Annotated in this window: 105 protein-coding genes and 1 pseudogene (2 of these 106 only partly in view); 40 read left to right on the top strand and 66 right to left on the bottom strand. The window is 75.8% G+C overall.

Annotated features, from left to right (window positions below):
- Together FJQ57_RS10785 and FJQ57_RS10780 are read right to left on the bottom strand one after the other, a co-directional pair.
- A protein-coding gene (locus tag FJQ57_RS10785; RefSeq protein WP_139980033.1) for a 3-hydroxyacyl-CoA dehydrogenase NAD-binding domain-containing protein crosses the window boundary here: on the bottom strand, window positions 1–708 show its 5' portion. 1,497 nt of this gene lie to the left of the window's left edge; 708 of the gene's 2,205 nt are visible here — the first part of the coding sequence; the start codon lies at window positions 706–708; its stop codon lies off the left edge, out of view.
- 113 nt (window positions 709–821) lie between these two features.
- Window positions 822–2,033 (bottom strand): acetyl-CoA C-acetyltransferase, encoded by a 1,212-nt coding sequence (locus FJQ57_RS10780; protein WP_139980031.1) that lies wholly within the window; start codon window positions 2,031–2,033, stop codon window positions 822–824.
- 139 nt (window positions 2,034–2,172) lie between these two features.
- Between FJQ57_RS10780 and FJQ57_RS10775 the strand changes: the two genes are divergently transcribed.
- The gene (locus FJQ57_RS10775; RefSeq protein WP_139980030.1) at window positions 2,173–2,880 is read left to right on the top strand and encodes a MerR family transcriptional regulator; all 708 of its coding nucleotides are present in this window, start codon (window positions 2,173–2,175) and stop codon (window positions 2,878–2,880) included.
- Between the two features lie 70 nt (window positions 2,881–2,950).
- Here FJQ57_RS10775 and FJQ57_RS10770 read toward each other — a convergent pair whose 3' ends face one another.
- On the bottom strand, window positions 2,951–4,432 hold the full coding sequence (locus FJQ57_RS10770; protein WP_139980028.1) for a DEAD/DEAH box helicase: 1,482 nt from the start codon (window positions 4,430–4,432) through the stop codon (window positions 2,951–2,953).
- Window positions 4,433–4,702: 270 nt separating this feature from the next.
- On the opposite strand from FJQ57_RS10770, the gene FJQ57_RS10765 reads away from it, so the two are divergent.
- Entirely contained in the window at window positions 4,703–5,599 is an 897-nt protein-coding gene (locus FJQ57_RS10765) for an NAD(P)H-binding protein (protein WP_139980026.1), read from the top strand.
- Window positions 5,600–5,667: 68 nt separating this feature from the next.
- Here FJQ57_RS10765 and FJQ57_RS10760 read toward each other — a convergent pair whose 3' ends face one another.
- From FJQ57_RS10760 to FJQ57_RS10745, 4 genes are all read right to left on the bottom strand, one after another.
- On the bottom strand, window positions 5,668–6,357 hold the full coding sequence (locus FJQ57_RS10760) for a type II CAAX endopeptidase family protein (RefSeq protein WP_170219380.1): 690 nt from the start codon (window positions 6,355–6,357) through the stop codon (window positions 5,668–5,670).
- 90 nt (window positions 6,358–6,447) lie between these two features.
- Window positions 6,448–6,642, bottom strand: a complete 195-nt coding sequence (locus tag FJQ57_RS10755; RefSeq protein WP_139980024.1) for a CsbD family protein — start codon at window positions 6,640–6,642, stop codon at window positions 6,448–6,450.
- A 107-nt stretch (window positions 6,643–6,749) separates the two neighbouring features.
- Complete coding sequence (locus tag FJQ57_RS10750) at window positions 6,750–8,210, bottom strand: flavin-containing monooxygenase (RefSeq protein WP_139980022.1); 1,461 nt, start codon at window positions 8,208–8,210, stop codon at window positions 6,750–6,752.
- Window positions 8,211–8,356: 146 nt separating this feature from the next.
- Window positions 8,357–9,544, bottom strand: a complete 1,188-nt coding sequence (locus FJQ57_RS10745; RefSeq protein ID WP_139980020.1) for a CaiB/BaiF CoA transferase family protein — start codon at window positions 9,542–9,544, stop codon at window positions 8,357–8,359.
- 191 nt (window positions 9,545–9,735) lie between these two features.
- On the opposite strand from FJQ57_RS10745, the gene FJQ57_RS10740 reads away from it, so the two are divergent.
- The 4 genes from FJQ57_RS10740 (at window position 9,736) to FJQ57_RS10725 (ending at window position 14,048) form a co-directional block, all read left to right on the top strand.
- Window positions 9,736–10,266, top strand: a complete 531-nt coding sequence (locus FJQ57_RS10740) for a PadR family transcriptional regulator (protein WP_139980019.1) — start codon at window positions 9,736–9,738, stop codon at window positions 10,264–10,266.
- Window positions 10,263–12,263, top strand: coding sequence for an FAD-dependent oxidoreductase (locus FJQ57_RS10735; protein WP_139980017.1), 2,001 nt, complete (start codon window positions 10,263–10,265; stop codon window positions 12,261–12,263). The genes FJQ57_RS10740 and FJQ57_RS10735 overlap by 4 nt, the downstream gene beginning before the upstream one ends.
- A 205-nt stretch (window positions 12,264–12,468) precedes the next feature.
- Window positions 12,469–12,906 (top strand): HIT family protein, encoded by a 438-nt coding sequence (locus tag FJQ57_RS10730; RefSeq protein WP_139980014.1) that lies wholly within the window; start codon window positions 12,469–12,471, stop codon window positions 12,904–12,906.
- Complete coding sequence (locus tag FJQ57_RS10725; RefSeq protein ID WP_139980012.1) at window positions 12,903–14,048, top strand: MalY/PatB family protein; 1,146 nt, start codon at window positions 12,903–12,905, stop codon at window positions 14,046–14,048. The genes FJQ57_RS10730 and FJQ57_RS10725 overlap by 4 nt, the downstream gene beginning before the upstream one ends.
- Here FJQ57_RS10725 and FJQ57_RS10720 read toward each other — a convergent pair.
- The 5 genes from FJQ57_RS10720 to FJQ57_RS22940 are packed head-to-tail and all read right to left on the bottom strand — an operon-like array spanning window position 14,035 to window position 20,780.
- Window positions 14,035–15,510 (bottom strand): glycosyltransferase, encoded by a 1,476-nt coding sequence (locus tag FJQ57_RS10720; RefSeq protein ID WP_139980011.1) that lies wholly within the window; start codon window positions 15,508–15,510, stop codon window positions 14,035–14,037. The two genes, FJQ57_RS10725 and FJQ57_RS10720, sit on opposite strands and share 14 nt — an antisense overlap.
- A complete protein-coding gene (locus FJQ57_RS10715; RefSeq protein WP_139980009.1) occupies window positions 15,503–16,429 on the bottom strand; it encodes a glycosyltransferase family protein in 927 nt (308 codons plus the stop codon). Before FJQ57_RS10715 ends, FJQ57_RS10720 begins: the two co-directional genes overlap by 8 nt.
- On the bottom strand, window positions 16,429–17,502 hold the full coding sequence (locus FJQ57_RS10710; protein ID WP_139980007.1) for a sulfotransferase family protein: 1,074 nt from the start codon (window positions 17,500–17,502) through the stop codon (window positions 16,429–16,431). Before FJQ57_RS10710 ends, FJQ57_RS10715 begins: the two co-directional genes overlap by 1 nt.
- A 27-nt stretch (window positions 17,503–17,529) precedes the next feature.
- Window positions 17,530–19,065, bottom strand: coding sequence for a glycosyltransferase family 2 protein (locus FJQ57_RS22945; RefSeq protein ID WP_211348849.1), 1,536 nt, complete (start codon window positions 19,063–19,065; stop codon window positions 17,530–17,532).
- Window positions 19,062–20,780 (bottom strand): hypothetical protein, encoded by a 1,719-nt coding sequence (locus FJQ57_RS22940; RefSeq protein ID WP_211348848.1) that lies wholly within the window; start codon window positions 20,778–20,780, stop codon window positions 19,062–19,064. Before FJQ57_RS22940 ends, FJQ57_RS22945 begins: the two co-directional genes overlap by 4 nt.
- 18 nt (window positions 20,781–20,798) lie before the next feature.
- On the opposite strand from FJQ57_RS22940, the gene FJQ57_RS22470 reads away from it, so the two are divergent.
- Together FJQ57_RS22470 and FJQ57_RS10695 are read left to right on the top strand one after the other, a co-directional pair.
- Window positions 20,799–22,589: a glycosyltransferase gene (locus FJQ57_RS22470; protein ID WP_170219379.1), complete on the top strand. Its 1,791-nt coding sequence runs from the start codon at window positions 20,799–20,801 to the stop codon at window positions 22,587–22,589.
- Window positions 22,590–22,599: 10 nt separating this feature from the next.
- Entirely contained in the window at window positions 22,600–23,319 is a 720-nt protein-coding gene (locus FJQ57_RS10695; protein WP_139980003.1) for a class I SAM-dependent methyltransferase, read from the top strand.
- A gap of 12 nt (window positions 23,320–23,331) precedes the next feature.
- On the opposite strand, the gene FJQ57_RS10690 is transcribed toward FJQ57_RS10695, so the two are convergent.
- A complete protein-coding gene (locus tag FJQ57_RS10690) occupies window positions 23,332–24,702 on the bottom strand; it encodes a GH1 family beta-glucosidase (protein ID WP_246081740.1) in 1,371 nt (456 codons plus the stop codon).
- Between the two features lie 16 nt (window positions 24,703–24,718).
- Between FJQ57_RS10690 and FJQ57_RS10685 the strand changes: the two genes are divergently transcribed.
- Complete coding sequence (locus FJQ57_RS10685; protein WP_170219378.1) at window positions 24,719–25,399, top strand: pirin family protein; 681 nt, start codon at window positions 24,719–24,721, stop codon at window positions 25,397–25,399.
- A 28-nt stretch (window positions 25,400–25,427) separates the two neighbouring features.
- On the opposite strand, the gene FJQ57_RS10680 is transcribed toward FJQ57_RS10685, so the two are convergent.
- Both FJQ57_RS10680 and FJQ57_RS10675 read right to left on the bottom strand, forming a co-directional pair.
- On the bottom strand, window positions 25,428–26,363 hold the full coding sequence (locus FJQ57_RS10680; protein WP_139979997.1) for a diacylglycerol/lipid kinase family protein: 936 nt from the start codon (window positions 26,361–26,363) through the stop codon (window positions 25,428–25,430).
- On the bottom strand, window positions 26,360–27,946 hold the full coding sequence (locus tag FJQ57_RS10675) for an FAD-binding oxidoreductase (protein ID WP_246081739.1): 1,587 nt from the start codon (window positions 27,944–27,946) through the stop codon (window positions 26,360–26,362). Before FJQ57_RS10675 ends, FJQ57_RS10680 begins: the two co-directional genes overlap by 4 nt.
- 17 nt (window positions 27,947–27,963) lie before the next feature.
- On the opposite strand from FJQ57_RS10675, the gene FJQ57_RS10670 reads away from it, so the two are divergent.
- The 5 genes from FJQ57_RS10670 to FJQ57_RS10650 all read left to right on the top strand — a co-directional run bounded on the left by FJQ57_RS10670 (window position 27,964) and on the right by FJQ57_RS10650 (window position 32,785).
- Window positions 27,964–28,548, top strand: coding sequence for a TetR/AcrR family transcriptional regulator (locus FJQ57_RS10670; RefSeq protein ID WP_139979995.1), 585 nt, complete (start codon window positions 27,964–27,966; stop codon window positions 28,546–28,548).
- Window positions 28,545–30,074 carry a glycerol-3-phosphate dehydrogenase/oxidase gene (locus FJQ57_RS10665; RefSeq protein ID WP_139979993.1) on the top strand — a complete coding sequence of 510 codons (1,530 nt, stop codon included), beginning with the start codon at window positions 28,545–28,547 and terminating at the stop codon, window positions 30,072–30,074. Before FJQ57_RS10670 ends, FJQ57_RS10665 begins: the two co-directional genes overlap by 4 nt.
- A gap of 65 nt (window positions 30,075–30,139) precedes the next feature.
- Entirely contained in the window at window positions 30,140–31,180 is a 1,041-nt protein-coding gene (locus FJQ57_RS10660; RefSeq protein WP_139979991.1) for a sigma-70 family RNA polymerase sigma factor, read from the top strand.
- 8 nt (window positions 31,181–31,188) lie between these two features.
- Window positions 31,189–31,773, top strand: a complete 585-nt coding sequence (locus tag FJQ57_RS10655; protein WP_139979989.1) for a TIGR03086 family metal-binding protein — start codon at window positions 31,189–31,191, stop codon at window positions 31,771–31,773.
- Between the two features lie 67 nt (window positions 31,774–31,840).
- Window positions 31,841–32,785 (top strand): helix-turn-helix transcriptional regulator, encoded by a 945-nt coding sequence (locus FJQ57_RS10650; RefSeq protein WP_139979987.1) that lies wholly within the window; start codon window positions 31,841–31,843, stop codon window positions 32,783–32,785.
- On the opposite strand, the gene FJQ57_RS10645 is transcribed toward FJQ57_RS10650, so the two are convergent.
- The 8 genes from FJQ57_RS10645 to FJQ57_RS10610 form a co-directional block, all read right to left on the bottom strand.
- Window positions 32,772–33,107: a YkvA family protein gene (locus tag FJQ57_RS10645; RefSeq protein WP_139979985.1), complete on the bottom strand. Its 336-nt coding sequence runs from the start codon at window positions 33,105–33,107 to the stop codon at window positions 32,772–32,774. The two genes, FJQ57_RS10650 and FJQ57_RS10645, sit on opposite strands and share 14 nt — an antisense overlap.
- A gap of 100 nt (window positions 33,108–33,207) precedes the next feature.
- Window positions 33,208–34,128 (bottom strand): glycoside hydrolase family 25 domain-containing protein, encoded by a 921-nt coding sequence (locus FJQ57_RS10640; protein ID WP_139979983.1) that lies wholly within the window; start codon window positions 34,126–34,128, stop codon window positions 33,208–33,210.
- Between the two features lie 54 nt (window positions 34,129–34,182).
- The gene (locus FJQ57_RS10635; RefSeq protein ID WP_139979981.1) at window positions 34,183–35,658 is read right to left on the bottom strand and encodes an NAD-dependent succinate-semialdehyde dehydrogenase; all 1,476 of its coding nucleotides are present in this window, start codon (window positions 35,656–35,658) and stop codon (window positions 34,183–34,185) included.
- Between the two features lie 506 nt (window positions 35,659–36,164).
- The gene (locus FJQ57_RS10630; protein WP_139979980.1) at window positions 36,165–36,641 is read right to left on the bottom strand and encodes a DUF3995 domain-containing protein; all 477 of its coding nucleotides are present in this window, start codon (window positions 36,639–36,641) and stop codon (window positions 36,165–36,167) included.
- A 76-nt stretch (window positions 36,642–36,717) separates the two neighbouring features.
- Window positions 36,718–39,480: an ATP-binding protein gene (locus FJQ57_RS10625; protein ID WP_139979978.1), complete on the bottom strand. Its 2,763-nt coding sequence runs from the start codon at window positions 39,478–39,480 to the stop codon at window positions 36,718–36,720.
- Between the two features lie 84 nt (window positions 39,481–39,564).
- Window positions 39,565–41,526: a penicillin-binding transpeptidase domain-containing protein gene (locus tag FJQ57_RS10620; RefSeq protein ID WP_139979976.1), complete on the bottom strand. Its 1,962-nt coding sequence runs from the start codon at window positions 41,524–41,526 to the stop codon at window positions 39,565–39,567.
- Between the two features lie 77 nt (window positions 41,527–41,603).
- The gene (locus FJQ57_RS10615) at window positions 41,604–42,410 is read right to left on the bottom strand and encodes an SGNH/GDSL hydrolase family protein (protein WP_246081738.1); all 807 of its coding nucleotides are present in this window, start codon (window positions 42,408–42,410) and stop codon (window positions 41,604–41,606) included.
- 116 nt (window positions 42,411–42,526) lie between these two features.
- Window positions 42,527–42,994, bottom strand: a complete 468-nt coding sequence (locus FJQ57_RS10610) for a MerR family transcriptional regulator (RefSeq protein WP_139979972.1) — start codon at window positions 42,992–42,994, stop codon at window positions 42,527–42,529.
- Window positions 42,995–43,051: 57 nt separating this feature from the next.
- On the opposite strand from FJQ57_RS10610, the gene FJQ57_RS10605 reads away from it, so the two are divergent.
- Window positions 43,052–43,993, top strand: coding sequence for an NAD(P)/FAD-dependent oxidoreductase (locus FJQ57_RS10605; RefSeq protein WP_139979970.1), 942 nt, complete (start codon window positions 43,052–43,054; stop codon window positions 43,991–43,993).
- Between the two features lie 6 nt (window positions 43,994–43,999).
- Here FJQ57_RS10605 and FJQ57_RS10600 read toward each other — a convergent pair whose 3' ends face one another.
- The 18 genes from FJQ57_RS10600 to FJQ57_RS22450 form a co-directional block, all read right to left on the bottom strand.
- Window positions 44,000–45,781, bottom strand: a complete 1,782-nt coding sequence (locus FJQ57_RS10600) for an ABC transporter ATP-binding protein (RefSeq protein WP_139979968.1) — start codon at window positions 45,779–45,781, stop codon at window positions 44,000–44,002.
- Window positions 45,778–47,526: an ABC transporter ATP-binding protein gene (locus FJQ57_RS10595; RefSeq protein ID WP_246081737.1), complete on the bottom strand. Its 1,749-nt coding sequence runs from the start codon at window positions 47,524–47,526 to the stop codon at window positions 45,778–45,780. The genes FJQ57_RS10600 and FJQ57_RS10595 overlap by 4 nt, the downstream gene beginning before the upstream one ends.
- Before the next feature lie 29 nt (window positions 47,527–47,555).
- Window positions 47,556–48,431, bottom strand: coding sequence for an ABC transporter permease (locus FJQ57_RS10590; protein ID WP_139979966.1), 876 nt, complete (start codon window positions 48,429–48,431; stop codon window positions 47,556–47,558).
- Window positions 48,428–49,450, bottom strand: a complete 1,023-nt coding sequence (locus FJQ57_RS10585) for an ABC transporter ATP-binding protein (RefSeq protein ID WP_139979964.1) — start codon at window positions 49,448–49,450, stop codon at window positions 48,428–48,430. Before FJQ57_RS10585 ends, FJQ57_RS10590 begins: the two co-directional genes overlap by 4 nt.
- A 67-nt stretch (window positions 49,451–49,517) precedes the next feature.
- Complete coding sequence (locus tag FJQ57_RS10580; protein ID WP_170219377.1) at window positions 49,518–51,764, bottom strand: M16 family metallopeptidase; 2,247 nt, start codon at window positions 51,762–51,764, stop codon at window positions 49,518–49,520.
- Window positions 51,761–52,603, bottom strand: a complete 843-nt coding sequence (locus FJQ57_RS22465; RefSeq protein ID WP_170219376.1) for a hypothetical protein — start codon at window positions 52,601–52,603, stop codon at window positions 51,761–51,763. The genes FJQ57_RS10580 and FJQ57_RS22465 overlap by 4 nt, the downstream gene beginning before the upstream one ends.
- On the bottom strand, window positions 52,600–53,223 hold the full coding sequence (locus FJQ57_RS10575; protein ID WP_170219375.1) for a flavoprotein: 624 nt from the start codon (window positions 53,221–53,223) through the stop codon (window positions 52,600–52,602). The genes FJQ57_RS22465 and FJQ57_RS10575 overlap by 4 nt, the downstream gene beginning before the upstream one ends.
- On the bottom strand, window positions 53,220–54,248 hold the full coding sequence (locus FJQ57_RS10570; protein ID WP_139979958.1) for an LLM class flavin-dependent oxidoreductase: 1,029 nt from the start codon (window positions 54,246–54,248) through the stop codon (window positions 53,220–53,222). Before FJQ57_RS10570 ends, FJQ57_RS10575 begins: the two co-directional genes overlap by 4 nt.
- A gap of 145 nt (window positions 54,249–54,393) precedes the next feature.
- Entirely contained in the window at window positions 54,394–54,546 is a 153-nt protein-coding gene (locus FJQ57_RS22460) for an LxmA leader domain family RiPP (protein ID WP_170219374.1), read from the bottom strand.
- Window positions 54,547–54,574: 28 nt separating this feature from the next.
- Window positions 54,575–55,579 carry a T3SS effector HopA1 family protein gene (locus FJQ57_RS10565; RefSeq protein WP_139979956.1) on the bottom strand — a complete coding sequence of 335 codons (1,005 nt, stop codon included), beginning with the start codon at window positions 55,577–55,579 and terminating at the stop codon, window positions 54,575–54,577.
- Complete coding sequence (lxmK, locus tag FJQ57_RS10560; RefSeq protein ID WP_170219373.1) at window positions 55,576–56,748, bottom strand: class V lanthionine synthetase subunit LxmK; 1,173 nt, start codon at window positions 56,746–56,748, stop codon at window positions 55,576–55,578. The genes FJQ57_RS10565 and lxmK overlap by 4 nt, the downstream gene beginning before the upstream one ends.
- A gap of 151 nt (window positions 56,749–56,899) precedes the next feature.
- Window positions 56,900–57,127, bottom strand: a complete 228-nt coding sequence (locus tag FJQ57_RS10555) for a hypothetical protein (RefSeq protein ID WP_139979952.1) — start codon at window positions 57,125–57,127, stop codon at window positions 56,900–56,902.
- 183 nt (window positions 57,128–57,310) lie between these two features.
- Window positions 57,311–57,925: a response regulator transcription factor gene (locus FJQ57_RS10550; protein ID WP_139979950.1), complete on the bottom strand. Its 615-nt coding sequence runs from the start codon at window positions 57,923–57,925 to the stop codon at window positions 57,311–57,313.
- Complete coding sequence (locus tag FJQ57_RS10545) at window positions 57,918–59,165, bottom strand: sensor histidine kinase (RefSeq protein ID WP_139979948.1); 1,248 nt, start codon at window positions 59,163–59,165, stop codon at window positions 57,918–57,920. The genes FJQ57_RS10550 and FJQ57_RS10545 overlap by 8 nt, the downstream gene beginning before the upstream one ends.
- Window positions 59,162–60,328 carry a sensor histidine kinase gene (locus FJQ57_RS22455; RefSeq protein WP_170219372.1) on the bottom strand — a complete coding sequence of 389 codons (1,167 nt, stop codon included), beginning with the start codon at window positions 60,326–60,328 and terminating at the stop codon, window positions 59,162–59,164. The genes FJQ57_RS10545 and FJQ57_RS22455 overlap by 4 nt, the downstream gene beginning before the upstream one ends.
- A 278-nt stretch (window positions 60,329–60,606) precedes the next feature.
- Window positions 60,607–63,015 carry a class III lanthionine synthetase LanKC N-terminal domain-containing protein gene (locus FJQ57_RS10530; RefSeq protein WP_139979944.1) on the bottom strand — a complete coding sequence of 803 codons (2,409 nt, stop codon included), beginning with the start codon at window positions 63,013–63,015 and terminating at the stop codon, window positions 60,607–60,609.
- 242 nt (window positions 63,016–63,257) lie between these two features.
- On the bottom strand, window positions 63,258–65,108 hold the full coding sequence (locus FJQ57_RS10525) for a DEAD/DEAH box helicase (protein WP_139979942.1): 1,851 nt from the start codon (window positions 65,106–65,108) through the stop codon (window positions 63,258–63,260).
- Window positions 65,109–65,203: 95 nt separating this feature from the next.
- Window positions 65,204–65,707: a hypothetical protein gene (locus FJQ57_RS22450; protein ID WP_170219371.1), complete on the bottom strand. Its 504-nt coding sequence runs from the start codon at window positions 65,705–65,707 to the stop codon at window positions 65,204–65,206.
- 86 nt (window positions 65,708–65,793) lie between these two features.
- Between FJQ57_RS22450 and FJQ57_RS10515 the strand changes: the two genes are divergently transcribed.
- Window positions 65,794–66,168, top strand: a complete 375-nt coding sequence (locus tag FJQ57_RS10515) for a YccF domain-containing protein (protein WP_139979938.1) — start codon at window positions 65,794–65,796, stop codon at window positions 66,166–66,168.
- Between the two features lie 17 nt (window positions 66,169–66,185).
- On the opposite strand, the gene glmS is transcribed toward FJQ57_RS10515, so the two are convergent.
- Together glmS and FJQ57_RS10505 are read right to left on the bottom strand one after the other, a co-directional pair.
- Entirely contained in the window at window positions 66,186–68,015 is a 1,830-nt protein-coding gene (gene glmS / locus FJQ57_RS10510; protein ID WP_139979936.1) for a glutamine--fructose-6-phosphate transaminase (isomerizing), read from the bottom strand.
- Between the two features lie 82 nt (window positions 68,016–68,097).
- On the bottom strand, window positions 68,098–68,361 hold the full coding sequence (locus FJQ57_RS10505; RefSeq protein ID WP_139979934.1) for a hypothetical protein: 264 nt from the start codon (window positions 68,359–68,361) through the stop codon (window positions 68,098–68,100).
- A gap of 267 nt (window positions 68,362–68,628) precedes the next feature.
- Between FJQ57_RS10505 and FJQ57_RS23590 the strand changes: the two genes are divergently transcribed.
- The 4 genes from FJQ57_RS23590 to FJQ57_RS10490 all read left to right on the top strand — a co-directional run bounded on the left by FJQ57_RS23590 (window position 68,629) and on the right by FJQ57_RS10490 (window position 71,605).
- Window positions 68,629–68,757: a hypothetical protein gene (locus FJQ57_RS23590; RefSeq protein WP_281284255.1), complete on the top strand. Its 129-nt coding sequence runs from the start codon at window positions 68,629–68,631 to the stop codon at window positions 68,755–68,757.
- A gap of 173 nt (window positions 68,758–68,930) precedes the next feature.
- Entirely contained in the window at window positions 68,931–69,494 is a 564-nt protein-coding gene (locus FJQ57_RS10500; protein WP_139979932.1) for a YceI family protein, read from the top strand.
- A 64-nt stretch (window positions 69,495–69,558) separates the two neighbouring features.
- Window positions 69,559–70,488 carry a GNAT family N-acetyltransferase gene (locus FJQ57_RS10495; protein ID WP_246081736.1) on the top strand — a complete coding sequence of 310 codons (930 nt, stop codon included), beginning with the start codon at window positions 69,559–69,561 and terminating at the stop codon, window positions 70,486–70,488.
- Between the two features lie 64 nt (window positions 70,489–70,552).
- Window positions 70,553–71,605 carry a serine/threonine-protein kinase gene (locus tag FJQ57_RS10490; RefSeq protein ID WP_139979929.1) on the top strand — a complete coding sequence of 351 codons (1,053 nt, stop codon included), beginning with the start codon at window positions 70,553–70,555 and terminating at the stop codon, window positions 71,603–71,605.
- On the opposite strand, the gene FJQ57_RS10485 is transcribed toward FJQ57_RS10490, so the two are convergent.
- Window positions 71,583–72,929 carry a hypothetical protein gene (locus FJQ57_RS10485; protein WP_139979927.1) on the bottom strand — a complete coding sequence of 449 codons (1,347 nt, stop codon included), beginning with the start codon at window positions 72,927–72,929 and terminating at the stop codon, window positions 71,583–71,585. The genes FJQ57_RS10490 and FJQ57_RS10485 overlap by 23 nt on opposite strands.
- A gap of 64 nt (window positions 72,930–72,993) precedes the next feature.
- Between FJQ57_RS10485 and FJQ57_RS10480 the strand changes: the two genes are divergently transcribed.
- Complete coding sequence (locus FJQ57_RS10480; protein WP_139979925.1) at window positions 72,994–73,194, top strand: hypothetical protein; 201 nt, start codon at window positions 72,994–72,996, stop codon at window positions 73,192–73,194.
- A 16-nt stretch (window positions 73,195–73,210) separates the two neighbouring features.
- On the opposite strand, the gene FJQ57_RS10475 is transcribed toward FJQ57_RS10480, so the two are convergent.
- Window positions 73,211–73,579 carry a MerR family transcriptional regulator gene (locus tag FJQ57_RS10475; protein WP_139979923.1) on the bottom strand — a complete coding sequence of 123 codons (369 nt, stop codon included), beginning with the start codon at window positions 73,577–73,579 and terminating at the stop codon, window positions 73,211–73,213.
- 69 nt (window positions 73,580–73,648) lie between these two features.
- Between FJQ57_RS10475 and FJQ57_RS10470 the strand changes: the two genes are divergently transcribed.
- Window positions 73,649–74,785, top strand: a complete 1,137-nt coding sequence (locus FJQ57_RS10470; protein WP_139979921.1) for an alkene reductase — start codon at window positions 73,649–73,651, stop codon at window positions 74,783–74,785.
- A gap of 4 nt (window positions 74,786–74,789) precedes the next feature.
- On the opposite strand, the gene FJQ57_RS10465 is transcribed toward FJQ57_RS10470, so the two are convergent.
- From FJQ57_RS10465 to FJQ57_RS10445, 5 genes are read right to left on the bottom strand one after another with little or no spacing between them, the layout of a single operon-like run.
- Window positions 74,790–75,431, bottom strand: a complete 642-nt coding sequence (locus tag FJQ57_RS10465; RefSeq protein ID WP_139979919.1) for a hypothetical protein — start codon at window positions 75,429–75,431, stop codon at window positions 74,790–74,792.
- 8 nt (window positions 75,432–75,439) lie between these two features.
- Entirely contained in the window at window positions 75,440–76,147 is a 708-nt protein-coding gene (locus FJQ57_RS10460; protein WP_170219370.1) for a nitroreductase family protein, read from the bottom strand.
- Window positions 76,144–76,932 carry an ABC transporter ATP-binding protein gene (locus tag FJQ57_RS10455; protein WP_139979915.1) on the bottom strand — a complete coding sequence of 263 codons (789 nt, stop codon included), beginning with the start codon at window positions 76,930–76,932 and terminating at the stop codon, window positions 76,144–76,146. Before FJQ57_RS10455 ends, FJQ57_RS10460 begins: the two co-directional genes overlap by 4 nt.
- Complete coding sequence (locus tag FJQ57_RS10450) at window positions 76,929–77,936, bottom strand: FecCD family ABC transporter permease (RefSeq protein ID WP_139979913.1); 1,008 nt, start codon at window positions 77,934–77,936, stop codon at window positions 76,929–76,931. The genes FJQ57_RS10455 and FJQ57_RS10450 overlap by 4 nt, the downstream gene beginning before the upstream one ends.
- A complete protein-coding gene (locus FJQ57_RS10445) occupies window positions 77,933–78,901 on the bottom strand; it encodes a FecCD family ABC transporter permease (RefSeq protein WP_139979911.1) in 969 nt (322 codons plus the stop codon). The genes FJQ57_RS10450 and FJQ57_RS10445 overlap by 4 nt, the downstream gene beginning before the upstream one ends.
- Before the next feature lie 32 nt (window positions 78,902–78,933).
- Here FJQ57_RS10445 and FJQ57_RS10440 point away from each other — a divergent pair, with 32 nt between their 5' ends.
- From FJQ57_RS10440 to FJQ57_RS10410, 8 genes are all read left to right on the top strand, one after another.
- Window positions 78,934–79,875: an ABC transporter substrate-binding protein gene (locus FJQ57_RS10440; RefSeq protein WP_139979909.1), complete on the top strand. Its 942-nt coding sequence runs from the start codon at window positions 78,934–78,936 to the stop codon at window positions 79,873–79,875.
- Window positions 79,876–79,956: 81 nt separating this feature from the next.
- Complete coding sequence (gene amiA / locus FJQ57_RS23310; protein ID WP_246081735.1) at window positions 79,957–80,076, top strand: streptamidine family RiPP; 120 nt, start codon at window positions 79,957–79,959, stop codon at window positions 80,074–80,076.
- 91 nt (window positions 80,077–80,167) lie between these two features.
- Window positions 80,168–80,872, top strand: a complete 705-nt coding sequence (locus FJQ57_RS10435) for a hypothetical protein (protein ID WP_139979907.1) — start codon at window positions 80,168–80,170, stop codon at window positions 80,870–80,872.
- A complete protein-coding gene (locus FJQ57_RS10430) occupies window positions 80,869–81,852 on the top strand; it encodes a CocE/NonD family hydrolase (protein ID WP_139979905.1) in 984 nt (327 codons plus the stop codon). The genes FJQ57_RS10435 and FJQ57_RS10430 overlap by 4 nt, the downstream gene beginning before the upstream one ends.
- A complete protein-coding gene (locus FJQ57_RS10425; RefSeq protein ID WP_139979903.1) occupies window positions 81,849–83,204 on the top strand; it encodes a YcaO-like family protein in 1,356 nt (451 codons plus the stop codon). The genes FJQ57_RS10430 and FJQ57_RS10425 overlap by 4 nt, the downstream gene beginning before the upstream one ends.
- Window positions 83,201–84,520 carry an MFS transporter gene (locus tag FJQ57_RS10420; RefSeq protein ID WP_170219369.1) on the top strand — a complete coding sequence of 440 codons (1,320 nt, stop codon included), beginning with the start codon at window positions 83,201–83,203 and terminating at the stop codon, window positions 84,518–84,520. Before FJQ57_RS10425 ends, FJQ57_RS10420 begins: the two co-directional genes overlap by 4 nt.
- Complete coding sequence (locus FJQ57_RS10415; protein WP_139979899.1) at window positions 84,496–85,521, top strand: hypothetical protein; 1,026 nt, start codon at window positions 84,496–84,498, stop codon at window positions 85,519–85,521. The genes FJQ57_RS10420 and FJQ57_RS10415 overlap by 25 nt, the downstream gene beginning before the upstream one ends.
- Window positions 85,518–86,204, top strand: coding sequence for a hypothetical protein (locus tag FJQ57_RS10410; RefSeq protein ID WP_139979897.1), 687 nt, complete (start codon window positions 85,518–85,520; stop codon window positions 86,202–86,204). The genes FJQ57_RS10415 and FJQ57_RS10410 overlap by 4 nt, the downstream gene beginning before the upstream one ends.
- Here FJQ57_RS10410 and FJQ57_RS10405 read toward each other — a convergent pair.
- Window positions 86,195–86,788 (bottom strand): GNAT family N-acetyltransferase, encoded by a 594-nt coding sequence (locus FJQ57_RS10405; protein WP_139979895.1) that lies wholly within the window; start codon window positions 86,786–86,788, stop codon window positions 86,195–86,197. The two genes, FJQ57_RS10410 and FJQ57_RS10405, sit on opposite strands and share 10 nt — an antisense overlap.
- A 159-nt stretch (window positions 86,789–86,947) precedes the next feature.
- On the opposite strand from FJQ57_RS10405, the gene FJQ57_RS10400 reads away from it, so the two are divergent.
- Window positions 86,948–90,277 (top strand): M14 family metallopeptidase, encoded by a 3,330-nt coding sequence (locus FJQ57_RS10400; RefSeq protein ID WP_139979894.1) that lies wholly within the window; start codon window positions 86,948–86,950, stop codon window positions 90,275–90,277.
- A gap of 81 nt (window positions 90,278–90,358) precedes the next feature.
- Here FJQ57_RS10400 and FJQ57_RS10395 read toward each other — a convergent pair whose 3' ends face one another.
- The 6 genes and pseudogenes from FJQ57_RS10395 to FJQ57_RS10370 all read right to left on the bottom strand — a co-directional run bounded on the left by FJQ57_RS10395 (window position 90,359) and on the right by FJQ57_RS10370 (window position 94,224).
- Window positions 90,359–90,976, bottom strand: coding sequence for an alpha-ketoglutarate-dependent dioxygenase AlkB (locus FJQ57_RS10395; protein WP_139979892.1), 618 nt, complete (start codon window positions 90,974–90,976; stop codon window positions 90,359–90,361).
- A gap of 182 nt (window positions 90,977–91,158) precedes the next feature.
- Entirely contained in the window at window positions 91,159–91,905 is a 747-nt protein-coding gene (locus FJQ57_RS10390) for a DinB family protein (protein WP_246081734.1), read from the bottom strand.
- 16 nt (window positions 91,906–91,921) lie between these two features.
- Window positions 91,922–92,350, bottom strand: a complete 429-nt coding sequence (locus FJQ57_RS23305; protein WP_139979890.1) for a DUF6892 domain-containing protein — start codon at window positions 92,348–92,350, stop codon at window positions 91,922–91,924.
- A gap of 154 nt (window positions 92,351–92,504) precedes the next feature.
- Window positions 92,505–92,591: pseudogene (locus tag FJQ57_RS23775) on the bottom strand (sigma factor); the annotation flags it as partial.
- Window positions 92,592–92,636: 45 nt separating this feature from the next.
- A complete protein-coding gene (locus tag FJQ57_RS10375) occupies window positions 92,637–93,290 on the bottom strand; it encodes a hypothetical protein (RefSeq protein WP_139979888.1) in 654 nt (217 codons plus the stop codon).
- A gap of 67 nt (window positions 93,291–93,357) precedes the next feature.
- Window positions 93,358–94,224: an EamA family transporter gene (locus tag FJQ57_RS10370; protein WP_246081733.1), complete on the bottom strand. Its 867-nt coding sequence runs from the start codon at window positions 94,222–94,224 to the stop codon at window positions 93,358–93,360.
- 83 nt (window positions 94,225–94,307) lie between these two features.
- Between FJQ57_RS10370 and FJQ57_RS10365 the strand changes: the two genes are divergently transcribed.
- A complete protein-coding gene (locus FJQ57_RS10365; protein ID WP_139979887.1) occupies window positions 94,308–95,162 on the top strand; it encodes a LysR family transcriptional regulator in 855 nt (284 codons plus the stop codon).
- A 4-nt stretch (window positions 95,163–95,166) separates the two neighbouring features.
- Here the strand turns inward: FJQ57_RS10365 and FJQ57_RS10360 are convergent, their stop codons facing one another.
- Window positions 95,167–96,390, bottom strand: a complete 1,224-nt coding sequence (locus FJQ57_RS10360) for an acyl-CoA dehydrogenase family protein (RefSeq protein WP_139979885.1) — start codon at window positions 96,388–96,390, stop codon at window positions 95,167–95,169.
- A 48-nt stretch (window positions 96,391–96,438) separates the two neighbouring features.
- The gene (locus tag FJQ57_RS10355; RefSeq protein ID WP_139979883.1) at window positions 96,439–98,013 is read right to left on the bottom strand and encodes a GMC oxidoreductase; all 1,575 of its coding nucleotides are present in this window, start codon (window positions 98,011–98,013) and stop codon (window positions 96,439–96,441) included.
- Window positions 98,014–98,095: 82 nt separating this feature from the next.
- On the opposite strand from FJQ57_RS10355, the gene FJQ57_RS10350 reads away from it, so the two are divergent.
- The gene (locus tag FJQ57_RS10350; protein ID WP_170219368.1) at window positions 98,096–98,641 is read left to right on the top strand and encodes a TetR/AcrR family transcriptional regulator; all 546 of its coding nucleotides are present in this window, start codon (window positions 98,096–98,098) and stop codon (window positions 98,639–98,641) included.
- 33 nt (window positions 98,642–98,674) lie between these two features.
- Window positions 98,675–99,658: an SMP-30/gluconolactonase/LRE family protein gene (locus FJQ57_RS10345; RefSeq protein ID WP_139979879.1), complete on the top strand. Its 984-nt coding sequence runs from the start codon at window positions 98,675–98,677 to the stop codon at window positions 99,656–99,658.
- Window positions 99,659–99,661: 3 nt separating this feature from the next.
- Here the strand turns inward: FJQ57_RS10345 and FJQ57_RS10340 are convergent, their stop codons facing one another.
- Window positions 99,662–100,261 carry a PadR family transcriptional regulator gene (locus tag FJQ57_RS10340; RefSeq protein WP_170219367.1) on the bottom strand — a complete coding sequence of 200 codons (600 nt, stop codon included), beginning with the start codon at window positions 100,259–100,261 and terminating at the stop codon, window positions 99,662–99,664.
- 254 nt (window positions 100,262–100,515) lie between these two features.
- Between FJQ57_RS10340 and FJQ57_RS10335 the strand changes: the two genes are divergently transcribed.
- The 3 genes from FJQ57_RS10335 to FJQ57_RS10325 all read left to right on the top strand — a co-directional run bounded on the left by FJQ57_RS10335 (window position 100,516) and on the right by FJQ57_RS10325 (window position 104,959).
- On the top strand, window positions 100,516–101,877 hold the full coding sequence (locus FJQ57_RS10335) for an outer membrane protein assembly factor BamB family protein (RefSeq protein ID WP_170219366.1): 1,362 nt from the start codon (window positions 100,516–100,518) through the stop codon (window positions 101,875–101,877).
- A gap of 42 nt (window positions 101,878–101,919) precedes the next feature.
- Window positions 101,920–102,837 carry an AEC family transporter gene (locus FJQ57_RS10330; RefSeq protein ID WP_139979874.1) on the top strand — a complete coding sequence of 306 codons (918 nt, stop codon included), beginning with the start codon at window positions 101,920–101,922 and terminating at the stop codon, window positions 102,835–102,837.
- 163 nt (window positions 102,838–103,000) lie between these two features.
- On the top strand, window positions 103,001–104,959 hold the full coding sequence (locus tag FJQ57_RS10325; RefSeq protein WP_139979872.1) for a hypothetical protein: 1,959 nt from the start codon (window positions 103,001–103,003) through the stop codon (window positions 104,957–104,959).
- A 521-nt stretch (window positions 104,960–105,480) separates the two neighbouring features.
- Here the strand turns inward: FJQ57_RS10325 and FJQ57_RS10320 are convergent.
- From FJQ57_RS10320 to FJQ57_RS10310, 3 genes are read right to left on the bottom strand one after another with little or no spacing between them, the layout of a single operon-like run.
- On the bottom strand, window positions 105,481–106,110 hold the full coding sequence (locus FJQ57_RS10320; RefSeq protein WP_139979870.1) for a methyltransferase domain-containing protein: 630 nt from the start codon (window positions 106,108–106,110) through the stop codon (window positions 105,481–105,483).
- Between the two features lie 3 nt (window positions 106,111–106,113).
- A complete protein-coding gene (locus FJQ57_RS10315) occupies window positions 106,114–108,051 on the bottom strand; it encodes a M3 family metallopeptidase (protein ID WP_139979868.1) in 1,938 nt (645 codons plus the stop codon).
- Complete coding sequence (locus FJQ57_RS10310; RefSeq protein WP_139979866.1) at window positions 108,048–108,971, bottom strand: LysR family transcriptional regulator; 924 nt, start codon at window positions 108,969–108,971, stop codon at window positions 108,048–108,050. The genes FJQ57_RS10315 and FJQ57_RS10310 overlap by 4 nt, the downstream gene beginning before the upstream one ends.
- Before the next feature lie 86 nt (window positions 108,972–109,057).
- On the opposite strand from FJQ57_RS10310, the gene FJQ57_RS10305 reads away from it, so the two are divergent.
- Window positions 109,058–110,059: an SLAC1 family transporter gene (locus FJQ57_RS10305; RefSeq protein WP_139979864.1), complete on the top strand. Its 1,002-nt coding sequence runs from the start codon at window positions 109,058–109,060 to the stop codon at window positions 110,057–110,059.
- A 41-nt stretch (window positions 110,060–110,100) separates the two neighbouring features.
- Here the strand turns inward: FJQ57_RS10305 and FJQ57_RS10300 are convergent, their stop codons facing one another.
- Together FJQ57_RS10300 and FJQ57_RS10295 are read right to left on the bottom strand one after the other, a co-directional pair.
- Window positions 110,101–111,330: an RNA polymerase sigma factor gene (locus tag FJQ57_RS10300; RefSeq protein WP_139979862.1), complete on the bottom strand. Its 1,230-nt coding sequence runs from the start codon at window positions 111,328–111,330 to the stop codon at window positions 110,101–110,103.
- Between the two features lie 22 nt (window positions 111,331–111,352).
- Window positions 111,353–111,721: a YciI family protein gene (locus FJQ57_RS10295; protein ID WP_139979860.1), complete on the bottom strand. Its 369-nt coding sequence runs from the start codon at window positions 111,719–111,721 to the stop codon at window positions 111,353–111,355.
- Window positions 111,722–111,851: 130 nt separating this feature from the next.
- On the opposite strand from FJQ57_RS10295, the gene FJQ57_RS10290 reads away from it, so the two are divergent.
- Window positions 111,852–112,436, top strand: a complete 585-nt coding sequence (locus FJQ57_RS10290; RefSeq protein ID WP_170219365.1) for a maleylpyruvate isomerase N-terminal domain-containing protein — start codon at window positions 111,852–111,854, stop codon at window positions 112,434–112,436.
- Between the two features lie 15 nt (window positions 112,437–112,451).
- Here FJQ57_RS10290 and FJQ57_RS10285 read toward each other — a convergent pair whose 3' ends face one another.
- Window positions 112,452–113,093 carry a maltokinase N-terminal cap-like domain-containing protein gene (locus tag FJQ57_RS10285; protein ID WP_139979856.1) on the bottom strand — a complete coding sequence of 214 codons (642 nt, stop codon included), beginning with the start codon at window positions 113,091–113,093 and terminating at the stop codon, window positions 112,452–112,454.
- Between the two features lie 152 nt (window positions 113,094–113,245).
- Here FJQ57_RS10285 and FJQ57_RS10280 point away from each other — a divergent pair, with 152 nt between their 5' ends.
- Window positions 113,246–113,408, top strand: partial view of a nuclear transport factor 2 family protein gene (locus FJQ57_RS10280; protein ID WP_139979854.1) — the 5' end (the start) only. Its footprint extends 245 nt past the window's final position; the window shows 163 of its 408 coding nt (coding positions 1–163); its start codon is at window positions 113,246–113,248; the stop codon falls past the right edge of the window.

Below are 113,408 nucleotides of genomic sequence, written 5' to 3'. Positions count from 1 at the left end.
CTTCGGCGAGCCGCCGGGCATCTTGTAGCCCGGGGCGTCCCACGGGTTGAGGGTGGCCTCGGGGTTGGCCTTGATCCACGCCTTGGCGGCGGGGACGAGCTCCTCGCGGGTGGCGACGACCTCGTCGACCAGGCCCTTCTTCAGCGCGTCGGCGGGCTTGAACTGCTTGCCCTCCAGCAGCACGGTCATCAGGCCGTCCTGCAGGCCGAACTTGCGCACGACGCGGGTCACGCCGCCGCCACCCGGCAGCAGGCCGAGGCTGACCTCCGGCAGGCCGACGACGGCCTTCGGGTCGTCGACGACGATGCGGTGCTGGGTGGCCAGGGTGATCTCGTAGCCACCGCCGAGCGCGGCGCCGTTGATCGCGGCCACGACCGGCTTGGGGAACTTCTCCAGCCTGCGCAGGCCGGCCTTGACCCGCTCGCACAGGGCGAAGACCTCGCCCGCGTCGTCCGGGGTGGCCTCGACCATGTTCTTGAGGTCGCCGCCGGCGAAGAAGGTCTTCTTGGCCGAGGCGACCACGACGCCGGCGATGGCGTCCTCGTCGGCCGCGTGCTCGTCGTACAGCTTGGCGACGGCGGCGGCCATCGAGTCGACGTAGAGGCGGTTCATGGTGTTGGCCGACTGGTTCGGGTCGTCCAGGGTGAGGGTGACGATGCCGTCGGCGTCCTTGTCGTAGCGGACGGCGGTCTGGGTCTCGGTGCTCATCTGTTCCTTGGGTTCCTGTCTGGGCGTACGTCGTCGGGGCGCGCTGGGCGCATCGGCTGCGGTGGTCTCGACACGGGCTCGCTGACGCTCGCCCGGCTCGACCGGCGTGGGCCTCAGACGATCTCGACGATGGTGGCGATGCCCATGCCGCCGCCGACGCAGAGCGTGGCCAGGCCGCGCTTCTGGTCGCGGCGGACGAGCTCGTCGATGAGGGTGCCGAGGATCATCGCGCCGGTGGCGCCCAGCGGGTGGCCCATGGCGATGGCGCCGCCGTTGACGTTGGTGATCTCGTCGGTGATGCCCATGTCGCGCATGAAGCGCATGGCGACCGCGGCGAAGGCCTCGTTGATCTCGAAGAGGTCGATGTCCTTCGTCTCCAGGCCGGCCTTCGCCAGCGCCTTGCGGGCGGCCGGGGCGGGACCGGTGAGCATGATCGTCGGGTCGGCGCCCGAGACGGCCATGGAGACGATGCGGGCGCGGGGGGTGAGGCCGAGCTCGGAGCCGATCTCCTCGGTGCCGATCGCCATCAGCGCGGCGCCGTCGACGATGCCGGAGGAGTTGCCGGCGTGGTGGACGTGGTCGATCTTCTCGACCCAGTGGTACTTCTCCAGCGCCACGTCGTCGAAGCCGGCGTCCTGGCCGATCTGGGCGAACGACGGGCGCAGGCCCGCGAGGCCCTCGACGCTCGTGTCGGGGCGGATCAGCTCGTCGTGGTCGAGCACGGTGAGGCCGTTGATGTCCTTGACCGGGATGACGGAGTCGGCGAAGTAGCCGTTGGCCCACGCCTTGGCGGCGCGGTGGTTGGACTCGGCGGCGAAGGCGTCGACGTCCTCGCGGCTCCACCCCTCGAGGGTGGCGATGAGGTCGGCGCCGATGCCCTGGGGCACGAAGCCGGTGGTGAGCGCGGTGCGGGGGTCCTGGGCCCAGGCGCCGCCGTCGGAGCCCATCGGGGCGTTGGACATCGACTCGACGCCGCCGGCGAGGATGAGGTCCTCCATGCCGCCGCGGATGCGACCGGCGGCCTGGTTGACGGCCTCGAGGCCGGAGGCGCAGAAGCGGTTGAGCTGCACGCCGGCGACGGTCTCGGGGTAGCCCGCGGCCAGCGCGGCGGTCTTGGCGATGTCGCCGCCCTGCTCGCCGACCGGGGTCACGACACCGAGGACGACGTCGTCGACGCGGGCCGGGTCGAGCGAGGGGTTGCGCTTCTTGACCTCGTCGAGGAGCCCCACGACCAGGTCGACCGGCTTCACCTCGTGGAGGGAGCCCGCGGCCTTGCCCTTGCCGCGCGGGGTGCGCAGGTGGTCGTACACGAATGCTTCAGCCATGACCGTCCTTGGTGTGTCTCGGTCCGGGGCGGCACGACGCTCCCCCGGGAGTGCTTGCTACGAGCGATTGTGACACCAATACTGTCACTGTCGTCAAGGAATGCCGGTCGACGGCGTCGGTTGAGAGAGGTCACGTGCCATGGGAGCCAGCGACAAGCCGGGCCACGAGCTGATGACGCTCGACGAGCTCTGCACGCGCGTCGGCCTGTCGGTGCGCAACGTCCGCTTCTACACCTCGCGCGGGCTCGTCCCCCCGCCGCTGCGCCGCGGCCGCTCCGGCTACTACACCCCCGAGCACGTCGCCCGGCTCGAGCTCGTCCAGGAGCTGCAGGCCCACGGGTTCACCCTCGCCGCGATCGAGCGCTACGTCAGCGCCCTGCCCGAGGACGCCGAGCCCGAGGACATCGCCCTGGCCCGCACCATGCTCGCGCCCTGGCAGGCCGACCTCCCGGTCGACATGGAGCGCGAGGAGCTCGAGCAGCGCGCCGGACGGTCGCTGTCGGAGGAGGACGTGGCCACGCTCGTCGCGCTCGGCGTCGTACGACGGCGCGGGGAGCGGTTCCTGGTCGCACGCACCCAGCTCGGCATCGGCGTCCAGCTGCTCGACCTGGGCTTTCCGCGGGAGGTCGCCGAGGCGGCGCGCGCGGTCTACCTCGACCACGGCCGGCAGATGGCCGAGGAGCTGCACGAGGTCGTCTTCGACAAGCTGGCGCCGCGCTACGGCTCGCTGGAGTCCGAGCGGTTCCAGGAGGTGATGGAGCGGCTCAAGCCGCTCTCGGTCGGCGGCCTGGTCACGGCGTACGAGAACGCCGTCGCTCGCGCGGCGCGGAGCGCGTCACGCCGCTGAGACGCAGCCGCCCGGGCCACCGGACGGGTGAGGTCCGGCGACCCGGGCGACCGGGGAGAGCTGGGTGGGGTCAGCGGCTGGAGAACGACGCGGCCGAGTGCGACCGGCCGCCGTTGCCACCGGCGGGGCGACCGGAGCCGCCACCGCTGCCACCGTTGCCACCGCGGCGCCGACGACCGCCGCCGCCGCCGCCGGACGGGGCCGCGCCACCGGACGCCTTCGGGCCGCCGGAGGACGCCTTGGGGCCAGAGGGCTTCGCGCCGCCGCGGCCGCCGCCGGAGCGGTTGCGGCCCCCCGAGCGGTTGCGGCCGTTGCCCCGGCCGCCGCCGGCGGAGGCCGCCTGCAGCTCCTGGCCGGACGCGGCGATCTCGAGGCCGCCGGGCACCAGCACGCGCTCGCCGGGGGCGAGCTCGGCCAGCACGGGGTGGGAGGCGCCGGCCAGCTTGGTCAGCGTGGGCTTGATGCCCGCGGCGCGGGTCAGCTGACGCACGTCGCGGACCTGCTCGTCGGTCATCAAGGTGACGACCGTGCCGGCGGCACCGGCGCGCGCCGTACGACCGGAGCGGTGGAGGTAGGCCTTGTGCTCGGTGGGCGGGTCGGCGTGGACGACCAGCGCCACGTCGTCGACGTGGATGCCACGGGCGGCGATGTCGGTGGCGACGAGCGTGGTGGCGCGGCCGGAGTGGAACGCCTCCATGTTGCGGGTGCGGGCGTTCTGGCTGAGGTTGCCGTGCAGGTCGACGCTCGGGACACCGGCCTTGTTGAGCTGGCGGGCCAGGGCCTTGGCGCCGTGCTTGGTGCGGGTGAAGACGACCGTGCGGCCGGGCGCGGAGGCCAGGTCGACCAGCACCGGCACCCGGTGCTCGCGGGCGAGGTGCAGCACGTGGTGGTCCATGGTCGAGACGGGCGACTGCGCCGAGTCGGCCTCGTGGACCTTCGGCTGGGACAGGAACCGCTTGACCAGCACGTCGATCGCGTTGTCGAGCGTGGCCGAGAACAGCAGCCGCTGCCCGTCGCGCGGGGTGCGGTCGAGCAGCCGGCGCACGGCGGGCAGGAAGCCCAGGTCGGCCATGTGGTCGGCCTCGTCGAGCACGGTGACCTCGACGGAGCCGAGGTCGCAGTGGCCCTGGCCGATGAGGTCCTCGAGGCGGCCGGGGCAGGCCAGCACGATGTCGACGCCGCGGCGCAGGCCCTGGACCTGCGGGTTCTGGCCGACGCCGCCGAAGACGGTCTGGGTGCGCAGGCCCGCGGCCGCGGCCAGCGGGGCCAGCGACTCCTGGATCTGGCCGACCAGCTCGCGTGTGGGGGCCAGGATCAGCGCCCGGGGCTTGCCCGGGGCGGGCTTGCGGCCCGAGGCGGTCAGCCGCGCGACCAGCGGCAGCAGGAAGGCGTAGGTCTTGCCGGAGCCGGTGCGGCCACGGCCGAGCACGTCACGGCCGGCCATGGAGTCGGGCAGCGTCGCGGCCTGGATGGGGGTGGGGACGGTGATGCCGCGCTCGGCCAGGACGGCGACGAGGTCGGCGGGGACGGACAGGTCGGAGAAGGAAGTCACAGAACATCGCTCACGTTGGTGTGTCTCGCCAAGCTGTCCCGCCGGTCGGCGGGAGTGATGAGCGGCCTCACGAAGGAGGAGCGCGGGACCGAAGGGCCTGCGCGGGAGCCCGAGGCAAGACTGGACGGGCTGTTGGGACCAACCTACCGCTCCGGTGTCCGGCGCCCCGCATCCCCGCAGCGTGGAGTCGGTCACCGCAGCCCCACGCCGTCGAGGCTCGGGGCCTCTCGGGGTGAGGGGCCGGGCCGCCGGCGTACCTAACCTGGGGGCATGCGCGTCCTGGTGACCGGTGCGACCGGCTTCGTGGGCAAGCGCCTGTGCCCGGTGCTCGTGGAGCGCGGCGTGGAGGTGCGGGCCATGACCCGCAAGCCCGACACGTACGACGGCCCGGGCGAGCCCGTGCGCGGCGACGTGCACGACGCCGACTCGCTGGCCGCCGCCCTGGAGGGCTGCGACGTCGCGGTCTACCTGGTGCACTCCCTCGACGACCGCGACTTCGAGCGCAAGGACGCCGAGGCGGCCACGACGTTCGGCACGGTCGCGGCCGCGGCCGGGGTGCAGCAGATCGTCTACCTCGGCGGGCTCGGCGACGACGGCGAGGACCTGTCGGCCCACCTGCGATCGCGTCGCGAGGTCGAGCACAAGCTGGCCGAGGGCGGCGTCCCCGTCACCGTGCTCCGCGCCGCGATCGTCGTCGGCGCCGGCGGCATCTCGTGGGAGATCACCCGCCAGCTGGTCAAGAACCTGCCCGCGATGGTGGTCCCCAAGTGGGTCAGCACCCGCACCCAGCCGGTGGCCGTCGACGACGTCATCCGCTACCTCGACGGCGTCATCGGCCACGAGGGCGCGATCGGGAAGACGCTGGAGATCGGCGGCCCCGAGCAGCTCACCTACCTCGACATGATGCAGCAGGCCGCGCAGGAGATGCTCGGCCGCAAGGTGCCGATCGTGACCGTCCCCCTGCTCTCCCCCGGCCTGTCGTCGCACTGGATCTCGTTCGTCACCGACGTCGAGGTGACCACGGCCAAGAACCTCATCGACTCCATGTCGACCGAGGTCGTGGTGCGCGACCACACCATCCTCGACCTGGTGCCTGGCGAGACCATCCCCTACCGCGAGGCCGTGCGCCGCGCGCTCGCCGAGTCGGCCGAGCAGCAGCCCGCCTAGGAGGCCTGGCCGGCGCGCCGGGATCGACCTCGTCGGAGGCCCGCGCCCCGTGGGCGGCTGGTCGAGGATCAGACGCCGAAGATGGCCGGCAGCGTCAGCAGCATGGTCAGCGACCACGTGATGTGGGTGAGGATCGGCGCCAGGATGCCGCCCGACGCGCGGCGCTCGAGACCGACGATGACGCCGAGGATGATCGCGGCGAAGGCCAGCATGATGTTGCCGGTCGCGGCGGTCGCGATGGTGTAGGCGACGGTGGTCCAGGCGACGGGGTACTGCGTGATGGCGGCGTAGGCCGCACCGCGGAAGAAGAGCTCCTCGGCGATGCCGTTGACGGCGGTGACCACGACCAGCACCGGCAGGTAGCCCTCGGTGGCGAACCCGAGCACGTTGCGGATCTGGTCGGCCAGCCACGGGATCTCACGGACGACGAGCGCGCCGGCCACGAAGACGGCGGCCAGGACCGCGCCGATGAGGATGGGCTGGAGGACGGGCCGGACCTCCATGTCCCGGACCGTGATGCGACCCAGGTGGATGCGGCCGGAGGCGAAGGCGCCGACGGCCCAGACCCCGGCGAGCACGAAGGACATCACCACGAACGCGGTGCTGCCCTGCTCGAGCCGGAGGAGGATGCCGAGCACGATCGCGCCGAGCACGACGAAGCCGGCCGTGACCAGCTGGCGTCGGCGCAGCTCCTGCGCGCTCATCCGGTGGTCGCGGGGCACGACGTCCCACAGCGACCGCTGGACCCACTGCCTCACCACTGCGTGTCCTCCTCGTGGACCTCGTGGAGACGACCCACCCCTCGCGCGGCCCGCGGACGGGCGCCGCGAGGGGCGAGCCGGGACGGACTACTTGGTGACGCCGTCCTTGATGTCCTTGGCGGCGTCCTTGAGCTTCTCGACGCCCTGCTTGACCGAGGACTTCGCCTGGTCACCCTTGCCCTCGGCCTCGAGCTCCTCGTCGCCGGTGGCCTTGCCCAGGCCTTCCTTGCCCTGGCCCTTCAGGTCCTCGGTCTTGTTGCTGATCTTGTCGTCCAGCCCCATGGTGGTCCTCCTCGATCACGCGACGCCGGTTGCGTCGGCACGTCCTCGACGGAACCACGCGCGGCCAGGCGCGAGACCACCCCTCGGGAGGCGGTGGCCGGCACCGATCAGGTGAACTGCAGCACACCGTCCTCGAGCTCGCCCCGGCGAATGGTGCGGACGTCGACGTAGTAGTTCTGCTTCAGCGCCCACGGCGCCCGGTCGCCCTGGCGGGGCAGGCCGTCGAGGGCGCGCTGGATGTAGCCCGAGGCGAGGTCCATGAACGGGCGCTCCTCGACCTCCGGGTCGCGCACCGGCACGACCTGGCGCACGCCGGTCTTGTCCATGTGGTCGAGCAGCCGCACGACGTACTCGCCGACGAGGTCGGCCTTGAGGGTCCACGAGGCGTTGGTGTAGCCGATGGTGAAGGCGAAGTTGGGGATGCCGCTGACCATCAGGCCCTTGTAGGTCATGGTCTCGCTCGGCACGAACGGCTCGCCGTCGACGGAGACCTGGATGCCGCCGAACAGCTTGAGCTTCAGGCCGGTCGCGCTGACGATGACGTCGGCCGCGAGCTCACGGCCCGAGGCGAGCCGGATGCCGGTCTCGGTGAAGGTCTCGATGGTGTCGGTGACGACGTCGGCCTTGCCGGAGCGCAGGGCCCGGAACAGGTCGGAGTTGGGCACGACGCACAGCCGCTGGTCCCACACGTTGTACGGCGGCTGGAAGTGCGTGTCGTAGTCGAGGTGCTCGGGCAGCTGGCGCTCGGTGAAGCGGCGCACGAACTTCTTCGACACCGCCGGCACCCGCTGGGCGACCTGGTAGTTGGCGACCAGCTTGGCGATGTTGGCGCTGCGCACGATCGGGTAGCGCAGCTTGGTCGGCAGGCGGCGCAGCGCGACGGCGAGCGGGTCCTTCGCCGGCTGCGGGAGGATGTACGTCGGCGTGCGCTGCAGCATCGTGACCTTGGCCGCCGTGGGGGCCATCGACGGCACGAGGGTCACCGCGGTCGCGCCGGAGCCGATGACGACGACGTCCTTGCCGGCGTAGTCGAGGTCCTCGGGCCAGAACTGCGGGTGCACGACCTGGCCGCCGGCCTGCTCGAAGGCCTCGCGGCCCGGGAACACGGGCTGGTGGCCGGTCTCGTAGTCGTAGTAGCCGGTGCAGCCCCACAGGAAGTCGGCCGTCATGGTGATCTCGGCACCGTCGTGGTCGATGGTGACGGTCCAGCGGGCCTGCTGGGAGTCCCAGGCGGCGGCGGTGACCTTGTAGCGGTAGCGCACGAGCTTGTCGACGCCGTGCTCCTCGGCCACCGTGCGGAGGTAGTCGAGGATCAGGCTGCCGTCGGCCAGCGCGGTGTCGCTGGGCCAGGGCCGCCACTTGTAGCCGAAGGTGAACATGTCGGAGTCGGACCGGATGCCGGGGTAGCGGAACAGGTCCCACGTGCCGCCGCTGGCCTCGCGGGCCTCCAGGATCGCGACCGTCCGGCCGGGGTGGCCGGCCTTCAGCTGACAGGCGGCGCCGATGCCACTCAGGCCGGCGCCGACGATGAGGACGTCGACGTGCTCAGGGGTGCTCTGCTCAGGCATGAAGCAAACGCTAGGCCGTTGTTGACAGATGTTCAATAGGCTGTGAGGCAGGCCGCGTGAGCTCGGGCGCGGTAGTCCCTGACGAAGTGGTCGTGGATTTGGCCGATCGGCGACCATCTCGTCAGGGACTACCCCCGCTGGCGGGATCAGGCCTGGACGGCGACCCCGCGGTCGAGGAGGCCGTCGACGTCGGAGATGCCCCAGGCGGTGAGGGCGACGCGGGTGTGCTCGCCCGCGGCGGGGGGCGGGGTGGTCAGGGTGGCCCCGGTGCGGGAGAACCGGGGCGCGGGGACGGGCTGGACCATCCCGTGGTGCTCGACGAACGTGCCGCGCGCGACGAGGTGGGGGTGCTGCACGGCCTCGCTGATCGGGATGATCCCGGCGACGCAGGCGTCGGTGCCCTCGAAGGTCTCGACCCACTCGGCCTGGGTGCGCCCCTTGAACGTCTCGGTGAGGACGGCCCGCATCTCGTCGTACCGGTCGAGGTCGGCCTGGCCGGGGCAGGTGTCCTCGACGCCGAGCGTGGTGACGAGCGCGTCGAAGAACTGCGGCTCGAGCGCACCGACGCTCACGTGCTTGCCGTCGGAGGTCTCGTAGACGTCGTAGAAGGGGACGCCGCCGTCGAGCAGGTTGGCCGCCCGCTCCTCGGTGTAGCCGCCGGAGTTGGCGAAGGCGTTGGTCATCGCGTTGAGGTGGGCGGTGCCGTCGACGATGGCGGCGTCGACGACCTGGCCCTGGCCGGACACCTTGGCCTCGAGGAGCGCGGCCAGGATGCCGATGACGAGGTACGTCGACCCGCCGCCGAAGTCGCCCACGAGGTTGGCCGGGAAGTGCGGGCGACCCTTGTCCTGGCCGAGGCCGAAGAGGGCGCCGACGATGGAGATGTAGTTCATGTCGTGGCCGGCCGACTGGGCCAGCGGGCCGTCCTGCCCCCAGCCGGTCATCCGGCCGTAGACCAGGCGCGGGTTGACCGCGTGGCACTCGTCGGGGCCGAGCCCGAGGCGCTCGGTGACGCCGGGGCGCATGCCCTCGACGAGCACGTCGGCGGTGCGCACCAGCTCGAGCACGACGTCGCGGGCCTCGGGGTTCTTCAGGTCGAGCGCGACGCTCGGGCGGCCACGGTTGAGCAGCATCGCCGTGCCGCCGGCCAGGGCCTGCCCGCCCGGCCTCTCCACGCGGACCACGTCGGCGCCGAGGTCGGCCAGGATCATGCAGGCGTGCGGGCCCGGGCCGATGCCCGCGATCTCCACGACGCGGACCCCCTTCAGCGGCCCCGTCCCCTGCCCCAGCTGCACCGTCTGCTCGCCCTGCTCCCCACCCTGCTGCTCGCTCATGGCGGCGATCCTGCCACGACTGTGCCAGTGGTGCTGTCACGGTCCGCCGCCAGGGGCCGCCGGGGATAGTGCGTCACCCCATCAACGTCCACGGGGGCGATCCAGGTCGACCGGGTGACGTACTACCCCGAGACCCAGCCCACGTCCCACCCTCTTGCAACGAGTTGCACATGCCTGGGAGGGTCGGGGACATGGCCCTGGAGCACGCGCTGCTGATCTCGTTGCGCGAGCAACCGGCGTCGGGGCTGGAGCTGACCCGGCGGTTCGAGCGGTCGATCGGGTTCTTCTGGAGCGCGACCCACCAGCAGGTCTACCGGACCCTCGGCCGCATGGAGCGCGACGGCTGGGTGGCCGCCGAGGAGGCCGCCCAGGCCGGCCGCCCGCCCAAGAAGGTGTACGCCGTCAGCCCGCTCGGCTCCGACGCGCTGGCCGACTGGCTGGCGCAGCCCACCGCCCCGGCCGGCCTGCGCAGCGAGCTCGCGCTCAAGCTCCGCGGGGCGTCGTACGGCGACCGGGCGGCGGTGCTCGACGGCGTGCGGGCCACCCGGGCCGACCACGCCACCCGGCTCGGGCACTACCGGCAGCTGCAGGACCGCGACTACCCCGACCCGTCCGCCCTGTCCGGGCAGGACCTCGACCACTACCTCGTGCTGCGCGGCGGGATCCTCATGGAGGAGACCTGGGTGACGTGGCTGACCGAGTACCTGGAGGCCCACGCATGACCGACCAGCCGCACCCGGCGTACCCCCACCTGCTGTCCCCGACCACGATCGGCGACCTCACCCTGCGCAACCGCGTGGTCATGGGGTCGATGCACACCGGCCTCGAGGACTCCGCCCGCCACCTCGACGAGCTCGCGGCCTACTACGCCGAGCGCGCCCGCGGCGGCGCGGGCCTCATCGTCACCGGTGGCTACGCACCGACCCGGCGGGGCTGGCTCAAGCCGTTCGCGAGCGAGATGACGACGCGGTTGCAGGCCGTGCGGCACCGCCACGTCACCGGCGCGGTGCACGAGGAGGGCGGGGCGATCGCGCTGCAGGTGCTGCACGCGGGGCGCTACGGCTACCACCCGTTCTCGGTCTCCGCGAGCCGCCGCAAGAGCCCGATCTCGCCGTTCCGCCCGAGCGCGCTGAGCACGAAGGCCGTCGACGCGACGGCCACCGCCTTCGCCCGGAGCGTCGCCCTGGCGCGCAAGGCGGGTTACGACGCGGTCGAGGTGATGGGCTCGGAGGGGTACCTGCTCAACCAGTTCCTCGCCGCCCGCACCAACGACCGCACCGACGCGTGGGGCGGCACGGCGGAGAAGCGGATGCGGCTGCCGGTCGAGGTGGTGCGCCGGGCGCGCGAGCTGGTGGGCGGCGGGTTCCCGATCGTCTACCGGATCTCGCTGCTCGACCTCGTCGAGGGCGGCCAGACCTGGGACGAGGTCACGACGCTCGCCCACCTGCTCGAGGACGCCGGCGTCACCGTGCTCAACACCGGCATCGGCTGGCACGAGGCGCGGGTGCCGACGATCATCACCCAGGTGCCGCGCGGCGCGTGGCGCGACGCGACGGCGCGGCTCAAGGCCGAGGTCGGCGTGCCGGTGTGCGCGTCCAACCGCATCAACACCCCCGAGCTGGCCGAGGACGTCCTGGCCGCCGGCGAGGCCGACCTGGTCTCGATGGCCCGCCCGCTGCTGGCCGACCCCGACTTCGTGGCCAAGGCCGCCGCCGGCCGCGCCGACGAGATCAACACCTGCATCGCCTGCAACCAGGGCTGCCTCGACCACGTGTTCAAGAACCGCAAGGCCAGCTGCCTGGTCAACCCGCGCGCCTGCCGCGAGACCGAGCTCGTCCTCTCCCCCACCCGGCGGCAGGCCACGGTCGCCGTCGTCGGCGCCGGCCCCGCCGGCCTCGCCACCGCGGTCTCGGCCGCCGAGCGCGGTCTCGCGGTCACGCTGTTCGAGCAGGCGCCGGAGATCGGCGGCCAGTTCCGGCTGGCCATGGCCGTGCCCGGCAAGGAGGACTTCGCCGACACCCTGCGCTACTACGGCCGGCGCCTCGAGGTCCTCGGCGTCGAGGTCCGCCTGGCCACCCGGGCCACCGAGGCCGACCTGGCGGCGTACGACGAGGTCGTGGTGGCCACCGGCGTCGAGCCGCGCGTGCCCGAGATCGCGGGCGTCGACCACCCGTCGGTCTGCTCGTACGCCGACGTGCTGGCCGGCCGGGTCGTGCCGGGGTCGCGGGTGGCGGTCGTCGGCGCGGGCGGCATCGGGGTCGACGTGTCGGCCTGGCTGACCCACGTGCCCGAGTCGCTCGAGGAATGGCAGGCCCACTGGGGCGTAGGCGACCCGGCCGTGCACCCGGGCGGCCTCACCGAGCCCAAGCCGCGCGAGCCCGCCCGGCAGGTCGTGCTGGTGCAGCGCAAGACCACGCCCGTCGGCGCCGGCCTCGGCAAGACCTCCGGCTGGGCCCACCGGGCCGTGCTGAGGCAGAACGCGGTCGAGCAGGTCAGCGGGGCGACGTACGTGCGCATCGACGACGACGGCCTGCACCTGCTGGTCGACGGCGAGCCGCGCGTCGTCGCCTGCGACACCGTGGTGCTGTGCGCGGGCCAGGAGTCGGTGCGCGACCTCGCCCGCCCCGGCCGGCACGTCGTCGGCGGCGCCGACCTGGCCGCCGAGCTCGACGCCGAGCGGGCCATCGAGCAGGGCACCCGGGTGGCCGCCGCGCTGTGAGCGGCCGCGGGTATGCCCCGGGGGGTGTGCGGAACACCCGGTCGACCGGGTGTTCCGCCAGCTGGGCGGGCAGAACTCGCGCTGGACGGGCTATGCATCGCCCTCCCAGCGTGAGTTCTCCCCACCCAGACGACCCCGACCAGACCACCCCCACCCAGACCACCGCCACCCAGACCACTGGCACCGCCGCCCCTAGGGTCGGGCCATGGACGACTGCCTGTTCTGCGGGATCGTGGCCGGCACCGTGCCCTCGACCAAGGTCGACGAGGACGAGCGCACGGTGACGTTCATCGACATCAACCCGGCCACCGAGGGCCACGCGCTCGTCGTGCCCCGCGCCCACGCCCGCGACCTGCTCGACATCGAGCCGGCCGACCTGGCCGCGTGCGCGCTCACCGCCCAGCGCGTCGCGCGGTCCGCGACCACGCCCGCCGCCGAGGGCGGGCTCGGCGCCGACGGCGTCAACCTGGTCAACGCCTGCGGGGCGGTGGCCTGGCAGACGGTCTTCCACTTCCACCTGCACGTCGTCCCCCGGTACGCCGACGCCGGCCGCGACGGGCTGAGCCTGCCGTGGGTGCCGACGCCCGGTGACCCGGCCGGGCTCGCGGCTGCGGGCCAGGCCCTGCGGGCAGGTCTCTCGTGATCCGCGACCTCTCCGACGCGGAGGCCCGCGCGGCCCTGGTCTGCAAGTGGGGCGAGGTCGACGCCGACGTGCTGCCCGCGTGGGTCGCCGAGATGGACTACGCGCCCGCGCCCCCGATCACCGAGCGCCTCCAACGGGCGGTCGCGGCCGGGATGACCGGCTACCCGCGCCTGGGACGCGGCGGCGAGCTGGGCCGGGCGTACGCCGGGTTCGCCGCCCGCCAGTTCGACCACGAGGTCGACCCGGAGCAGGTGGTGCCCACGGTCGACGTCACCGCCGGCGTCCGCATCGCACTCGAGGTGCTGGCCCCGCCGGGTGGCGTCGTCTTCCCGGTGCCGGGCTACAGCCCGCAGCTCGAGATCGCCGCCATCGCCGGGCGCCGGCGCCACGACCTCGTCGTCGACCCCGACGCCGAGCGGGCCGAGCTCGACCTCGACCGGCTCGGCGCCCACTTCCGCGACGGCGCGCGGGTGCTGCTGCTCACCCAGCCCCACAACCCGTGGGGCCGGGTCTTCACCCGCGCAGAGCTCGAGGGCGTCCGCGACGTCTGCCGCCGGCACGGGGCGTTCGTGGTCAGCGACGAGATCCACGCACCGCTCACCCTCGACGGGCGCGAGCACGTGCCCTACCTGGCGGTCGACGGCACCGCCGACCACGCGGTCGCGGTGGTCGCGGCGTCCAAGGCGTTCAACATCGCCGGGCTCAAGTGCGCCCAGCTCGTCACCGCCTCGCCCGACCTGCACCGGCGGCTCGTCGAGGCGCCCATGGCCCGCAACGACTCGTGGTCGGTGCTCGGCGTCGAGGCGTCCGTGGCGGCGTACGACGAGGGCGACGCCTGGCTCGACGCGCTGCGCGCCCGCCTCACCGCCCAGCGCGACCTGCTGCTCGACCTGCTGGCCGAGCACCTGCCCGCGGCGCGGATGCGTCCGCTGGAGGCGACGTACCTGGCCTGGCTCGACCTGCGCGCCTACGGTCACGACGACCCCGCCGCCGTCGCGCTCGAGCGGGGTCGGGTGCGGGTCGCGCCGGGCCACGACTACCACCCGGGGCTCCCCGGCCACGTGCGGCTCAACATCGCCACCTCGCCCGAGCGGTTGACCGAGGTCGTGCGCCGGCTGGCGGGCGCGGTCAGCCGGCCGTAGGCGCGTCGCGCGGGTCGGCCTCGAGCAGCCGGCTCGGCCGGAACCCCTCCCACGTCGCCACCGTGCGCGACGGGTCCAGGAGGTGGTCGAGGTCGGCCTCCCAGGTGTGGCCGGTGGGGTTGCGACGCAGCACGTAGCCCAGCCCGTGGGTGCGGTAGGTCGCCGCGCCGGCCTGCCGCAGCGCGTCGAGCAGCTGGGCGTCGACCCACCGTCGTACGGCGCGGAAGCCGCCCACCTCGCGCAGCGCGACCCGATCGACGAGCATGGTGCCGCCGGCCACGAAGGTCGCGTACGTCTCGACCGCGTGGCCGCGCTTGGCGGTCAGGTCGCGCTCGGCGAGGTAGTGCAGCTCGGCGGGCATGCCGACGAGCTCGGCGCCCGACCACGCCCGGGCGCGCAGCAGGTCGGTGACGACGTCGGGGGCGTACCAGTCGTCGTCGTCCATCTTGAGCAGCACCTCGCCGCCCGCGGCCTCCGCCGCCGCCTGCAGCACGTCGCCGAACAGCGTCGTGCGGGGCCTGGCCACCACCTGCAGGGCCGTGGACGCGGGCAGGGCGTCGCGCACCCGCGCCTCGTCGACCTCGAACCCGTGCGGCGCCAGCACCAGCTCGAGCCGGTCGACGCCGCGCTGGCGGGCCACCTGGCGCAGCGCGAAGTCGAGCATCTCCGGGCGCCGGGTCGCCAGCAGCACGCTCACCGCCGGGTGGCGGGTGCCCCGCGCCGCCCACGCGGAGTGGTGGTCGAAGGCCGCCCGGCGCAGCAGCACGCTGTGCTCCTCGCGCGCGACGGCGTCGCCGACGTCCAGCGGAGCGGCGATCGCGTCGCGGAGCGGCGCTCCGAGCTCGTCCGGGGCCGCCTCCGCCACCTCCGCCGCCTCCGCCACAACGGGTACGCCGGCCAGCGCGAGCGCGGGCACGGCGCGGGTCGCGGCGTCGTCCCAGCGGGCCACCCGCACCGCGGCAGCGTCGCGCAGGCCGGCGACGACGGCGGCGGTCACCTCGGGCAGGTCGGCGACGTCCACGACCGGACCGGCGGCGGTGGGGACGAAGCCGGTCGGGTTGAGCACGCGTTCGTCGACGGCGCCGGCCGGAGCGGGCGACACCGTCCACCGGTCGCCCCAGACCTCCTGCCGCGCGACCTCGGCCACGACCTCGGCCACGTCGACGGGCGCGGCGAACCGCAGCACGGCCCACCAGCCGCCCCCCGCGCGGCGGGAGCGGACGCCGACCAGGGCCGGCCACTCCGGGCGCGGCACGAGGGTGACCGCCCGGACCGTGCCGTGCAGCCCCACCACGGCCGCGCGCACGCCCCCCGGCCAGGACGACCGCCGCGGCTCGCCGACCACCGCGACCCGCTCGTGCTCGCCCGGCGGTGAGTCGGGCGCCAGCAGCAGCCCGGCGCCCTGGTCGAGGAACCGGCGCACGGGCGGGGGCAGCCCGGGCAGCCCGGGCAGCTCAGACATCGAAGCGGGCGGCGCGGCGCACGATGGGTCGTTCGCGCTGGCGCAGCCAGGTCGTGAGCACGTGGTCGACGACGTGGACGCCGGGCGGGGCCTCGACGAGGTGGAGGCCCTCGACGTCACCGGCGCGGCCGGCCCGGATGGCCCGGTCGACCTCCTGCTCGCGGCGCTTGCGCTGCACCCGCGACGGGGGGAAGTCGTCGATCGGCGACCAGTGTGCCAGCTCGTCGGCGTCGAGCCACTTGATCTCCACGCACAGGCCCTCCGGCGCGACGACCCGCTCGGTGCCCTCGGGGAACTCGCGGACCTCCCACTCGAACGCCTTGACGAAGGTGTACGCCGGCCCCATCGGGTAGATCCACGGCTCGAGGAACCGCGACCCCAGGTCGATCCACGCCGTCTGCTCGTCGACCACGACCAGCGGGTGCCGGGGCACGGCCACGACGGCGTCCGACCCCTCGAGCTGCCAGGCCAGGTCGCGCAGCACGCCGACGCCGTCGGGGGTCAGCGCCATGTCGCCGTCCCACTTCATCGAGTACGTCGTGCGGACGTGGGAGAAGGACCAGTTGTAGAAGTGGGTCAGGGAGTGCACGGAGTCGGGCCGGGTGGCCAGGTGCTCGGACCCGGCGCGGCTGACGCGCCACGGGTAGGCGGTGCCGGTGTAGCGGTCGGCCAGGCCGGACTCCTCGGCCAGCCGAGCCGCCAGCTCGGGCGTGCCGTCGGTCGAGCCGTTGTCGACGAGCACGACGTGGTCGACCGCGGCCAGCATGGGCGGTAGCACCCACGGCAGGTTGCGGGCCTCGTCCTTGACCCGGAAGACGCAGGTCAGGCCGGGCCGGAGCGGCTCGTCGTGGTTCCACGGCCAGCGCACGTCGTAGTCGTGCTCGCCCTCGACGTCGGGCACGTCGGCGCCGCGGGCCATCAGCGCTCGCGCCCCAGGGCCTTGCGGAGCCTGGCCCGCGCGGCGGGCGGCACCGCGGCGCGCAGCTTGTGGGGCACCCGGTCGGCGCCGCGCCGGACCACCGCGTTGACCGGCGCGGGCAGGGTGGCCAGGCCCCGGCGGTGGGCCGCGAGGGCGGTCGAGGCGGAGAGGGCCTCGGCCTCGGCGTACATCGCGGTGTAGTCGGCCCGCAGCGCGTCGAGGCGCGCGTGCACCTCGGGGCCGTCGTGGTCGGGGTCGACGAGGAGGTCGAGCTGGTCCCAGGTGGCCTGGGCGAGGTCGCGCAGCCGGTCGGGGACGTCGACGTCGTCCCAGGTGGCCTGCACGCGGCGCAGGCCGGGGTCGATGAAGGCGTGCACGGCGCGCACGTGGTTGGCGTTGGCCTCCTGCAGCGAGACCAGGCCGAAGCGCCGGCCGATGTCGAAGAGCGGGACGGTCCAGTCGTCGAGGAGGTCGGCGTACCGGACGAAGACGCGGCGGTCGCCCCGGGTGGCGCGCTCGGTGTGCAGCATCATGTTGACCCACGCCGCGGTGCGGGTGGTGTCGCCGGCGGTGCGGTTGAGGCCGCCCTGGCCGGCGTAGTAGCGCTGCTTGCTGCCGACGACCTCGGCCGGCGGCCGGAGCATGGTCACGAACGACACCTGCGCCTCGCAGCGCAGCGCCGCCGAGCGCCACAGGCCGGCGAACCAGGCCAGCCGCGGGTCCTTGACCACGAGCTCGTGGCCCCCGGTGACCAGCTGCTCCTCCAGCCACAGGTGCAGGCGCTCGCGCGACGGCTCGAACCCGGCCGTCTTGCCCGCCTCGAACCACGCCGCCGGCCGCCCGTCGGAGACCTGCACGCCGCAGCGCTGCAGCAGCTCGGCGTGGAAGTCGACGACCCACTGCGGCTCGCCGAAGCCCTTGGGGTTGGTGTCGTCGGCCGGCACCTCGGGCTGCGGGACGTGCATGCCGAGGGTGCGCAGCGCGCCGGCCATCGTGCTCGTGCCGCTGCGGCCGGACCCGACGACGAGCACGACGGAGCGCGGGATCGCGGGGTCCAGGGGGTCCTCAGGCACGGAGGTCACGGTAGTGGCTGGGCCCGGTCACCCACCGCGGGCCTGCAGCGCGGCGTCGATGCGCGCCCACGCGTCCTCCGAGCCCACCGGCGGACCGCCGGTGCGCGGGACGTGGCGGGGGCGCACCTTCTCCGACGGCCCGAACCCGGCCTGGCGGTGGGGCAGCCGCTCGACGCCCGCGACCTCGGCGAGGACCGTGTCGAGGTCCTCGCCGGGTCGCTGGGTACGCCGCGCGCGGGCCACCGCGGCGGTGCGCTCGACCCGGACGACGGTGCCGTCGGGCAGGTCGACCAGCCGCAGGCCGTCGTGGGTGTGCTCGAGGTGGAGCAGCAGTCGCTGCAGCGCGGGCCGGCGCGGCGCGAAGGTCGGTCCGGGGAGGGTCATCCGGAAGGCCGCGCGGCTGGGGGCGGCCGGGTCGTGGTCGTGCGGGCCGGCCAGCGTGACGCGCGGCTCGGCGGCGTACGTCGCGTGCACGACCCGGGCCGTCCAGCCGTCGTCGGCGAGCACGTCGGTGCGGTCGGGGTGCAGGGTCGACCAGTCGCCGAGGAGGGTGACGGCGACGTCGTGCAGGTGGCCGGCGAGCGCGCTGTCGACGCAGGCCACCACGAGGGCGGGGTCGTGGCCGCGGGTGTCGAGGACGACCTCGAGGTAGGGCGTGGCGTAGGTGCGGCCGGGGTGGCGCTTGGCCCGCAGCGTCGGGGCGCGGTCGGCGAGGAACGGGTCGTTGTGGGCGTTGACCCGGTCGCGGCGGCCCATGACGTGGGTGGCGCCGAGGTGGCGGCTGCGGGCCTCGGCGTCGGGCACGAACACCGCGCCGACGTGGGCGAGCCGGGCACCGAGGGCGATGTCCTCGCCGAGGCGGAGGCCGGTGTCCATGCCGCCGGAGGCCAGGTAGAGGTCGCGGCGGACCGAGGCGGTGGCGCCGGTGTGGGTGCGCAGCGCGTTCCAGCCCGCGAGGTGGAGGCGGTCGGTGCGGCCGTGGACCTCCTCGACCCACCTGTGCGGCTCGTGGTGGGCTCCGGCAAAGACCGCGCCGAGGCGGTCGGCGGCCACGGCGTCGCGGACCTCCTCCGGGGTCAGGGCGAGCGCCGGGCCGGGGTCGACGAACCACTTGTCGCCCAGCACCACCGCGTGGTCGAGCAGGTGGTGCCAGCGGGCCTGCGCCTCGACCTGGTGGCGCTCGGCGAGCATGTCGGCGTCGTACCAGTGCAGCACCGTGCCCTCGGCCGCCAGCGCGCCGGTGTGGCAGGCGTTGGCGCGGCCCCAGCCGCCGGCCGGACGGACCACGCGGGTGTGCTCCGGACGCACCTCGGGCAGCACCAGCGGGTCGGGGCCGGGTCCGTCGTCGACCACGACGACCTCGAGCAGGTGGGCGGGGTAGGTCTGCGCGGCCAGGCCGGCCAGCACGACCGGGAGGAGCCGGTCGGCGTCGTACGCCGGGACGACGACGGTCAGCGGCAGGGTCGGGGTCCAGGCGCCGAGGGCGGGCGGGGCCAGGGCGCGCCACTCGTTGCGGCGCACGCGCGGCTGCTCCGTCAGCGGCTCGGTCACCGGCTCGGTCACCGGGCCGCTCCCGGGGGCGCGAGCAGGGACGGCGGGCGGAACCCGTCCCAGCGCGCCCGGTGGGGGCCGGGCGGCTCGTGCTCGGCGCGGGCGACGTGGCCGAGCCCGTGCGCGGTGTACGCCGTCCACCCGGCCCGGGCGGCGCGGGCCGGCAGGTCCGTGATTGCGCCGCCGAGGCGCAGCAGCGCGAGCCGGTCGACGAGGAGGGCGGCCGGCAGGCGACCGTCCTCGGGGAGGCCGGCGCACTCGGTGGGGACGTCGCGGCGAACGGTGCCGCCGGGACCGCCGGGGGTGCCGGGCACGTGGACGACCTCGTCGGGCACGGCGACGAGGTCGGCGCCGGACTGCGCGCGGGCGAGCAGCAGGTCGACCAGGGTGTGGGGGCCCCACCAGTCCTCACCGCGCAGCAGGAGCACCAGGTCGCCGGCCACGTGGCGCAGGCCTGTGGAGGACGCGTCGTCCGGGCCGGGACTGTCGGTGGGCGGCGGCAGGGTGCGGACCGGGAGGCCGGACAGCTCGGAGGCGGCCTCGATGACGTCGGCGACCTCCTCCGCGAGGTCGGGATCGGAGGAGAGACCGTGGACGGCCAGCAGCACCTCGAGCGCCAGGTCGGGCGCCCCGGCGGTGGGCGCGCGCCGCTGCCGGGTCGCCTGGGCCAGGGCGTGGGTGAGGTGGTCGGGCCGGTCGAGCAGGAGCACGACGCTGACCGAGGGGTGCAGGCGGGCGCGCACCCGCGCGGTGGCGGCGAGCGGGGCGCGGGCGGCGACCGAGGAGCGGTGCGCCCACGCGGCCCGCCGCTGCCGCACGGCCAGCTCCTCGCGACGCAGCCGGTCCTCGGGGCCGGCGTCGGCGTCGGGGAGCCCCCCGGGCGCGAGGTCGTCCACCGGCAGCCAGTCGGGCGGGTCGGCGTCGAGCACGGGCACACCGGCGAGGGCCAGGCCCGGCACCAGGCGGTCGCGGCCGGGTCCGGGCGCGGTGCGCGCGCCGAGGGCGTCGCGCAGGGCGGTGGCCAGCGCCGGTGACGGGGCGGCGCCGGGCGGCAGGTCGACGACACCGCGGCTGACGGGGCGCATCGACCCGTCCGGGCGGAGGACGGCCTCGTCGAGGGGGTCGAGCGCCCAGGCGGCCTCGCCGAGGTCGGCGGCGCCGACGGCGACCGGGCGGCGGCCGGTCGCGGTGGCCACGACGGGCGGCTCGGGCGGGTCGACCACCAGGTCGGGCGGCACGGTGCGGTCGGCCTCGGCGAACCCCTCGCCCGGGCGACCGACGCGGGGTCCGCCGTGGCCGGCGAGCACCCCGGCCGGTCCAGGCACCGCGGCGCGGGCCAGCGCCCGCAGCACGGGCAGGGCGGCGTGGCGTCGCTCGAGCTCGACGCGGGTCCAGCCCACGACGGCCTCGAGGGCGGCGACCGCGGGTCCGGCCGGGTCCGGGCGGAGCGTGACGGCCCGGTCGGCCTCGGCGAGCACGACCACCACGACGCGGGCCCAGCCGACCTGGTCGGGGGCGAGGCTGGCGACGGTCGCGCGCAGGTCGGCCACGTCCGCCGCGACGAGCAGCACGGTGCGGAACTGGCCCTGAGGCTTGTCGGCCCCGCGCCCCACCACGGTGGCGTCGCCGGGGACGGCGACGGGCCGGTCGGCCAGCACCAGCACCGGCTCCCGGGCGCCGTCGAGGGCCGCGGCGACGGCTCGGTCGACGGGGTCCGCGGCGGGCATGGCCCCTACCGTAGAGCCGTGCCCAGCCCCGACGACGCCGTGGCGCTCGTACGGGCGAGCCCGCTCCTCGACGAGCAGTGGTACGCCGCCCAGGTGGGTCGCGCGTTCGGCTCGAGGGAGGAGGCGGCCCGGCACTGGGTGGCGGGCTGGGCCGACCGCCGCGCCGGGGCGACCGACGCGTCGCCGCACCCGCTGTTCGAGCCGGTCTGGCTCTACCCGCGGGCCGGGTGGCGGCGGCACGCCCCCGACCCGCTGTCGCACTACCTGGCGACGACGCCGCGGCCGGCCCGGAGCCCGCACCCGCGCTACCCGCGCGCCGAGCTGGGTCCGCTGGAGGACTGGCTGGCCGCCGGGCACGACCCGGCCGAGCTGCTGCCCGCCCCGGTGCCGCGCGAGCACGCGGACCTGGTGGTCCGGCTGCGCACCCGCGAGGTGGCCGAGCTCGTGCGCTGGGTGCGGCACCTCGCCCGCGAGCACCGACCGGTCGCGATCGACCTGACCGACCTCGACGGCGCCGCCGCGCGGGTCCTGGCCGCGGTCGCGGCCGACCTGCCCGGCGTGCACGTCGGCCCGGTCGCGCCACCGCGAGGTGAGGCCGAGGTGGTCGTCGAGGCCGGCGTCCGGCCCCCGGCCTGGCGCTGGCTCGAGGCCCTGCACGCCGCCCACGACCACCACGGACGACCGGCGCAGCCCGTGCTGGTCGACGACGACACCCTGCTCACCGCGCCCGCCCTGGCCGGGCACCCCGTGTCCTCGCTCGACGCGCTCGACGGGGTCGCGCTGCCGGCGCCGTTCGCCGGGGTCGTCCTGCGCCGGGTCGGCGACGAGCGGCCACCGGTGCTCACGACGCAGGCCTGGCTGCCGGGCCCGCCGGCCGCCGTGCCCGGCCTGCCGCCGACCCCGGTCGCGGACCCGCCGCCCGGGGCGCTGCGCTGGGCCATCGACATCGCCGCGCCGGCCGCGCCGCTCGGCCGCCGCTGGGGCGACTGGCACTTCGCCCGGTCCCTGGCCCGGGCGCTCGAGCGGCTCGGCCAGGTCGTCGAGGTCGACCACCCCGAGACCCGCGGGCGGGCGACCCGTGACGCCACCGACGTCGTCCTGGTCCTGCGCGGGCTGGAGCGGGTCGAGCCCCCGCCCGGCCCGGCGAGCCTGCTGTGGGTCATCAGCCACCCCGACGAGGTCTCGGCGGCCGAGCTGGCGGCACACGACCGGGTGTTCGCAGCGAGCACGACCTGGGCCGCCGCGCACGGGGTCGAGCCGCTGCTGCAGTGCACCGACGCCACGACGTTCCACCCCGGGCTGGGCACGGCGTCGACGACCGGGCCGGCGCTGTTCGTGGGCCACGCCCGCGGCGGCCCCCGACCGGTCGTCACCGCAGCGCTCGAGGCCGGCGTGCCGCTCGAGGTCATCGGCAGCGGCTGGGCCGAGCACGGCGTCCAGGCCGCAGCCGAGGGCATCGCCAACCACGAGCTCGGCGCCCGCTACGCCTCGGCCGGCGTCGTGCTCAACGACCACCACCCGGCCATGCGGGAGGCCGGGTTCGTCTCCAACCGGGTCCTCGACGTGCTCGCCGTCGGTGGCCGCCTCCTCACCGACCCGGTGCCCGGCCTGGAGGAGGCCGTCGGCGCCGACGTCCCGACCTGGCGCGACGCCGCCGACGTCGCCCGCCTCGCCGTGCCGCCGTACGCCGCCTGGCCGGGCCCCGAGGAGCGCCGGGCGCTCGCCGAGCGGGTCGTGGCCGAGCACTCCTTCGACGCCCGGGCCGCGGTCCTGCTGGCCGCCGCCCGCGACCTCGTCGCCCGTTCCTAGACTCGCCCGGGTGAACGCGCCGCAGCGGCTGGGCCCGGACGTCGAGCCCGACCCGAGCATCCCCCTCCCGCCGTACGAGCTGCGGATGGGCGGCAAGCACTTCAAGAAGGACCACGCCTTCGTCAACGCGGGCGTGCGCGACGCCCGGGTGCTGCGGCAGCGGGCCGGGCTCGGGCGCCGCAAGCGGGTGCTCGACTGGGGCTGCGGCGCCGGCCGGCTCGCGGTGGGCATCAAGCACCTGATGGGCGACGTCGAGGACTACCACGGCGTCGACGTGCAGCCGACGCTCGTGGCGTGGGCGCAGGAGCACCTGGCCGACGACCGGTTCCGGTTCACGCTCGTCGACGCCCACAACGCGCGCTACAACCCCGACGGGCGCCCGTCCTACGACATCCCGGGCGAGGACGGCAGCGTCGACGTGCTGCACGGCTACTCCGTGCTGAGCCACATGACCGCGAGCGACGTCGCCGGGTACGCCCGCACCATCGCCCGGCTGTTGGCCCCCGACGGCCGGGCCGCGCTGACCGCCTTCGTGGAGGAGGAGGTGCCCGACTGCGTGGAGAACCCCGAGGGCTACCTGCCGATCCCGCTCAAGGGCGAGCTGCACTGCGTGCGCTACGAGCGGCACTTCTTCGAGGCGACGATGTGGGACGCCGGTCTCGCCGTCTCCGACTTCGCCCACGGCCGCGAGACCGACGGGCAGTCGATGTACGTCCTGCGCCGCCGCTGACCCGGGCGGTCGTCAGCCCCGGGAGGGCGACTGCGCCGCGATCAGGTTCGCGTACCAGTCGAAGGACCGCTTCGGCGTGCGGGCCAGGGTGTCGAAGTCGACGTGCACCAGGCCGTAGCGCTGGCTGAGCCCCTGGGACCACTCGAAGGCGTCGAGCAGGGACCACACGTAGAGCCCTCGCACGTCCACGCCGCGCTCGCAGGCCGTGGCCACCGCGCGCAGGTGGACGTCGAGGTAGTCGATGCGCAGCTGGTCGTCGACGACGCCGTGCTCGTCGGGACCCGTGGCGTACGACGCCCCGAGCTCGGTGATGTAGATCGGCGGCAGCGCGGCGCGGAAGCGGGCGCGCAGCGTGATCAGCCACTCGCGCAGCGCGTCGGGCACGATCGTCCAGCCGCGGTCGGTGCGGTCGTAGCCGACCATCTCGAAGATCTCGAACGGCAGCGGGGCGTCCTCGGCCGCCGCGGCGGCGATGCGGATGGGGCTGTAGTAGTTGACGCCGTAGAAGTCGAGGGGGGCGCGGATCGCGGCGAGGTCGCCGGGCTGCATGAGGTCGTCCATCATCGGGGCGAGGTCGGCGGGGTAGCGGCCGAGCAGCATCGGCTCGAGCCACAGGCCGTTCCACAGCGCGTCGAACAGCTTGGCCGCACCGACGTCGGCGGGGTCCTCGCTGCCGGGCCAGATCGGGGCGTGGTTGTTGGCGCAGCCGACCTCGCGCGCGCCCGCGGCCCGCAGCGCCCCCACCGCGAGCCCGTGCCCGACCAGCATCTGGTGGCAGGCGTGCAGGGCGTCGAAGTACAGCCGGTGGCCCGGCGCCTGCTCACCGGTGCCGTAGCCGAGGAAGGCGTTGACGTTGGGCTCGCCCATCGGCACCCACTGCGGCACCCGGTCGGCGAGCCGGGCCCCGACCACGGCGGCGTGCTCGGCGAAGGCCACGGGCGTCGCCGGGTTCAGCCACCCGCCGTCGTCCTCGAGCGGCTGCGGCAGGTCGTGGTGGTAGAGCGTGGCCATCGGCGTGATGCCGCGCTCGAGCAGCCCGTCGACGAGGCGGTCGTAGAAGTCGAGGCCGGCGGCGTTGACGCGGCCGCGGCCCTCGGGCAGCACCCGCGACCACGAGACCGAGAAGCGGTAGCTGTCGACACCGAGCCGGTCGAGCAGCCCGAGGTCCTCCTCGACGCGGTGGTAGTGGTCAGCGGCCACGGCGCCGCTGGTGCCGTCGACGACGCGCCCGGGCTGGGCGCAGAAGGTGTCCCAGGTGCTGGGGCCGCGGCCGTCCTCGGTCGTCGCGCCCTCGACCTGGTAGGCCGCCGTCGCCACGCCGAGCACGAACCCAGGGGGCAGCGCGGGATGGGCAGGATCGGGTCCTGCCGGCGGGGACGGCACCTGCATCATTGTGCCTGTGACCGTGGAGATCCGCCGGGGAACCGACCGCTTCGAGGAACGGGGTGACGGATACCTCACCCGGCATTCGTTGTCCTTCGGCCCGGCGTACGACGCCGACAACCTCCGGTTCGGGCCGATGGTCTGCCACGACGACCACCTGCTGGCCTCCGGCCGGGGCTTCGAGACCCACCGGCACAGCGGCCTCGTCGTCGTCTCCTACGTCGTCTCGGGGGCGCTTGCGCACACCGGCCCCACCGGCGAGCACGAGGTGCCGGCCGGGTCGGTCGCGGTGCTGCGCACCGGCGCCGGCGTCGAGCACAGCGAGGTCGCGGCGGCCCCGCAGACCCGGTTCGTCCAGGTCTGGCTGGCCGACGACGCCCAGGCCGGCGAGCCGTCGTACGACGTCGTGGCGGACGGCGGGGTCGATGGCGGGGTCGATGGCGGGGTCGATGGCGGGGTCGAGCCGCTGCCGGGCGCACGGCTGCGGGTCGTGCGGCTGGCCGACGGCGAGACCGCGACCCTGCCGGCGGCGGCCCTGGCCCACGTCTTCGTGGCCCGCGGCGCGCTGCTGCGCTCGTCGCTGGCCGAGCCGCTGGCCGACGGCGACGCGTTCCGGTTCGCCGACGAGCCCGCCCACGAGGTCACCGCCGCCATCGCCACCACCCTGCTCGTCTGGACCTTCGACACCCCGGCCTGACCCCCAGCGGCGGTAGTCCGGTCGCGGGTCAGGCCAGGACGGCGAGCGCGGCGGGGAGGACCTCGACGACGGCGGGGCCGGTGGCGGAGCCGAGCCGGGGCAGGTGGCCGAGGGGCTCGCCGTCGCCGCCGACGGGCAGGCCGGCGGCCGCCGGGGTGTCGGCGGCCAGCTCGATGCGCTTGCCACGGAGCACGGTCACCTCGGGCCGGTCGACGTGGCGACCGTCGTACACCGTGGGCAGCGAGCGCAGCAGCGAGCGCTTGGAGGCGGCCTCGATGACCACCACCTCGAGCAGGCCGTCGTCGAGCACCGCGGTGGGGGCGATCTTCATGCCCTTGCCGTAGTAGGCGGAGTTGGCGACGACGACGCAGGCCGCGTCGTAGTCGCGGCGGTCGCCGTCGACGTCGACGCGCAGCCGGGCCGGGCGGTAGCCGGCGATGGCTCGGACGGCGGCGGAGGGGTACTGCAGCTGCCGGGGCAGCCGGTGGGCCCGGTCGACGAGCTCGCCGGCGCGGGCGTCGATGCCGGCGTACACCGAGCCGGCGACCCGGCGTGGGTCGGCGCCGGGCCGCGACCACGAGACCAGGTCGACCCGGCGCGCCGTGCCCTCGAGCAGCACCCGTGCCAAGGCCTCGGCGTCGCCGGGCTCGGGCAGCCCGAGCATCCGGGCGAAGTCGTTGCCGCGCCCGGCGGGCAGCACGGCCAGGGTGCCGCCGGCGGTCGAGACCGCCCCGGCGAGGGAGGAGAGCATGCCGTCGCCGCCGACGGAGACCACCACGTCGCCCCGGGCCACCGCGGCGTCGACGAGGCCGGCCATGGCCCGCGGGCCGGGCGAGTAGGTGACGTCGACGGTCGCACCGGCCTCGCGGAGCAGGCGGGCGACGGGCACGACGGCCTCGGGGGCCGCGCCGCCGCCGGAGGCGGGGTTGACCAGGAACGAGAAGGATCGGGTCGCCCGGCTCACGGCACGAGCACCCCGGGGTTGAGGACGCCAGTGGGGTCGAGGTCGGCCTTGACCGCCCGCAGCACCGACCCGCCCAGCTCGCCGATCTCGCGGACCAGCCAGGGCTTGTGGTCGGTGCCGACGGCGTGGTGGTGGGTGATGGTCGCGCCGGCGGCGGTCATCACGTCGCTGGCCGCGGCCTTGGCCTCCTGCCACTGGGCCAGCGGGTCGTCGCCGGCCCGGGCCGCGACGGTGAAGTAGAGCGAGCACCCGGTCTCGTAGACGTGCGAGACGTGGCACAGCACGATCGCCCCGTCGCCGAGCGAGCCGACCAGGGCCGCCCGCACGGCGTCGTACACCTCCTGGCGGCGGCTCCACCAGGTCGCGGTCTCCATCGTCTCGACGAGGACGCCGACGTCGAGCATCGCGTCGCGCAGGTACGGCGCGTCGAACCGTCCGTGGGCCCACGCCTCCCCCTGCTCGCGGCCGAGCGGGGTGCCCCCGAGCGAGCCGAGGAGCGCGGCCACGGCGGCCTGCCGGGCGGCCACGGCGTCGGGCTCGCCCTCGAACCCGACGATCATCAGGCACCCGGGCTCGGAGGCGCCGATGGCGTCGGGGCGGGCCAGGTTGATCGCGGTCTCGTGCTCGTCGGAGAGCCGGAGCACGGTCGGCTGCAGCCCGGCCTGCACGACGGCGCGCATCGCGTCGGCACCGGCCGCGAAGGACGGCCAGCGCCACCCCTCGTGGACCTTCTCGACCGGGGCGCGGCGCACGCGCACCGTGACCTCGGTGAGGACGCCGAACGCGCCCTCGGACCCGAGCACGAGCTGGCGCAGGTCGGGCCCGGCGGCGTTGGCGGGCGACGAGCCGAGCCGCCACTCCCCGCGCGGGGTCGCGACCCGCAGGCCGACGACCATCGCGTCGAAGCGCCCGTAGCCGGCGCTGCCCTGCCCGCTCGACCGGGTCGCGGCGAACCCGCCGATCGTGGCGTGCTCGAAGGACTGCGGGAAGTGGCCGAGGGTCAGGCCCTCGGCGGCCAGGAGCGCCTCGGCCTCCGGACCGCGCAGGCCGGGCTCGAGGGTGGCGGTCATCGACTCGCGGTCGACGGTGACCAGCCGCTTCATCCGCACCAGGTCGAGGGAGACCAGGCCGGCGTACCCCTCGCGGCGGGCGACCAGACCCCCGGTCACCGAGGTGCCGCCGCCGAACGGGACGACCGCCACGTGGTGCTCCACGGCCCAGGCCAGGACGGCGGCGACGTCGTCGTGCGAGCCGGGCCGGACGACGGCGTCGGGGGCGTCGGCGAGGTCGCCGGCGCGGGCACGGAGCAGGTCGGGGGTCGACTTGCCGCGGGTGCGCAGCCGTCGGGTCTCGTCGTCGGCCAGCACGTGCTCGGCACCGAGGCGGGACCGCAGGTCGGCCAGCAGCGCGGGCGGCAGCCCGGACGGGGGCGGCGGGGTGGCGGCCGGGTCGACCGCGGGCGTCTCGGCGAGCGGCCCGAAGGCCAGCTCGACCAGGCCGCGGGCGGACGCGGGCAGGGCGGCGGCGCGGGCGGGGTCGCCCCAGCGCTGGGGGTGCATCTCGGGCTGCTGGACCAGGGTCACGTGTTACAGTGTGACACATGACGTCACTTCGTCACAACGACGCTGCGCCGGAGCCCCGCGACGCCTACCTCGACGCCGCCCGCGCCTGCCTGCTCGACGTGGGCTGGCGGCGTACGACGCTCACCGAGGTCGCGCGCCGGGCCGGGGTCTCGCGGATGACGATCTACCGCACCTGGGCCGACATGCCGACCCTGCTGGGCGACCTGATGACCCGCGAGTGGACGGCCGTCGTGGCTTCGACGGCGGGCACGGGCGGCCCGTCCGGGCTGGTCGACCGGATGGTCGCCACGATCCGGGCGCTGCGGGTCAACGAGCTGTTCGTGCGCATCGTCGAGGTCGACCCCGAGCTGGTGCTGCCCTACCTGCTGGCCCGCCGCGGCCGCTCGCAGGACCTCATCCTGGCCATCGCCGCCGAGGCCGTCGCCGCGGGCCAGGCCGACGGCACGGTCCGGCCCGGCAACCCGACCGCGATCGCCCGCGGCCTCGTGCTCGCAGCCCACGGGTTCGTGCTGTCGGCGCACACGATGGTCGACGACGGTGCGTCCGAGGCCGAGCTCGACGCCGAGCTCGCGCTCCTGCTGACCCGGGCGCTGCAGCCGTGACCGGCCACGGGCAGCGCATCCGGCCGGGCCTCGTCGGCGCGCCCGCCGACGTCGACGTCGTGGTCGTCGGCCTCGGCGCCACCGGCGCCGGCGTCGCCCTGGACGCGGTCACCCGCGGCCTGCGGGTGCTGGCCGTCGACGCCCACGACCTCGCCTTCGGCACCTCGCGGTGGTCGTCCAAGCTGGTGCACGGCGGCCTGCGCTACCTGGCCAGCGGCCAGGTCGGCATCGCCCACGAGAGCGCCGTCGAGCGCGGCGTGCTGATGGAGGTCACCGCCCCGCACCTGGTGCAGCCGATGCCCTACGTGCTGCCGTTCACCGCGAGCACCTCGCTCGCCGACCGGGCGCTGACCCGGGCCGGCCTGCGCGCGGCCGACGTCCTCAAGCTCAGCGCCCGCACCTCCTCGGCCACCCTCCCCGGCCCGCGCACCGTCTCCGCCACGGAGGTCGCGCGCCTGGCGCCCGGCCTCCGCACCGCCGGGCTGCGCGGCGGCATCCTCGGCTGGGACGGCCAGCTCGAGGACGACGCGCGCCTGGTCACGACCATCGCCCGCACCGCCGCCGCCCGCGGCGCCGTCGTGCGCACCCGGGCCCGGGTGCTCGCCGCCACCGGCACCAGCGCCACGCTGCGCGACGAGGTCACCGGCGCCGTGCACGAGGTGCGGGCCCGCGCGGTGGTCAACGCGGCCGGCGTGTGGGCCGGCGAGCTCGTCGACGAGGTCGAGCTGAGGCCCAGCCGCGGCAGCCACCTGGTGCTGCGCGGCGACGTGCTGCCGGGCCTGCGCACGGCGGTGTTCGCGCCGATCCCCGAGGGCCGCAACCGCTACGTCATGGTCCTGCCCCAGCCCGACGGCACCCTGTACGTCGGCCTGACCGACGAGCCCGTCGAGGGACCGCTGCCCGACGTGCCGGCCCCCTCGGAGACCGAGGTCGGGTTCCTGCTCGACGTCGTGGCCGCCTCCTTCGACCGGCCGCTGCACCGCGACGACGTGGTCGGTTCCTACGCCGGCCTCCGCCCGCTGCTGCACACCGACGACGGCTCCACCGCCGACCTGTCGCGCCGGCACGCGGTGCTGACCAGCCGCACCGGCGTCACCACCGTCGTCGGCGGCAAGCTCACCACCTACCGCCGGATGGCCCAGGACGCCCTGGACCAGGTCGGCCTCGGCGGCCCCTGCACCACCGCCACCCTGCCGCTCCTCGGCGCCGCGCCCCGCGCCGAGCTGGACGCGCTCGAGCAGCCCACCCGCCTCGTCCGCCGGTACGGCGCCGACGCGGCCCTCGTGCTGGCCACCGCCCGCGTGGCCACCGGCCTGGGCGACGACGAGCTGCTCGCCCCGGTCGCGGACGGCGTACCGACCTGCCTGGCCGAGCTGGTCTTCGGCGTCACCCACGAGGGCGCGCACGACGTCGACGACCTGCTCGACCGGCGTACCCGGGTCGGCCTCGTGCCCGCCGACCGCGCCCGGGCCCTCCCCGCCGCCCGCCGCGCCCTCGACCTCGCCGCCCCGGCCCGCCACCGATGAGTTCGCCCCTCGACCCCGGTCACTCCTCTTGGCAGACTCGAGCGAGGCACGGAGGCGACGGCCGGATGACGACGACGACGGGCGAGACGGTGACGACGGACCAGACCCAGCAGGGCGCAGCAGGGCAGACCACGGAGCTCGACGACTTCGACCAGCTCACCGCGCGCTACCAGCGCGAGCTGATGGCGCACTGCTACCGGATGAGCGGGTCGGTGCACGAGGCCGAGGACCTGGTGCAGGAGACGTTCCTGCGGGCGTGGAAGGCCAGCGCGTCGTTCCAGGGCCGCAGCTCGGTCCGCACCTGGCTCTACCGGATCGCGACCAACGTGTGCCTGACCAACCTCGAGGGCAAGCCGCGCCGGCCGCTGCCCGCGGGCCTCGGCACCTCGGACCAGATGGCGGGCGACGCCCTGGAGGAGAACCACGAGATCGCCTGGCTCGAGCCCGTGCCCGACGCCGCCGTCGTGGTGGCCGAGCGCGACACGCTGCGGCTGGCGTTCATCGCCGCGCTGCAGCACCTGCCGGCCCGCCAGCGCGCGGTCCTGGTGCTGCGCGACGTGCTCCGCTGGAGCGCCAAGGAGACCGCCGAGGCCCTCGACACCACGGTCCCCGCGGTCAACTCCGCCCTGCAGCGCGCCCACGCCCAGCTCGGCGAGAAGGCCCTGACCGAGGACACCGTCGTGGAGGACCTCGACGAGCGGCAGCAGCGGCTGCTCGACCGCTACCTCGCGGCGTTCTGGGCCAAGGACATCGACAGCATCGTCGGGCTGCTCAAGGCCGACGCGACGTGGGACATGCCGCCCTTCACCAACTGGTACAAGGGCTCGACCACCATCGGCGAGCTCATCGGCACCAAGTGCCCCGGCGGTGTCCACGACATGCCGATGGTCGCGACCGTGGCCAACGGCCAGCCGGCGTTCGGCCTCTACATGCGGATGCCCGCCGGCCACTTCGAGCCCTTCCACCTCCAGGTGCTGCACCTGGAGGGCGAGAAGGTGCGGCACGTGACGGCGTTCTTCGACCCTCGCCTGTTCGCGACGTTCGGCCTGCCGGCCACCCTGCCGGCCGGTTGGACGCCCGAGAGCCCCAGCGCGCCCCACGCCTGAGACCCCCCGTGCGCCCCGCGACCGACCGGTCGGGGGTCGAGCTGCTCGAGCGCGCCCTGGGCTACACCCGTGGAGCGCTGCAGCCCGTCCGTCCGGCCCACCTCACCCGGCCCACGCCGTGCACCGGGTGGAGCCTGGACGCGCTGCTCGACCACATGGACGACGCCCTCGACGCCTTCACCGACGGCGCCGAGGGCCTGATCGCCGTCGAGCCCGGCCCGCGCCCGCTCGGCACCCGCGTCGAGACCCTCCAGGTGAAGGCCTGCGCCCTGCTCGGCGCCTGGAGCCTGCCCACCACCGGACCCACCGTGGTGGTCGGCGGTGCCTCGCTGCCCACCGCGGTCGTCGTCCGGGCCGCGGCGCTCGAGATCACGGTGCACGGCTGGGACGTCGCCCGCACCACCGGTCGCGGACCGCTGCTGCCGGCGGCCCTCGCCGCCGACCTGCTCCCGGTCGCCCACGCCCTGGTCGACCCGCTCGACCGGGGCACGCGCTTCGCCCCGGCGTACGCCGACGACGCGGCCGCACCGCCCGAGGCCCGCCTGCTGGGGTTCCTCGGCCGGTCGGTCGACCCCCGGCGCCTGTCGGCCTGACTGGTCCACCCCGACCCGTTCAGCGGTTGTCCGGCCGAACCGGCCCGGGCGTCCCTAGCCTGCTCGCATGGTCGCTGCCGTCCCGCTCGCTGCGCCCGCACGGTCGGTCGAGCCCCGCGACCTGGTGCGGCGCGGGCAGGTGCGCGCCGCCGCGGGCGGGCTGGTCGCCGCCGCCCGCGCGGGCACGCCGCTGGGCGTGCGCGAGGAGGCCCTGCTGCTGCAGTGCCACCTCGCCACCGGTGACCTGGTGGCCGCCCAGGCGGTCGCGGTGGGCATCGCCGACTCGCTCGACCCGCACGCGCTGATGGCGCGCGCCGAGCTCGCGGCCGCCCTCGGCGACCACGACGCCGCCCACGACCGGTCGGTCGCGGCCGGCGCGGCCGGGGCCGAGGCCGAGGGACTGCCCTGGCGCTGCGCGGCCGCGCTCGCCCTGCTCCACCTCGGCCACCGCGAGCGCTCGCTCGACCTGGCCCGCACCGCCCTCGACCACGCGCTGGCCACCGGGACGGCCCCCGACGTCGCGCTGGCGATGCGCACCCTCGCCTCCTGCGACACCACCACCGAGGCGTGGTCGCGCCGCGTCCCCCGGCTGCGCGAGGCCCTCGCCGTGCTGGCCGACGCCGGCGCCGAACGCCTCCAGGCACAGGTCCAGGCCGACCTCGCCGCGCTGCTCCTGCTCGACCCCCTCGGACCACCCGAGGCCCTCGGCCTGCTCCGCCGCGTCGAGGCGTACGCCGGCCGCGAGGGCCTCGCGCCGCTGCAGGGCCGCGCCCGCCGGCTCCTGGAGCAGATGGGCGAGCAGCCCCGCCGGCTGCAGTCGGAGGTGCTGGCCGCGCTCACCGCCGCCGAGCGCCGGGTCGCGGTGCTCGTGCTCGAGGGCCTCACCAACCGCGAGATCGCCGACCGGCTGGTCGTGTCCGTCAAGGCCGTCGAGGGCCACCTGTCGAAGGTCTACCGCAAGCTGGGCCTGGCCTCGCGGACCGCGCTCGTCGCCGCGTTCAACCCCGGCTGACCGGGGGCACCTCGCCCGGTCGCGACCGCCGACCGCGGATGCCCGAGCCCTCGAGCATCCGGCGCGCCTGCACGAGCTTGTAGACCCAGACCGCCACGACGGTCACCACGCCCGCGTCGTCGACCAACCCGAGCGGGCCGAGCACGACCTCGGGCAGCACGTCGACCGGGCTGACGAGGTAGACCAGCGCCCCGACCATCGCGACCAGGCCGCGCGGCGGGATGCGGTAGCGCCACATGACGAACCCGATGACCGCCAGCCCCACCACCAGGCCGACGCCCAGCACGACGAGCACCGCGGTGAAGAAGTCGCTGACGTCCATCGCTCCAGCGTGCCAGGACCTGTGGTCGCGTGGTCTCGAGACAGGACTTCGTCCTTCCTCGACCATCGTGTGGATCCGCCCCGTCGGGCCGACCGAGGTGTCAGAACTGGTGGAACCACGCGGACAGATCCGCCGAGACCCCGGGGCAGGTGATGTTCATGTCGCGGTCGGCCTCGACCCACTGGCCGAGGACGGCCTCGCCGCCCTGGATCGTCCAGTCGTCGCCGCACCGCGAGCGGGCCTCCACGCGCGAGGTCTGGCCGGCGGCGCGCCACTCGGGCACGCCGAGCTCGAGGTCGCCGACCACGCCGTCCCACAGCAGCGGGGTCGAGTAGACGCCGATCCGGTAGCCGGCGTCCTCGTAGCCGCGGGCCGCACCGCTGACCACCGCGGCGTTGGCCGACCGGTCGCTGCTCCAGGCGAAGTCGGGCACCGGCTCGACGTCGACCCACACCACCGGCGTGGTCAGGCCCGCCGCCCGCATCGACCGCACGTTGAACAGCGCCTGCTGGTAGCCGGTGTTGGCCAGCGCGCCGAGGTCGGTCGAGCCGTCGTACGGGCCGTCCTGGCCGTGCCGGGCGATCCGGTCGGCCGGCGGGTAGGACGCCACGGCGTACGCCCCGACCATCAGCCGGCGCTCGCGCACCCAGGCGACCTGGTCGGCCAGGCAGGGGTTGGGGTAGAACCCCGGGCCGTTGGTGAGGCCGACGACGACGTAGCGGGCCTCGGCGACCGGCATGGGCTGACCGCTCGAGCGCTTCTGCGGGATGCCCAGGCCCGGCGGGCACTGCGGCCAGCTCATGTCGGCGCCCAGCACCTCGCCCTCGTCGACCTCGACCTCCTCGACGAGGTCGGCCAGGGGGTCGCGGGTCGGAGTGGGCGCCGCCGGAGGCGGGGTCGCGGCCTCGGTCGGGGTCGGCGTCACGACCCCGGTCGGCGTGGCGCTCGCGGGCGGCCCGGACGACGGGGCGGACGACGGCTCGCCGTCGCCGGCGCAGGCCGCGAGCGCGAGCAGGGCCACCAGACCCACCGCACCTCGCCCCCGCCCTCGCACGGGCCCAGGGTAGGTGAGGGCCTAGACCTTGAGGGCGACGTACGTCGTCTCGAGGTACTCCTCGATGCCCTCGAAGCCGCCCTCGCGGCCGAACCCGCTCGCCTTCATGCCACCGAACGGCGCCGCCGGGTTGGACACCAGGCCCGTGTTGACGCCGACCATGCCGAACTCGAGCGCCTCGGCCATCCGGATGCTGCGCGCCAGGTCGCGGGTGAAGACGTAGGAGGCCAGGCCGTACTCGGTGTCGTTGGCCGCCGCCACCGCCTCCTCCTCGGTCGTGAACGTGGTGATCGGCGCGACCGGTCCGAAGATCTCCTCGGTGTTGATGGCCGACCCCGCGGGGACGTCGACCAGCACCGTCGGCGGGTAGAAGTAGCCGCCACCCTCGGGCACCGTGCCGCCGGGGCCGCCGACCAGCACCCGGGCGCCGTCGTGGACCGCGTCGGTCACCAGCTGGGTGACCGCCTCGACCGCCTTCTCCTCGATCAGCGGACCCACGTCGACGCCGTCGTCCTGGCCGCGGCCGAGGGTGAGCGCGCCCATCCGCTCGGCCAGGCGCCGACCGAAGTCCTCGGCGACGTCGGCGTGCACCAGGAACCGGTTGGCCGCGGTGCAGGCCTCGCCCATGTTGCGCATCTTGGCCGTCATCGCACCGTCGACGGCCGCGTCGAGGTCGGCGTCGTCGAAGACCAGGAACGGCGCGTTGCCCCCCAGCTCCATGCTCACCCGCTGCAGCCCCTCGGCGCTCTGGCGCACCAGCACCCGCCCCACCGCGGTCGACCCGGTGAACGACACCTTGCGCAGCCGGTCGTCGGCCTGCAGCGCCTCGCTCGTCTCCTTCGCGCGCGTCGTCGTGACGACGTTGAGCACGCCCGGCGGCAGCCCGGCCTCCTCCAGCAGCGCCGCCAGCAGGAGCTGGGTCAGCGGCGTCAGGTCGGCCGGCTTGACCACCATCGTGCAGCCCGCGGCGATGGCCGGGCCGATCTTGCGGGTGCCCATGGCCAGCGGGAAGTTCCACGGCGTCACGAAGAAGCACGGACCCACCGGCTTCTTCACCGTCAGCAACCGGTGCGCCCCCGCCGGGTCCTGCATCCACCGGCCGTGGATGCGCACCGCCTCCTCGGCGTACCAGCGGAAGAACTCCGATCCGTAGGTCACCTCGCCCCTGGCCTCGGCCAGCGGCTTGCCCATCTCCAGGCTCATCAGCCAGGCCACGTCGTCGGCCCGGTCCTGCAGCAGCTGCCAGGCCCGGCGCAGGACCTCGCCGCGCTCCCGCGGCGGCGTCGCCGCCCAGTCGGCCTGGGCCGCCACCGCCGCGTCGAGCGCCTCGATCGCCTCCCCCGGCGAGGCGTCCGGCACCGTCGTGATCACCGACCCGTCGGCCGGGTCGCTCACCTCGAGCGTCCGGCCGTCGTCGGCCTCCTGCCAGCGTCCACCGATCAGCAGCGCGCGGTGGCGGGCGGGCAGGACCTGGTCGAGACGCTCGGCAGGGGTCATGCCGCCAGCCTTCCACCCTCCCCAGAACTGAGGAAGCCGCCCGAGAGGGGGGACACCGGTGTGCCCGGAGGCGTATGCTGTCGTCAGTCGTCCTTCGGAGGGAGCACCAAGAAGACGACGAGAACCCCTCGCCGACCCCATGCGGCGGGGGGTTCGCTCCGTCTTGGATGGTCGGTCCGGTCCCCGCGGGGATTGCAGTCCGCGCCCGTCGCGGGCGTCGACAGCAAGGAACACCCCGCCCCTCCCGGGCCGCTTCGCGGCCGGCCCGCTGGTCGAGGTGCGAGGAGCCCTGGCGACGAGCCTCGAGACCACCGCAGCCGACCCGTCCGACCCCACCCACGGTGGTCGAGGAAGGGCGCCCTGGCGCCTGTCTCGAGGCCCCGCCCGACCCCACCCACGGTGGTCGAGGAAGGCGCCCTGGCGCCTGTCTCGAGGCCATCGCGACCGACCCACCCGCCCCACCCCGCTCGACGCCGCGCTCCGGCGGCCCTCCTGGGCGGCTCGCCTCACGGGTTCGGTGCAGCGGCCACGGCCGCGGTCGTGCGGCGGAGGCCGGTGAGGAGGAGGAGGCCCCAGGCGGCGAAGAGGGGGTCCCAGAGTGCGGCGTGGCCCCAGAGGGCTGCGGGGTCGGCGGTGGGGTCGCCGACCAGGCCCGACAGCACGAGCCAAGCACCGGCCGCGTTGGCCAGCCCGTAGACCGCCAGCCCGAGCGCGCCCGCGGCGCAGGCCGTCGTGGTCCAGCGCGGGGACGGCAGGCGGTGGCGCACCAGCGGCAGCACGGCCGCCGCGGTCTTGACCGCGGCGACGACGAGGAGGACGGCGCCGACCAGCAGCGGCTCCTCGGCGCGCCACGTGACGGCCCAGTCCCCCACCGTCGAGGCCAGCCAGGGGCTGCCCAGGCCCCACGAGGCGCTGGCGGCCGCGTGGACCAGGCCGACGCCCGCCGCGGCCAGCAGGAACGGGTCGGGGCGGGTCCTGGGCACGGCTCGACGCTAGGCGCGAGCGGGCGTCGTGGGCATCGGGGACGACCCCGGCACCACCCCGGGCGAGCCCGCCCCCCTACTCCGGGGGCTGCGGGACGAGGAGGGTGGCGAGCTGGGTGCGCGAGCGGAGGTCGAGCTTGCGGTAGATGCGGGTCAGGGTGGCCTCGACGGTCTTGACGCTCACGTAGGTGCGCTCGGCGATCTCGCGGTTGCTGGCGCCCTCGGCCACGGCGCGGGCGATGCGGGCCTCGGTCTCGGTGAGGCGGTCCAGGAGGGGGTCGCCGGCGCCGCGCGCGGGGTCGGGGGTGAGCTCGGCCTGGACCTGGTCGGCCCACGCCGTCGCGTGCAGGGTGGTGAAGAGCCGGTGGGCGTCCTGCAGGGCGGTCCGGGCCGCCGCGACGCGGCGGCGACGGCGCTCGAGGTGGGCGCGGGTGACCAGCACCCGGCCCTCGTCGACCCGCAGGCCGAGGTCGGCGGCGACCTTGGCCGCCCGGTCGAGGGTGTGCGCGGCGCCGTCGAGGTCGCCGCGGGCGGTGCGCAGCTCGGCCTCCGCGCGGTCGAGCTGAGCCGAGACGCCGTCGGTGCCCCCGGCGGCCTCGCGGCGGGCCACCTCGCGCCGGGCCTCGGCCAGGACGTCGTCGGCGTCGTCGAGCCGACCCAGGGCCGCCAGCGCCGAGACCAGGTCGGCGTGCCACCGGCTCACCGTCGGGTCGCTGAACCCCTCCGCCCGCTCGTGGGCGCGCACCCGCTCGAGCGCGTCGGCCGCGCCCTGGGCGTCGCCCGAGCGGAGCAGGGCCTGCCCGAGCAGCACGAGGTGGCGCTGGCGGTAGCGCACGTCGCCGCGCACGGCGGCGGCCTCCGCCCCCCGGCCGGCCAGGGTGCGCGCCCGGCCGACGTCGCCCGCCAGCAGCTCGGCCGTGGCCGCGACGAACCAGCCCGAGTAGGCCTCGAGGTCGAACTGCTCCCCCGTGCGGGCCGCGCGGGCGGCGTACTCGACGGCCTCCCGGCCCCGCCCGGCGCGAGCGGCCACCTCGACCAGGCACCGCAGCACGTGCAGGTGGTCCATGCCGGCGCCGCGCTCGACCTGGGCCAGCATCGCCAGGTGGGCGCTCCAGGCCTCGTCGAGCCGGTCGTCGTAGAAGGCGAAGCGGGCCTGCATGTACTCCGGCGAGGTGTGCACGAAGCCCGTCGGCGTCGGCCCGGCCAGCGCCAGCGCCCGGTCGAGGGAGGCCTGGCCGTCGGCGCCCGTCCAGCGCTGCGCCACCGCCAGGGTGGTCAGGCCCAGGGCCAGCTCGTCGTCGTCGCCGTGGCGCTCGAGCAGCCGCACCGCCCGCTCGCAGGCGCGGTGTGCCGCGTGCGGTCGGGCCTCCATCAGGGCGATCCGGGCCCGCTGCAGCAGCACCTTGGCCACCAGCAGGTCGTCGTCGCCGGCGTCGGCCAACGCCGCCGTGAGCACCTCGTCGAGCAGCGTCACGTCGTGGCCCGCGAGCTCGGGGATGGCCAGGCGCACCCGCACCGCCTGCGCCGGGGTCGTCTGGCCGTCGCGCACGTCGAGCAGGGCCCGCTGCACCAGGTCGACGTGGTTGCCCGGCGCCGCCGTCTCGACCGCGCAGACCAGCCACTCCACGCGCTCGGGTGCCAGGGCGAACGGCGCCCGGTCGGCCGCCAGCAGGTAGAGCTCGGCCGCCAGCTCGCGCCCGCCCGCCGCCGCGGAGTCGCGGGCCGCCCGCCCCAGCTCGTGGGCCAGGTCGGCGTCGGGTCGCGGGTCGGCGAGCGCGAGGTGGCGCAGCCGCTCCGCCGCCCCGGGGGCGGCGTCGGCCAGGCGCTCGTGCAGCGCCGCCCGGGCCGAGGCCGGGAACGACTCGACCACTACGTCGCGCAGCGCCGACGGCGTGAACCGCAGCACCGCGCCGTCGCGGGCCAACAGGCCCGAGCGGAGCGCCAGGCGCACGTCGTCGTCGGCGCCGACGCGGCCCGACCGCTCCAGGTCGCGGACCGTGGGTCGGTGGAGCAGTGCGGCGTGCAGGAGCGTCTCGCGGACCTCGGGCGGCAGCCCGCGGAACCGGTCCTGCAGCACCCGCTCGGTGCTGGCCGGCAGCGGCACCCGCTCGCCGAGGACCGAGGGCCGCTCGCCGAGCATGCCCGCGACGGCCAGGGCCAGCGCCGGGACGCCGCCGGACTCGACGTGCACCCGCTGGGCGAGGTCGGGCGTCAGGCCGTGCGCGCAGAGCAGGTCGAGCATGTCGATGGCCGCGAGCGGCGGGACGTCGAGGTGGACCAGCTCGCTGACGTCGATGTCGTCGTCCGTGCCGTCGGGCCGGGCCACGCCGGCGGCGAGGTCGGAGGCCGCCACCCCGACCGTGGCCACGACCAGGACCGACCCGCGCAACCGTCGTCGGGCGTACCCCACGATCGCGGACGACTCGCCGTCGAGCCACTGCACGTCGTCGAGGAGCAGCAGCACGGGTCGGTCGGCCGACCAGCGCTCGAGCAGCCCGTGCACCGCAGCCGCCAGCTCGGACCGCCGCTCGTGCGCCGCGTCGTCGCCCACCAGGCCGGAGACGACGAGGTCGCGCACCGGCTCGGGCATCGCGGCGACGAGGTCGTCGGGGCACTGGGCGAGCAGGTCGCGCAGGGCGGCGAACGGCAGCCCGGTCTCCTCCGCGGACCCCGTCGCCCGCAGCACCTCCGAGCCGCGGCTGCGGGCCTCGCGCTCGACCGCGTCGAGCAGCGCGCTCTTGCCGACCCCGGTCGGTCCGCACAGCGCGACGGACTCGCCGCGCCCCAGCAGGCCCGCCACCTCCGCCAGCAGGGCGGTGCGACCGACGAGTCGAGGCATGCCCTTCAGGTTAGGCGGCGCGTCCGTGGCGCCGACAGGGTGCGCCCGGTGGAGGGTTCCGCGCGCGCGGCTCGGCCGTCCGGGTCAGCGGGCCGCGCGCAGGAACGCCTCGAGCAGCGGGCCCGCGGTCGACGAGCCCGACGCGCCGTCCTGCACGAACACGGCCACGGCGAGGTCGCCCTGGGCCGCGATCATCCAGGCGTGGGTGCGGACGCCGTCGCCGGCGGCGTACTCGGCGGTGCCGGTCTTGGCCAGCACCGGCGGGCCCGGGAGGTCGGCCAGGAAGCGTCCGCTGCCGTCGGTGACGACCCCGCGGAGGAGGCTGCGCAGCTGCTCGGCCTCGCGCGGGGCGAGCGGCGTGGCCTCGGCGGGGACCTCGACGTCGACCTGCTGGACCAGCCGCGGCACGACGGTGGTGCCGGCCTGCACCGAGGCGGCGACCGTGGCCATCACCATCGGCGAGGCCAGGATCGTGCCCTGGCCGATCATGTCGGCCGCGCGACCGGTCTCGGTGGTCGGCGGCTCGACCTGGCCGAAGTAGGCCGGGAAGCCGAGGTCGTGGTCGATGCCGAGCCCGAGGCTGGCCGCGGCCGCGGCGAGGTCGCCGTCGCGCAGGCGGGTGCGCTCGGCGATGAAGGCGGTGTTGCACGAGCTGGCCAGCGCGGCGCGGAACGGGATCTGGCCGGTGCCGCCCGCGGGGTAGTCGTCGTAGTTCTCGAAGTCGCGTCCGTCGACGTCGACCGTCGGGGTGCAGGGCACGGCCGCGTCGGGGGTGAGGCCCCGGCGCAGCAGGGCCAGGCTGCTCACCGTCTTGAACGTCGACCCGGGGGCGTACTGCCCGAAGGTGGCGAGGTTCTGGCCGTCGTTGCCGGGGCCGTTGGCCGCGGCGAGGATGGCGCCGTCGCTGGGGCGGATGGCCACCAGGGCGCTGGCCGGGCCGACGTCGGACAGCACGGCCTCGGCCTCGGCCTGCAGCCGCTCGTCCAGCGTCAGCTGCAGGGTCTGGCCCGCGCCGCCGCCGGAGCGGAAGAGCTCGCGCTCGACGCCGTCGGAGCCGACCGCGTCGACGACCACGCCCGCCTCGCCCTGCAGCTGCTCGTCGTAGCGCGCCTGGAGCCCGGACAGGCCGGCGACGTCGCCGGGCTGGTAGCGGTCGGACTCGTCGGCGACCATCTCGGCGGTCACCTCGCCGACCGTGCCGAGGATCGGCGCGGCGAACTCGCGCGTCGGGGCCAGCGGCCGCTCGGTGCGCACGAGGGTCGCGCCCGGGATGGCCTCGTAGCCACGCAGCACGGCCGGGGGCACGTCGGCCTGCCGGAAGGTGATGGCCTCGACGAAGGCCTTCGCCCCGGCCCCCCGCACCGCCTTCGCGTACGGCGCCACGTCGATGTCGACCAGGCGCGCGAGCGCCCGCGCCGACCGACCGGCCTCGGCCTGGGGCACCGCGGCCCGGTCGATGCCGACGCGGACCACGGGACGGTCGGTGACCAGCTTGACGCCACCGGCGCCCACGATGTCGCCGCGGGTGGCCGGGACGGTCGAGGCGTCGAGGACCGAGGCCGCGTTGAGGGACGGCTCGACGACCTGGTGGCCCCACTCGGCCTGCCAGCGGTCGCCGACCCGGCGCAGGGTGACTCGGCTGTCGTAGGTCCACTCCCCCGTGTCGGCCGGGTCGGGCTCGGGACCCTCGGCGCCGTCACCGGTCTCCTCGGTCAGCGGCCAGGTCCAGGTGAGGGTCGCGGTGGCGCTCTCGCCGTCCTCGGTGACCTCGCCGAGCTCGACCTGCGGCGAGCGGTCGCCCATGCCCTCGACGACGTCGCCGAGGTCGGCGCTCGCCTCGGCACCGGTGACCTCGGTGAAGGGCACCTCGTCGAGGCTGCGGGCCTCGAGCGCGTCGGCCAGCCGGGCCGCGGTGCCCTCGGCGGTCTCGCCGACCTCGGCCGGGTCGGGCGCGTCGTCGGTGCAGGCGACCAGCGCGAGGGCGAGCGCGAGCGCCAGCGCGGCGGATCCGGCCAGCCGGGCGGCGCGGTCGGGGGCGGTCGACATGACCCCGGTTGTACCAGCCGGGTGGGACAGGTCCGGACCGCTCCGCGTCGCCGGCGGCACCGAGGACCGGCGTCGGGTCAGCGCAGCAGCCCGGAGACCAGCGGCGCCAGGCCGGAGGAGTGACCCGCCCGGTTGGGGTGGTAGCTCTCGGCGATCGGGTTGGACAGGCCGTTGAGCCACTCCGGGTCGTCGCACACGGCGTGGCCGGTGAACCGGCTGGTCGGGTTGGCGAAGGCGAAGCCGCGGTTGGCCGCGGCGGTGGAGAGTCGGGCGTTGAGCTGGTCGGCCGTGGCGTTGAGCCGGGTCTGCTCGGCCGGGGAGAAGAAGGTGCCGGCGTTGCAGTCCTCGCCCATGAAGACGCGCGGGTAGCCCACCACGACGACGCGGGCGGACGGGGAGCGGGAGTCGATGGCGGCGTACAGCGTGCTGAGGCGGCCGGGGAGGGTGTTGCGGATGTAGGCCTGGGCGCCGTCGACGGCGCTGTCGCAGTCGCTGGCCCAGCCGGGCTGTGCGCACTCGGTGAGCACGTCGGCAAACCCGGCGTCGTTGCCGCCGACGGAGATGGACACGAAGTCGGTGCCGGACCCGAGCGCACCGAGCTGGCTGCCGCTCACGGTCGACACGGTCGCGCCGGAGCAGGCCTTGAAGCTGAGCGCGTAGCCGCGCGCGGCGGCCACGAGCTTGGGGTAGGCCAGGGTGGAGCGCTTGCACGACGTGCCGTCGTCGATGTAGCTGCGGGTGCCGAGGCCGGAGGCGTAGGAGTCGCCGAGGGCGACGTAGGTCGGCGCTGCGGCCTGGGCGGGAGCGGCGGTGGCGGCGACCAGCGCCGGGCCGAGCAGGGCGGCGAGCGTGGCCACCAGGGGGACGAGACGACGGACGAGCACCAGGACCTCCGAGACGAGAGCGGGCCACCCGGTGTGACCCGGGTCTCACCCAAGCAGCCGCCGCCGACAGCACGGAAGAGGGAAAGCCCTCCGTCCACAGGCCGTGCGCCGAGCGTTCACCGCGACCCCACCCGCCGGCCCCGTCCCGCACGACCCGACTGCTCGGCCAGGCCGGCGACCAGGGTCGAGGCGTCGCCGGCGAGGAGGTCGTCGACGCCCTTGCGGAACCCGGGGCAGTTGGCGACGTCGTGGGCGCGGCACCGCAGGGCGTGCATCGTCATCTCGCGGCTGCGCTGCATCTCGGCCATCCGCCGGTCGAGGTCGGCGACGTGGGCCTCGAGCACGAGGTGTCGCTCGGGGGCCTCGGCGTCGAGCAGCACCCGGATCTGCTCCAGGCTCATCCCCGCCGCCTGGTTGCGCAGGATGACGGCCACCCGCACGAGCTCGTCGCGGCCGTAGCGGCGACGGCCGGCGGCGTCGCGCTCGGGGTCGAGCAGGCCGACGTCCTCCCAGTGCCGCAGCACGTGCGTGGCGAGCCCGAACCGGCCCGCGAGCTCGCCGATGGAGATCACACTTGACTTCATGTCAACATGAACTCACACCATCGTTGTCGAGACAAGTTCCCAACAAGAGGAGACACGATGGACACGGACAACGGCTACGACGTGGTGGTCGTCGGCGGCGGGCCCGCGGGCCTGCAGGCCGCGCTCACCCTGGGCCGCATGCACCGCCGCGTGCTGCTGCTCGACGCCGGCGGCTACCGCAACGACCCCACCGACCACCTGCACAACTTCCTGACCCACGACGGCCGGCCGCCCGCCGAGCTGCGGCGCCTCGCGCGGGCCGAGCTGGCGGCGTACGCCACGGTCGAGGTGCGCGACGAGCGGGCGCACTCCGTCGTGCCCGACGGCCCGGGCTGGAGCCTGGCCACCGACCGCGGCCCGGTGCGCACCCGGATGGTGCTGCTGGCGACCGGGGTGCGCGACACCCTGCCCGACAAGCCCGGCCTCGCCGACCTCTTCGGGGGCGCGGCCGCGCACTGCCCGTTCTGCCACGGCCACGAGTACGCCGGCCGCCCGGTCGGCGTGCTGGGCAGCCACGGCCACGTCGGGCGGCTCGCCGCGATGCTCGCGCCGATCTCCTCGGAGGTCGTGGTGCTGACCGACGGCGACGCGGTCGACGACGACAACGCCGCCCAGCTGGCCCGGCTCGGCGCGTCGGTGCGCTCGGAGGTGGTGACCGGCTTCCGCGCCGGGGGCGCCCACGACGGCGCGGTCGTCTCCTTCGCCGGTGGCCCCGAGCTCGAGCTCGGGGGCGTGCTGGTGGCGACGACGTTCGCCCAGTCGGCGCCCTTCGCCGAGGACCTCGGCCTGGCGCTGCTGCCGTCGGGCTGCGTCCAGGTCGACGCGTTCGGCCGCACCTCCCAGCGCGGGGTCCACGCCGCCGGCGACCTCGCCCACGTGCCCGAGCTGCCGATGCCGATGAGCTCGGTGCTGGCCGCGGCTGCGGCTGGCCAGGCCGCCGCGACCGGGTGCGTCGCGGAGCTGCTCGCCCTCGACGTCGGGGTGCCCGTGCCGGCCTGACGGCCGTCACGCGCCGATGGGCACGCCCTCGCCGTCGGTCTCGCGGTCGGCCTGCGCCCGGTGCAGCCGGGCGTAGGCGCCGTCGGCGGCCAGGAGGTCGTCGTGGGTGCCGCGCTCGACGATGCGGCCGGCCTCCATCACGAGGACCAGGTCGGCCGTCCGGACGGTGGCGAGCCGGTGGGCGATGACGACGACCGTCCGGTCGGCGCGGAGCGCGTCCATCGCGCGCTGCACGAGCAGCTCGGTGCGGGTGTCGACGGCGCTGGTCGCCTCGTCGAGCACGAGCACGGCCGGGTCGGCCACGAAGGCTCGGGCGATGGTGACGAGCTGGCGCTCCCCCGCGCTGAGCAGGTGGCCGGTGTCGTCGACCAGCGTGTCGTAGCCGTCGGGCAGGGCCCGCACGACGTGGTCGACCGAGGCCGCCGCGGCCGCCCGGCGCACGTCGGCGGGCTCGGCCCCGGCGCGGCCGAAGGCGATGTTGTCCGCGATCGTCCCGGCGAGCAGCCAGGTGTCCTGCAGGACCATGGCGACCCGGGAGCGCAGCTCGGCGCGGGGCACCGCGGCGATGTCGGTGCCGTCGAGGGTGATCCGGCCCGACCGTGGGTCGTAGAAGCGGGCGAGCAGGTTGACCAGCGTGGTCTTGCCGGCGCCCGTGGGCCCGACGACGGCGACGGTGCGACCGGGCTCGACGACGAGGTCGAGGTCCTCGATGAGGGGGCCGGCGCCGTAGTCGAAGGTGACCGACTCGAACACCAGGCGGCCGCGGGTCGGGACGGGCAGGCGGCCGGTCGCCTCGGCCGGCTCCTCGTCCTCGTCGAGCAGCGCGAAGACGCGCTCGGCGGAGGCGAGGCCCGACTGGAGCGTGGTGACCATCGTGCCGACCTGGCTCAGGGGCGCGGTGAGCTGCTGGGAGTACTGCACGAAGGCGACCACGCCGCCGATGGTCAGCTGGCCCTGGACCACCCGCCACGCGCCGACGACGCAGATGGAGACGAAGGACAGGTTGCCCAGCAGCACCATGACCGGGTTGAGCAGGCCCGAGAGGAACTGGGCCCGGTGGCCCACCCGCGCCAGCTCGTCGTTGGTGGCCGCGAACCGGGCCCGGGCCTCGTCGTGGCGCCCGAAGGCGGTGAGCAGGTCGTGGCCGCTGAAGGCCTCCTCGACCTGCGCGTTGAGCTCGCCGGTCGCGGTCCACTGCCGCACGAAGTGGGGCTGGCTGCGCCGCACGAGCACGCGGGTGACCAGCGCCGTCACCGGCACGAGCACGAGGGCGACGAGGGTCAGGAGCGGGGAGATCGTCAGCATCGTGGCCAGCACGGCCACCACGGTGAGCAGTGCGGTGAGGAGCTGGCCGAGCGTCTGGCCGAGGGTGCGGGCGACGTTGTCGACGTCGTTGGTGACCTTGGAGAGCAGCTCGCCGCGCGGCACGGTGTCGACGTGGGCGATCGGCAGGCGGTGCAGCTTGCCCTCGACGTCGCGGCGCAGCCGCCGGGCCGCCGCGGTCGCGGCGCCGTTGAGCAGCCAGCCCTGCGCCAGCTCGCCGAGCGCGGCGCCGGCGCCGACCACGACGACGAGCAGCACGGCGGTCGCGAGGGCCCCGGTGTCGAGCCCCTCGCCGCGTACGCCGTCGACGACGGTGTCGACGGCCCGGCCGACCAGCAGGGGGCCGGCCACGGTGAGGCTGACGGCCACGGCGGTCAGCACGACGACGCCGAGGGTGCGCCACCGCGAGTGCAGCAGCAGCCCGAGCAGGCGTCGCGCGGTCCCGGGGCGCCGCGCCGTGCTCATGCCGTCACCCCGGCGAGCTGCTGCGAGGCGGCGATCTCGGCGTAGGTGGGGCAGGTCAGCAGCAGGTCGTCGTGGTGGCCGAGGCCGACCACGCGGCCCTGGTCGAGGACGACGACGCGGTCGGCCTCGCGGGCCTCGTCGACGCGCTGGGCGACCAGGAGGACGGCGGCGTCGGCCGTGCGCTCGCGCAGGGCTCGCCGCAGCCGCGCACCGGTGGCGGCGTCGAGCGCGGAGAAGACGTCGTCGAGCAGGTAGACCCGCGGCCGCGGCACCAGGGCCCGGGCGACGCAGAGCCGCTGGCGCTGCCCGCCGCTGAGGTTGGTGCCGCCCGGGTGCACCACGGCGTCGAGGCCGTCGTCGAGGCCGGCCACGAAGCCCGCGGCCTGCGCCACCTCGAGCGCGCGCCACAGCTCGTCGTCGCTCGCGTCGGGGCGGCCGAGGCACAGGTTGCTGCGCACGGTGCCGCCGAACAGGTAGGAGGCCTGCGGCACCAGCCCGACGGCGCCGGCGAGGACGCCCCGGTCGAGGTCGCGCACGTCGTGGCCGTCGAGGAGGACCCGCCCGACGGTCGGGTCGAGGAGACGGGCGAGCAGCGAGAGCAGCAGCGTCTTGCCCGACCCGGTCGAGCCGACCACGGCCACCACCTCGCCGGGGCGGACGTCGAGGTCGACCCCGTGCAGGAGGGGCTCGTCGGCCCCGGGGCGGCGTACGCCGACGCCCTCGACGCGCAGGGCGCCACGCACGGCGCGGGGCACCAGCGACCGGGGACCTCCCGGGCGCGGGCCGGCGGTGGACGACCGGGCCTCGAGCACGGCGGTGACCCGGTCGGCGCAGACCATCGCCCGCGGCAGCATCACCACCACGAGGGCCAGGACCGCGGTGGCGGCGAGCACCTGCACGACGTAGGTGAGGTAGGCGGCCAGCGACCCGATGGCCAGCTGCCCGTCGTCGACCCGGTGCCCGCCGAACCACAGCACGCCCGCGACGGCCAGGCTCGTCGTGACCACGACGACCGGCGTCAGCGCGGCGGTCATCCGGCCCATCCGCCGCGAGACGCGGGTCAGCTCGTCGTTGACCCCGGCGAACCGCTCGGACTCCCGCTGCTCCCGGGCGAAGGCCCGCACGACGCGCAGGCCGACGAGCTGGTCGCGGAGCACCTCGTTGGTGCGGTCCAGCAGCTCCTGGAGGCGCCGCGAGCTCGGCACCATCCACGCCACCAGCGCGGTGACCACGAGCGCGAGCACCGGCGCGGCGGCGAGCAGCACCCACGACAGCCCGACGTCGACGCGCACCGCCATCACGACCCCGCCGACCAGCAGCAGCGGGGCGGTGAGCACCATCGTCAGGGTCAGCAGCACGAACAGCTGCACCTGCTGGACGTCGTTGGTGCAGCGCGTCACCAGCGACGGCACGCCGAAGCCGTGCACCTCGCGCGAGGACAGCCCGCCGACGTGGGAGAACAGGCCCCGGCGCACGTCGCGGCCGAAGGCGGCGGCCACGGCCGCGCCGGCGTACGACGAGCCGGCGGCGACGACCGCCTGGGCCAGGCTGACCGCGAGCATCACCGCCCCGGCGCTCCCCACGCGGCCGAGGTCGCCGGGGACGATGCCCTCGTCGATGATCCGCGCGTTGAGCAGCGGCAGCACCAGCAGGGCGACCACGCTCGCGAGCTCGAGGGCGACCACGAGGGCGACGAGCCGGCGGTGGGGCGCGAGGTGGCGGCGGAGCAGCCTGAGCAGGGACACGGGTCGTCCTCTCCCGGGGCGCCGGGGCCTCAGCCCCGGGGCTCCCAGCGCCAGGTGCGCCGGGCGGCGAGCGCGAACGCGGCGCACCACCCGAGCACGAGCACCACCTCGGCCACGACCATGAGGCCCGAGGTCGACACGCCGACGCGGTCGGCGAGGTCGGTGACGAACGCCGGCGCGAGGACGGTCTCGCCCGTGGCGCCCAGGGCGCGGTGGGCCAGGTCGCTCGAGGCGGCGAAGGGCAGCAGCAGGGCCAGCGCGCGGTAGGCGTCGGGGGCACCGGGGTTGAGCACGAAGATGGCCGCGACGAGCCCGACGAGCAGCACCGGCAGGACGGCGAACTGCACCCGCTCGCTGGTCGCGGCGAGACCCGCGGTGGCGAACCCGCCGAGCACGGCGAGCACGGCCGTCGCGAGGACCACGGCGACGAACCCGGCCGTCAGCAGCGCGGGCGCACCGAGCAGCTGGTAGGCCACGGCCACGACGACGACCTGGAGCACGCCGACGATGACGTAGGGCAGGGCCAGCGCGACCAGCATCTGGCGAGGGACCAGCTCGGAGGTGCGCAGCCGCTTGAGCACCTGGGTCTCGCGGCGGGCGACGACGGTGCTGGTGACGGTGTTGTAGACCGCCACGACCAGCACGAGGACGGTCATCGAGGACAGCATCACCATCCACGGGCCGGGCGCGTCGGGCCGGTCGACGAGGGCCATGCCGACCGCGATCGCCGGGGCCAGCACGATCGAGAGCACCGCCACCCGCTGCCGCACGATCATCCCGAGCTCGAAGCGGGTCATCCGGAGCACCCGCCCGAGCGCCGTACGGCGGCACAGGCGGAGCTCGCGGCCGGCGGGCACCGCGGGGACGGTGCCGGTCGGGGCGGGCAGGGTGTCGGGGCTGGTCATGCGGTCACCTCGCGGGACGAGTCGGTGGGCTGGTGGGTGGGCTGGTCGGTCCGGTCGGGCTGGTCGGTGTCGGCGAGGCGGACGCGGTGGAAGACCTCCTCGAGCGAGGCCGGGTTGGCGCGGAGCCGCTCGAGCTGGACGCCCGCCCGCTCGGCGGCGTCGAGGACCCAGCGCAGGTCGCGCACGGGCTCCGGCCCGGTGACGGCCACCTCGGTCCGGGCGCCGTGCGGGCGGCGCACGGCGCGCTCGGCGACGGCGACGCCGACCGGGCGACGGCCCTCGCGCAGCCAGGCCGTGCCGGACCCGGGCAGCACGTCGAAGGCGACGCGGGCGGGCTCGGTGGCCAGCACCTCGTCGAGCGTGCCTGCGACGGCGACGCGGCCGCGGTGCATGATCGCGACCCGGTCGGCGAGGTTCTCGGCCTCCTCGAGCTGGTGGGTGGTCAGCAGGACGGTGGTACCGGCGTCGCGGAGCTCGCGGACCAGGCCCCAGAGGGTCTGCCGGGAGGCCGGGTCGAGGCCGGTGGTCGGCTCGTCGAGGATGATGAGGTCCGGCCCGCCCCAGATGGTGGTGGCGAGGTCGAGGCGCCGGCGCTCACCGCCGGAGAGCGACTGGACCCGGGTGCCGCGCTTGTGGTCGAGGCCGACGCGGGCGATGACGGTGTCGACGTCGTCGACGCGGGAGGAGAGGTCGGCCCAGAGCTGCATCGTGTCCTGCACGGTGAGCTCGGCGAACAGGCCGGATTCCTGCAGCATCGCGCCGGTGCGCTGGCGGACGACGGCCAGGTGGCGGGCCGGCTCGACCCCCAGCACCCGCACCTGCCCGGAGGCGGGGCGGCGGAAGCCCTGGATGAGCTCCAGGGTGGTGGTCTTGCCGGCGCCGTTGGTGCCCAGCAGGGCGTAGACCTGGGCCGGCTCGATGGTGAGGGACACGCCGCGCACCGCGTGGTGCCCGCCGTAGGAGAAGTGCAGGTCGCGCACGTCGACCACGGGCTCCGGGAGGGAAGGCTGGTGGGTCATGCCTCCAGCCTGGTCGCGGCCGCGGCCCCGCTGTAGGGGCTGCTGCCACCGGTGCCGATGACAGCCGTCACCGGGCGTGGGCGGCGGGACGGGACGCCCCGAGACCGGCCCGGTCGAGCAGCCGCGCCGCCTGGGTCTCGTCGAGCCCCGCGTCTGCGGCGGTGCGCACGAGGACCCGCGGCGGGGTCGCCAGGTCGGCCCGCAGCCGGGCCACGACCTCCTCCGGACGCGTGCCGAGGAGGCCGGCGTCGAAGCCGACGACCTCCCGGGGCGTGGCCCCGAGGTCGAGCATGGTCAGCGCCCGGGCGGCCAGCGCCGCCGGCTGGTGCGCGTCGCGGCGCCAGCCCGCGACCACCGAGGCCGCGGCGTCGGAGGCGTGGGCGGCCCGGGCCGCGAGCGCGGGCGGGGCCAGCTCGCGGGCCAGGTGCTCGAGGGTCGCGGGCAGCTCGCCCTCGGCGCAGAAGAGGTCGACCACGACCTCGGCCCCGCCGGGGACCGCGCGCTGGTGGGCCACCAGCACCGTGCCCTCCGGGGCGGCGAGCGGGTGCACGTCGCCCTCGGCGTCGCGGTCGTGGATGCCGACGAGCAGGGCCAGGCCGAGCCAGCGCTCGCGGAACCCGCCGCCGGCGGGCACCGGCCAGCAGAGCTCGAGCGAGACGGTCCCGGGCGGCTGGCGCTCGTCGACCACCGTCGTCAGCGGTCGGGCCGGGGCTCCCCGGGTGCCGACCTCCGGGCCGCCGGCGTCCGGGACGGCCGCGGCCCTCTGGCCGACGACCACGAGCCGGTCGACCGGGGTGGCACCCAGCCCGGGCAGGTCGCGCAGGTCGCGCAGGTCGCGCCACAGATGGTCGAGGAGCGCGTCGGCGGGCTCGAGCCCCTGCCCGTGCACGGTCGGACCGAGCTGGTCCTCACCGACGGTCCAGCCGAGGTCGCGCAGCGGGGACGCGGCCGCCGACCCGGCGGGGAGCCGGAGGCGGGCCGCGACGGCGGAGACGAGGGTGGGGCGCTCCAGCGCGACCACGGTGGCCGGGCGGGCGACGGGCGGCCGGGGGCGGCGAGCGCGTCCGACCAGGCCCGCGGGCTCGGTGGCGGCCAGCCCGGCCGCGGCCGCGACGACGTCGTCGGGCGCCAGCGCGGCCACGGCACCCACCCAGCGCGCGGCCGCGGCCGCGTCGCCCGCGAGCAGCACGGCACGACCGAGCAGCTGGGCGGCCGTGCGCGGCCGGTCGAGACGGACCGCGAGGTCGCGCCGGGCGTGGTCGACGGCCGTCCGCAGGTCGGCACCGCCCACGCGGCCGCGAGCCGCGTCGTCGAGCGCGGCCCGGACGCGCTCGAGCGCGGGCGCGGCGTCGACCGGGTGCAGCGCCGTCCAGGTCAGCGCGTCGGCGTCGGCCCGGTCCATCGGGACCATCTGGCCCACCCGTGCGCGGGCACCGACCGCGCCCGCGGCCTGGCGCCCGGGCGCCTGCAGGTGGGCGGCGAGGGCCAGGAGCCCGGCGTACCGCTCGGGGTCGTCGACCACCGACGGCACGCGCCAGCCCCATGCACCGGCGCTGTGCGGGGCGGTCCACGCCTCGTGCACGGCGAGGCCCCCCGGCCCCGGCGGCGCGACGAGCGGTACGCCGGGCGGTCGGGCGGCCGGCGCGGGCGGGGGGACCTCGAGGGCGTCGCAGACCGCGGCGAACCCGCCGGGCACCCGGTCGAGGTCGGCCACGACGACCACGACGGCCCGGTCGGGCCGGTGCAGCGGCTCGGAGAACGCGCGGCAGTGCGCCTCGTCCATGCCGCGCACGTGCGCGACCTCACCGAAGGGGTCGTGGCCCTCGGCCCAGGAACCGAGGACCGGTTCCCCCAGGGCCGGCCACGGCAGCGACCGCGACGGTCGACGCAGGTGGTCCTCGACCTCGCGGCACACGCCGTCGCGCTGGCGCTGAAGCACGCCGGCGGCCAGGACCGGCCACCCCGCGAGCCGGGCCCGCTCGACGGCGAGGGCGGCGTCGAGGGAGGCGAGCGGCACCTCGGTGCAGAACTCCAGGAGGTCGGGGTGGGTCGTGGCGTCGACCTCGCCCCCGGCGACCAGCACCGGGGTCACCCACCGGCGGCCGTCGGGTCGGCGGCCCTGCGCGAGCAGGTGCTCGACCAGGTGGGCCGTGCCGGCACCCCCGGCCGGGTCGAGGCGCGCGCCGCCGAGCAGGTGGGAGAGCACGACGGCGAGGTCGAGCCCGGGCCGGTGCACGGCCAGCACCTGCAGGCCCGAGTCGAGGCGGGCCCGGTGGGTGGGCGCGACCAGCCGGCCCCAGCCGGGCGCGGTCACAGCGAGACCACCAGGGCGGCGTACGTCGCGAGGTCGGCCTCGCGGAGCCGGGTGTGCACGGCGTAGTCGGCGACGTGCCGGGTGATCGCGAGGCGGACCTCGCGGTCGAGGCGGTCCTGGTCGACCGGGCGTCCGTAGCCCGCGAGCAGCCGCGCCCGCGCCTCGGCGACGGGGCACACCTCGGCGAACCACGGCACCAGGTGGGCCAGCTCGACGACCTGGCCGAGGACGGCACCGAGGTCGTGCTCGGGCGCGGCGGCGCCGTGGTCCTCCCCCACCACGCCGACGGCGGCGCCGGGACCGGTGGCGAACCACGTGCCGAGCCCGGCCCACCCGTGGCTGAGCACCGCGGTCGCCGGGCGGAGCGCGGCCCGGCAGTCGGCCCGCAGGCCGGCCAGCATGTCGGGGCCGAGCGCGTCGACGAACCGGTCCCGCCGCCTCCGCCGGGCCGGGTCGACGGGCCGGGCGTCGAGGAAGTCCGCCAGCCGGGCCAGCGCCGGCGGCGGGTGGTCGGGGGCCGGCAGCGCGTGCAGCCGGGCCAGGGCGGCACCGACCTGCGCCAGCACGCCGCTCCACGTCGCGGGAGCCAGGCGCCCGTGGCCGGCGGTGCGCACCGCGAGCTCGCCGTACGACGGGGTGGCGGCGGGCACGGGGTAGCGGCGGACGGTGCGGTCGCCGGTGCCCAGCACCCACCGCCAGCCGCGCGGGTCCTCGCGGTCGACGAGGGCGCCGAGGTCGGCGCCGGGCACGCCGAACGGGGCCGGGGCGGTGGGGCCGAGCGACCGGGTGAGCACGTCGCCGGCGTGGTCCTGGGCGCGCAGGGTGCTCGGGCCGCTCACGGGCGACGCTCCAGGGGGACGACCTCGGCCGCACCACTTCCCGCGCCACCACCCGCGCCGGCCACGAGCCGGGTCGCGGCCTCGAGCATCGCGTCGAGCAGCGCCAGGCAGTCGGGGAGCTCGGCGGAGGTGTAGGTCGACATGGTCCGGGTGGCGGCGCTGTAGCCGGGCTGCGGCTGGGCGACCGCGACGCCGGGCAGCCGCTCGATGTCGGCGACGTGCCGGGCGTAGGTGCGACCCTCGTAGCCGCCCGGCGGCAGGGCGGGCGCGATGACGACCGGCATGGTCGAGCAGGCGATCATGAGCAGCGACGGGGTGTCGCCCTCGCCGCGGGCGATGCGCCCGACGTAGTCGAGGGTCGCGGGGTAGACCAGGACGGCGTCGGCCCACTGTCCGAGCTCGACGTGCAGCGCCGGGCCGACGCGCTCGGCGTCCCACTCGTCGTCGTCGATCCCGCGGCTGCACAGCTGCTGGAGCGAGGGGCGGGTCACGAAGGCCCGGGCCGAGCGGGTGCGCACCACCCGCAGCTCGATCTCCGGCCGGTGGATCCGGATCCAGTTGATCTCGAAGGGGGTGAACGCCGCGCGCAGCGAGCCCGTGATGACCAGGACGAGCCTCACACCGCGACACCTCGAGGCGGGGGCGCCGGGGCCGGCGCCAGCTGGTCGAGGCAGGCCGCGACGACCTCGCCGACGGCGAGCCACTCGTCGCGGACGGCGGCCCACGGTCCGGGCGGCCGGTGCAGCACCAGGGGGACCTCGTCGGCGCCGGCCTCGACCGCGTCGAGCACCCGGGCCGCGATGTCGTCGACGCCGCCGCAGGTGACCAGGCCGGAGGCGATGGCGCCCGCGGGGCCGTCGCGCAGGGCCGCGTGGTCCCCGGCCGCCTCCAGGACGGCGCGGTAGTGCGGCAGTCGCAGGTGGGTGCCGACGGCCTGCTCGGCCAGCGCCGCGACGTCGCGGCCGGGCTGGGCGAGGACGGCGTGGACCGGCACGACCAGCTCGGGGCGCGGACGGTCAGCGGCGCTGGCGCCCTCGGCGAGGGCGGGCGCGATGACGTCGCGGACGTACGACGGCGGGGTGAGCCAGGTGGTCGCGACGTCGGCCACCTCGCCGGCCAGGCGGGCCATCCGGGGCCGCAGCGTGCCGAGGCCGAGCAGCACCCGGGCGGGCAGCCGCGGGCCGGGCAGCCCGGCGGCGAGCGGGAAGTAGTCGCCCTCGAGCCGGGTGGGGTCGCCGTCGACGAGGGCGCGCACGGCGGCGAGGAACTCGCGAGCCGCGGTGAGCGGGCTCGCGTACGCCGACCCGCCGAAGGCGCGCTGGACCGCCGGGTCGCCCGGCGAGAAGCACAGCCGTAGGTCGTGGCCGGAGGCGAGCACCATCGAGCGGGCCTGCTGCGCGGCCTGGACGGGGTGGTGGAGGGGGATGACGTTGACCGCGATCCCGAGCGGGAAGCGGTGGCCGGCACCGGCGGCGTGGGCGACCGTGCTGGCGACGTCGAGGCCGGCCGACTGGCCGACCCACAGCCGCTGGTAGGCGCCGGTACGGGTCAGCTGCGACCACCGCGCGGTCTCGGTGAGCGCGAGGGGCGTGAAGGGCCAGCACGCCGCGAGGCGCGGGCCGGCTGCGGGCGGGCTCGTCGTCATGCGTGGTCTCCTCCGGGCTCGACGGGGTAGGGTGAGCGGTGCGCCGCGTGCCGGCGCGGTCGACCTGGCGGTCGACGCACCTGCCTGGAGTGGGTGCTGTGGCTGATTGGTGCAGTCACAACACCCACTCGTCAGCAGGCCTCGATCAGCAGTTGAAGTTGTTGGTGAGGATCGCGCTGCCGATCGCGGAGCACGGCACCGTGGTGGCGGGCGTCTCGTCGCCCTCCTCGACCTGGTTGTTGATCTCCTCGGCGTCGCTGTACTCCTTGAAGCCGCCGACCAGCTCGTCCTTCGACATGGTTGTCTCCTTCGTGTGGTGGGTGGTGTCACCCGTGGATGGCCCCCGCCAGGGCGGCGGGGTCCGCCTGCACCGGTCGGTGCAGGAGATCGGGGGTGGGTGAGGCGGTGTTGCGCCACACCTGGGCGGGGTCGATGCCCCGCTGGAGGCAGGCCGCCTCGGTGTCGCCGGGGCGCCAGGACCCCTCGGCCCGGGCCAGCACCAGCTGAGCCGCGACGCGGGCGCGGTGCTGGCCGAAGCTGACCGCGCGCTGCTCGGGCTCCCAGGCGCAGCCCACCGTGGGGGCGAGCGCGCGGGTGAACAGCGACCGCGGCTGCCCGGCCGGGTGGGTACGCCGGCCGACGGCTGCGACGAGCGCGTCGACCGCGTCGACCTCGTCGCGGTGCAGGTAGATCGTGACCGCGTCGCTGCGCGGGTAGAGCCGGGCCTGCGAGGCGACCTTGGCGTGCCAGCGCCGGCGGCCGGCGAGCACGTCGAGGACGGCCACGAACGTCTCGGTCGCGTCGTCGCGCGAGACCGCCGCGGCGTAGACCCGCAGCAGGGGCTCGGACGACGGCGGGCTCTGCGGTCCCCGGGCGAGGGCGAAGCCGGGCGAGAGCGACGGCGAGAGCAGCGGGAGGTCGAGCTCGGCGCCTCCGGTCCCGTCGAGGACGACGTCGGCGCGGGGCACCCGCACCCGCAGGCCGAGGTGCTCGACGAGCACGTCCTCGCCGTCGAGGCCGAGGAGGGGCAGCCGTCGCCGGATCGACCGGTCGGCCAGCCGCTCGGAGAGGCCGAGCTCGTAGGCCTCGTCGCGCCCGGCGGCCACGTCGAGGCCGTCGTCGAGGTGGTGGCCCACGTGGAAGTGCGTGTAGAGCAGGGTGCCGAGCTCGCGCAGGAGGTCGCGCCGCTCGCGGTGGCGGGCGCGGGTGCCGCGGACGGTGACCTCGCCGGCCTCGAGGTCGAGGGTGACCTCGGCCTCGACGCGGCGCACGACGTCGTCCATCGACAGGGCCTGGGTCTTCGGGGTCGCTGGGGTCTCGGGGCCGGTCATGCCGCGACCTCCGGGCCGGCGGCGTCGTGGTGCAGGCCCAGGGCCTCGGCCGCGCCGGCCGGGTTGGCCAGGAGCCGCTTGCCGACGCCGGCCGCGGCGCGCGGCACGCCGGGCAGGACGGCCTTGCCGTGCGCGAGGGCGAGGAGCCGGTCGAGCAGGTGCCAGCCGGCGTACGCCGCGGTGCGGGCGGCCAGGTCGGCGTCGACCGGCGCCTCGGCGCGGTAGGCCGTCCAGAAGGCGGTGACCTGCGGGGCGAGGGCGTCGAGCTTGGCCACGCCGCGGCGGACGATCTCCTCGGGGGTCAGCGAGCGGTGGCGCAGGACGCCGTCGTGCTCCTCGGCGCCGATGCCGTCGCCGCGGGCGGTGGGGATGTCGAGCACGGCGCGGTAGACCCACTCGCCCACCCAGCTGCCGGTGTCGAACGCCGGGTCGCCCAGCCCGAACTCCTCCCAGTCGACGACCGCGGTCCGGTCGTCGGCCACGAGGACCTGGTCGATGCGGAGGTCGCCGTGGGTCCAGGTGCGGGGGGCGGCGGCGGAGGACCCGCGCAGGCGGCGCACCGCGGCGGCGAGCGAGTCGTCGGACTGCAGGATGCGCCAGGCGTCGACCTCGCCGGCGGTCATCAGGTGCACCGCGCCGAGCGGCAGTGCCCGCAGGGCGCGCTCGGTCGGGAGGGTGGGGCCGCGGCGGGGCAGGCCCTCGGCGGGCAGCCCGGCCGGGTCGATGGCGTGCAGCCGGCCGACGGTGTGGCCGACCTGCGCGCACAGCGCCGGCGTGAAGCGCTCCTCGACCAGCAGCCGGTTGCCGCTGGTGGCGCCGGGGACGGCCCGGTGCACGAGCACCCCGCGGCCGTGGTCGGCGTGCACCAGCTCGGGGGCGCCGGAGCCGGCGCTGTCGCCGTGCTGGACGAGCCGGGCGTGGCCGAGGCTGCGGGCGAAGCGGTCGGTGGCGCCCGGCCCGACGAGGCGCTTGACGAGGAAGGAGTCGCCGCCGGCGGTGGCGGGGTGGGTCAGCTGGTTCTCGTTGCGCCCCTGCAGCCGGGTGACGGCGGCGGGGACCTCGAGGCCGGCCTCGCGGGCCACCTCGACCAGCCACGACGGGGGGCTGGTGCGGTGCCGCTGCGGGCCGGTCGTCCCGGTGGTCATGTCGGTGGTCATGTCGGTGGTCATCTCTCCTCCTCCTGCGCTCCTCGGTGGGTCCTGCTCGATGTCCAGAAGCCTGCCGCCCGGGACGGGGCCCCCATCAGGGCCCGCCGTCACCGGCTCCGAGGACATCCGTCACACGGATCCGGTGACGCGGCCGGCCGGCTCCGCGCCGGCCTCAGGCCTGCTGCCGGGCGGTGAGGGCGACGTAGGCCCAGCGGGTGACGAGGGCGGCGAGGAGGGCGCCGCCGACGGCGCCGTTGACGGCCGGCGGGGCGTCGAAGGCCACGATCAGCACGGCGAAGAAGGCGACGACGACGATGCTGTTTGCGACCAGCGAGGCCGTCTCGCGTCGCAGCGTGGGGGCGGGGGCGAGTCGGCTCATGTCCTTGTACAGCGTTCCCATGGCTCTGGTCCTTTGCGTCCGGTGCATCGGTGGCCCACCGGGGGCGGTGGGGTGCGCGGCTGCGCAGCTCGATGCTCGTCGCCGGCGAGGGGCGCGGGTCAGTGCCGGAGGTCACCGGTCGTCGTGACACGTGTCGACGCCCCCGGTCGACAGGTGTCGACCGGGGGCGCCGGGTGGGGCCCGCTAGAGCAGGCCTCGGCTCTTGGCCTTGGCGACGGCCTCGGTGCGCGAGAGCGCGTCGAGCTTGGTCATGGCGTTGGACAGGTAGTTGCGCACCGTGCCCTTGGACAAGAAGAGCTCCTCGGCGATGTCGGCGGTGGGCACGCCCTGGTCGACCAGCCGCAGGATGTCGCACTCGCGGTCGGTGAGCGGGTTGGGGCCCGACCGCAGGGCGTCGGCGGCGATCTCGGGGTCGATGACCGTGCGGCCGTCGGCGACGGCCTGGATGCCGTCGATGAGCTGCTTGCCCGTGGCCGACTTCACGAGGTACCCCGACGCGCCGGCCTCCAGGGCACGGGGCAGGTGCCCGCTGCCGGGCAGGGCCGTCAGCAGCAGCACCTTGACCTCGGGCATGGCGGCGGTCAGCTGGGCGCAGGCCTCGATGCCGGTGGCGCCGGGCATGTCGATGTCGAGCAGGGCCACGTCGGGGCGGTGGGCGAGCGCGGTGCGCACGACCTCGTCGCCGCGGTCGACCCGGGCCACGACCTCGTAGCCGGCCTCGGTCGAGAGCAGGGCCTCGAAGGCCTCGCTGACGATGGTGACGTCCTCGGCGATCATGATGCGCAGCGGCTCATCCATGGGCGATCCTCTCGATCCGGTCGATCTGCTCGGGGCGCTCGGGGCGCTCGGGGCGCTCGGGACTGGCGGCGGCGCGGGCCGGCCGGGTCGAGCGGCGGGGGGCGTCGGCGCGCTGCGGGAGTGTGGCCGGCGGCTCGGCGACAGGGGCGGCGGCGGGGGCGACGCGGGCCAGGACGCGGTAGCGGCCGCCGCTGAGCTCCTCGACGACCAGGGTGCCGCCGAGCTCGGCGAGGACGGTCCGCCAGCGCTCGTGGCCCGACCCGCCGGAACGGGGTGCGACGGCCTCGTCGGGGACGCCGTCGTTGGTGATGGCGAGCAGCGCGGTGCCGTCCTGCATGCGGGCGGTGACGGTGCAGCGGGCGGGCACGGCGTGCTTGAACATGTTGGTGACCGACTCGCGCACCACGAGCGCGAAGGCGTCGTCGACCCGGGCGTCGACCTCGTCGACCGAGACGGTGACCTCGACCCCGAGGCGCTTGCACAGCGCCTGGGCGGTGGCGACCTCGTCCTGGAAGCCGGCCAGCACCGACTCGAACGAGAGCAGCTCCAGCTGCTCGAGCCCACGGGCGACCAGGGTGGCGACGTCGTCGAGCTGCTCGGCCAGCTGCGGGTCGTCGACGGTCAGCTCGCGCCGGGTGGTGGCGGCCTGGTGGGCGACCTGGTGCAGCGTGCTGCCGATGACGGCGTTGAGCTCCTCGGCCAGCCGGGTGCGCTCGACGTCGACCTCGATGTCGGCGAGGTCCTCGCGGGTGGCGCGCAGCTCGCGGGCGGCGGTGGCGACGCGCTCGAGGAGGTAGATGAACAGCGGGTAGGTGACGTGGGTCAGCACCCCGACGGCGACGGTGGTGGTGGCGCTGCCGTAGGTGTCGATCCAGCTGTGCATCGCCCAGGCGACCAGCGCCGTGGCGCCCAGCACCGCCGGGAGCACGGGGAGGCTGACGGCGATGATCGCCAGCCCGAGGCCGGTGACCAGGATCCAGTCGTCGTGGATGCCCACCACCGCCACCGCGAGGCCGACGAGGCCGCCCCACCGGCCCAGGCGCTGCTGCTGCAGCTCCCAGGCCAGGAAGGCAAGGATCGCGGCGAGGTAGAGGCCGGCCTGGAGGGGGCCCTGGGTGCGGCCGGGCAGGGTCTGCAGGGGTACGCCGACCACGAAGAGCCACACCGCGAGCCGGGCCCCGCGGCCGTCGGCGCCGAGGCGGGCGACGAGGGCGGCCAGGCGCGCGCGCAGGCGGGTCACCGGCGGGCTCCGGCGGCGAGCGGGACGCGCACGTCGCAGCGGAAGACGCCGTCGGTGCCGAGGTGGCGGTGCACGGTGCCACCGGCCGCGGTGACCGCGCGGTGGAGGCGGCCGTCGGCCTGGGTCGCGACCGCCTCGGGGTCGCCGATCGAGCCGTCGTTGACGGCGGTGACGACCACGTGGTCGTCGTCGCCGTCGATGGTGATGGAGCACCAGGAGGCGCGGCTGTGCTTGAGCACGTTGGTGATGTCCTCGCGGATGACGAGCCCGGCGAGCGTCTCGAGCGGGCCGGGCGGGCGGCGGCGCACGTCGACGTCGAGCGCGATGGCAACGCGCTGCGAGAGCATCCGTGCGTTGTCGAGCTCGACGTCGAGGTGGGCGATGCTGGGGCCGCTGCTCAGCGAGCGGAGCTGCACCTGGCCGCGGCTGATCTTCTCGTGCATCTGGCCGAGGCGCTCGGCGAGCTCGGGGTCGCGGTCGCCCAGCGTGCGCAGGGCGGTCTGGTTGCGCAGCGACGCCGCGACCAGGGTGCGACCCATCAGGTCGTGCAGGTCGCGGCCGATGCGCTCGCGCTCGAGGTCGACCCGGCGCCGGGCGTAGGCCTCGCGGGTGAAGTGGAGGTCGTCGATGAGCACGGCGAGGCGGGTGACGGCGACCAGGATCACGACGTAGGTGGCGGTCTCGATGAGCACGCCGACCAGGCCCGAGCCGGTCGCGACGTCGATGCGGCCGAACAGGACGACGAACAGCACCGTCTGCACCACGACCAGCGCCGCGGCCCGCGCCGGCGGGAAGCCGAGCACGGCCGCGGCGACGGAGAAGACCAGCGAGAGGCCCAGCACGCCCCACGTCATCGGGACGAGCGCGACGACCGCGAGGAAGGGCGCGATCCAGGTGGAGCGGTAGGCGTCACCGCCCCGCAGGGCGCCGAGCTGCACCCGGACGAAGAGCGGGACGGCGACGGTGAAGGACAGGGCCGACCACGGCACGACGCCGGAGGTGATCTCCCCCGTCTCGACGAAGCGCAGCCAGCTGATCAGCGCCAGCGAGGCCAGCAGGAACCAGCACAGCAGCAGGGTCGCCACGGCCTCGACCGACTGCGAGCGCAGCAGGCCGAGGACGCCGGGGCCTGCCGGCGGCCGGCGTACCTCGTCGCTGGGCATGGGGTGGGTGGTCGCGGGTCGGCGGCTCAGGAGGCGCCGAGGCAGGGCAGCGAGAGCAGCGACTGGATGCCGGGCAGGTCGGCGCCCGTCGCCTCGATGGTCGTGGGGGCGAGGGCGTGCAGGTCGTCGAGGTTCATCGGGGGGCTCCGGGGGGTGCGGGCGGCGGGGGCCGCGGTCGGGTTGGTCCTCCGACCTTCCCTGGCACACCCCTCGGGGTGGCAGTGCCTGTGCACAGGGAACCTCGATGACAGGCGTCACCTCCTCGCCCTCGCGCCGGGTCATCGCCGCGTCCCCGGGAGGCGCAGCACGTGGGTGACCCCGGTCAGGCCGGGGGTGCCCAGGACGGCCAGCAGCCCGGCCGAGCCGGTGCCGAGGTCGTCGGCGCAGCGCAACCGCTGCTCGCCGAGGGTGCTCCAGCCACGGGCGGTCGCCACGCCGTGCCAGGTCGCGCGCTGCGCCAGCCGGGCGACGTCGTCGTCGTGGCCGCCCAGCGCGCGCAGCGCGGTGATCGTGCCCGCGAGGCCGTCGAGGAGGCCGGCGAGGGGCGGGGCCACCGCGGCGCACGCGCGGGCGGCCGCGGCGGCGTCGGCCCGCAGGCGGGCGTCGTCGGGGGCGGCGAGGGCCACCGCGAGCACGAAACCGGCGCTGCCGCGCCCGAGGCCGGTGTGGACCCGGCCGGCGGAGGTCACCACCAGCCGGTCGCCGGTGGGCCGCATCGGCGCCCGCGCCCGGTGCAGGGCGGCGACGGCGGCGGCGTGCAGGCCTGGGTCGGCGTCGACGTACGACGCGCGGGCGAGCGCCACCGCGACACCGGACCACCCGTCGAGCAGGCCTGCCTCGGCGAGCCGGACCTCGGGGTCTGCGACGGCCGCGGCGACGTCGGCCGCGGCGGCCCGGCCGCGCTCGGTGAGGTCGTGGCGGCCGAGGAGCGCGCCGAGCTCGAGCAGCGCGACCGCGCAGCCGGCCCGGCCGCGGGCCCAGGAGATGCTGCGCGGCAGGGGCGAGCGGCACCCGTCGACGACGGTCGCGGCCTGCTCGCCGCGCCCGAGCAGGGCCAGGGCGAGCGCGACGCCCTCGGCGCCGACCCCGAGGCCGTGCTGACGCTGCGCGCCCGGGGGGACGGCGGCGAGCCAGTCGAGGTGGACCGGGTCGGCGTCGTGCCCGCGCGCCTGGCGGGCCAGCAGCACGCCCGCGGCGCCCGAGAGCAGGTCGTGGCCGCCCAGGGGGTCGGTGAACTGGTCGCAGCCGCCGGGGAAGAGCCGGTCGGCGCGGTGGGGCGTTGCCCGGGCGAGCACCCCGTCGTCGAGGCGGCGCACGAGGTCGTCGGGACCGGTCGGCGCGGGGTCGGGCGCGGCGCCGAGGGCGGCCCGGACCGGGGGCGCTCCCGGGAAGTGCGGGGCCAGGTCGGGGCGGCGGTCGAGGAGCAGCACGTCGGGGTCGAGGACGTACGCCGCGGTGCGGGCCAGCCCGAAGAGGTCGCGGGCGACCGGGTCGGGGTCGTCGAGGTGGAAGCCCGGCGTCGCGACGGCCGCGGTGACGCCGACGCCGTCGAGGCAGGCGGTCTCGAAGTCGAGGAGCCGCGGACCGGCCTCGGCGCCGCACACGACGTTGGCCGGGGTGAGGTCGCCGTGGGTGACGCCCAGGAGGTGCATGCGGGCCACGAGGGCCGCGAGCTCGCGACAGGTGCGCTCGGCCCAGCCGTCGTAGTCGGCCTCGCCGTCGAGGTCGGCGCGGCTGCGCGGGTTGGCCTGGCTGGCCCGGCGGACCAGCGTGGGGCCCTCGACCCATGTCGAGACGAGCAGGTCGCTGTGGGGTCCGGGCCAGTAGTCGACGGGGTCGGGGGCGATGCCGGAGCCGGCGAGCCGACCGAGGACGGCGTGCTCGTGGCGCAGCCGGGCGACCGCGTCGACCCCGTCGGCGTCGATGCCGGTGTGGTGGCGGGCCTCCTTGAGCGCGACGCACCGGCCGTCGTCGAGCACCGCGCGGTAGAGCGCCCCGGTCGTGCTGCGCTGCACGAGCTCGACCTCGCGCAGCGGGAGCGTGGCCGGGGCCTCGGGGGCGAGCGCACGGGCCAGGGCCTCGGGCAGCGGCCGGGTGGTCTGGCCCCGGTGGTCGGGCACGAGGGCCCCCGCCGCGACGACGGCGAGCACGAGGCGTCCGTCGTCGGCCTCGACCCAGTCCTCGGCGTACGCCCCCCAGCGCACGCCGAGCGGCGCCGCACCGTGCGGGCGGTCGCCGAGCACCCGGGGCCCGAGGACCCCCGCGAGCGCGTGGCCGAGCAGGCCGACCAGGCGGGCGGCGTGCGCGTCGTCGACGGGGTAGACGACGCACGTCTTGCCGGTCAGCGACGGCGGCGCGTGCTTGTCGGTGGCGACCCGCACGAGGCCGGTGCTGCGCAGCACCTTCCAGGCGGCGCCCTCGGCGAAGCACACCGCCGCGACCGCGGCCGCCACGGCCGCGGCCTCGGCCGGGCGGGCGCCGACGTGGATCTTCCAGCCCGCCGGGGGCAGCGGGTCGCCCGGCGGCCGCATCGACTGCCACAGCCCCGCGGTGCGGTGGCGCCAGCCCTCGGGGCAGCCCGAGGGCGCGACGAGCGGGCCCTCCGTCCCCTCCACGTCGGCCACCCTCCACGGCACGTCGAACAGGTCGGGGTCGGCCAGGGCGAGGAAACGGGCGCGCCCGTCCATCGATCCTCCCGAGATCGTGCCCCGCGCTGGCCACGCGGCGGCGACGCCTCCGAACCTAGCCCACGGGTGAGAGCCAGGTCACGTGCGCGTCGGCCGATCTAGGATCCCGTCCTAGGCCGCAGCAGGCCTGACCGCGGTCGAGATCCACCCCGTGAGCGGTGGGTCCCAGGGTGCATCGACCGGTCTGTCGTGGAACCTCGAGGCTCGTCGAGGCGTCGGCGACCGGCCGCGGCGCCGACCGGTCAGTCGTCGTCGCGGGGCTTCTTGTGGCGCGGCTTCTTCTCCCGGCGAGCCTCGCCGTCGCCGTCCCGGCCGCTGTCCCTGCCATCCCCGCCACCGGCGTGGTCGCGGCGCGAACCGCGGCTGCCGGGGCCGCGGTCCTCGGAGAGCTCGATGAGCTTGCCGCTGATGCGGGTGTTCTCCAGGTTGCGCCAGACCTCGGCGGGGAGGTCGGCGGGGAGCTCGACGACGGAGAAGTCGGGCCGGATCTGGATGGCCCCGAAGTCGCGGCGCGACAGGCCACCCTCGTTGGCCAGGGCGCCGACGATCTGGCGCGGCTCGACCTTGTGGCGCTTGCCGACCTGGATCTTGTACGCCTTCATCGGCTGGTCACCCGTCCGCGACCGGTCGCCACGCTCGGGACGCTCGCGCCGGGTGCCGCGGTCGAAGCGGTCGTCGCCGTCGAAGCGCTTGCCCCGGCCGGCGCCACGGTCGTCCCGGTCGCGGCGGACCGGCCGCTCCGGCTCGGCCTCGAGGAGCAGCGGGGTGTCGCCCTGGGCGACGATGGCGAGCGCGGCGGCGACGTCGAGCTCGGGCACGTCGCGGTGGCGGACGTAGTGGGCGACGATCTCGCGGAACCGGTCGACCCGGTCGGTCTGCGACAAGGCCGCGGTGATGGCGTCGTCGAAGCGGGAGAGCCGGGTGGCGTTGACCTCGTCGACCCCGGGCAGCTGCATCTCGGCGAGCGGCTGGCGGGTCGCCTTCTCGATGTGCTTGAGCAGGTAGCGCTCGCGGGGGGTGACGAAGGAGATGGCGTCACCCGAGCGGCCGGCCCGGCCGGTGCGGCCGATGCGGTGCACGTAGGACTCGGTGTCGGTGGGGATGTCGTAGTTGACGACGTGGCTGATGCGCTCGACGTCGAGGCCGCGGGCGGCGACGTCGGTGGCCACGAGGATGTCGAGCTTGCCCGACTTGAGCTGGTTGACGGTGCGCTCGCGCTGCGCCTGGGCGACGTCGCCGTTGATCGCGGCGGCGGAGAACCCGCGGGCCTGCAGCTTCTCGGCCAGCACCTCGGTCTCGTTCTTGGTGCGGACGAAGACGATCATCCCCTCGAACGCCTCGACCTCGAGGATGCGGGTCAGGGCGTCGACCTTCTGCGGGTAGCTGCAGATCAGGTAGCGCTGGGTGATGTTGGCGGCCGTCGCCGTCTTGTTCTTGACCGTGATCTCGACCGGGTCGTCGAGGTACTTCTTCGACAGGCGGCGGATCTGCGCGGGCATCGTCGCGCTGAACAGCGCGACCTGCTTGGTGTCGGGGGTCTCGGCGAGGATGGTCTCGACGTCCTCGGCGAAGCCCATGTTGAGCATCTCGTCGGCCTCGTCGAGCACCAGGAAGCGCAGCTCGGACAGGTCGAGGGTGCCCTTGTCGAGGTGGTCCATGATCCGGCCCGGCGTGCCGACGACGACGTGGACGCCGCGGCGCAGCGCGCTCAGCTGGACGCCGTACGCCTGGCCGCCGTAGACGGGCAGGACGTGCACGCCGCGGGTGCCGGCGGCGTACTTCTGGAACGCCTCGCAGACCTGCAGCGCCAGCTCGCGGGTGGGGGCGAGGACGAGCGCCTGCACCGACTTCTGGCGCACGTCCAGGCGGTCGAGGACCGGCAGCGCGAACGCCGCGGTCTTGCCGGTGCCGGTCTGCGCGAGGCCGACGACGTCGCGTCCCTCGAGCAGCGTCGGGATGGTCTGGGCCTGGATGGCCGAGGGACGCTCGTACCCGACGTCCTTGAGCGCCTTGAGGACGGCGTCGCCCAGTCCGAGGTCGGCGAAGGTGGGGGTCTGCTCGGTCGACTCGGTCTGGTCGCTCTGGTCGTTCACCCGACAACGGTAGTGGCTGTGGCTTGTACCACCCGATTCGTCGGCGCGGTGCGCTGGGTCACCACGCGGTCAGGACGGTGCCCGCGGGTCGAGGATCAGCCGAAGACGCCCGTGCCGCAGGTCTCCTCGGCCTGGTCGCTGATGCGCTGGGTCTGCTCGGTGACGGGCTGCAGGTGCTTGACGGCGAGCAGGGCCAGGATCTGGGAGTTGCGCTGCACGGCCTCGCCGAGCGAGGTGCCCGGGGGTGGGTTAGCGGCGTCGATCAGCCGGTCGTCGGCCTCGGCGGCGTAGGCGTCGAAGGCCTTGGTCGTCGCCGCCCAGTCGTCCTGCGACTCGGCCGGCGCCACCTCCGCCGCCGCGCGCAGGCTCTCGGCCAGCGCGTCGGGGTCGTCCGCCGGGACCGCAGCCACGGCCGCCAGCGCGTCGCAGTACGGCGAGGCCGGCGCCGAGGAGGTGGGCGGGGACGAGGTCGGGGCCGAGGAGGCCGGCGCCGAGGACGGGCCGCCCGACGCCTCGTCGTCGCCACCGCCGCAGGCCCCGAGCGTGAGCACCAGGGCGGCCAGCCCCGCGACCAGCGCCGTCGTCGTACCTCGTCCCACTGCGGACCCCCACGTCGTCAGGGCGCCGGCGGCGCCGCCGGCTCGACCGTACCCACGCGCACCCACCCGTCGGACACACTGGCCGCGTGCGCACCCTGCTCAACCTCCTCTGGCTGGTGCTGTGCGGCTTCTGGATGGCCGTCGGGTACGCCGTGGCGGGCGTCATCTGCTGCGTGCTGGTCGTGACGATCCCGTTCGGGCTGGCGTCGTTCCGGATCGCGGGCTACGCGCTGTGGCCGTTCGGGCGCGAGGTCGTCCCGCGGCCGGGTGCGGGCGCCCCCTCGGCGATCGGCAACGGCATCTGGTTCGTCGTCGCGGGCATCTGGCTGGCCATCGGCCACGTGCTCTCGGGGATCGCGCTGTGCCTGACGGTCATCGGCATCCCGCTCGGCGTGGCCAGCTTCAAGATGGTGCCGGTCTCGCTGCTCCCCCTCGGCCGGGAGATCGTCCCCACGCGCTGAGCCGGCGGGGCGCGCCGTCACTCGACGGTGACCGACTTGGCCAGGTTGCGCGGCTTGTCGACGTCGAGGCCGAGGTGGGTCGCGGCGTGCACCGCGAGCAGCTGCAGCGGGATGGTCATCAGCAGCGGGTCGAGCTCCCGCTCCGACCGGGGTACGTCGACCCGGCGGCACGGCACGTCGCCCAGGTCGACGTCGGCGTGGGTGACCACCACGAGCGGGCCGCCACGGGCGGCGACCTCGTGCAGCGCGGCGACGTTGCGGTCGGTCAGCTCGTCGAGGGGCACCAGGGCCACGGTGGGCACCGCGGGCGAGACCAGCGCGAGGGGGCCGTGCTTGAGCTCGGAGGTCGGGTAGGCCTCGGCGTGCCGGTAGGTGACCTCCTTGAGCTTCTGCGCGCCCTCGCGGGCGACCGGGTAGCCGCGGACCCGGCCGATGTAGAACAGGCTCTCCGCCGCGGCCAGCTCGTGGGCCACCTCGGCCAGCGGCTCGGCCAGGTCGAGCGTCTCCTCCACCAGCCCGGGCAGCTCCTGCAGCGCGGCCACGATGCGCTTGCCGTCGGCGATGGAGAGGTCGCGCACCCGCCCCAGCTGCAGCGCGAGCAGCGCGAACCCGACGTACATCGTGGTCAGGGCCTTGGTCGAGGCGACCGCGACCTCGGGGCCGGCGTGCAGGTAGATGCCGCCGTCGACCTCGCGGGCGATGGCGGAGCCGACGACGTTGACCAGGCCGACGACGCGCCCGCCCTTGCGGCGGACCTCCTGGACCGCGAGCAGGGTGTCGATCGTCTCGCCGGACTGGCTGACCGCGACGTAGAGGGTGTCGGGCTCGATGACGGGGTCGCGGTAGCGGAACTCGCTGGCCGCCTCGGCGTCGGCGGGGATGCGGGCCAGCTCCTCGATGAGCGAGGCCCCCATCTGGCCGACGTAGTAGGCCGACCCGCAGCCGAGCACCTTGACCCGCCGGATGGCGCGGGTCTCGCGGGGGTCGAGGTTGAGGCCGCCGAGGTGCGCCGTCCCGAACCGCTCGTCGAGGCGGCCGCGCAGGGTCCGCTCGACGGCGGCCGGCTGCTCGAGGATCTCGCGCCACATGTGGCCCGACCCCTCCGGCACGTCGTACGACGACACGTCGACGTCGAGGGCGGCCGCGGCCCGGGGGCTGTGGGTGAGGTCGGCCCGGTCGAGCCGGTAGGTGGTGAACCCGCCCGCGGTGACGGTGGCGATCTCGCCGTCGTCGAGGTGGGCGACGGTGGTGGTGTAGCGGACCAGGGCGGCGATGTCGGAGGCGACGTGCATCTCCTTCTCCCCCACCCCGACGACGATCGGGCTGCCGAGGCGGGCGACGACGATGCGGTCCGGGAAGTCGGCGTGCAGCACGGCCAGGCCGTAGGTGCCCTCGACCCGGGCCAGCGCCTCGGCGACGCGGGCCTCGAGGGTCTCCGCGGTCGAGCGGCCGACGAGGTGGGCCAGCACCTCGGTGTCGGTGTCGGAGCGCAGGTCGACGCCGGCGGCGGTGAGCTCGGCGCGCAGGGCCGCGGCGTTGTCGATGATGCCGTTGTGGACCACCGCGACCCGGCCGGTGGCGTCGAGGTGCGGGTGGGCGTTGGCGTCGGTGGCCGGGCCGTGGGTGGCCCACCGGGTGTGGCCGATGCCGGCGCGGCCCGTGAAGCGTCCCGGCAGGGCCTCGCGCAGGTCGGCGACCCGGCCGGCGCGCTTGGCGACCCGCAGCCCGGACGGGGCGAGGACCGCCGCTCCCGCGGAGTCGTAGCCGCGGTGCTCGAGGCGGGCGAGGCCCTCCAGCAGCAGCGGTCCGGCCTGCTGGGTGCCGATGTAGCCGACGATGCCGCACATGGCGGTGCTCCTTCTGTCCTGGGTGACGGGGGCGGGATGGGCCGAGGTGGGCCGGGGCGGGCCGGGGTGGGCCGGGGTGGGCTCAGCCGTAGACGAGGCGACGCAGCTGGCGCTCGCTGAGCCGGGGGGCCGCGACGACGCGGCCCTCGAGCTCGACGGCCAGCCGGGCGAAGATCTCGGCGTTGCGGGCGCCGTAGGTCTTGAGCTCGCCGTGGCGCCGACGCACGTAGGCCCCGACCGGCTCGGCGAGGAACGCGACGACGTCGTCGACGACCCGGGCCGCCTCGGCCGGGGTGAGGCCGGTGGTCGACGCCACGTGGGCGACGAGGCGGGGATCGGCGGTCACGGCCCCACCCTGACCTCCCCGGGGTCCAACGTCCACTTTCTGCCCGAAATCGGGCAGGAGTCGCGGTCCGCGGTCCTGGTGCGGAGTGCGCGGCTCCCTGCGGCTCGACCACACGCGCCCCACCTACCAAGGGGTGGGGCGCAGCACGGTCGACGCGCCGCTGATCACCCCCTCAGGTGGGGGAGCACGGGTGATCCTGACGTCCACTGGCGTTCGCGGTGGGGATCGGCTACCTTTGGTGAACAGAAGGTGAACAGGAGGTGTCCCATGACCGACGACCGTCGCCCCCAGCTCGAGATGCGCTGGGTCCCGGTGACCGACGAGGCCGGACGCACGCGCATGGAGGCGGTCTGGTTCGAGCCGGCCCTCGTCTCCCGCGTGAGCCAGGCCGCCTGACGGCCCCACCACCCAGCAGTCCCGAGCGACGCCCCGCCGACACCGTCGGCGGGGCGTCGTCGTGCGTGGACCAGACCACTTCGGGACTTCCTCGCCACCCCGGGAACAGAAACGGACCGCGGTCCGTTCATGATGTTGATTCTTCAACCATCCCGTCTCCCGAGGAGCCCACCATGTCCTTCGACCCCGCCACCACCGTCCTGACCGACATCACCGGCGACTACACCATCGACCCCTCGCACAGCCGCGTCGGCTTCGTCGCCCGGCACGCGATGGTCACCAAGGTCCGCGGCCAGTTCCACGAGCTCGCCGGCACCGCGCACGTCGACACCGCCACCCCGGCGAACTCCCGGGTCGACCTGACCATCGAGGCCGCGAGCGTCTCCACGGGCAACGCCGACCGTGACGGCCACCTGCAGAGCAACGACTTCTTCGGCTCGGGCGACCACCCGCAGATCACCTTCCGCTCCACCGAGGTCTCCCGCGACGGCAGCACCTGGACGATCACCGGTGACCTGACCATCAAGGGCACCACCAACCCGGTCACGATCGACTTCGAGGAGGTCGGCTCGTCCCAGGACCCGTTCGGCAACACCCGCGTCGGCTTCGAGGGCTCGGTCGTCGTCAAGCGCAGCGACTGGGGCCTGACCTTCAACGCCGCGCTCGAGACCGGCGGCGTGCTCGTCTCGGAAAAGGTCACCCTCGAGCTCGACGTCTCCGCCATCAAGACCGCCTGACCGGCCGGTCCCCCCGGCAAAACCCCTGGCCGGGCGGCACCGGCGTCGGCTTCGATACCTGCTCGTGACCGACCTCCCGCTGCCGCCCGGCTGCACTGCCCGGCCGCTCACCCTCGCCGACACCCGCGCCGTCTACGAGGTCCACGCCGCCCAGGAGACCCACGACGTCGGCCGGCCCGAGATCGAGGAGGCCGACGTCGTCAGCGACTGGCAGCGGCCCAGCTTCGACGTGGCCACCAGCACGGTCGGCGTCCTCGAGGGCGACCGGCTGGTCGCCTGCGCCGAGCTCAACGCCCCCGAGCGCGCCGAGGTCGCCGTCCACCCCGACCACCGAGGCCGCGGCCTCGGCACCTGGCTGTCCGCCTGGGCGCGCGACCTGGCCCGCTCCCGCGGCGCGCGGATCGTGGGCGGCCCGGTGCCGCAGGGCTCGGCGGGCGACCGGTTGCTGACCGAGCTCGGCTACCACGTGCGCTGGACGAGCTGGGTGCTCAAGCTGCCGGAGGGCGCGACGGTCCCCGACCGCCCGCTCCCCGACGGGTACGCCGTCCGCGCGGCCGAGCCCGACGAGCTCCCCGCCGCCCACGACGTGATGGAGGACGCCTTCCTGGAGTGGTCGGAGCGTGAGCGGGAGACCTGGGACGACTTCACCGCCCGCACCACGGGTCGGCCGGGGCACGAGCCCTGGCACGTGCGCGTCGTCCTCGACGGCGACGGCACGGTCGTCGGGGCCGCGGTGCTCCAGGTCTTCGAGGGCGAGGGCGAGCACGCCGGCGAGCGGGAGGCCTACATCGCCCGGCTCGCCACCCGGGCCGACCAGCGCGGACGCGGCCTCGCCCAGGCCCTGATGGTCGACACCTTCCGGGTCGCCCGCGAGCACGGCGTCGAGACCTGCGGCCTGTCCACCGACAGCCGCACCGGCGCCCTCGGGCTCTACGAGAAGGTCGGCATGGTCGTCACCTCGACCTGGGTGCACCGGGCGGTCACGCTCACCTGAGCACCGTCGGGGACGTCGGCCCGACCCACGGTGGCCTGTCTCGAGACGACTAGCCTCTCCACGCATGGGAGAGGTGTTCGCGGGCCGCTACGAGCTGGTGGACCCGGTCGCCACCGGCGGCATGGGGGCCATCTGGCGGGTGCTCGACCGGCAGGACGGGCAGCTCAAGGCGGCCAAGATCCTGCGGCAGTCCGACGCCGGGTCGCTGCTGCGCTTCGTGCGCGAGCAGTCGATGCGCATCGACCACCCGCACGTCGTGACGCCCCAGTCGTGGGCCGGCATGGACGACCGGGTGCTGTTCACGATGCCGCTCGTGGGCGGCGGGTCGGTCGCCGACCTCGTCCGCGAGCACGGGCCGCTGCCGTGGTGGTGGGTCGCGGTCGTCACCGACCAGCTGCTCGACGCGCTCGAAGCGGTGCACGCGGCCGGCATCGTCCACCGCGACGTCAAGCCCGGCAACCTGCTGCTCGAGCCCACCGGCCACGGCCGCCCCCACCTCCGACTGACCGACTTCGGCATCGCCGCCCCCGTCGACGAGCCCCGGATGACCCGCGGCGTGCAGGCCATCGGCACGCCGACGTACATGCCGCCCGAGCAGTGGCACGGCGCCGACCCGCACCCCACGCTCGACGTGTACGCCGTGGGCCGGGTCGTCCACGAGATGCTGCTGGGCCGGCGGCCGGCCGACGAGGACGACCCGAGCGCGGCCGTCACCGGCCCTGCTGGGGCACCGGGCGACCGGCTGCTCGGGCTGGTCTCGCTGCTGACCCGGCCCGACCCGGCCGAGCGCCCGCAGACGGCGACCGAGGCGCGCGGCCTCCTCGCCGGCCTGGTCGCGGCGGCGGAGCCGCAGCCGGGCGACGCGCCGGTGGTCGTGCCCGACCGGTTCCCGCAGGAGACGCTGCCCGACTCCCCGCGCGGACCGGCGCCCGGCTTCCCGCCGCCTCCGCCGACTCCGCCGCCCCCGCCGGGCCGCGGCACCCGGGGCACCCAGGTCCTGGCGGCCGACCCGGCGGCCCCGCCGACGGCCGCGCGGCCCTCGGCCCTGCCGGGTGTCGCCCTGGTGGTGCTCGGGCTGGTCGGGCTGGTCGTGGCTACCTGGCTGCTGCTGGGCTGACCCGCCGACGCAGCAGCACCCCACCGGCGCCGAGGCAGAGCAGGCTGACCAGCGCGAGCGCCCCACCGGCGGCGCGGCGTGCCGAGGAGCCGGCGCCGCCCTCGCCCGGGCCGCGCGGCACGCCGGCCACCTCGGCCGACCACTGGCCGTCGCCGAGGAGGTAGGGCGTCGCCGGGTCGTAGTCGTCGGGGCCCGGGCCGCTGTCGGGCGCCTGGACCGTCGTCGCGAACGACGGCGCGCCCTCGGGGTCGCCCTCCACCTCGACCCCGATCTCGACCGGTACCTCCAGCGCGTCGCGGTCTTCGGGCGCGGCGGCGACGGCGAGCGAGAACCAGTAGTCACCGGGGACGGTGACCGGGCTGCCCTCGAAGCGGGCGAGGTAGGCGACCGGGACGGTGCCGTCGTACAGCGAGATGGCGTCGGCGCCCCAGGTGACCTGGGCCTCCTCGCCCTCGGCACCGCCGTCGAAGCTGTTGCGCAACGGGTCGAAGAGGGTGAGGCTCACCGTCGGGCCGGCGCCCCCGAACGACTCGACGGTGGCCTCGTCGGCCGCCGGCAGCTCGGCGCGGACCGCGAGGGACTGGCCCCAGTCGAGGCGCACCCGGTAGAGCCGCTCGGTGCCCTCGGGCAGCGCGTCGGCGTACGAACCGGGGGCGAGGTCGGGGGCGCCGTCGAAGGACCCCGCGCCGGCGACCTCCTCGCCGTCACCCACGTCGGGCGTGGGGGCGATGGTCTCGGTCGGGGGCGTGGGCAGGTCGGGCTCGGCGCTGCGCACGGGCGCCTCCTCGACGACGCGGAGCGCGAACGGCACCTCGCCCTGCGCCGACGAGGCGGCGCGGTCGACCCGGATCGCGAGCGTCTCGGCCGTGAGGCAGGGGTCGTCGCGCTCCCCGAACGTGCCGTCGGGGGCGACGACCGAGGCCCCGAAGGCGGAGAACGCGACCGGGTAGCCGGCGGTCGAGGTGTCGCTGCCGCACTCGGTGGTCCCGGCGCGCACGGCCACGCCGATCGAGTCCGAGGACTCCGGCGAGGTCGCGGTGACCGCGACGAGGACGGCGCTGCCGGCCATCGTCCGGCGGTAGGAGAACCAGCGTGCGTTGCTCGGGTCGCCGCCCGGTCCCTCGAGGGAGTCCGACCAGAGACCGGCGGTGACCTCCGTCGGGGTGCCGGGGTCGCTGCTGCCGGCCCGGGGCGTGCCCCCGAGGTCGACCGGCGTCGCGGTCGGGCCGGTCGAGGCCGCCACCGCCGCGACGGCCCACGACGGGAGACCCAGCAGGGCCGCGCCGACGAGCGCCGCCGCCCTGGTCGTCCCCGGTCGCACCACGGCGCGGAATCTACCCGCCCCTGCGGGCGTCAACCGGCCCGCGGGACCCGGCTAGCGTGGCGGGATGAGCGAGTCGGACCAGGAGCGCCAGGCCGAGCACGACCGGATCGAGTCGCGGGCCGAGCTGCTCGACGAGGAGCGGGCCGTCGGCAGCGACGACCCCGAGGCGCAGGCCGAGGCGGTCCTGGCCGAGTCGGACGAGCGCGTCGACGACCCCGAGGGCACCCGCCTCGAGTCCACGCAGACCCCCGACCCCCGGGGCTGACCGGGCCTGACCGGGCTCAGCCGGCGGCCGGGGCGGCCAGGTGGCGCTCGCTGCAGGCGATGACCTCGGCGAGGGTCTCCCGGGTGCGGACGAGCTCGTCGACGTGCTCGCCCAGGCGCGCGTGCTCCTCGCGCAACCGGTCGAGGGTGGACCGGGTCGTGGCCTCGCTCGGCGTCTCGACGCACGGGAGCAGGTCGACCAGGACGCGGCTGCTCAGGCCGGCGGCGTACAGGCGCTGGATCCAGGCGACCCGGTCGACGGCGGCGTCGTCGTAGAGCCGCTGCCCGGCGGGAGAGCGGTCGCTGTGGAGCAGGCCCTGCTCCTCGTAGTAGCGCAGCGAGCGCTCGCTCGCCCCGGTCTGCCGGGCCAGGTCGCCGATCCGCACGGGTGGTCCGCCTCTCCTCGTCCGCCAGGACTTGCCCCTGACGTCAGTGTCAGGGGTGAGCGTAGACCCATGAGCAACGACGACCACCCGTCCCCGTCCGCCCCCGCCGCCGCCCCCACCGGCGCCGACGCCCTGCTGGAGCCCGTCACCGTCGGCCGGCTCCGCCTGCCCAACCGCGTCGTCATGGCGCCGATGAGCCGCGTGCGCGCCACCGCCGACGGGCTGGCCACGCCCTTGATGGCGACCTACTTCGCCCAGCGGGCCTCTGCCGGCCTCATCGTCAGCGACGGCGTCCAGCCGAGCCTGGTCGGGCAGTCCAACCCCGGCACGCCGGGCCTGCACACCGACGAGCAGGAGGCGTCATGGCGACAGGTCACCGGGGCCGTCCACGACGCCGGGGGCCACGTCGTGGCCCAGCTCATGCACGGCGGCCGGGTCTCGCACCCCTTCACCACCGGCCACCAGCCCGTCGCCCCGTCGGCGGTGCCCGCGACCGGGCAGACCTTCACGCCGCGCGGGCCGCAGGACTTCCCCGTGCCGCGCGCCCTGGCCACCAGCGAGGTGGCCGAGCAGGCGGCGTCGTACGCCGAGGCCGCGGTGCGCGGCGTGCGGGCCGGGTTCGACGGGGTCGAGCTGCACGGGGCCAACGGCTACCTGGTCGCGCAGTTCCTCTCCGACGACGCCAACCTGCGCACCGACCGGTACGGCGGGTCGACGACCGGCCGGATCCGGTTCGCCGTCGAGGCCGTCGGGGCCACGGCCGACGCGGTCGGCGCCGACCGGGTCGGCATCCGGCTCTCCCCCGGCTCCGGCATCTGGGGCGCCCACGAGACGGCGCCGCTCGAGACCCACCTGGCCCTGCTGGCCGAGCTGTCGCGCCTCGACCTGGCCTACGTGCACCTCGAGGCGACGTTGCCCGACGACGACCTGCTCGCGCTGCGCCGCGCCTGGGAGGGGGTGCTGGTGGTCAACCCGGTCCACCCCGCCTCGCCGGTGCCCGCGGGCCGCGACGACGCGATCCGGTGGCGCCGCCTCGGGGCCGACCTGGTCAGCCTGGGCCGGGCGTTCATCGCCAACCCCGACCTGGTCGAGCGGCTGCGCCACGACCTGCCGCTGGCTGCGGCCGACCCGGCGACCTACTACACCGGCGGCGAGCGGGGCTACCTCGACTACCCGGCCCTCGGCGAGAGGCGCCGGGCTGGCTGACCGGTCAGCCGGCCGGACCCACCAGCGGGACGCCGGCGTCGAGCTCGACCGTGGTGACGACGTCGGTGACCGAGGGCCGCTCGGGGGTGGAGGAGAAGCCGAACCGGGGCGGGGGCGAGACGGGACGCAATTCGCCGAGGTCGGCGCCCTCCCAGCGGCCGGTCGCGGCGGTGACGGCGCGGTTGCCGGTGGCGCCGTACCACTCCGTTCGGTCGCCGGTGTCGCCGCGCGTGCGCACGCCGTCGAGCACGACCCGGGCCACGACGTCGGTCAGCGCGCACCACCACGGGGCCTCGGCGACCCGGCGCGGCACGAGGCGCAGCAGCCCCCCGAGCAGGGTGGTGCGGCCGACGGTCAGGTCGAGCTCGAGCGAGGCGCCCCGCACCCGCCACCGCCCACCCTCGACCGACACCGCGAACGGCTCGACCCGGATCTCGTCGAAGTCGTACGTCGCGGCGACGAACCGCGCCACGTCGGGCGACGGCGCCAGCAGCAGCCGGTGGCCGTCGGGCCGCTCGACCATGGCGTCGGCGAAGGTGCCGAGCGGGCTGTCGAGCCAGCGGCCGACGACGACGCGGGTGCCCTCGGTGGTGCCGACGCCGGCGATCTGGCCGCGGAAGCGGGCGCGGCGGCGGTCGGTGGGCACTCCCCGAGTCAACACGCACGACCGGTACCCACCGGCCGGCGGGCGGAGCGGCTCCCGGCCGGCGCCTCGGACAGCGCGACCAGCACCGCGACAAAGGCCTCGCCGTCACGGTCGTCGAGGTCGAGCAGCCGGGCCCAGGCGGCGTCGTCGTACCCCGCGACGGGGCAGGTGACCAGACCGAGGGCGGTGGCGACGAGGAGCACGTTCTGCAGCGCGGCGCCGGCGTCGAGGTGGACGGTGCGGTAGTGCCGGGGCGGGTAGCGTCCGGCGCTCGGCGCGAGGTCGGCGACCAGCGCGAGCCACAGCGGCACCCGCGGCGCGAACGCCGGCTGGTCCACCGCCCCCGCGACGTATGCCGCCGTGGGGCCCCGCCGCACGGCGACCAGCCCCGGCAGCGGGAGCCGGAGGTCGGCCCGGTCGACGCCGTCGGCGGTGACCAGGTAGGCCCGCACCGAGGGCAGCCCGCCGGCGCGGGGAGCGGTGCCGACGCCGGCGCGCAGGAGGGCGGCGACGGCGGCCGGGTCGGGCGCGGGGCCGAACCGGTAGCGCGAGCGCCGGTCGGCCAGCGCGGTGCCGAGCGCGCCCGGCACCGGGGCCGGGTCGGCCAGCGGCCGGGTCGACCCGGGAGCAGCGAGCGGCGGGAGCAGAGCCGGGTCGGGCGTGCGGGGGACCGCCGTCGCGGCCAGCGCCCGGTGCACCTCGTGGGCCAGGCTCACCGGGCCACGAACCACGGCCGCCCGGTCACCGGGTCGGGCACGACGACCGCGTCGACGTCGAACACCTCGCGCAGCACCGGGGGCGTCAGCACGGCCGTGGGCGGCCCGTCGGCGCGCACGGTGCCGTCGCGCAGGGCGACCAGCCGGTCGGCGTACCGGGCGGCCTGGTTGAGGTCGTGCAGCACCATCACCACGGTGATGCCGTGCTCGTCGCACAGGCCGCGCACCAGCCGCATGAGGTCGATCTGGTGGCGCACGTCGAGGTAGGTGGTGGGCTCGTCGAGCAGCAGGATGCCGGTCTGCTGGGCGAGCGTCATCGCGATCCAGGCCCGCTGCCGCTCGCCGCCCGAGAGCGAGTCGAGGCGGCGGTCGGCGAGGTCGAGCAGGCCGGTGAGCCGCAGCGCGCGCTCCATGACGGAGTCGTCGCGGCGGCGCATCATCGCCCAGGGGCCGAGCTGGGGGTAGCGGCCCTGCTCGACCACCTCGCGCACCGTGGCCCCGGCGGGCACGACCGCGGTCTGGGGCAGCACCCCGAGCCGCCGGGCCACCTCGACCGAGCTGCGGGCGGTGATGGGCTCGCCGTCGAGCAGCACCCGTCCGCCGCGGGGCGGGAGCACCCGGGCGAGCGTCATGAGCAGGGTCGACTTGCCCGACCCGTTGGGTCCGACGAGGGCGGTGACGGTACCGGCCTCGACCGCGAGGTCGAGGGCGGGCACGACGGTGGTGCGGCCGTGGCCGGCAGCGAGGCCGTCGCCGGCGAGGACGGTCGTGGTGGGCGGGGTCATGCGCGCTGCTCCCTGCGGACGAGGCTGACGAGGACGGGGGCGCCGATGAGCGCGGTCACCGCGCCGACGGGCACGCCGGAGACGTCGGTGGCCAGCCCCGGCACCTGCACCGAGACCGAGAAGGCGACGAGGTCGGCCAGGCTGAGCAGCAGCGCGCCCAGCGCGGCCGCGACCGGCACCAGCACGCGGTGGTCGGCGCCCACGAGCAGCCGGCCGATGTGCGGGGCGACGAGCCCGACGAAGGCCACCGCCCCGGCGGCGGCCACCGCGGCCGCCGCGCAGGCCACGGCCACCAGCAGCACGACGGCGAGCAGCGGTCCGGGGCGGAGGCCGAGGCCGACCGCGGCCGCCTCGCCGAGCGACCAGGCGTTGAGCCGCGAGGCCAGCGCCCAGGCCACCGGGAGCAGGGCCAGCCACGGCCACAGCAGCGCCCAGTCGGTCGGCGTGCGGGCGTTGAGCGAGCCGACCAGCCAGCGCAGCACCGTGCCGAGCGGCGCGGAGTCGACCACGAGCAGCAGCGAGGTCACCGCGGCCAGCACCGCCCCCAGCAGCACCCCGGTCACGGCGAACGAGCGCCGCCCCACCGCCCACAGCACCGCGCCCGTCGCGAGCGCACCGACCAGGCTGGCGACGTACGCCCCGCCCTGGCCGAGGTCGGGCGCCAGGACCAGGGTGGCGACGACGGCCAGCGCCGCGCCCGCGCCGACGCCGGTCGTCGACGGCTCGGCGAGCGGGTTGCGCACCACGGCCTGCACGAGCACCCCGGCCACGGCGAGCAGCGCACCCGCGGCCAGCCCGACCAGCACGCGTGGCAGGCGGTGGTCGAGCACCACGACGGTGTACGCCGGCTCGCTCGCCCGGCCCAGCAGCGCGGCCACGACCTCCGCGGACGGGATGCTGCTGCGGCCGGTCAGCAGGTGGGCCAGCACGATCACGGCCCCTGCCAGCAGGGCGACCGCGCCGAGGGCCGACAGGCCGGCGGGGCGCCGCAACGCGGCCCTCACGCCCGGCTCCGCAGCGCGAGCACGAGCGCGGGCACGCCCACGAGCGTGGTGGCCACACCGACAGGCACCTCGACCGGGTAGATGACCAGCCGGGCCACCTGGTCAGCGCACAGCAGCAGGGCCGCGCCCACCGGGACGACGGCGACCAGCACCCGGCGGGTGGCGACGGTGCGCGCCAGGCGCCGCGCCAGGTGGGGCGCGAGGAGCGCGACGAAGGCGACCGGCCCGCAGACCGACGCGACCGCGGCGGCGAGGACAGCGGCCACGACGACCGCGAGGACGCGGGTGCGGGTCACCGCGACCCCGAGGCCGGCCGCCACCTCGTCGCCGAGCGTGAGGGTCTCGACCCGGCGGGCCAGCAGGGCGGCCGCGACCAGGCCGACGAGCAGCCAGGGCGCGACGGCCTCGACGTGGGTCCAGCCCCGGGCGGCCAGGCTGCCGAGCAGGTAGCGGAAGAGCACCACGACGTTGCCCTGCGTGCCGAGGCCGACGACGGCGACCACCAGGCCGCCGCAGGCCGCGGACACCGCGGCCCCGATGAGGGCGACGTGGTCGGGCGAGCGGGTGCGGCCCATGGTGAGCACCACGAGCGCGCCGGCGACGAGCGCGCCGGCCAGGGCGGCGTACGGCAGGAGGACGACGGGCACGGCAAGGCCGAGCACCACGACCGCCGCGGTGACGACGGCGGCGCCGGAGGAGACGCCGAGCAGCTCGGGGCCGGCGATCGGGTTGCGCAGCACGTCCTGCAGCAGGAGGCCCGCGACCCCGAGCGCACCGCCGGCCCCGACGGCCAGCACGGCGCGGGGCAGCCGGCCCTCGACGAGCAGGACGTGCGCGGGGTCGGCCGGGTCGAGCAGCGCCCGCACCGCGGCCACCGGGTCGAGCACCGGTCGGCCCAGGCACAGGCCGGCGAGGAGACCGACCACGAGACCCAGCGGCACGGTCGTCTTGAGAATGACTATCATTTCGGCGCTGATCGTCCACCAAGGAGAACCTCGTGCGCAAACACACCCCCGCCCTGGCCCTGGCCGCCCTCCTCCTCCCCGCCGGCCTCGCGGCGTGCGGATCGCCCTCGGAGGGGTCCGGCCCCGCACCCTCGTCCGCACCCGGCGCCGGGCCCGTCAGCGCCACCGACGACACCGGCACCGAGGTCTCGCTCGACCAGCCGGCCGCCCGGATCGCCTGCCTGACCATGATCTGCGTCGACGCCCTGACCGAGGTCGGGCTCACCCCCGTCGCCTACCGCGAGCCGCTCGCGCTCGACGAGCGGTACGCCGGGCCGGACGCCGACATGCGGGAGGTCACCGGCGGGTTCGGCGAGGAGAACGTCGAGGACGTCGCGCTCTCGACGCCCGACCTGGTCGTCGGCCTGGCCGGCGCCCAGGACGGGCTCCGGGAGGCCGTGGAGCGGTCGGCGCCGCTCTTCCTCGTCGACCCCCGGTCGTGGGAGGACTCGGTCGCGTTCCTGCGCACCGTCGGCGACCTGACCGGCACGCGCGAGCGGGCTGACGAGCAGGCGGACGCGTTCACCGAGCGGGTCGAGGCGGCGGCCGCGGAGAGGAGCGCGCTGACCACGCTGTCGATGTTCGGTGAGCCCGGCAGCCTGGGCGTCGACTCCGTCGAGACGCCGGTCGGCTCCCTGCTGGCGGAGGTCAGCGACTACCCGTGGCCCGCGGCCGCCGACCCGTTCGCCCCGGTCTCGGTCGAGCAGGTCGCCGAGGTCGACCCCGACGTCGTGTTCGCCCAGGCCTTCTCGGCCTCCGACGACCAGGAGCCGCTGTCGCAGCGGCTCGCCACCGACCCGACCTGGGCCCAGCTCACCGCCGCCCGGGAGGACCGCGTCGTCGAGGTCGAAGCGCCGGTGTGGGCCACCGGTCGCGGCACGATCTCGCTCGGCCTGGTGCTGGACCAGGTCGAGCAGGCTCTCGGCGAGTCTTGAGAATGATTCTCAACAACGTTACTGTCCGGAGCGCGGTCCGGCTCGGGCCGTGAACCATCCATCGCACCCCAAGGAGAAGCCGTGAACGACCTCTTCAGCCCCCTCGCCCCGCGCGTCCAGCTCTCGACCCACAGCGCGGGTCACTCCAACGCGCTCGTCGAGAACCCCTTCGACGAGGTCGAGGGTCCGCAGGCCGGCTGAGGCCACCCCGGGACCGGCCCCCCGCACGCCTCCGATCGTGCGGGGGGCCGCCCGCGTCCCCTGCTCCCCCGTGTCCGCTCGAGGAGGACCCGTGACCGTGACCAGCCCGACCAGCCCCACCACCACCCCCCGGCTCCGCACCGACGTCGGCCTCTGGACCGTCGCCGACGGCCACGTGCTGCGCGTCGGCCGCAACCACCACCGCGTGCACCTCGACGACCTCGACGCCGAGGCCCTCCTCGACGCCCTCGCCGACGGCGGCAACCCCGACTCCGACCGGGCCCGCCGCGCCCTCGACGCCCTCACCACCGAGGGCCTCGTCGACCCCCCGCCCCCGCGCCGCACCGTCGTCGGCACCGGGCCGCTGGCCGCAGCGGCGCGCGGCGCACTGGCCCGGGCCGGAATCGACGCCGGGGATGACGACGACGGCCCCCTGCTCGTCGCCGCCGACGACCCCGCGCCCGGCGACCTCCCGACCGACCCGGGCTCCGACGCCTGCTGGCGCACCGGCGACCTCGTCCTGCTCGCCCCACCCGCGGTCTCGGCCCACGACGTCGCCGCCCGGCGGGCCGCGGCCACCCGCCACCGCGACCACGACCCGGCGCTCCGCCCCGTCCCGGGCGGGCGGCGCCTCGCCGGACCCGTCTCCCCCGCCGGCCTCCACCTCGCCGCGGCCGTGGTCGCCGCCGAGCTGCTGCGACCCGACCGGGCGCCGTACGACGCTGTGGCCGTCGACCTGCTGGGCCTCACCGTCACGCGCCACCCGGTGCTGCCGGTGCCGCCCGCGCCGGCGTGACGTCCCGCGGTGCCGCCACGGTCGGCGGCCTGGCCACCCGCGCCTGGCTCCCCGAGCAGCCGCGCGCCGTGCTCGTCGAGCGCACGCCGTACGGCGCCGCCGCCCGCGTCGCCGAGGCCGCCGGCTGGGCGGACCACGGCGTCGGGCTGGTCGTGCAGGACGTGCGCGGGCGGCACGGGTCACCCGGCGCCTTCCACCCGTACGCCGAGGCCGCGACCGACGACGGCCCGACCCTGCTGCGCTGGGTGCGCGACCGGGTCGACGCCCCGGTCGTCCTCCTCGGCACGTCGTACGGCGCCCACGCGGCCCTCGCGACCGCGACCGCCGTCGGCCCGGGACCCGACGCACCCGAGGGGGTCGTCGTCATGGTCCCGGCCCTCGGGCTCGGCGAGACCGCCCGCACCCGCGGCGGCGTGCTGCAGCTGGCCTCCCGGTTGGGGTGGTGGCTGGCCCACGACGTCCGCCGCCCCTGGGCCGACGTGGTCACCGCCCGCCGCCGCGACGCCGACCGCGCCGCGGAGGTCGGCGCGCTCCGCACCCCGCTCCTCGCGATCGGCGGCGCGGCCGACCACTTCGGCCACGACACCGTCGACCTGTGGTCGGCCTGGGGCGGTCCGGCCCGCCTCGCCCTCGGCCCCTGGGACCACGGGCTCACCGGCGCCCGTCGGGCCGGCCGGGTGCTGGCCTGGCTCGACGCCGTGCTCGCCGGCACCCCGCCCGACGACGGCACCCGTCCGCCGCTCGCCGTCGTCCACGTCGACGGCGCCCGTCCGACCGACCAGTGGTGCGCCTCTCTGCGCCGCCGCGCCGACGGCGTCGAGGTCGCCCACGGCGCGGCCCGCGGCGGGCGGGTCGAGCTCGGTCCGGTGCTCGACCCCGGACCGTTCGACGTGCACCTGGCCACCGACGACTTCCCCCGCTGTGCCCGCGCCGGCCACCCGGCCCGCCGGGTCCCCGAGCACCGCCTGGAGATCGCATGACCGTGGCCACGCTGCCCGTCGACCACCTCGTCGACCCCGAGCTCGGCGTCGTGCTCGGCCTGCACCCGGTCGACCGGGTGCCCGGCCTGCCCGCGTCGTACGTCGGGCTGACCGCCGAGGTCGCCGACTCCCGCGTGCACGGCAACTGGCCCAGCGACCGGGTCTCGCTCGGCACCACGTTCGGCGACCTCCCCGGCGCCCGGATCGCCGCGATCGGCGAGGCCGTCGAGCGCTACTGCGGCAACCACGTGCCCGGCGGCCTGCGCCGCGCCACCGCCCGCGAGCTCGCCGCCGAGGGGCGCCGGGTGCTCGGGCCCGACGACCTGCGGTTCTTCGCCGACTGGCAGCACGACCAGCCGGGCTTCCCCTTCGCCCGGTTCACCGACGACGTCGAGATCGCCTGGACCGAGGGCCGCTCGGCCCCCCATGGCGAGGCCGTGCTCGTGCCCGCCTCGTGGGCCCACCTCAACTGGCGCACCGGCGCGCGGCGCACCGACCCCTGGCTGCACCACGTCAACTACGCCGGCATCGCCACCGGCCAGGGCCTCGCCGACGCCGCCCGCCGCGGCCTGCTCGAGCTGGTCGAGCGCGACGCGCTGTCGCTGTGGTGGCACCTCGGCCTCGACGCCCCCGGCCTCGACGCCGGCTCCGTGCCCGGCCTGCTCGACGACCTCCTCGACGACGAGGGCCGGGCTCGGCTCGAGGTGCACCTCCTGGCCCTCCCCTCCTGGTACGCCGTCCCGGTGGTCGCCGCCGTCGTGCACGACCGCCGGACCGGGATCGTCGCGGGCGGGTTCTCGGCCAAGCTCGACCCGGCCGAGACCGCGCGCAAGGCCGTGCTGGAGGCCGTGCACAGCTGGGTGTTCACCCAGGGCCTGCTCGAGCCCGACGGGTGGGTCTTCGGCGCGATCGCCGAGGGGGTGCTGTCCGAGGGGCTCTACCTGCCGCACCGGCCCGACCGCGACTACCTCGCCGTGGCCGGCCCTCGGCAGGAGCGGGTGCGCGACCTCGGCGCGCAGGCCCAGGTGTGGCTCGACCCCGAGGTGCAGCGACGCCTGCTGCCGCGGTTCACCGCGCCGGCGACCACCGTCGCCCTCGACGCGCTCCCGGTCGGCACCGAGGCCGGGCTGCACGCCGCGCTGGCCGCGGCCGGCCACGAGGTCGTGGTCTGCGACCTCACGACGCCCGACGTGGCCCTCACCCCGCTACGGGTCGCCCGGGTCTGCGCGACCGGGCTGGTGCCCAACGCCCCGGCGGCGTTCCCCTACTACGGCCTGCCCCGCTGGACCGAGGTCGGCGGGCGGCCGCCGACCCCGGAGTCCCTCCTCCTGCTGCCCCCGCCCAGCCTGTGAAGGACCAGGGCCCCGACTCGGCGCTCGCCGACCCGACCTACCGCCGCTTCCTGGCCGCCCGCACGGTCGCGATGGCGGGCAACGCGCTCACCCTCGTCGCCCTGCCCGTGCTGGTCTACCGGCTCACCGGCAGCGCCGCCCTGACCGCGGCCGTCGCGGCGCTCGAGACCGCGCCGTACGTCGTGGTGGGACTGCCCGCGGGCGCGCTGGTCGACCGTTGGCACCGGCGACGCGTGATGGTCACCTCGGCCGCGGTGAGCGGTCTCGCCCTGCTGACGGTGCCGCTCGCGGACGCGCTCGGCGCGCTGACCTTCGCCCAGCTGGCGGTGGTGGCCACGACGGTCTCGACGGCGTTCGTCTTCGCCGACGCCGCGACCTTCGGGGTCGTGCCGCAGATGGTCGGCCGCGAGCGGGTGGCCTCGGCGACCTCGGTGCTGGTCACCGTCGGCACCGCGATCGGGCTGGTCGGGCCGCTGGTCAGCGGCGTGCTGGTCACGGTCACCTCGCCCGCCCTCGTGCTCGGCCTCGACGGCCTGGCCTACCTGGCCTCGGCCGCGGTCCTGGCCCGGTTGCGCTGGCCGGGCAGCGAGACCACCGCCGCCCCGGGGGCCGATCGCCGGCTGCGCGCCGAGGTCGGGGAGGGACTGCGCTACCTCTGGTCGGTCCCGGTGGTGCGCTGGCTGACCGTCCTCGGCGCCGGCAACAGCCTGGCCGGCGGCGCGGTGGCCGGCCTGCTGGTCGTCGTCGGCGTCGAGCAGCTCGGACTGGCCTCCGACTCCCCCGCCCTGGGCTGGTTGTTCGCCGCGGGCGCGCTCGGCACCTTCGCCGCCAGCCTGTCGCTGCCGCGGCTGCAGCAGCGGCTGGGCGTCGGGCTCATCACCACCACCGGGTACGCCGTCGCGCTGGCCTGTGTGCTCGGCCTGTCGTTCGCCGGGTCGGTGGCCGCGGCCCTGCCGCTGCTGGTGGTGCTCAACTTCGCGGCCACCAGCCTCGTCGTCAACGGCATCGTCACCCGCCAGGTCGTCACGCCCGACCACCTGCAGTCGCGGGTCGGCACGACCGCCCGGCTCATCGCCTGGGGCGGCAGCCCGCTCGGTGCGGCGCTGGGCGGCGTCGTGGCCGGGCTGGCCGGCACCGAGTGGGCGCTGCGGGTCGCCGCGCTCGGCCTGGCGGCCAGCCTGGTCGGGGCGGTGCTGGCCGGCGTACCCCGGTTCCCGCGGCTGGACGACCTGCGCCGACAGGCGACGGGGGCTGCGGTTGAGCCGGAGGCTCCGGGGGCACCGTCCCCGTCGTGCTCCGACGCCGCCTCCCCCTGATCGCCACCGCGCTCGTCGCGGTCCTGGTGCTCGCGGCCGTCGCCTGGTTCGTCCGCCCCCTGGTGGTGCGCGACGACCGGGCGGTCGACGCCGCCCGTCGCTACGCCGACCTCCTGGCCCGGGGCGACGCCGACGCCGCCGCCGAGGTCTGGGCGATGACCGTCACCGGCGAGCCGGGGGCGCTGCGCGAGGCGAGCCGGCTGCTGCCGGAGGCCACCGAGCACCTCGAGGTCGTCTCGGTCGGCGACGCGCGGGCGGCCGACGACGTCGCCGAGGTGCCCTACGACCTCGGGCTCGTCGACCCCACCGGCGTCGAGGTCCGCTACCGGCTCGGCGAGGAGGAGCACACCGGCACGGTGGTGCTCGCCCGCCCCTCCGACCTGTCCGGCACCGGCGTCGGCGACTGGGTCGTGGTCGCTCCGCTCGTCGGGTCCGTCGACTGGGGCAGCGCGGGCTCGATCGACCCGTCCACCGACGCCTACGTCGCCGGCACCCGCATCGAGCGCCGGCCGGGCTACCTCGGCCCCAGCACCGACGAGCAGGTCCAGCCGCTCTACCCGGCGACGTACCCGGTGCAGCGACGGCTCGACCCGTGGTTCGCCGGACCCGACGCCGAGGTGACGGTCACCGCCGGTGACCCCGTCGAGCCGCCGACGACGCAGCTGGCCCCCACGGCGAAGGCGCAGGCGTGGCTGCGGCGGTCGGTGTTCGACGAGATCCGCGGCTGCGCCTCCGGCGTCGACCTCTGCCCGGCCGAGGACCTCGCCGAGGACCGCGGCATCCAGCCCTACGCCAGCCAGGACTGGTGGCGAGGGCTGGTCCGCGCCCCCTCCGTCGAGGTCGGGGCCGACGGCATCACCATCACCGGGGGCGTCCTCCGGCTGGCCGGGCCGCGCGGGGTCCAGGACGTGCCCTTCGACGGCACCGCCCGCACCGTCGTGGACAACCAGTCCTGGAACGTCTACCCGACCGACATCGTGCTCGAGGAGGCCCGCCCGTGACCCCGACCCCACGTCGCCTGGTGGCCGCGGCCGCCGCCCTCGCCGCCCTGCTGCCGCTCTCCGCGTGTGCCGAGGACGACGGCGCGCAGGACGACCGCGCCGCTGCGCTCGCCGTCGCGCGCGACTACCTCGACGCCATCGCGGACCGCGACCCCGAGGCCGCGAAGGCCCTGACCTCCGGCGGGGGTGGCACCTCGCTCGGGGGCGCCCAGGTGGCCAGCCAGCTGGCCTCGGCGGAGGTGGCGATCACCGACCCGTGGGCGACGGTCGCGGGCCCCGTCGACGGCACCCCCGGCCGCGCCCGCGCCGACGCCTACCGGATCGACGCGTCCTGGACCCTCGACGGCCTGACCGGCGGCGGCTCGTTCACCGTCGCCGCGGTCGGCACGACCTGGCGCGTCGTCGAGCCCCTTGCCGTCAGCGCTCCGGTGTACGGCGACGGCAGGTCCGTCGACCGCGGCCGGATCGGCGACGTGGTGGTCAGGTTCGGGGCCGGGTCGTCCGCCGAGGTCGTCGGCTACCCCGGCGTCTACCTGTTCGAGGCCGACGACCCGGCCGCCGACGTCGCGCCGGTGCGGGTCGTGCTCGGCGCCGCCTCGGCGCCGCAGTGGTGGGAGTCGCTGCGCCGGCTGCAGCCGCGCTCGGAGGCGCCGGTCCCGCCCGGCACCACCCGTCAGCCCTGAGTCGCGCGGCGCATGACGATCCTCGGCCGCCCGCTGCCGGTGGCGTCGGTGGTGCCGACGACCTCGAACCCGGCCCGCGCGAACATGGCCCGGGTGCCGACGAAGGCCATCGTGGTGTCGATGCGCTCGTCGTCGCCCACGTCGACCGGGTAGGCCTCGACGACGGGCGCGCCCCGCGAGGCCGCCCAGGCGACCGCACCCTCGATGAGCGGCGTGGTGTGCCCGCGGCGGCGGTGCCCGCCGCGCACCACGACGCAGACGATGCTCCACACCGGCACGTCGTCGAGGGGCCGGATCACCGTCGACCGGACGAGCCGGCTGTTGTCGGCCCGTGGCCCCAGGCTGCACCAGCCGACCGGCACCCCGTCGGCGTACCCAACGACACCGGGCGGGTGGCGCCGGTGGCCCAGCGCCCGAGCGGCGCGCTCGCGGCTGCCCTGCCCGAGCTCCTCGATCTCCCCCGCGGTGAGGCGGTGGGACAGGCACCAGCAGTGGGTGGCCCGGCGGCGGGGGTTGACCACGTCGGCGAAGTCGTCGAACCGGTCGGGAGTGACGGGGTGCGTCTCGAACGCGACGACGGTCATCGCGACGTCCTACCACGACGCGGGGCCCGGACTTCTGTGTGAACGACATGTAAAAGCACCGCGGGAACTGCTGTCGCCCGTGGTGATTGTCAGGCAATGTGTGCGCCACCGGGCTCCGCCCGGCCCCCTCTCGCAACCCGCGCACAGAATCGAGCCCCCGTGAGGACACCCCGCGCCGTCATCGGCGTGACCAGCCTGGCCGTCGCCGCCACCATGGCCGCCGGACCCAGCGCCATCGCCGAGCCGTCGTCGCCCGCCCCGGCGGCGCCGGCCGCCGACCCGACCACCGGGGGCCGAGGCGCCGGCACCGCCACCCGCGTCGCCCCGCCCAGCAAGGCCGAGGTGGTCCGCCAGGCCGCCGAGACCGCGGTCGCCGGCGACCCGATCCAGATGCCGTCGTCCTACCCCTACCAGCCCAAGCTGCGGTTCTTCCGGGCCAACAACGACGACGCGGCCTACACCGCAAAGCTCATCAGCCACGCCGACCTGGCGCCGCGCCTGACCGAGCTGATGGCGAAGAGCGACCGCGTCTCGGTGCAGGTCGTCGGCCAGTCGACCGAGGGACGCGACCTCTACCTGGTCACGCTGACCGCGGCGGAGGACGAGGCCGAGACCGCGCAGCAGGCGGCCTGGAAGGACGCCATCAAGAACGACCCCGACGCCGCCAAGGCCGACACCGCCCTGGCCAACGGCTACAAGACCCCCGTGTGGATCAGCAACAACATCCACGGCAACGAGTGGGAGGGGACCGACGCGGCGATGCAGTACATCGAGTACCTCGCCACCGCGCCGATCTCCGAGGTCGGCAGCATCCTGGCCAACAACCGGCTCTACTTCTCCCCGTCGCTCAACCCCGACGGCCGCACCAACGCCACCCGGGCCACCGCGCTGGGCCTCGACCCCAACCGCGACATGATCACCAACACGACCCCGGAGACCCGGTCGTTCATCCGGCAGGCCCAGGCCATCCAGCCGATCTACGCCGCCGACTTCCACGGCTACACCAGCGTCCTGCAGATGGAGCCCTGCGGCCCGCCGCACGGCTCCAACTACGAGTACGACCTGATCATGCCGCACAACTACGCGCTGGCCCTCAAGGTCGAGAAGGACGTCGTCGCGGCCGACATCCCCGACAACACCTACTACGACACCGCCACCGGCCGGGCGACGACCACCAAGACCGGCAACATCAAGATCCCCTACCGCGACACCCCCGACGGCTGGGACGACTTTCCGCCGATCTTCACCGCGCAGTACGCGATGTTCTACGGCGCCGCCGCCGCGACCGTCGAGCTCCCGCTGGGCCGGGGCGCCAACAACGGCACCCGCCAGACGCCGGAGCGGGCGGTCACCAACACCGCCGTCGCGCTGCAGACGATGAAGAGCATCGTCGGCTACATGAACACCGCCGGCAACGCCAAGGAGATGATCGGCAACCAGATCGAGGCGTTCCGCCGCGGCACCGCCGGCGAGCCCAAGAAGGCGCTCACCGTCGCCGACGTCGGCGCCGTGCCCGGCCCGACGCAGTGGCGGTCGCTGTGGGACGTCGTGGACAACCAGGACACCATCAGCCTCCCCCGCGCGTACGTCGTGCCGCTCGGCTCCCGGCAGCGCTCGGCCAGCGACGCCCGCGACCTGGTCGCGCAGCTGCTCAAGCACGACATCGAGGTGCAGCGCCTGACCGCCCCGGCGACCATCGGCGGCACGACCTACCCGGCCGGCTCCTGGGTCGTCGACATGCACCAGCCGCTGCGCGGCCTGGCCAACGCGCTGCTCGACCTCGGCGAGGACATCTCGGCCAAGGTCCCCTCGATGTACGACGTCTCGGCGTGGTCGCTCGGCAAGCTGTGGGGCGCCACCGTCGACAAGGTCGGCTCGACCACCGACGCCCCGATCGGGGCCACCGAGCCGGTGACCTCGCTCGACGCGCCCACCGCGCCCGTCGAGTCGTCGTACACGACCTTCGACCTGGCCGGTGTCTCCGACTACCGCGTCGCCAACGACCTGCTCGAGTACGGCGTCAAGGTCTCGATGCTCGGCGACGGCTCGGTCGTCGTCGACCGGGCCGGGTACGCCGCCGCCACCGCCGCGGCGGAGGAGAACGGCGTCGACCTCGAGACCGCCGACGCCGCCGACCTGGCCGCGCTCGACGACGCCACGACCAAGCCGCTCGACGACCTGTCGATCGCCTACGTCGGCACCCAGGACGACCGGCTCTCGCTCACCGAGCTCGGCTTCGACGACCTCAAGCCGGTCACCGCGGCCCAGCTCAACGCCGCCGGCGCCGGCACTACGCAGCTGGCCGGGGTCGACGTGCTGTGGATCGGGTCGTCGTTCGCCGACGTGGCGCCGTCCAACCAGAACCCGGCCGGGCTGAACCTCGAGGCGGCCCGCCAGGAGCTCAAGGCCTACGCCGACCGCGGCGGGTCGATCCTCGGGCGCGGGTCCAACGCCTTCAACGCCGCCAAGGCCGCCGGCCTCCTGACCGGCACCGCCGTCAACGGCAACAGCAGCGGCAACGGGATCGTCGACGTCGACACCCCCGCCGGGTCGGTGCTGGCGCCGTACGCGCAGGAGACGTCGTTCATCTACCCCGCCGCCTGGTTCACCGGGCTGGGCGCGGAGACGAAGGTCGAGCAGACCTACGACGCCACCAAGCCGTTCCTGGCCGGGCACTGGCGCCAGACGGCACCGACCACGACCAACCCCACCCCGGCACCCAACGGCCCCGACGCCGCCAAGGGCCAGGCCGCGGTCGTGTCCTCGGAGAACGCCACCACCGGCGCCAAGTCGCTCGTCTTCGGCACCTCGGTGTTCTTCCGCACCTACCCCAAGGGCGGCATGAGCCAGGCCGCCCGGGCGCTGTTCTGGGCCGGCCCGGAGGGTGCGGCCGTGGTCGCACCGAGCAGCACGACCACGACGATCGCCCCGGTCACCACCGTGCGGTTCCCGCAGGCGCCCACGGTGACCGTGACGACCGACGCCGGCGCGGGCGACGCGACCGTCGAGGGCACCGTCGAGCTGCTCCGCGACGGGGCCGTCGTCGCCAGCGGTCCCACCTCCGGCGGCACCACCACCCTCGCCGTGCCCGGCCTGCGGCCGGGCACCTACCAGCTGACGGCCCGCTTCACGCCGTCCACCGCCGGGTACGACGGCTCGACCAGCTCGCCGGTCACCGTCACCGTCCGCAAGGCGGCCGCCTCCCTGGCGGTCAAGGCCAAGCGGCTGCCCAGCAAGCCGAGGTTCGCCAAGGGCCGGGTCGAGGTGACCCTCCGCCTCTCCGTGCCGGGCGTCACCGGCGCCTCGGGTGGCGGCTTCGTCCGGATCACCGGACCCGGCGGCCTCTCCCGCACCGTCGCGGTGCGGGCCGGTGTCGCGCGCAAGGTCGTCGTCCGCCTGCCGCGGGGCCAGCGCACGGTGACCGCGACGTACCAGGGCAACCCGGACGTCGAGCGGGCCACGGCCCGGACCACCGTCCGGGTGCGCTGACCGACCTGCACCACCCGCTCCACCTGCTCCACCTGCTCGACCGCCTGGCCGGCGCCCCCCGGGGCGCCGGCCAGGTGCCGTCTACGGCGCGACCGAGAAGTTGAGGCTCAGCCGGGCGCCGGTCGGCGTGCGCTCCTTCGGCACGTCGTGCACGAAGTCGCGCTGGCAGCGCCCGCCCATCACGACCAGGTCGCCGCCCTGCACGACGTACGTCGTCGCCGGACCGCCCGCGGCCGGCCGGACCCGGAACCGCCGGGTCGCCCCCAGGCTCAGCACCGGCACGACCGCCTCCGACGCCCGCGCGGCCGGCTTGTCGGCGTGCCACCCGGTGCTGTCGTCGTGGTCGCGGTACCAGTTGATCCACAGCCGGGCGTAGGGGCGGTCGTAGCGCCGCGAGAGCACTGCTCCGAGGTGGCGGACCACCGGGAACGGCACCTCCGCGAGCACCGGGTGCTCGGCGGTCAGCCGCGGCTCGACCACCTCGCGGGTGTACATCCAGCGGCGCCGCTGGACCCACGTGTCACGCTCCTGCAGCTCGGCCATCAGCACCCGGTCGCCGGTGAGCCACCCCGGCACGTGGTCGACCCAGGACGTCTCGTCGAGCCAGGTGCGCGCGGCCGTCGCGAACGTCTCGTCGACGACCACCGGCCCCTCCGCCGGCCGCTCCGGCTCGAGGGAGAACAACGCGTCCTGCTCCACCCGCGCCACGCTAGCCACGCCCACCGACACCCCGGCGTACCCGCAATGCCCCGGGGGGCATCGGGACGGGCATGCAACTCACCGTCCGGTCGACCTGCCCGCCCGCATTCGGGCGGGTGAGTGGCCTCGGCGGTGAGGGAGTGCCCCGGAGCGCCCCCCGCCGGGCCCCACCGGGCCCGGGCTCACGCCGGACCGGACGGCCCGCGCGACGCGAGCACCGCGAGGTCGCGCACGGCGTACCGGTGGTGCTCCCACTCCTCCTCGAGCACGGTGCGCAGGCAGGCGAGCACGGTCACGCGGTGCTCGCTGTCCGGTGCGGCCCAGGGGTGGCGGCGCTGGGCGGCCAGGTCCGCCTCGGTGGTCGCGGCCACGACGTCGCGCACCATCGCGACGCGCTCGGCCCGCACCTCGAGCACCTGCGGCCAGGTGGGCGGGTCGGTCGCCCAGACCGACATGTCGTGGCCGTCGGTCTCGTACTCGGCGTTGGGCACGCCGAACGGGTGCCAGGGCCGCTCGACCTCGAGCACCCCGCCCCGCAGCCAGGTGTCGGTGGCCATCACGAGGTGGCGCAGCGTCTCGGCGAACGACCACTCCCCGTCGACCCGGACGTCGACCGACCCGTCCGGCAGCCCCGCTGCCCGGTCGACCGTGGCCGCCCACTGCGCCTCGACCGCGGCCCAGGCCTCGCGCAGGCCGGCGGGGTCGGTGGCGTGGCGCAGCGCCCGGCCGGGGAACCGGCGGTCGAGCTCGGCGTCGACGAAGGCCGTGACGTCGACACCGTTGACCAGGAACGGCCCCCCATCCCTGACCAGCCAGGGGGCGTCGACGTCGGCGCCGGTCACCTGCACCCCGCGCATGACCGCCCCGGAGAGGTCGCAGCGCACGAAGCGGGTGCCGCTGAGGTCGGTGTCGACGAGGTCGCGGGTCACCCGTGCAGGCTCGCGCTCAGAGCAGGTCGGCGTCCAGCCCCCGGGCCCGCAGCTGCTCGACGACCTCCTCGTCGCCGCCCATCACGGTGATGGACTCCAGCGCGGGCAGCAGGTCGAGGTCGTCCCACCGCTCGACGTCGAAGGCGCCGTCCTCGCCGTCCCACCGGGGGGCGACCTGCAGGTAGACCTCGTTGCCGCCGTCCATGTAGATCTCGTCGACCTCGGCGAGCAGCGCGGTCGGCACCTCGAGCGCGTCGAACCACGCCCGCACCTCCGGGATCGGCGCGTGGCCCTCGGCGTCGACGTCGATCGCGCGGTCGGTGTGCTGGGCCACGAAGTCGTGCACGTCGAACTCGGGCTGGATCAGCCCCTTGTCGTACATCAGCACCTGGACGACGGCGAGCTTGAGGTTGGAGTCGGTGAAGGCAGCGGGGGTGTCGGTCACGACGCCACCCTGACCGCCCCGCCCGGCCCCAAACCCCGGGGGTGCCAGCCGAGCCAATCGACGAGCTGGTCGGTGGTGGCCTCGTCGTCCTCGGGGTCGGCGATCCCGCCGGTCGTCGTCCACAGCGCGTACGCCGACCCGTCGGGCACTGGGCGTAGACCCGGATGCAGGTCTCCTGCACCAGGTCGGAGGCCCGGTCCCCGTCACCGCACAGCAGGTACGCCGTCCGCCGCAGCCGGCTCCGGCTCGACTGGGCGAGCTCGACGAACGACGCCGACCGTTCCCCTCACACGTCACCCCCCACCAACGAGCCGGGGGGCCGATCGGTCGCACCGGGACGCACGCCGATCCGGGACAGCTCGAGCTCGGCCAGCCGGCGTACGACGTCGGCGTCGCCGCGGCGGATCGCGCCGACCGGGTCGTCGCTCACCCGCACGACGCGGTGCAGCGGCAGGGTGGTGACCGCGCGCCAGGCGAACAGCTCGAGGTCGCCGCCGTCGGGCCCGCGCGCGAGGACCCGGTCGGCCGCGGTGGCGTCGAGCAGGAACCGCACCCGCCAGGGCAGGTAGCGGCGCAGGACGTAGAGGATCGGCAGGAGCGCTACGACGACACCGGCCCAGAAGGCGAGCCGCCGCACCGCCTCGGCGGTCGAGTCGCCGGCGTCGCCCATCGCGCTCGACGCCTCGGCGGCCTTGTCGAACGGTGCGGACACCTCGTCGCCGACGACCGGGGTGCCGTCGAGCACGCCCCCCGCGTCGGCCAGCGACCCGGACAGGTCCTCGGCGGCGGCCGAGATGCGCTCACCCGGGTCGGCGAGCACCTCGATGCCGTCGTGGACCACCGTCCCGAGCCACACCCACAGCACCAGCCAGCACACCACCGCGAAGTCGGCGGCGAGCTGGACGACGAAACGCGGGCCCGAGTCGGCGTACACCTTCATCGGCCCAGGTCAGCAGGGCCGGCCGAGACCGGGGACCACCCGGGTGGGCGTCAGGCCGCCGGCGACGTCACGGGAGGGCCGCGGCCACGGGGGCCGGCGTGCGCCGGCCGGTGCGGGCGGCGCCGACGCCGGCGAGGACCACGGCCACCACGCCCACGGCCGGGAGCAGGCCCGGCTGCTGGCCCAGGACGAGGAGCCCGATGGTGAGCGCGATCGCCGGCTCCAGGGCCATCAACGTGCCGAAGGCGGCGGCCTCCAGCTGCCGCAGGGCGAGCATCTCCAGGGCGAAGGGCACCAGCGGCAGCAGCACGGCCAGGCCCAGGCCGAGCAGCAGCACCTCCGGGTCGAGACGACCGACGGTCGCGGGGCCGGCCACCACCGAGGCGACGACGGCGGCCACCGGCAGCGACACGGCCAGGCCGGCGATGCCGTCGGCGCCGTCGCCGACGCGTTGGGTGAGCAGGATGTAGCCGCCCCAGCAGGCCGCGGCCGCGAGGGCGAAGGCCACGCCGACCGGATCGGTGCTGCCCGCCCACGGCTCGGTGAGCAGCACCACCCCGACCGCCGCGAGGGCGGCCCAGGCGCGGGCCGGCCCTCGGCTGCGGGCGACCGCGACGGCGAGCGGTCCGGTGAACTCGAGCGCACTCGCGGTCCCCAGCGGGATGCGCGCGACGGCCTCCATGAAGCACAGCGTCACCCCGGCCGTCACCACGCCCAGCAGCGCGCCGGCGCGCAGCGTGTCCCGGTCGAAGCGGCCGGGCCGCGGCCGGACCACGACCAGGATGAGCAGTGCAGCCCAGGTCAGGCGCAGCCACGCGGTGCCGGCGGCACCGAGGTGGTCCATGAGCCCGATCGAGGCGGCCAGCCCGAGCTGGACGCACGTCATGGAGGCGACGGCCAGGGTGGCGCCGCGGTGAGCGGTCGGTGGGGTCACCAGAGCAGTGGACCGTGACCCGACCGTCCGCGTCCACGTGACGGGAGTGGACACACCGTTCGCGTTCTGCGGACAATCGCCGCGTGGACGTGCGCCGGCTCCGGTTGCTCCTCGAGCTGTCCCGCCTCGGGTCGATGCGCGAGGTGGCCGAGGAGCTCGGCACCACGACCTCGACGGTCTCGCAGGGGATCGCGGCCCTGGCCGCCGAGGTGGGGTGCGCGCTGGTCGAGCCCGAGGGCCGACGGGTGCGGCTCACCCCGGCCGGCACCAGGCTGGCCGAGCACGCCGTGCACGTCATCGCCGCGATCGAGGCCGCGCGGGCCGACCTCGACCCCGCCGCCCGGCCGAGCGGCGTCGTCCGCGTCGCCGGGTTCGCCACCGCCGTGCGCCGGTCGCTGCTGCCCGCGGTGGAGCGGCTCGCGGCGGAGCACCCCGCGGTCGAGGTGCGCGTCCTCGAGCTCGAGCCGCAGGAGGCCCTCGAGGCCCTCCACCGCGACGACCTCGACCTGGCCCTGGCCTACGACTACGACCTGGCCCCGCACGACTGGAGCCCCGACCTGGAGGCCACCGCGCTGTGGCAGGTGGCCTGGGGGCTCGGGGTGCCCGACGCCGATCGCGGCTCACGGCTGGCCGACTTCGCCGACCGGCCGTTCGTCGTCAACTCGCGCGGCACTGGCGACGAGCGGGTGCTGCGCACCCTCGGCGCCCTCGCGGGCTTCGCGCCCCGCGTCGTGCACCGGGTCGACTCCCTCGACCTGGTCGACGACCTCGTGGTCGCCGGGCTCGGCGTCGCCCTGCTGCCGACCGACCGCCGACCACGCACCGGCGTGCGCGTGCTGCCCCTCACCGACCCGCCCGTGCTGCGGGCCCACGCCGTCGTACGCCGGGGGCGGGCGACCTGGCCGCCGGTGCGGGCGGTGCTGGAGCGGCTCCGGTGAGGCGTCAGCGGATGGGCGCGCCCGAGATCGTGCGGGCGATGACGAGCCGCTGGATCTCGCTGGTGCCCTCGAAGATCGTGTAGATCTTCGCGTCGCGCGACCAGCGCTCGACGGGGTACTCGCGCGTGAAGCCGTTGCCGCCGAGGATCTGCATGGCCTTCTCGGTCACCTTGATCGCGGTCTCGCCGGCGAACAGCTTGGACTGCGAGCCCTCGGCCGCGCCGAACTCCTTGCCCGTCGCGGCCATCCACGCCGCGCGGTGCACGAGCAGGCGGGAGGCGTCGATGCTGACCTTCATGTCGGCCAGGGCGAAGGCGATGGCCTGGTTCTCGATGATCGGCTTGCCGAACTGCTCACGGGTCTTGGCGTAGTCGAGCGCCACCTCGTACGCCGCCCGCGCGATGCCGATGGCCTGCGCGCCGACCGCGGGGCGGGTGCGCTCGAACGTCGCCATCGAGGCGTTGCCCTTGCCGCTGCCGCCCTCGCGGGCGCGGGCGAGGCGGGCGTCGAGCTTCTCCTTGCCGCCGAGCAGGCAGCGGCCCGGCACGCGGACGTTGTCGAGCACGACCTCGGCGGTGTGGCTGGCCCGGATGCCGTGCTTGTGGAACTTCTGGCCCTGGCTGAGGCCCTTGGTGCCCGGCGGGACCACGAAGGAGGCCTGGCCGCGGGTCTTGAGGTCGGGGTCGACGACCGCGGTGACGACGTGGACGTCGGCGATGCCGCCGTTGGTGGCCCAGGTCTTGGTGCCGTTGATGACCCACTCGTCGGTCGCCTCGTCGTACCGCGCCCGGGTGCGCATGGCGCCCACGTCGGAGCCGGCGTCGGGCTCGGAGGAGCAGAACGCGCCGAGCTTGAGGTCGCCGGGCGAGCCGAACATCGCCGGCACCCACTCCAGGACCTGCTCCTGGGTGCCGTTGCTGCTCACGCCGGCCGCGGCCAGCGCGGTGCCGACGATGGCCAGGCCGATGCCGGCGTCACCCCAGAACAGCTCCTCCATCGACACCGGGATGCCGAGGCCGGTGGGGTCGAAGCCCTGGGTGGCGAAGAAGTCCATCGAGTAGATGCCGGCCTTGGCCGCCTCCTCGACGACGTCCCAGGGGAACTCCTCCTTCTCGTCCCACTCCGCGGCGGCGGGGCGGATGACGTCGGCGGAGAAACCGTGCAGCCACTCCTGCAGGTCACGGTGGTCGGGGGTGAGGTCGAAGGACGGCGCGGGCGACTCGGTCACGTCGGCGAGGTTAGCGCGACACCGTGTCCGCCGACAGGAGGATCCAGGTCACACGTGTGCACCGACGTCGTGCCGGACGATGCGCCGCAGGGCGCGTTCAGCGAGCGCGGCGATGGTCATGGAGGGGTTGCAGGCCGCCGCGCTGCCGGGCAGCAGCGCCCCGTCGAGGACGTAGAGCCCCCGCTGGCCCTTGACCCTCCCGGCCAGGTCGCAGACCCGGCCGAGGTTGGCGCCGCCCATCGGGTGCCAGGTCGACGGCACGACCGCGTTGGTGTCGAGCAGCACGGAGGCGGGACCGGCGATGCGGCGTACCCGTGGGCCGATGCGCTCGGTCTGGATGACGTGGTCGGCCTCGGGCGCCCACTGCAGCCGGGTGGTGTCGGTGAGCCCGTCGTAGGCCCACCGGCCGCGGGCGTCGCTGACGCCGTACCCCACGAGCATGGTGGTGTTGGGGTCGACCTGCGCGCCCGCGACCAGGATGGGCGGGATCGAGGCCTGGATGACGGTGTTGGCGCGACGCGGGTCGTCCCACTCCTTGCTGCCGAAGACGACCGGGCCGCCCTGCACCGGCCCGAGCCGCTCGTCGAGGCTGGTCCAGGCGTAGATCCGGTCGGCGTTGGTGCCCCAGCCGGAGCCGAGCGCGTCGGGCAGGTCGGGCACGTCGCCGAGCGCGGCCGCGCGCACCAGCAGCTGGGTGGTCGCGGCGCTGCCGGCGCCCATGACGAGCGTGGGCGTGGTGATGACCAGCTTCTCCCGCGTGGTGCCGCGCACGTCGGTGCGGTCGACCTCCACCTGCCACTCCCCCCGCCGCGTGCGGCGCACGCGGGTCACCCGGTGCAGCGTGCGGGCCTCGAGCCGGCCGGTGGCCTCGGCCCGCTCGAGGTAGGTGTTGTCGAGGGAGTGCTTGCCGCCGTTGTTGACCCCGATCGCGCCGTCACCGTTGGTGTACGCCGGGCGCATCTCGCCCCGCAGCTCGCGCAGCGCGAAGGACCAGTCGATGGGCATGGGGATGCGGTCGACGTCGTACCCCGCCTCCAGCGCGCGCCGGCGGAAGATCCGGGTGACCCGATAGCCGTCGGAGCCGACGAGCGCGTCGGGGGCGGTGCGCAGGCGCAGCATCCGCCGCACGGTCGGGTAGTGCTCGCGGTGCATCTCGTCCCAGTCGACGCCCCCGGGGAACTCCTCCTCGAAGACGGCCCGGGCGGGCTCGAGGCTCATGCCCTGGTAGGTGAGCGACCCGCCGCCCCACCCGTTGCCGGTCATCACGGTCATGGTCGGGCTCGTGGTGGCGTTGAACAGCCCGGCGTACGGCGCCAGCGAGACCGGCCGGCCGAACAGCTGCGGCGCCGAGCCGTAGAACAGCACCCGCTCGTCGATGCTGCTGACCGTCGGGAAGGTGCGCGCGTTGGGCCCCGTCGGCCACCGGCGGCCCTGCTCGAGGACGGTCACCGGGACGCCGGCCCGGGTCAGGCGCAGCGCGGTGACGGCTCCCCCGAAGCCCGAGCCGACCACCACCACGCGACGACGCAGGCGGCGGGTGCGGACCGCGGCGTGGGCGGGGACGAGCGGTGCGGCGGTGGTGCCGGCTCCGGCGAGCAGGACGGTACGACGGCTGGCGTGCACGAGGACTCCCGAGGTCTCGGTGGACGACTGTCCACCGCAACCTATACAGGTGTCTCAGTTGCGTCACGCCTACGATCACGGGGTGGACAGCCTGCGCGCCGACGGCCGGCGCAGCCGGCGCGCGATCCTCGACGCCGCCGCGGCCACCGTGCTCGAGGGCGGCGACCTCGGCTACAGCGCGCTGGCCCGGCGCGCGGGCGTCACCCGGGCCACGGTCTACCGGCACTTCCCCGAGCCGCAGGCGCTGCTCGGCGAGGTCGGGCGCGAGCTGGCCACGACCTTCCTCGAACCGCTGCTGGCGCGGATGGACGCGGCGCCCGTGGCCGAGGCCTGGCGGCAGCTGGCCGAGCTCGTCGTCTCCCAGGTCGACGCCGCCGCGACCCTGGCCACGGAGATCGGGTCGGTGGAGCGCCTGGCGCGGCTGGCGGTGGGCGACGAGCCGATCACCTCGTTCCTGGACCGCCGCGTCGCCCGGGGCGAGGTCACCACCGACCTGCCGACGGCGTGGCTCGCCCAGGCCGTCCGCGCCCTGTGCCTGGCCGCTCTCGAGGACCACGACCGGCCGCCCGCCGACCGCGTCGACCTGCTGACCGCGGCCCTGGTGCGGCTGACCTCGCCCCGGGGGTGAGGGACGGACGGTCCCGCGAGGCGACCATGGGGCATGCGCCTCGGAGCCCGCCTGTCCACCGTCGTCGTCACGCTGACCACCAGCCTCGCCACCGCCGCCGCGCTCGCGACCCCCGTCGCGGCCACGGCCGCCCCGGTGGCCGACCGGCCGGCGAAGCCGCGCCCACCGGCGGCCTTCCCGCTGCCCGACGGGTTCCAGCCCGAGGGCATCGCCGTCCAGGGCCGCTTCGGCTACTTCGGCTCGCGCGTCGACGGCGACATCTACCGCGCCAACCTGGCCACCGGTCGCGGCAAGGTCGTCAGCCAGGGCCCGGGCACCCCGTCCATCGGCCTCAAGGTCGGCCCGCGCGACCGCCTGTACGTCGCGGGCGGGGACGCCGGCACCGTGCGCATCGTCAGCGCCCGCACCGGCAAGATCCTGCGCTCGCTGCGGCTCAACACCGCCGAGTCGTTCGTCAACGACGTCGTGATCACGCCGCGCGCCGCCTGGTTCACCGACTCGCGCGCCGCCCAGCTCTACCGGGTGCCGATCCACCGCGACGGCCGCCTGCCGCGCCGGGCCGACGTCCGCACCCTGCGCCTGCGGGGCGACTGGGTGCAGCCGCCGGCGGGCACCAACGGCGCCAACGGCATCACGACCACCGTGCGCGGCCGGGGCCTCGTCGTGGTCAACGGCACCGACGGCACGCTCTTCCGGGTGCCCACCACCGGGGCCCGCCGGGGCGTCGCGCGCCTGGTCGACCTGCGCGGGGCCACCGTGACCAACGGCGACGGGCTCCTCCGCGAGGGCCGCCGCCTGTACGTCGTGCGCAACCGCGCCAACCTGGTCGCCGTCCTCCGCCTGGCCCGCGACTCGCGCGCCGCCCGGCAGGTGCGCACCCTGACCTCGCCCGCCTTCGACGTGCCGACCACCGTGGCCCGCTGGCGCGACGCGCTCTACCTGCCCAACGCCCGGTTCACGACCGAGCCGACCCCCACCACGCCGTACGACGTGGTGCGGGTGCGCGACCCCCGCTGAGCCTCACGCGTCGCGGTCGACGTCGGGGTCGTCGGCGTCGGGGCCGTCCGGCCCGTCGGCCAACACGCCGTACAACCGGCGCCGGGCGTCGGCCAGGATGTCGAGCGCGGCGCGACGCTGGGCGTCGGAGCCCTGGCTGACGATCTGCCAGACCGCGGGCATCACCTGGTTGAGCTCGGCCTTGAGGTCGGAGCGGCCGCTGCGGCCCTCCTTCTCGGCGCGGTCGGGCACCGCCGCGAACGGCGTCCAGACGCCGGCCACCTCCTCGCCGTGCTCGGCGAGGTAGGCGCGGCCGGCGTCGGTCAGCCGGAGCGGGCGGCGTCCGCGCTCGTCGGCGCTCTCCTCGACCAGGCCCTCGTCGGTGAGGAGCTGGAGCGTCGGGTAGACCGAACCGGGGCTGGGCCGCCACGCGCCGCCGCTGCGCTCGGTGATCTGCTGGATGACCTGGTAGCCGTTGAGCGGCTCCTCGGCCGGCGCCTGCGCCAGCACGTCGAGGATGGCGAACCGCACGTCGCCGCGGCGCACGCGCGGGCCACGTCCGCGCTCGGGTCGGGCGATGCCGAACAGCTCCGCGACCCACGGCGGCGGGCCTCCGGGCCCCATGCCGAAGGCGCCGAAGCCGCCCTCCTCGCCGGCCCAGCCGCCGCGACCGCGTCCGCGGTGCTGCTGCCAGGGTTGGTCGGGCCCTCCGGCCCACTGCCTGCTTCGTCCTCGGTGTCCCATCGCGGGACCTCCCTCTGTCTCGTGGGTATCGCGACCCCTCTTTCACTGTGTCGCGATATATCGCAAGCGTACGCCGAGCCGTCGCCGCGTTCGAGCCCGTTTCCCGCAGCGCGTCCGGCGGGACACTCCCCGGGGTGCGCCCCCTCCCGCTCGCGGCCCTCGCCCTCGTCCTCGCCGTCACCGCGTGCAGCGGACCTGACGGGGACGACGGGCCGGGCCCGACCCCCACCACGACCACGACGTCGTCGGCCCCCGTCCCGCCGCTGCCCGAGCTCGCCCTCGACGACCAGGTCGCACCGGTGGTGACCGAGGCCGGCCCCGTGGTGACCGCGAAGGGGGTCGGGCTGCGCGGCAACCTGCGGGCGCAGGTCGTCGGCGACCTGCTCGCGTTCTCCGGCACCCCACGCCCCGACGGCTCGACGTCCCGCACGACGGTGGTCGACCTGCGCAGCGGACGGCCGCTGTGGACCCGGCGCGACGACGAGCCGCTGCCCAGCGGGGCCTACCCCGACCCGGGCGTGCTGACCGCGACCGAGCGTGGCCCGCTCGTCGTCTCGCGCTACTACGCCGACGGCTGCGCCTACGACTGCCCGGCCGAGCCGGACGAGCAGACCGGCGTGGTGGCTGTGGACGCGCGCACCGGCCGGCCCGTCTGGGGTCGCGGGCTGACCGGAGCCCGCACGACGGGTGGCCTCCGGGCGGCGACGGGGGATGCGGTGGCGGACCCGCGATCGCAGCTGTGGGCCGCGAGCCCCGCGGTCGTCGTGGCCGAGGCCGGCGCCCGGGAGGGCCTCACCGACGACGACGCGGACGCGTCGAACCCCGTGGCGCTCGTCGGCCTCGACCCCGCCACCGGCCGGCAGCGCTGGACTCGGCCCCACCTGCGGTTCCTGGCCATGGTGCCGCGCTCCCCCGCCGGCGAGGAGCTCGTGCTCGGCCGCACCCAGGAGGACGAGGCCCAGCTGACCGCCCTGGACGCCCGGACGGGCGAGGTCCGCTGGCGCGGTCCCGAGATCGCCACGCGCTACGCCCTGACCAGCGTCGGACCGTCGACGATCGTCCTCGACGTCGCGAACACACCGGTGCTGCTCGACAGCAGGACCGGACGCGAGCTCGCCCAGCAGCTGCCCGAGGGCACGGGTCTCTGTGCGCGGTGGGTGCGGGGCTACCTCGACGTCGCGTGCGCCTGGCGGGACCCAGCGGGCGAGCTCGACGAGCGGCTGGTCACCCTCGGTCCCGACGGCGAGCTCGCGCTCTCCCCCGTGGGCGTGCCCGAGGCCGGTCTCCGCCCGCTCTCGCCCCGGCTGATCCTCGGCGACCTGGTCGCGTTCGACGCCATCGGCGAGGGCCCCACCGTCGTCGTCGACCGAGCCGGCTCGATCGTGCGCGACAACGCCCCCGGGGAGCTGCTCGACCTCACGGCGTCGTACCTGGTCGTGCAGGAGAGCGACGGACTCACCGGTCCGGAGGCGATCGAGGTGCTGCGGCGGCGGTGACCGCCCGGTTCTGGCCCCGGCACGCCTGCGAGCATCGTCTCGATGACCGGGGTGCTGAGCGGGTTCGCGACGATCGCCGTCGTCGTCGGGCTCGGGATGGTGCTCGCGCGGGGCCGGGTGCTCGACGAACCGGGGCTGCGCACGCTGCAGGCGGTCGCGTTCTTCCTGGCCAGCCCGGCCCTGCTGTTCACGGTGCTGCAGGACAGCGAGGTCACCGACCTCTTCTCCGGCACGTTCCTGGCCCTGGCCGCGGGGGTGGTGGCGACCGGGGCGTGCACGCTGGTCGTCTCGCGCCTGCAGCGTCGCGACGCGGGCAGCACGGTCGTCGCCGCCCTGTGCTCGTCATACTGCAACGCCGGCAACCTCGGCATCCCCATCGCCTTCTACGTGCTCGGCGACGCGGCCCTGGTGGCGCCGGTCCTGCTGCTGCAGCTGGTCGTCCTGCAGCCGCTCGCGCTGACGGTGCTCGACGCGGTCGCGGCGCCCGAGCCGCTGCCCCTGCGCCGGGTGCTCACCCGGCCGCTGCGCAACCCGATCACCATCGCCAGCCTGGCCGGCGTCGTCGTCGCCCTCACCCAGGTCGACGTGCCGGCGGCCGTGCTCGACCCGCTCGAGCTCGTCGGCGGCCTGGCCGTGCCCGCCATGCTGCTGGCCTACGGCGCCGCGCTGTGGCTCGGCCCGCTCCCCGGGCGGGGCGTCCGCCCGACCGACCTCGGCGTCGCGGTGGGGCTCAAGCTGCTGGTGCAGCCCCTCGCGGCGTACGCCGTGGGCCGGGCGACCGGCCTCGACGACACCGCCCTGCTCGCGGTCACCGTCATCTCCGCCCTGCCCACCGCCCAGAACGTCTACGTCATCGCCACCCGCTACGGCCGCGAGGAGCTGCTGGCCCGCGACGCCATCTTCGTCAGCACGCTGGGGTGCGTGCCCGTGGTGACGGTCATCGTCGCCCTGCTCGCCTGAGGGCGGCTCGTCGGACGGCGGCTCGTCGGAGGCCGGCGGAGGGGTTGCCGGGAGCCGTCACCCCCCGATGTGAGGACAGGCGGGCCCTCCGGGACGGAGACTCGCACCCTCGGGCCCACCCACGACACGGCGACCGCGCCGCGTGCGACCCCAGGAGCCGTCCGTGCCCCACCACCTCGCTGCCCGGGCGTGCTGCGCGCTGGTGCTGCTCGTGTCCCTCCTCGCGGTGCCGTCGGCGCAGGCCGAGGAGACGCTCCCGGTCGAGGAGCGGGCGTTCACCTGGGTCTCGGGCAGCCCGGTGATGGGAGTCCCCTTCCGCGGCTCGTTGTACTTCCGGGCCAGCGACCGGGTCCACGGCCAGCAGATGTGGCGCTCGGACGGCACACCGGAGGGCACCGCCATGGTCACCGACGACCTCGGCGAGCGCGGGGGCGGCTTCAGCCTGTACGCGACGACGGACCGGCTCTTCATGGTGACGGTCGGTGGTCAGGTCCACGTCGGAGACGAGACCGGCCAGTTCGAGCGGGTGACCGGCTTCGACGGGCTGCCGACCGGCGACGAGGACATGATCGTCGGCACCATCGGCGACCGGTTCGTCTTCGCCGACCGCGACCACGCCTTGTACGCCGTCGACCCGGGCCTCACCGCGGCCCGACGGTTCAGCCCCGGGTACGGCCAGTTCGAGTTCTCCAGCGGGACGATGGCCGTCCTCGACGGCTGGGGCTACTTCGCAGGCTGGTCCTCAGGGCCGTCGGACTCGCCGTACAGGGGGATCGAGCTCTACCGCACCGACGGGGTCACCACCGAGCTGGTCAAGGACCTCCGCCCCGGACCTGACAGCGGCACGCCGCACGGCTTCCGCACCATCGGTGGACGCGTCTGGTTCAGCTCCGGGCCGACCCTGTGGACGACCGACGGCACCCCGGAGGGGACGCGGCGGTTCGCGGCCGCGTCGGGGCCAGGGGACCTCGCCTCGACCGTGGAGCTGCCGGGCCGCACCGACAAGCTCTTCCTCCTCTCCGACGTCCACCAACGGCTCTGGCTCTCCGACGGCACCGCTGCCGGCTCGCGGGAGGTCATGCGCGAGCAGTCCGGCCTCACCGTCCTCGCTGCGACGGCCCGGCACCTCTACGTGACGACCACCACCGATCGGCCCTCGCCCCTCGGGCCCAGGACCGAGGCCCAGCGGCTGCTGTGGCGGGTCGACGCGGCGACCGGTCGGCCGGCGTTCGTCGCCGGGCTGCCGGACGCACCGACCGGGGGGTCCTACTCGGCCGTGGTCGGCGACCTCGTCTACTTCACGGGGTGGTCCGACTTCGGGCGGGTCCTGTGGCGCACCGACGGCACCACGCGGGGGACGTTCCCGCTCTCGCGCGGAGGCCTGGAGGGCCCGACCCTCGGTGGCGACCCCGACCTCTCCCTGCTCGGGGCCATCGGAGGGCGCGTGCTGGTGGCCTCGCACGTCCGTCGGTCCGACGGCTCCGTGTCCGACGACCGGCAGCTGCAGAGCATCGACACCACCCGGCCGTCGCGGGTGCGTGCGGCGACGACGGCGCCGCGCATCACCGGCACCGCCCGGCCCATCGGCGAGCTGACCGTCTCCCGGGGCGTGTGGACGACCGCCCCCAACCTCTACCGCTACCAGTGGTTCCGCAACGGCGTGGCGCTCGACCCCGCCTTCTTCGGCGGGCCGCGGCTGGCGCTGCACCCGGACGGGCAGCGGGTGCAGGGCGAGGACCGCCACCGGCTCTTCGTGCGTCCCGGTGACCGCATCCACGCCGTCGTCACGGCCTCCGGGATCGGTTCGCCACCCGCCGGCGCAGCCTCCGCGCCGGTGGTCATCGCGCCGCTCCTGCCGGCCGCCGGGCGGGGCCGAGCCGTCATCCGCGGACGGCCGGAGGTGGGTGAACGCCTCACGGTCCGGTTCCCCGCCCCGACACGGGGGGCGCGCGTCTTCTACCGCTGGCGGGTGGGCGGCCAGCGCGTGCCCGAACGCACGCGGCACCTGCGGATCACCCGTGCGTTCGTCGGTCGGCAGGTGCGCGTCCAGGTCGACGTGCGCCATCCCGGGCGCGCGGCCGTCCACTTCCTGTCGAGGCGGACGGGCCCCGTTCGCCCCTGAGCAGCACCCAGCCCCCCGGAGAGCCGGCCGCTCCTGTCACCTCCCGGGCCTCGCTCGGGTGGTGTCCTCGGACGGCACGCTGCCGGCGGGCGACCCTGACCGTCAACCGACCGACGGCGGCCTCCACCTGGAGCCGCGGAGGCGGACGACCGCCACGGAGCCCCGACCTGTGCGACCGGGAGGGCGGCGCCGTGCGGGGCGGGTCCGGGAACGGCTGTGCCCGTCGATCCAGGGCCGCGGCCGGCCCGCGCCCGCCGAGCGGCAGGGTCGGGCCGCCCTCGGCAGGCGTCAACCGGACGGTGACGGCAGCCGAGTCGGCGTACCGGGACCTCGTGGACGACAGGCGACCTGGGTGTCACCGCTCGAGCGGTGAGGTCGCCAGGCCGACACCCCTCGCATGAACGCAGATCTGTCCCCCGTCGGCTCGAGCGCCCCGAGCACCCGGTGGACCGACGCCTACGTCGACCTGGTCCGCACGGCGCGCTGAGGGCGCGGTCGTCCCGTCGGCGGGAGGCCCCGGTTCAGGCCGAGCGGGCCCAGGCGGCGTACAGCGGGTCGCCGCGGCGGCCGGGGTTGCGCAGCTCGGTGCGGACGTCGTCGAAGCCGGCGCGCTCGAGGTAGGCACGCACGATGGCGGCGCGGCCCGCCTCGTCGGTGGACAGCCAGCCGCGGATCACCTTGGTCGGGAAGCAGCGGTTGCTGAAGGTGAGCACGACGACGCCGCCGGGCCGCAGGACCCGGTCGACCTCGCGGAGCACCTCGACGGGGCGGACGAGGTAGTCGATCGAGACGCAGCACGTCACCGCGTCGACGGACGCGTCGGCGAAGGGCAGGGTGGGGTCGACGTTGAGGTCCTGGACGACGCGCTCGTCGGCGAGCGGGTTGGCGTCGAGCTCGGCGGCGTTCATGCCGAGCACGGCCAGGCCGCCGTCGGGCCGCCGGGACAGGTGGGAGACCCACGAGGACATCAGGTCGAGCACCCGGCCCTCGGGCACGCCGAGCTCGTCGTAGAGGCGGGTGACCGCGGCGATGGCCGCGTCGTCGATGTGGGTGACGAGTCGCGGCGGGGCGTAGAAGTCGGCGTCGTCGCGCTCGTCGGCGCGGTCGAAGAACCCCGGCGGCCAGGCCCCGCCCCCGTCACCGTCGGCCACGGCTCAGCCCGCCAGCCAGGCGGCGTAGGCGTCGAAGGTGTAGGGCCGGCCGAGGAAGTCGGCGACGAGGTCGGCGGCGTCCTTGGTGCCGCCGGCGGCCAGCACCCGGTCGCGGTAGCGACGGGCGACCTCGGGGGCGAAGAGGTCGTCGCCGGAGAAGGCGCTGAAGAGGTCCTTGGCGATGACCAGCGACCACATGTAGGTGTAGTAGGCCGAGCTGTAGCCGCCGAGGTGGCCGAACGAGGCGTACATGTGGGTGCCGGGCTGGTAGGGCCAGGCGGAGTACTGCTCCTGCAGCTCGACCATCCGCGCGGTCAGGTCGGCCGGTCGCTCGACGTGGAAGCGGTAGGACATCGCGGCGTAGAACATCTGGGTCCGCGCCTGCGCGCCCTTGCCGAAGTCGTCGCTGGCCCGCATCGCCCCGACCAGCTCGGTCGGGATCGGCTCGCCCGCAGCGTTGGTGGCGAAGCCGCGCAGCACCTCGGGGTCCCAGGCCCACTCCTCGAGCATCTGGCTGGGCGCCTCGACGAAGTCCCACTCGGTGGCGACGCCGGCGAAGCGCGCCCAGTCGACGTGGCCGCCGAGCACGTGGTGCACCAGGTGCCCGAACTCGTGGAACAGCGTCACCACGTGGTCGTGCTCCATCAGGCCGCGGCTGAAGTTGCACACGAGCACGCCCTCGGGCTGCTGCACCCCCCGCACGCCGTCGGTGAGCGTGAACTGCGCGGCGTGCTTGTACTTGCCCTCGCGCGGGTGCAGGTCGAGGTAGATGCGGCCCAGGCCCTCGCCGGAGTCGACGTCGACCACGTCGTACGCCGTCACGTCGGCGTGCCAGACCGGGGCGTCGGGCACCTCGTCGTACCGGAGCCCGAAGAGCCGACCCGTCACGTCGAGCAGGCCCGCGCGCACCTTCTCGAACGCGAAGTAGGTGCGGACCTCCTGCGAGTCGACCTCGAGCTGCTCGCGGCGCACGGCCTCGAGGTAGTAGGGGGCGTCGGCGCCGCTGACCTGCTCGGCGTCGGGGAAGTCCTTCCGGTAGCGCTCGAGCAGGGTGGCGAGCTCGCGCTGCATCGGCTCGGCCGCCGCCTCGGCGATGCGGTCGATGAACGCGGCGATGGCCGGGCCCTCGCCGATCATCTTGACCTCGGCGTCGTAGGAGGCCCAGTCGTCGTAGCCGACCAGGGTGGCGAGCTCGTGGCGCAGGTCGAACAGCTCGCGCAGCAGCGGGTCGGTCTGCGGGTAGCCCCGGTCGAGGAACGCCTCGAGCATCTCGCGGCGCACCTCGGGGTCGTGGGCGAACTGCCGGGTCGGCACGGCGTCGGGGTAGTCGGTGGTGATGGTGACCAGGCCGTCGTCGTCGGCCGGGTGGGCCTCGCGGAAGTCGGCCGGCAGGCCGTCGAGCTGCTCGGGCCGCACCCGGATGGTGCGCACGTCGTCGCGCACGGCCTTGCCGAACTCCTGGTCGAGCTCGGTCATCCGCTCCTGGATGGCGGTGATGCGGGCGCGGGTCTCGTCGTCGCGGTCGACGCCGGCGCGGCGGAAGTCGCGGCGCACCTTCTCCAGCAGGCGGGTGGCCTGCTCGTCGAGCCCGGAGCCGTCGAGGCCGTCGAAGAGCTCGAACAGCCCGCGGTCGAGGGACAGCTCGGTCGAGAGGCGGCTGACGTCCTGCTCGGCCCGCTCGGCGGTGGTGCGGACGGCCTCGTCGGGGTGCACGTTGCCGATGAGCGAGCCCATGGCGGCGACGTTGCCGAGGTGGAGCGAGAGCGCGTCCCAGCGACGCAGGACCTCGAGGGTGTCACCGGTCGGGGGCGCGGTGCGCAGCCCGTCGACGACCTCGCGGGCGGCGGCGAGCCCGGCGGCGGCACGGTCGCGGACCCAGGCGTTCCAGGCGGCGGGATCGGTCGGCAGCGAGAGGGGCGCAGGGGTGGCGGGCTGGCTCACGGGGCCAGGGTACGGGCGGCGATGGCCACCAGGTCGCGCACCGGTCCCGCGGGCGGCGCGGCCGCCCCGACCCACACCGCCCGGAACGCGCGCCGCGGCGCCAGCGTCGTCGCGACGACGGCGAGGTGGCCGCTGTCGAGGTCGCGGGCGACCGCGCGGCGGCTGAGGAAGGCCGGCGCGCTGCCGGCCAGCACGGCCTCGCGGACGGCGGTCGTCGTGGTCAGCTCGACGGCCGGCTCGGCCAGGGCGAGCCCGTGCTCGGCGAGGGCCTGCTCGACGACCTCACGGGTGCCGGACCCGGCCTCGCGGCCGGTGAGCGCCAGCGCCGCGACCTCGGCCGGGTCGAGCGGACGGCGCCGCCGCGCCAGCCGGTCGCCGGCGGCGACGACCAGCACCAGCTCGTCGTGCGCGACCACCCGGGACCGCACACCCCGCGGCGCGCGGACGCCCTCGACGAACCCGAGGTGCGCCACGCCGTCGCGCACCGCGTCCTCGACCTGGTGGCTGTTGGCCGCGGTCAGGCTGACCGCGGTCGGCGTCGTGCCCGCGGCGACCTGGCGCTGGCGCAGCTGCACCAGCCACCGCGGCACCAGGCCGTCGGCCACGGTCATGCTCGCCCACACCGCCAGGTCGCGCGACCGCTCCCCCCGCAGCCCCTCCACGGCCGTCTCGATCTCGTCGGTGAGGTCGATCAGCCGGGCCGCCCACTCGCACACGACCACGCCCTCCGGCGTGAGCTCCGACCCGCGCGGGCCGCGGCGCACGAGGGTGAGACCGGTCTGCGCCTCGACCGAGCGCAGCCGCTCCGAGGCCGACTGCTGGGTCGTGCCGACCTCGCGGGCCGCCGCGCCGATGCTGCCGTGGCGGCCGATCGCGACCAGCAGCCGCAGGCCGGCCAGGTCGGGCACGCGGGAGCTCACCGGTTGATCCTGTCACAGCCTCGGCCTGTGAGCGCACAGGTCGGAAGCCACTACTGCGCGCCGGCCCCGGCCGCGAGCCTGGACGCATGGCTGCCGACCCCCGTACGCCGCTCGGCCCGGCCGGGCCCCACTGGTGCACCTGGGTCATGGGCACCGGCATCCTCGCCGTCGCGATGGCCACGCTGCCCGTGGCCGTCCCGGGCTCGACCACCGCCGCACGCGGCCTGTGGGCGCTGGCCGTCGGGCTGCTCGCGGTGGTCGCCGTCGCGTGCGCCCGCCGCGGCCGGGCCCTGCTGGCCGACGTGGCGCTGTGGCCGTTCGTCGGCGCGGCCCCGATGGCGCTGCTGACCGTGGCCACCGGAGGCGTGGTCCTCGGCACGCTGCCCGGACCGGTCGCCGTCGCGCTCTGGGTCGCCGGCACCCTGCTCGGGCTGCTCACCACCGCCGCCGCACCCCGGCTGCTGCGCGGGGACCCGCAGCCCGTCTGGCTGCTGCCCGTCGTCCCGCCGATGGTCTCCGCGGCGACCGGGCCGGTCGTCGTACCGGGGCTGCGGGCCGAAGCGCTGGCCCTGTTCGCGCTGGCCGTGGTGGTCGTCGCGGTCGTCGGGTCGCGGGTCCTGCTGCACCTGCGCCGCACCGGACCGCTGCCGACCGCGGCCGTGCCGACGCTGTTCGTCGTGCTCGGCCCGCTCGGCCAGGGCTCGACCGCGGCCCACCAGCTCGACCTGGGCGTCGTCGTCGCGGGCGTGCTCGCCCTGGCCGCCGCGACCTGGCTGGCCGTCGCCGCCGTCGCCACCCTCGCGGCGCTGCGCACGGGCCTCGACTTCTCGCTGGCCTGGTGGTCGTTCACCTTCCCGCTCGGCACCGTCGTCACGGCGACCTCGGGCCTGGCCGCCGAGACCGGGTGGGCCGGCTTCACCGTCGCCGCGACGGTCCTGCTCGGTGCGCTGGCCCTCGTCTGGACCGTCGTCGCGGGCGGCACCCTGCGCGCCGCCCGGTGGTCGAGCGCACGGTGGTCGAGGAGGGACGGGGTCCCGTCTCGAGACCACCTCATCGCAGCCGGGAGATGGTCTCGAGACAGGCGCTAGCGCGACTTCCTCGACCACCGTGTGGACCGGTCGGTCCGGCGCTAGCGCTCCTCCCCCGGCCGCCGCGGGTCGAGACCGTCGCGGCGGCGGGCCAGCCACCGCTCCTCGGCCGGGTTGTCGACCAGCGCCAGCGCCGCGTCGTACGCCGCCCGGGCCTCGGCCGGGCGGCCCAGCCGGCGGAGCAGGTCGGCGCGCACCGCGTGGAAGGGGTGGTACGACGCCAGCGGCCCGGCCAGGGCCTCGACCCGGGCCAGGGCGACCGCCGGGCCGTCGAGCTCGGCGATCGCGACCGCGCGGTTGAGCTCGACGACCGGGCTCGGGTCGAGCGCGGCGAGCTGGCCGTAGAGGGCGGCCACCTGCGACCAGTCGACGTCGGCGGCGGTGGAGGCGTCGGTGTGCACGGCGCCGATCGCGGCGAGGACCTGGTAGCGGCCGGGCCGGTCGAGGGCCAGGCAGGCACGGACCAGCGCGTGCCCCTCGGCGACGAGCTCGCGCGACCAGAGGCCGCGGTCCTGCTCGGGCAGCGCGACCAGCGTGCCGTCGGCGTCGAGGCGCGCGGGTCGGCGCGCCTCGGTGAGCAGCATCAGCGCCAGCAGCCCGGTCACCTCGGGCTCCTCGGGCAGCAGCCGGTGCAGCAACCGGCCCAGCCGGATCGCCTCGCCGGTGAGGTCGTCGCGCACCGCGGTGCCGGAGGTGGCGAGGTAGCCCTCGTTGAACACGAGGTAGACCACGGCCAGCACGGCGTCGAGGCGGGCGGGCAGGTCGGCCGCCGACGGCACCCGGAACGGGATGCCCGCGCCCGCGATCTTGCGCTTGGCGCGGGTGATGCGCTGGGCCATCGTCGTCTCGGGCACCAGGAAGGCCTGGGCGACCTCCGCGACCGTGAGGCCCCCGAGCAGCCGCAGCGTGAGGGCGACCCGCGCCTCGGGGGCCAGGGCGGGGTGGCAGCAGGTGAAGACCATCCGGAGCCGGTCGTCCTCGACCGGTCCGGTGGACTCGTGCGCCGTGTCGTCGGTGATCATCAGCGCGGCCTGGTGCTTGGCGTCGCGGTGCGACTCACGGCGGAGCCGGTCGATGGCCCTGCGGGCGGCGGTCGTGGTCAGCCAGGCGCCCGGGTTGGGTGGGACGCCGTCGACGGGCCACCTCTCGAGCGCGACCAGCAGCGCCTCGCCGGCGGCGTCCTCGGCGACGTCGATGTCACCGAAGCGCCGTACCAGCGAGGCCACCACCCGGCCGAACTCCTCGCGGTAGACCCGCTCGACCGCCTCCACCGGGCCGGCTCCCGCCCGCCGCTCAGGCCTCGGGCTCGGCCTGGAAGGGCCGGACCTCGACCTTGCCCGCGCAGGCCTTGGACCCCTTGGCCGCCCAGGCCAGGGCGGCGTCGAGGTCGGCGGCCTCGATGATCCAGAACCCGCCGAGGTACTCCTTGGACTCCGAGAACGGCCCGTCGGTCACGACCGGCGCGTCGCCGGTGGCGTCGACCACGGTCGTGGCCGCGTGGTCCTGCAGGCCGCCGGCGAACACCCAGGCGCCCTGCTCCTGCAGCTCGTCGTTGAAGGCGCTGACGGCCTCGAAGATCGGCTGCATCTGCTCCATCGTCATCTCCGCCATCTCGGCGGCGCCGGCCTCGTCGTGGTTGACGGCCAGGAAGTACTGCGGCATCTCGTGCTCCTCGTGGATCGGTGTCGTGGCGGCCCCTGCGGCTGCCTCACACCCTCTCCACGAACGGGTCGGGCCGGGTACGACAGCCCACCCGGACTTTTCCTGGAATCTTGTCCACTAGCGTCTGGACGTGACCGACTGGGGTGCCCTGTACGCCGACCACGTGGCTCGGCTCGCCACCCTCGCCGACGGCCTCGCGCCCGACGACGGGGGCCGCCCCGTCCCCGGCACGCCGGCCTGGACGGTGCACGACGTCCTCGCCCACCTCGCCGGCGTCGGTGCCGACAACCTCACCGGCCGGACCGACGGGGCGCCGGGGCCGGAGTGGACGGCCTTCCAGGTCGCCGAGCGCGCCGCGCTCCCCCTGGCGGCCGTCGTCGAGGAGCTGGTCACCAACGCGGCCGACGTGGCCGCGGTCGTCGATGCTGGCAGCACCGGCATCACCTACGACGTCAGCACCCACCACGCCGACCTGCTCGAGGCCCTCGGTCGACCCCGGCTCGCCGAGCCCCTGTGGCGACCCGTGCTCGACGACGTCGCCCCCCGCCGGGCCTCCGGGCTGGTCGACCGGGTGCCGGCGTACGAGCTGTGGCGGGGGATCTTCTCCCGCCGCTCCCAGGCCCAGCTGCGAGCGCTGGGGCTCAGCGCGGAGCAGGCAGCCGACCTCGGCTTCTTCGGGCCGCGCACCGACGACCAGCCGGTGCCGGGGACCTGACGCTCAGCGCAACGCTCAGCGCACGCGGGCCAGGAGCGCGGGCTCGCTGTGGTTGGGCCAGCGGCCCGTGAGGGTATGCGCGCCGGTGACGTCGTGCACCGTCGTGGGCTGCAGCACCCGGAACACGGTGATCTCGTGGCCACCGGCGAGCAGGACCGTGCCCTCGTCGTCCTCGGTGCGCTGCTCGACCTGACCGACCTCGGGCACCTCGGTGCCGGGGACGCCGCTGCCGCGGGCGAAGGTCGTCGACTCGCGGACCTCGCGCTCCCCGTCGACCTCGACCTCCTCGGGGGCGTGGGCGTCGCCGGTCAGCACGGCCCGCAGCAGCGCGCCGACGTAGACCGGGTCGTCGCAGCCGCAGAAGGCGAAGCGCGGCCCGAGCACGCTGTGCTGCATCTCGGAGACCAGCTTGTCCTCGGCGCCGGGGAGCGGGGCGTCGCGGTAGGTGATCGGCACCTGGAGCACCGGGCCGCCGGCGGGCTGGACGATGAAGGTCTCCAGCCCGACCCGGTCGGCGGGGTCGTCGAACCGGAACGCGCCCAGCACCTGGACGGACTCGGGCGCGGGCGGGCCGACGTACCAGGGCTGCAGCGGGACCCAGGCGGAGAGCATCTCGGCCTTGGTCGGCGTGAGCGTGGCGCGGTGGAGGAGGGCCATGACCTCCATTGTTGCCACGCCCCCGGGGCCGGTCCCACACCCCTGAGCACAGACCGCCCCGCCCCGCCCCCCGGGGTGAGCCGTCATCGGCGCCCGGGACACAGGCGTCCTCGCGAGGTCGGTGCGGCCGCGCCGCGGTGGACAATGCCCCGGTGACCGCCGCCACCGACACCCCCGACGCCCCCGCCCCCGTCGCCGCCTGGCACCGCCTCGTCGAGTCCCGCGACCCGGCCGGTCTCGACGACCTGCTCGCCGACGACTGCGTCTTCCGCTCCCCGGCCGTGCACACACCGCAGGAGGGCAAGGCGCTCACCA

Origin of the sequence: Nocardioides litoris (genome assembly GCF_006346315.1) — a bacterium.
Lineage (GTDB): Bacteria > Actinomycetota > Actinomycetes > Propionibacteriales > Nocardioidaceae > Nocardioides > Nocardioides litoris.
Note: the sequence above shows the minus strand (reverse complement) of the source record. Positions and strands in the feature narration are given on the sequence as shown.

Coding starts and splice junctions, on each gene's coding strand:
- FJQ57_RS10780 (WP_139980031.1), bottom strand. CDS start 2,033: ATGGCTGAAGCATTCGTGTACGACCACCTGCGCACCCCGCGCGGCAAG.
- FJQ57_RS10775 (WP_139980030.1), top strand. CDS start 2,173: ATGGGAGCCAGCGACAAGCCGGGCCACGAGCTGATGACGCTCGACGAG.
- FJQ57_RS10765 (WP_139980026.1), top strand. CDS start 4,703: ATGCGCGTCCTGGTGACCGGTGCGACCGGCTTCGTGGGCAAGCGCCTG.
- FJQ57_RS10755 (WP_139980024.1), bottom strand. CDS start 6,642: ATGGGGCTGGACGACAAGATCAGCAACAAGACCGAGGACCTGAAGGGC.
- FJQ57_RS10750 (WP_139980022.1), bottom strand. CDS start 8,210: ATGCCTGAGCAGAGCACCCCTGAGCACGTCGACGTCCTCATCGTCGGC.
- FJQ57_RS10745 (WP_139980020.1), bottom strand. CDS start 9,544: ATGAGCGAGCAGCAGGGTGGGGAGCAGGGCGAGCAGACGGTGCAGCTG.
- FJQ57_RS10740 (WP_139980019.1), top strand. CDS start 9,736: ATGGCCCTGGAGCACGCGCTGCTGATCTCGTTGCGCGAGCAACCGGCG.
- FJQ57_RS10735 (WP_139980017.1), top strand. CDS start 10,263: ATGACCGACCAGCCGCACCCGGCGTACCCCCACCTGCTGTCCCCGACC.
- FJQ57_RS10730 (WP_139980014.1), top strand. CDS start 12,469: ATGGACGACTGCCTGTTCTGCGGGATCGTGGCCGGCACCGTGCCCTCG.
- FJQ57_RS10720 (WP_139980011.1), bottom strand. CDS start 15,510: ATGTCTGAGCTGCCCGGGCTGCCCGGGCTGCCCCCGCCCGTGCGCCGG.
- FJQ57_RS10715 (WP_139980009.1), bottom strand. CDS start 16,429: ATGGCCCGCGGCGCCGACGTGCCCGACGTCGAGGGCGAGCACGACTAC.
- FJQ57_RS22940 (WP_211348848.1), bottom strand. CDS start 20,780: ATGCCCGCCGCGGACCCCGTCGACCGAGCCGTCGCCGCGGCCCTCGAC.
- FJQ57_RS10670 (WP_139979995.1), top strand. CDS start 27,964: ATGACGTCACTTCGTCACAACGACGCTGCGCCGGAGCCCCGCGACGCC.
- FJQ57_RS10660 (WP_139979991.1), top strand. CDS start 30,140: ATGACGACGACGACGGGCGAGACGGTGACGACGGACCAGACCCAGCAG.
- FJQ57_RS10650 (WP_139979987.1), top strand. CDS start 31,841: ATGGTCGCTGCCGTCCCGCTCGCTGCGCCCGCACGGTCGGTCGAGCCC.
- FJQ57_RS10645 (WP_139979985.1), bottom strand. CDS start 33,107: ATGGACGTCAGCGACTTCTTCACCGCGGTGCTCGTCGTGCTGGGCGTC.
- FJQ57_RS10635 (WP_139979981.1), bottom strand. CDS start 35,658: ATGACCCCTGCCGAGCGTCTCGACCAGGTCCTGCCCGCCCGCCACCGC.
- FJQ57_RS10625 (WP_139979978.1), bottom strand. CDS start 39,480: ATGCCTCGACTCGTCGGTCGCACCGCCCTGCTGGCGGAGGTGGCGGGC.
- FJQ57_RS10620 (WP_139979976.1), bottom strand. CDS start 41,526: ATGTCGACCGCCCCCGACCGCGCCGCCCGGCTGGCCGGATCCGCCGCG.
- FJQ57_RS10610 (WP_139979972.1), bottom strand. CDS start 42,994: ATGAAGTCAAGTGTGATCTCCATCGGCGAGCTCGCGGGCCGGTTCGGG.
- FJQ57_RS10605 (WP_139979970.1), top strand. CDS start 43,052: ATGGACACGGACAACGGCTACGACGTGGTGGTCGTCGGCGGCGGGCCC.
- FJQ57_RS10600 (WP_139979968.1), bottom strand. CDS start 45,781: ATGAGCACGGCGCGGCGCCCCGGGACCGCGCGACGCCTGCTCGGGCTG.
- FJQ57_RS10590 (WP_139979966.1), bottom strand. CDS start 48,431: ATGACCAGCCCCGACACCCTGCCCGCCCCGACCGGCACCGTCCCCGCG.
- FJQ57_RS10585 (WP_139979964.1), bottom strand. CDS start 49,450: ATGACCCACCAGCCTTCCCTCCCGGAGCCCGTGGTCGACGTGCGCGAC.
- FJQ57_RS10570 (WP_139979958.1), bottom strand. CDS start 54,248: ATGACGACGAGCCCGCCCGCAGCCGGCCCGCGCCTCGCGGCGTGCTGG.
- FJQ57_RS22460 (WP_170219374.1), bottom strand. CDS start 54,546: ATGTCGAAGGACGAGCTGGTCGGCGGCTTCAAGGAGTACAGCGACGCC.
- FJQ57_RS10565 (WP_139979956.1), bottom strand. CDS start 55,579: ATGACCGGCCCCGAGACCCCAGCGACCCCGAAGACCCAGGCCCTGTCG.
- lxmK (WP_170219373.1), bottom strand. CDS start 56,748: ATGACCACCGACATGACCACCGACATGACCACCGGGACGACCGGCCCG.
- FJQ57_RS10555 (WP_139979952.1), bottom strand. CDS start 57,127: ATGGGAACGCTGTACAAGGACATGAGCCGACTCGCCCCCGCCCCCACG.
- FJQ57_RS10550 (WP_139979950.1), bottom strand. CDS start 57,925: ATGGATGAGCCGCTGCGCATCATGATCGCCGAGGACGTCACCATCGTC.
- FJQ57_RS22455 (WP_170219372.1), bottom strand. CDS start 60,328: ATGCCCAGCGACGAGGTACGCCGGCCGCCGGCAGGCCCCGGCGTCCTC.
- FJQ57_RS10530 (WP_139979944.1), bottom strand. CDS start 63,015: ATGGACGGGCGCGCCCGTTTCCTCGCCCTGGCCGACCCCGACCTGTTC.
- glmS (WP_139979936.1), bottom strand. CDS start 68,015: ATGTGCGGCATCGTCGGCTACATCGGCACCCAGCAGGCCGGACCGCTG.
- FJQ57_RS23590 (WP_281284255.1), top strand. CDS start 68,629: ATGACCGACGACCGTCGCCCCCAGCTCGAGATGCGCTGGGTCCCGGTG.
- FJQ57_RS10500 (WP_139979932.1), top strand. CDS start 68,931: ATGTCCTTCGACCCCGCCACCACCGTCCTGACCGACATCACCGGCGAC.
- FJQ57_RS10490 (WP_139979929.1), top strand. CDS start 70,553: ATGGGAGAGGTGTTCGCGGGCCGCTACGAGCTGGTGGACCCGGTCGCC.
- FJQ57_RS10480 (WP_139979925.1), top strand. CDS start 72,994: ATGAGCGAGTCGGACCAGGAGCGCCAGGCCGAGCACGACCGGATCGAG.
- FJQ57_RS10470 (WP_139979921.1), top strand. CDS start 73,649: ATGAGCAACGACGACCACCCGTCCCCGTCCGCCCCCGCCGCCGCCCCC.
- FJQ57_RS10455 (WP_139979915.1), bottom strand. CDS start 76,932: ATGACCCCGCCCACCACGACCGTCCTCGCCGGCGACGGCCTCGCTGCC.
- FJQ57_RS10445 (WP_139979911.1), bottom strand. CDS start 78,901: ATGATAGTCATTCTCAAGACGACCGTGCCGCTGGGTCTCGTGGTCGGT.
- FJQ57_RS10425 (WP_139979903.1), top strand. CDS start 81,849: ATGACCGTGGCCACGCTGCCCGTCGACCACCTCGTCGACCCCGAGCTC.
- FJQ57_RS10405 (WP_139979895.1), bottom strand. CDS start 86,788: ATGACCGTCGTCGCGTTCGAGACGCACCCCGTCACTCCCGACCGGTTC.
- FJQ57_RS10375 (WP_139979888.1), bottom strand. CDS start 93,290: ATGAAGGTGTACGCCGACTCGGGCCCGCGTTTCGTCGTCCAGCTCGCC.
- FJQ57_RS10345 (WP_139979879.1), top strand. CDS start 98,675: ATGCGCCTCGGAGCCCGCCTGTCCACCGTCGTCGTCACGCTGACCACC.
- FJQ57_RS10340 (WP_170219367.1), bottom strand. CDS start 100,261: ATGGGGCCCGGAGGCCCGCCGCCGTGGGTCGCGGAGCTGTTCGGCATC.
- FJQ57_RS10330 (WP_139979874.1), top strand. CDS start 101,920: ATGACCGGGGTGCTGAGCGGGTTCGCGACGATCGCCGTCGTCGTCGGG.
- FJQ57_RS10305 (WP_139979864.1), top strand. CDS start 109,058: ATGGCTGCCGACCCCCGTACGCCGCTCGGCCCGGCCGGGCCCCACTGG.
- FJQ57_RS10295 (WP_139979860.1), bottom strand. CDS start 111,721: ATGCCGCAGTACTTCCTGGCCGTCAACCACGACGAGGCCGGCGCCGCC.
- FJQ57_RS10285 (WP_139979856.1), bottom strand. CDS start 113,093: ATGGCCCTCCTCCACCGCGCCACGCTCACGCCGACCAAGGCCGAGATG.